A 115,343-nucleotide genomic window follows, 5' to 3' on the forward strand; every position below is an offset into this window, starting at 1 on the left:
CTGGGCCATGAAGTTCTTCTAATCTAAACCATTTTCTAATGGAAGCATGAAGGTTTTCTTCTTTGGTCCCATCAGGTGTATCAGGCCATTTCCCTTGCCTATACAACTGTATGCACTCTTTTTTGAATTCATAGCTATATTTCACAAAAATACCCTCCTTACTGGTTTGTCCAGTAAAGAGGGTACATATCAAGAATTTTCGTCTTCTAGGATTTTTTTTAATTTTCTAAAAACTTTTCACCAATAAGATAGACATCTCCAGCTCCCATGGTTAGAAGGGTGTCTCCGGGTTGGAGGTTCTTTTTACAAAAATCGACAATTTCATCAAAGTCGGCAATGTATTGGGCGTGGTCTCCAATCTTATTAATGGCATCTACCAGGGTCTTGGAGTGGATGTCTCCATAGTCTTTTTCTCGGGCAGCATAGATATCTGTAATAATAACCGAATCAGCCTCATGAAAGCTATGGGCAAAGCCATCTAAAAGTAATTTGGTCCGAGTAAAGGTGTGGGGTTGGAAGACACAATAAATCTTGCCCTGGGCTGCCTGTCTCAAGGCATGGAGGGTGGACTGGATTTCTGTAGGGTGGTGGGCATAGTCGTCAATAACGCTAATGCGGTCTTTACTTCCCTTGTATTCCAAACGACGGTGGACCCCTCCATAGGATTCCAGGCCTTGGATGGCAAGATCAAAGTCTAAACCATTTTCATGGACACTGGCAATAGAGGCTAGAGCATTATAAATATTGTGTAGACCCATGACCTTTAAATGGATGGGGCGAATAAAGTCCCCATGGTAGTAGAGGTCAAAACTTGCTAGGCCAGACTCGGAAAAACGGATATTTTTTGCCTGGTAGTCTGCTTCTTGTTGGACGGAAAAGGTCACGACATGGGCCTTTACTTCCGGAATCAATTTTTTAACATAGTCATTATCAATGTTTAAAATAAGATGACCTTCTGGAGGAATATTTTGAGCATACTCAAGAAAGGTACGGTAAATGTGGTCCATATTGTCAAAATAGTCTAGATGGTCCTCATCCATATTTAAGATAATAGCTGTAGTAGGGAAGTATTTGACAATATTTGCCTTGTATTCACAAGCTTCAGTAAGGAAGAGGTCTCTTTCACCGAAACGGACATTTCCTTTAATTTCATCCAATTCTCCACCAAGTAAAATGGTGGGGTCTTCTTTTAAATTACAAATCATACAAGAAATCATGGAGGTAGTGGTCGTTTTTCCATGGGTACCAGAAACGGCAATGGACTTCTTGTAGTTTTTCATGAGCATACCTAAAAAGCTGGCGCGATCAATTAGGTCGACCTTGGCTTCAATGGCCCCTCGAAGTTCTTCATTGTCCAGGTTAATGGCATCAGTAAAGATAACTACATCAGCCCCTTGAATATTTTCCTTGCTATGGCCAATTTTTACTGGGATTCCGATTTCTCTTAAATGTTGGGTAATTTTAGATTCTTTCATATCGGAACCTGAGACGGTGAAGTGGTTGTGGTGGAGTATTTCTGCTAGGCCACTCATAGAAATACCTCCAATACCAATAAAATGGACATGGCGTTTATTATTTTTAAAATCAAATGCAATCAATAGACGGTCCTCCTCATATAGGATAATTATAGCACAAATTTTCAGGGAAAAGAAATTCCTATTTATAAGTAGGAAAGTTTATAAGTATTTACTTTTACTCATGTAATATAGTATAATGATAAAAAGGAAAGGATGGTGACACCATGAACATTACGGATATTCGTATTCGGCAAATTAAAGATGGGGGCAGGATGAAGGCAATTGCTTCTGTAACATTTGACGGAGATTTTGTCGTTCATGATATGAAAGTAATCGAAGGAACAGATGGACTTTTTCTAGCAATGCCAAGTCGTCGCATTCCATCAGGATCCTTTAGAGACATCGCACACCCAATTAATTCAAAAACAAGAAATGAACTTGAGGAAGCCGTTATCAATGAATTTCATAAGGTAGTGGCAGAAGAAGATGCCGTGGAAGAAGTTAGCTCGGCAGAAGACGGGACAGATACTCAAGAAATGGATTGAGCTTTTAAGAGGAACCATTCAAAAAATTAATAAGAAGACAAAAAGAGGACAGGTTAACCTGTCCTCTTTTGATATCAACTTAAAGTTATTTAATTATAAAGTACGGCTTTTATTTTAAAATTCGAATTTAAAAAAGAAGAGGCTAGGAAGAGTAATCTATCAAATGGAAAAGTTTAACAAAAGTTGTAAAAGTACTTAGTAAGGACTATACTATAGTTTATAGAAGAAATTTCTTTATTGAGGCAGCAAGGGTGACAAAAAAAGTAAAGAGATGAGGAAAAGGTTTTATAAAAGGAGGAAAAATGAAAAAGTTTGTGGCTCTTGCCTTAACTTTTGTTATGTTATTCACCTTCCTGCCCTGGCAAGTCTTGGCAGAGGATGAAAGCGCAATGACAGAAGACGGCTTTATAACGGAAGCATTGGATCCAGAAAAGAAAGAAGAAGCCCATCCAATATTGGAGGATGAAGAGAAGGACCTCACAGTTTTAGAAAATCAACCCCTTGATCAGGAAGATTCATCGGGCCTAGACATAGGCCAGGCTGTAATTCCTCCAGCTCTTAAAGAGCCTGCTTCTAATATCAATGAAGTAGACACGGTAGAGGTTTTTAAACAAGCAGTTAAAAATGCTAAAGATGGGGATGTAATCCTTATAAAGGATTTAAAAAATCCAAAAGATTTTCAAGGTGAGGAAATTGTTATTGATAAGAATCTGACCATTAAGGCAGAATTGGAATACGAGACCGAACAGACTATGTATAAACCTATCAAAACAAACATCCAGGTGCGGGAGATAGCGATATTAAAAAACCTTAGCTTTGATATTGCCAAGGGCAAAACATTAACTCTGTCTACCGTAAAGATATACGGAAATGAAGGGATGGTGCCCATTCATGGAGATGGGAATCTGATCGTTAGCAATCTATCCGGAATCTTTGCCGCAAAGGGTATGGCTGCCGTCAACCTTCCCGCTGGCATCGTAGAGGTGAAGGGAATTGAAAGCATAAAGAACGAACGTACAGATTACAATGATATCATAGAAAAGGTAAAAGCAAGCGGCGTGACGGACTTTGGCCGTCTTTATGTCAACAGAAAAAATATAGAGGATGTCAATAGAATCGTCGGCGGCGAAGGCGACACCAAAGCCGGCGAGGCCATTATCGCCAAGAATTTTGTGATGACCGACACGAACAACCAAGGCTTTCAGATCATAGGCGGAAATAGTAAGGAGGGCCAAGGAGCCTTCGCCATCCTCGCCGATAATGTCAAAATAGACATACGCCAAGCACAATCGACCCTTCCGAATCTTCTTATCAAGGGGGGCGACGGTCGCTATCCAGGAGGAGCTATTCGAGGGATGAATTTGGACATCGTCGCCGGAGGAAGCCCAAATTCCATGAACGGCATTCGTCCCGGTGCAGGCACTAGGCCAAATCCCGGCATTGAACCGGGAAGTGACCATTACGTCGGCGTCGTTGAAGTGAAGGACGGCGGCAAGTTGGACTTCGGCAAGGGAATCGAAGAGAGCAAGCAAAGCCATCTGGCAGGCTTCGATCAAAGCTATTTTTACGGTCCCACTATTCTCGCCAAGGGAGATGCCCAGGTAAATATCCACGGAGGTACCGTGACAGGAGCCTTGGTGAATCCAAAGCAAGACCAATATCACCTCGCCCCTCGTGCCGTCATAGAAATGGGTACGGGGAAATTAAATGTGACATCGACAAATGTTGAAGCTGTCGTCGAAGGCGGATATGCGACGCACGGAAACTTAGAGGCTATGATTCTTTCTCAAGGCGATGTTCTTCTTTCTGGCGACAAGGTCTCCGTGAGAGGGCCGGGCTTTCCTAGCATACCCAAATCGGCTGGCTACGCCACGGCCAATGGGTCCAAGCGTGGTGCTGCTGGTGTAAAGACCACAGGCGATGTAACCATCACTAAAGGTGCCAACGTCAAGGGCGGTACCATTAATAATCTTTTGATTGAAGACGACGCGCTTAAAAACCAGTACCGCACGGGCTCAGGCATCGTCGGTGCCAACAAGGTCACCGTTAGTAATGGTGCCATCGTTCAAGGAGACGGTCTCTTTAATTATAAGAAGGGCGCATTAGAAGAAGACTATAAATATCGAGCGTTGAATCTGTCTTCCGGCTACGGCGTGGAAGATGTCAAGGAACTGGTCATCGATGACGGCTTTGTTCATGGCGGCGATCTCAATTATACAAGTGGTCAATGTAACCCGAAAAATGTTTGCTCGGGACACGGCACGGCGGGCAGCGGAATTAAAAACGTGCCCAAGGTCGAAATCAAAGGCGACAGCCTCGTCATCGGTGGCTCACCTGTAGGAAATTACACTAGGAATTATCTCTTTTTCGGCAAGCTGGAGGCGGGTCACGGCATAGATAACAGCGAAATTCAAAATGATGTCGTTAATATTTCCGGCTCCGCCAAGATTTACGGCGGCAATAGCGGCTTGAAAGGCGGCCACGGCATTGTCGGCTCGGAAAAGATTGCAGTCGCAGACGATGCCCATATTTCTGGCGGAGCCTGCCGAGAACTGGTTGACGGTGCACCAGCTGGAAGCGGCATTTACAATGCTACCGACGTTACCGTCACCGGCGGCACCGTAGAAGCAGGGAACCACGCCTTCCAAAACGACTACGACTATATGAAAAACATGATGCATCCGAGAACTAAGGACAAAAATTACCCCGGCGACTCTTCCAACGCCGTGGCCATTCACGCCAAAGGTTTGGTCCTTGTTGACGGAAAGGACAAACAGCCGGTATTGAAATCCCATTTCTCTGATTATATTGCGTTATCAGCCCCAGCAGTAAAGCTTGAGGGAGACAACGGAACGTTTATTTTAGGAAAAGGAAAGGTAGAAGCGGCAACGCCTCTTTCAAACTTAGTTGAAGGCGGTCGCTACCATGTGGACATCTTTAAGGATAACGAAGTGAATACAGTCAAACTCGTCGATGAAGCGAACGACAGTCAAGGCCTTCGCTACAAGGATGCCTCCACGCCTCTCTACCGCGTTTTCTATAAAGACGGAGATAAATATATGGACGCTTCCATCGATGGAACCAAGCCCATAGAAGTAGCAGGCTATAAACTCTATGCCAAAGATAGTCCCATGAAGCTGTCCTTCCTTTCTTACGGAAGAAAGATGGAAGGACAAAAAACGGCTTATGATTTTATCGAAGAAAAAGACCCAAGTAAAAGATCCATTAAACACATGTTAGCTGACAATCTTTTAATTAAAAAGCCAGCTAAACCAAACCCAGGAGAAAAACCAGTCAAACCAAATCCAGGAGAAAAATCAACAAAGCCAATTGGAATTTACTTTACTCTAGGACCTAGTAAGCTCAACACAGAAGATCACTTTGCCTATCTCTTTGGCTATCCAGATCAAACTTTTGGTCCAGATAAGTTGATGACAAGGGGAGAAGTAGCAGCCATGTTTGTTCGCTTAATGGAAAGAGCTCCAGAGGCAGGGAATCCATCTTTTACTGATGTAAATAAGGACACTTGGTGCTACACTTATGTTGCTAAGGCAGAAGCGGCTGGTATTTTAAAGGGCTATGAAGATCATACCTTCCGACCCAACAATCCCATTAGTCGGGCAGAATTTGCGGCTATTGCCATGAGATTTGACCAATTGAAACCAGCAACCATGCCCTTTACAGATGTAGGAGAAAATCATTGGGCACATGATGCGATTGCTAGTGCCTATGCCAAGGGATGGATTTCAGGCTATCCAGACAAAACATTCCGGCCAGAGGAAAATATAAAACGATCTGAAGTTGCAACAATGACGAACCAAGTATTAAACCGTTATGCTGATAAGGCTTGGGTTCAAGAGCACAAAAACTTAATTGTCCATTTTATAGATATAGGACAAGACCATTGGGCTTATTATCCTATTGTAGAGGCAACCAATGGCCATGACTACACTCGGAAATCAGATGGTAAGAATGAAAATTGGATTCAATTAAATAATTATCAACGTCGGTAAGAAGAAATAAAAAATGCCTACTCAAGTAGGCATTTTTTATTTACTTAGGCCCTCTAATTAAATTAGGTGGCGATTTATATACTATTGTAATGGTTACTTGGCTTGGGTAATTTTCTGATATTCTTTAGGAGTGCAGCCGGCATATTTTTTAAAGGTTGTAGAAAAGTGACTTTGACTTGAAAAGCCACAGGTATAAGAAATAGATGTAAAGGAATCCTTTCCCTCTTCGATTAGCTTTTTGGCATGTTGGACTCGAAGAAGAGAAACATATTCGCAAAACTTATGGCCGGTTTCTTCTTGGAAGAGGTGGCAGAGGTAGTTTTTGGAGAGGTGGAGTTTTTTAGCGACAGTATCCAGGGTGATTTTTTCATGAAAGTGTTGTTGGATATAGGTTAGGGCTTGCTTAATCAGTTGGTGGTCCACAGAAATGAGGACGGTTCCAAAGCGGTTTTTGTATTCATTTAAGATGGTCTCACCAAGAGCAACAGCCTGTTCAAAAGTTTCTATCTCTTGAATCTGTTGGTCAAAATTTTCTGCCATCTTTTCTAAATGTAATTTATATTTGAGTAAAAAATATGTACATAAATAAACATTTAAATGGTCTAGGTATTTTTGAAGAGAGGGAAGGTCCTCACTATAGGGACTTAACTCTCGATAGAGAGTATCGTTTGCGTTTTTTAAAGTAGAATTTTTTAATTTTTTTACTAAATTAAGGTAATCGTACATAAGAACTCCTTTTTTATATGATAAATAGGCGATAAATGAAAAGCAAAGAGCAACAGAAGCTACTATAATAATAGTATAAATGATATCAAATATCAATAATTTTAGGAGGAATTATGAAAAATATTAAAGTAATTTATTGGACTGGAACAGGAAATACAGAAAAAATGGCCCATGCCATTGTTGAAGGAGCCAAGGAAGAGGGGGCAAATGTAGACTTACTTTTTGTAACGGATGCCACAGCAGAAGATGTAAAGTCTGCTGACGCCATAGCTCTCGGTTGTCCAGCTATGGGAGCTGAAGAATTGGAAGAAACTTGCTTCCGGCCCTTTATTGATGAAATTAAACCACTTTTATCTGGCAAGGCCACAGCCTTATTTGGCTCTTATGAGTGGGCAGACGGTCAATGGATGAAGGAATGGGTGGAAGAAATGGACGATTGTGGAGCAAGACTGGTTGCAGATGGTTTAATTGCCTACGATGATCCCGATGAAGATGCCCTTTATGACTGCAAACTATTGGGACGAGACTTGGCTCGGTCTTAAGATGCCCAAGGAAAGTCTCCTATCTTTTTTTGAAAGGCTGGGTCAGCTGGATGAATTTTCCTATCTCTATGGATATTTAAGGGTTCAGCTGGCCCCGACTCTTTATTGTAACAAGGTTGGGACCCTCTTAAACTTATCCATGACCCATTTGCCCCTACATAAAATTTTTTTAGACAAGCAAAAATATTTTGAAGAGGCCCTTGGGGTCCAATCTTTTATCTTAAAAGAGTCCCTACAAGGAGTTTTGGTTTACTTTTTCAAAAAAGATTCATTAGAAGCCCATCTAAGGCAGGAAGAAATTCAACTCTTTTTAAAAAGCTACAAATATAAAGATCCCGCAAACCTATACGAGGCCCTAAAGACGCTCAAAAAGCACTTTCAAAGCTCCTGTCCCCATGAAGTGGGGATTTTCCTAGGCTATCCAACTTGTGATGTAGTAGGATTTTCCACCCTGGGAGGGAAAAGGTGTAAGTTCAAAGGCTATTGGTGTGTTTATCAAAATGTTGATTTTTCTAAAAAAATTTTTGCCCAATATGATGCGATTAAATTAAAAACCATGGACCAAGTCATGGATGAATACCAATTAAAGCAGTCTGTTTAAGGGAAAATAAAAGTATATCTTTAAAACCGCCGATGGCTTGAGCTATCTTGGCGGTTTTTTATAGGCTAAAAGAAAATTTAAGTGAAATTAGATAGTTCGATCTTTAGAAAATGAAAGACTTGAAAATGTCCCCTTAGAAGATGCTTTTTTTTTCTATTTATTGTAAAATAAACATATAAAGAAAGGTCGTGTATGATGGAAATTTTACAAAGTTTAAGAAATAAAATGCAAGAAAATAAAATAGATATCTACCTGGTTCCAACAGGAGACCCTCATGGTAGCGAATATCCTCCAGATGCCTATAAGTACCGGACCTTCCTAACAGGATTTACCGGGTCTGCCGGGGTGGCAGTGGTCTTTAAGGATAAAGCCTACTGCTGGGCAGATGGTCGCTACTATATCCAAGCGGGAAAGCAATTAGAAGGCTCTGGTTTTAGCCTACAAAAGGACGGCCAACCAGGAGTCCTATCTCCCTATGATTATGTGATAAAAATGGCCCAAGAAGGGGATACGGTAGGCTTCCATGGGGAACTTTTAATGATGAAGGACTTAAAAAAACTGGAAAGTCAAAGACCAGATTTAAGCTTTAAGGCAGTGGATTTAATGACCGACTTGTGGGAAGGACGACCCAGCCTACCTCAAGAGCCAATGTTTATTCTAAAAAATGCCTACACTAAATTCACCACCCTGGAAAAAAGAGACCAGGTTATGGAAGAATTAAAAAAATATAAGGCAGATAGCTTGGTTTTGTCATCGCTGGATGATATAGCTTGGTTTACCAACCTTCGGGGAAGAGATATTGAGAACAATCCTGTTTTCTTGAGTTTTTTAACCCTGGATAATAAGCACCTGGTCCTATATATTGACTTAAGGAAAATTGACCAAGAAATTGTAGAGTATTTTGAACAACAAAAGATTGTGGTCAAGGAATACAATGATTTTTACCAAGACATTAAGAAGTTGAAGGACAAGAAGATTTTACTAGACCCCAGCAAGACAAATGCCTTGGTCTATAATCATCTAAGGGAGAAAAATCAACTAATTGAAGCCATTAACCCTACAACTATGCTAAAGGCTGTAAAAAATAAGGTGGAGTTGAATAATTTAAAAGCAGCCTATGTTGACGATGGTGTGGCCTTGGTTAAATATTTTTCTTGGCTAAATCAAGAAATTTCGGCAGGAAAAGCCATTACTGAATATGAGGCACAAAACAAGTTAATTGACTTTAGAAAAAATATTGTGGACTATATTGAAGACTCCTTTACACCGATTTCTGCCTATGGAGCGAATGGGGCCATGATGCACTATTCAGCTCAAAAGGAAAGTACAGTTATTGAAAAAGACTCTTTTTATTTAATCGATAGTGGTGGTCAATATTTACGGGGAACCACAGATATTACTCGGACCCTCCACTTTGGGCAACCAACAGAAGAAGAAAAAAGAGATTACACCCTAGTTTTAAAGAGTCAAATCAGCCTGGCCAACACCATCTTCTTGGAAGGAACCAAGGGAAGTCAATTAGATGCTATTGCCAGAAGACCTATTTGGCAATACCACATGGACTATAAGTGTGGAACAGGTCATGGAGTTGGCTACCTTTTAAACGTCCATGAAGGACCTCATAGGATTAGTCGCTGGACAGAGGATTGTCCTTTGGAAGAAGGCTATATCGTTACCATTGAACCTGGTATCTACAAGGAAGACATGTACGGAATCCGCCTTGAAAATGACGTAGCTGTGAAATTAGATGGAACAGCTCCTGATGGGACTTTCTACTCTTTTGACATGCTAAGCTATATTCCCTTTGATCGAAAATGCATCAACCCAGAACTCTTAACCCAGGAAGAAAGACAATGGTTAAATCGTTATAATGAACAAGTTTATGACCTCTTAGCTCCTAATTTGAACAAAGAGGAAGAAGAGTATCTTTCCATTCAAACAGAAGCTTTTTCGGAAAAATAATGGTTACAAAAGAGCAATTAGACCTACTTCCCAACAACCCTGGCGTCTATTTAATGAAGGATGCTTCGGACACGGTAATTTATGTTGGCAAGGCTAAAAATTTAAGAAAGAGAGTCCGTCAATACTTTGGATCCTATGGTCAAAGCTCCTCAAAGGTGAGGGCCATGGTGTCCCACATTGAAGATTATGAATACATCATTGTTGAAAATGAAATTGAATCCTTGGTTTTAGAACAAAACCTCATCAAGGAAAAGCGACCCAAGTATAATGTCCTCCTTAGGGATGACAAGCAATATCCATATATAAAAATAACTCGCGGGGAAGAATTTCCTCGCGTTTTAAAAACAAGACGGCTAGGCAAGGATGGGGCTAAATACTATGGTCCTTTTCCAAATACTACAGCAGTCAATGAAGCCATTGATCGATTCCATGAATTTTATCCTATAAGGGACTGTCATTTAAACATTGAGAAGTCCATAGGCAAGGTTAGGCCCTGTTTAAACTATTTTATTCATCGCTGTATGGGCCCCTGTACCGGAGAGGTTTGTCCTCAAGACTACAATCAACATATAGAGGCCATTCAAAATTTTTTGGACGGAAAGAAAACAGACCTCTATGAAAAAATCCAAACTGCCATGGAAAAGGCTTCTGAAAACTTAGACTTTGAACAGGCTGCCAAGTATCGAGACTCCCTAAGATCTTTAGAGATTTTAAATGAAAGACAAAAAATTACAGATGCCAATTCAGACAAGGAGCAGGATGTTATCGCCATTGCTCGAGATGTCAATGATGTATTGGTACAAATATTTTTTATTCGAAATGGAAAAATTATTGGCCGGGAACATTTTTTATTGGACCACTTTAACCAAGAGTCTACAGAGGAAATTACTGAGACCTTTATCAAACAATTTTATAGTGGGACAGCCCATATTCCCAAGGAAATTCTCGTTGAGAAAGATTTAAGTGACTCCACTATTGAAGATTGGTTGAGTCAAAAAAGAAAGAGCCGGGTCCATATCCAATCTCCTAAAATAGGGGAAAAAAGAGACCTGGTCCGACTGGCCAAGCAAAATGCCATAGATATGTTGAGTAAAAACTCAGACAAGTATAAGAGAAAGAAGAACGAACGAAGGATGGCCTTAGAGGACCTTCAAGATGTCTTGAATTTAAAAGACTTTCCTCATCGTTTGGAATGCTATGATATTTCCAATATTTCTGGAGTGGAATCAGTAGGGTCTATGGTGGTTTATGAAGATGGGCTGGCCAAAAAAAGCGACTATCGGAAATTTAAAATTAAAACAGTTCAAGGACCAGATGACTATAAGAGCATGGAAGAAGTTTTAACTCGACGTTTTTTACGGGGACAAGCAGACAAGAAAGAAGGCAAGATGAACTCTTTTTACATCTATCCGGACGTACTTTTAATTGATGGAGGCTTGGGACAAGTCAATGTAGTAACAAGGGCTTTAGATAAGTTGGGCATTGAAATTCCCATTGTGGGTCTGGTAAAAGATGACTTCCATAAAACAAGGGGACTTGTTTACCAGGGAAAGGAAATCCAACTCAAGGTCTCATCAAGGCTTTATAGACTTTTGTTTTCCATCCAAGAAGAAGCTCACCGTTTTGCCTTAAACTACCATAAAAGTTTGCACGCAAAGTCCATGTTCAAGTCCCAGTTAGATGATATTCCTGGGATTGGTCCCAAAAGAAAGCAGGCCCTGATGAAGCACTTTAAGAGTATTCAAAAGATCAAGGAAGCGTCTATTGAAGAGTTAAAAGAGGTAGATGGAATGAATATAAGGGCGGCAGAAAGTTTAAAGAATTATTGGAAGGAGAATAGGTAATGAATGGATCTTTTTCTCTAAAACAACTGATTGATGATATGGGATTTGAAGTTGTTTATCTGGCAAAAGGTTATGAAGAAGTAGAGATTGAATCAAATGAATTAAATCGGCCAGGTCTACAATTGTTTGGCTACTTTCGAAAATACGTGTCAGAGCGAATCCAAATCATTGGAGGGGCAGAATGGCAGTTTTGCAATGACTTAACCCATGAAAAGCGCTACCAGGTTCTGGAGCCTATTTTTGCAAGCCATATTCCTGTCATGATTTTTTCCAGGGGAAATACGGTCTTTGACGAGGCAATCGACCTTGCAAAAAAATATAATCGAACCATTTTAACGACTAAGGCTACCACCAGCCGCCTGGTTAACCAGCTTATTAACTATACGGATGTTTTATTGGCTCCCAGTATGCGAGTTCATGGGATATTGATGGACATTTACGGCGTCGGTGTTTTACTTACAGGACCTTCCGGGGTAGGAAAGAGTGAAACAGCTCTAGACCTATTGGTCAATGGCCACAAGTTGATTAGTGATGATTCTGTAATCATCCGGCGTTTAGATGAACAATTACATGGGACAAGTCCCAAGGTTACCCAGCACTTTATGGAAATTCGAGGTGTGGGGATTATTGATGTTCAAAGGATTTTTGGTGTGGGCTGTGTAATGGAGGAAAAAGAAATTGACCTGATTGTCCATTTGGAACCCTGGAATGAAAACATATCCTACGATAGACTGGGAGAAAAAAGCCAATATGGTCAATATTTAGGCATTGAAGTTCCTTTAATGACTATTCCGGTAAAAAGTGGTCGAAATACCTCCATGGTAATCGAAGTAGCCACTAAAAACTTTAAATTAAAAGACTTGGGTTATAATGCAGCCCTAGCTTTAAATGACCGGCTAACCAAAGAAATCAATCGAAGAAAAAAGAACCATTAAAAATTAGTCCAGGCTAAGGAAGCCGGGACTGGCAAGGGACTGAAAGAGAGCTTTTAACCCTTGGGAAAAGCGAAAAATTTTCAAAATATTAAGGACGATATTTAAAATCTTTAGGGGAAACTTATTGCTTTATAAAAATCCATTTGATATCATAAATTAAAAGGTATTCAGACCTACGTTAAATCATAGACATAGAGAATAAGGAGGTATTCTTATGGCAAAACTCATGAAAACCATGGATGGAAATGAAGCGGCTGCCCATGTAGCCTATGCATTTTCTGATGTGGCATGTATCTACCCTATTACTCCGTCCTCCCCAATGGCTGAACACGTTGATGCCTGGGCTGCAAAGGAACGGAAAAATATATTTGGGCAAGAAGTTCTTGTAAAAGAAATGCAAGCAGAAGGTGGAGCATCTGGAGCGGTCCATGGATCTTTACAAGGTGGGGCACTAACATCAACCTTTACAGCTTCCCAAGGTTTGCTTTTAATGATTCCAAACATGTATAAAATTTCTGGTGAACTATTGCCAGGAGTATTTCATGTTGCTGCCCGGTCCTTGGCGACCCAAGCCTTAAGTATTTTTGGAGACCACCAAGATGTTATGGCTACTCGTGCCACAGGTTTTGCTCTTTTGGCTTCAGGATCAGTACAAGAAGTTATGGATTTAGCTGGAATTGCTCATTTATCATCCATTAAGGGAAGAGTTCCCTTCTTGCACTTCTTTGATGGCTTCCGTACAAGTCATGAAATTCAAAAAATTGAAGTTTTAGACTACAAAGACCTAGATGACTTAGTAGACCATGAAGCGATTCTCGCCTTTAAACAAAGAGCCCTAAGTCCTTCCAACCCCAAGATTCGTGGGACAGCACAAAACCCCGATATCTACTTCCAATCCATGGAAGCCTCAAACCACTTCTACACAGATATTGTAGGTATTACTAGAGACTACATGAAGAAGATGAGTGATTTAACAGGCCGCCATTATGACCTCTTTAACTACTATGGGGCAGAAGATGCCAAAAAGGTCATTGTTGCCATGGGATCTGTTACTGAAACCATTGAAGAAGTTGTTGATTACTTAAATAAAAAGGGAGAAAAAGTTGGTCTTCTTAAAGTCCATCTCTACCGGCCCTTTAGCAAGGAAGTTTTCCTAGAAAATATGCCAAAGACAGTTGAAAAGATTGCTGTCTTAGACCGGACAAAAGAAAAGGGAGCCATTGGAGAACCTCTTTACTTAGATGTAAGAGATATCTATTATGACCTGGAAGATAGACCTCTTATTATTGGTGGTCGCTACGGCCTAGGATCAAAAGATACAACTCCATCACAAATCCTAGCCGTTTATAAGCACCTAGACCAAGACCAACCAAGCCATAACTTTACCATTGGTATTGAAGACGATGTAACCCACCTGTCTCTACCCTTGGATGAAATAGTCCAAACAGAACCTGAAGGAACCATTGCTTGTAAATTCTGGGGCTTCGGTTCAGACGGAACCGTTGGTGCCAACAAGAGTGCCATTAAAATTATCGGTGATGGGACTGATATGTATGCCCAAGGTTACTTTGACTACGATTCAAAAAAATCTGGTGGCGTTACCATGAGTCACTTGAGATTTGGTCAAAAGAAGATAACTTCAACTTATTTAATTACTGAAGCTAACTTCATTTCCTGTTCTAAACAATCTTATGTTTACCAATACGACCTTCTTAGAGGAATTAAAAAGGGTGGTAAGTTCTTATTAAACACCATCTGGACTGAAGAGGAATTAGAAAGCCACCTGCCATCATCCCTAAAAAGAGCCATTGCTCAAAATGAAATTGAATTCTATACGATCAATGCAACTAAAATTGCGGCAGAAGTGGGCCTAGGTGGTCGGACCAATATGGTTATGCAGGCAGCTTTCTTTAAACTTTCCGAAGTTCTTCCCATTGAAGAAGCTCGGGAAAAATTGAAAGAAGCCATCGTTAAGGATTATGGTCACAAGGGCGATGATATTGTTGCAATGAACAACAAGGCTGTAGATCGTGGTATGGATGCCATCGTTAAAATTCAAGTACCAGAAAGCTGGAAGACAGCAGATGAACCCGAAGACTATACAATTCCAGGAGCTCCAGACTTTATCAACGATATTGTTATTCCAATGACACGGCAAGCAGGAAATGACCTTCCTGTATCTGCTTTTGTAGGTCGTGAAGATGGAAGCTTCCCCAATGGAACCAGTCGATTTGAAAAACGTGGTATTGCCGTTAATGTACCCCAATGGCAAAAGGACAAGTGTATCCAATGTAACCAATGTTCTTATGTCTGCCCTCATGCAGTTATTCGTCCCTTCTTGTTGAATGAAGAAGAAGCCAAAAAGGCGCCAGAAAACTTTGAAACAATTCCAGCTAGAGGTAAGGGCACTGAAGGCCTAGAATTTAGAATTCAAATTTCACCCCTAGACTGTACAGGATGTGGAAACTGTGCTCAAGTTTGTCCTGCCAAGGAAAAAGCCTTGGTTATGGTTCCCTTTGAATCTGAATTTGAAGAACAAAGCGTCAACTGGGACTATGCTGCTGATGAGGTAGTTTCTAAACAAGACCAATTTGAAGCCAATAACGTTAAAAACTCCCAATTCTTTGCACCCTATCTGGAATTCTCAGGAGCATGCGCTGGATGTGGGGAAACTCCCTATATTAAACTAATTACCCAACTCTTTGGAGACCACATGATGATTGCCAATGCAACAGGATGTACCTCTATTTGGGGTGGATCTGCTCCAAGTATGCCCTATTGTACAGATGCATGTGGAAATGGACCATCCTGGGCCAACTCCTTGTTTGAAGACAATGCAGAATATGGCTATGGGATGAAGGTTGGATCTAACCAAGTTAGAGACCGGATCAAACTTTTAGCAGAAGAAGTGATTGAAGCCAACATCGACCAAGAACTTTCAGATGCTCTAGGCCAATGGATCCAAGGTAAGGATGACTACAAAGAATCCAAGGCTGCTACAGCTAAAATTCTTCCTCTTATAGACAAATCCTATGGGGACCACTGTCAAAAAGAACTAGAAGAACTAAAGGGCCTCAAAGACTACTTTATCAAGAGAAGCCAATGGATTATTGGTGGTGACGGCTGGGCTTATGATATTGGCTTTGGCGGGGTAGACCATGTCCTAGCTTCTGGAGAAGATATCAACATCTTTGTTGTAGATACAGAAGTTTATTCCAACACAGGAGGTCAATCTTCCAAGGCAACACCAACAGGAGCTGTGGCTCAATTTGCAGCTGCCGGAAAGACTACCAAGAAAAAGGATTTAGGTTTAATGATGACCAGCTATGGATACATCTATGTAGCTTCCATTGCCATGGGTGCAGATAAAAACCAAGCTCTCAAGGCCATTAAGGAAGCAGAAGCCTACCCAGGACCATCCTTAATTATTGCCTACGCCCCCTGTATCAACCATGGAATCCGTACAGGAATGGGAACTTCTATCGAAGAAGAAAAGAAGGCAGTTGAAACAGGATATTGGAACCTCTATCGCTACAACCCAAGTCTGAAAAAAGAAGGCAAGAATCCATTTATCCTAGATTCTAAAGAACCTTCCAGACCCTATCGGGAATTCCTGGATGGAGAAGTTCGCTATACCTCCTTGAAAAAACTCTTCCCAGAAAGAGCAGAAAACCTCTTTGACCTGGCAGAAGAACAAGCCAAAGACCGCTATGAACACTACAAAAAGTTGTCTGAAGTAGAAGGTTTTGAGCAAGAATAAATAAAGAAAAAGGAAAGGTGCCAGAATGGCATCTTTTCTTTTATAATCAATAAGAGTCCTGAAGATAAAAAAGTATTTTTAGGACTCTTATTTTTTAGAATAAAATTTTCCAGAAAAAGTTCTTGCACTTTTTTATAAACTAGTGTAATATGTACGTATAGCTAAATACTTCGATAGAGAGAAAGATACTGGATGTTCTTTACAGAGACCTGGGGCCGGTGAAAGCCAGGAAGAAATAAGGTATGTAATATTCACTCTGGAGTAGAATTGTTGAAAATGTAGACAATTTCGGAAGCCACCGTTATCTTAGGCTATGGATTAATTTGATCCTGATAAGAGATAGTAATTTATGCTATAATTTAGGTGGTACCGCGAATCTTTCGTCCTATGGATGAAAGATTTTTTTTATTTTGAAAGGAGAAAAGATGAAAAGAACTATTTTAACCCTGTGCTTGATCCTGGCTTTGGTAGCCTGTCAAAAAGCACCGGCAAATGACAAGAAGGAAGAAGCTGTTCAAGAAAATACGAAAACAAGTCAAGAGGGAACTTCTCCTAAAATTGGTATCATCCAATTTATTGATCAAATTAGTTTAGATGCAGTAAGGGAAGGTTTTGAAAAGGAAATTAAAAGCAAGTATCCAGAGGCAGAAATCCTTGTGCAAAATGCCCAAGGAGAAGCTGGCAATGTCCCACAAATTACGCAAAAAATGGTCCAAGAAAAGGTAGATGTTATCTTTGCCATTGCCACACCTGCCACCCAAGGGGCTTTGACCACTAAGGGAGATACCCCCCTAGTTTTCGCGGCAGTAACAGATCCGAAAGGAGCTGGATTGGAGGGAAAATGTACAGGAGTTACCGATGAGGTAGACCCTGGCCAACAAATTGACCAGTACCTTAAATTGTTCCCAGACATAAAAACAATAGGAACCCTCTATAATACTGGAGAACAAAATTCCAGGGTCCAAGTAGAACGATTAGAAAAAGCTTGTACTGAGAAAGACTTAAAACTAGAAGCCATGGGGATTAATAATATCAATGATATTCCACAAGCCATGACGATTTTATCCAAGAAAATTGATGGCTACTTTGCCTTATCAGACAACTATGTAGCTTCTGGTGCGCCTCTTTTAGTGAAGTCATTAAACGAAAGCCAATTACCCAGCTTTTCTTCAGAAGAAGGTCAGGCAAAAAAGGGTCTCTTAATGGCCTCCGGAGTCGACTATTTGGAAAGTGGAAAGCAAGCAGCAGGTTTGGTGGACAAGCTATTGCAAGGATCTAAAATCGAAGACTTGCCCATTGAAAAACCAGCAACCATGCACACTGTCTTTAACCAAAAAACAGCAAGCATGTTAAAACTATCTAAAGACCAATATCCCCAAGGGGACAATGTGGTTTTCATTAACGAATAAGAATTAGCAGATTAAAAAGGAGTAAAAAATGGGAGCAATGATTTTAATCTCTATAGAGCAAGGGTTTATCTTTTCCCTTTTGGCTATAGGAGTTATGTTGACGTTTAGAATATTGGATATCGCAGACTTGTCTGTTGAAGGGACCTTTCCTCTAGGAGCCTTTGTCTTTGCAAAGTTTGCCCATATCTTTTTGCCTCCGGTATCCATGGTGCTTTCATTTTTTGCAGGATGCCTGGCCGGTTATTTTACCTACTTTCTCTATAAAAAAGTAAAAATAGCACCAATCCTGGCGGGAATTTTAACCATGACTATCCTCTATACCGTAAACTTAAGACTAACAGGACAAAGCAATGTCCCCCTTATGGATGCCCCTTCTATGTTTGATTTTTTTAGTGGGACTTGGGGGAAACTAATTTCTCTGGCCTTCATTGCCTTAATCATTAAACTGGCTCTGGATTGGTTTTTTAAAACAGAAAAAGGCTATTTGCTCTTAGCAACAGGAGATAACGAGGACTTGGTGAAGTCCTTGGGACAAAAGCCAGATAAGTTCTATTGCTTAGGTTTGGTTTTATCCAATGGCCTGGCAGCCTTGGCTGGTTGCCTAGCTGCCCAATATCAAGGATATGTAGATATTTCTATGGGGCAATCCATGATTGTTACAGCTTTAGCCAGTTTGATTATTGGAGAAACTAGCTTTCAAAAACTTCCCATTCGTGGGACAAGCCGGTGTATTTTAGGGGCCATTGTTTACCGGATTATTTATGGATTAGCCCTTTATATGGGTCTAGCCCCAGATGATTTAAAGGCCATTACGGGCCTCTTGGTCATTATCTTTATTGCCTATAACAACCTTAGTAAGCAGGTCTTAAAAAAGGAGTCAAAGCATGTTAAAAATCAACCGCCTATCTAAAACTTTCTATCCTGGAACAGAAGAAGAAAATAGAGTGTTCAATGAATTTTCCCTGGATATTAGGGGAGAAGAGTGCACAGCAATCCTGGGACCCAATGGATGTGGAAAGTCCACCTTGTTTAACCTGATCTCTGGAAAGATTCAAGAAGACCAAGGAAACATTCAATTGGAAAATGTAAATTTAAGCGACTTAAAAGAAGAAAATAGGGCTCGCTATATTGGTAAGGTGATGCAAGATCCTAGCAAGGGGGTCAGCCCTAACTTAACAGTTTTAGAAAATATGAGTATTGCTAGGAAGAAGGGGGAAAAATTTACCTTAAAATCCCTCTTAAAGAGTCGGGATAAGGAAGTTATTATCGAAGAACTAAAAACCCTAAACCTGGGCCTGGAAAATAAGTTAAATACCAAGGTGAAATACCTGTCTGGGGGTCAAAGACAAAGCCTATCCCTTCTTATGGCAACCCTTGTAAAACCTAATCTCCTACTTCTTGATGAACATACTGCAGCCCTAGACCCTAAAACGAGTCAAATTATTATGGAAAAGACAGTGGAGCTCATAGAAAGAGAAAAGATGATGACCCTAATGATTACCCATAGTTTAAGAAATGCAGTCCAGTTTGCAGATCGGGTTATTATGCTGAACCATGGCCAGATCATGTTTGACCTAAAGACCCAGGGCTTGACAGAAATAGAGTTGGAAGAACTCTATTATGAAACAATCAACCAATCCTTAAAAACAGCCTAAAAATGCTAAAAGACCTTATTCCTAACAAGTCAAGAATAGGGTCTTTTACTCTTTATAAGGAGTAAAAAAGAATAAGAGTTTTGCCTAAAAACTATTTTTATTTAATTTGAATATATATATATATATATATGGGTATCTATAAATAAATAGAAATTTAAAGAGATGAATATTTGGAGGCGAATATGAAGAGGACAATATTTTATCCTGCCAGGTATAAAAATGGTGACAAAAATAATTTTTTAAAAGAATATTGACTTGGAAACTTTACACAAGGCTCCTAGAAGGAGAATATAAAATGAAAAAAATTTTAGTAAGTGTACTTATTTTGTGTTTTTGTCTTATTCTAGCGAGGACAAGCTTAGCTAAAGATTCCTCATTGGAAGATCAAAATAAATCTCTCGACTACGTGACAAAATCAAGCCCTCAAGAAAAAATTCCTAGTAAAATAGGGCAAGTATCCTTCAGGATTACAACAGAAGCTAGGGTTCTTCGCAGCAAGGATACAGGAAAGATTTTAAGGGTTGAAGATTTTGGGTCCCCCTATGCCAGTATTTCTGGTTTCCAATCAGAATTTCAACATGGGGGTTTTAGTATTGATCGGACATCTCCAAAATCTGCGCGATTTTCTGCTAGAGGTCAATTCATTATTAGCAAGCCGAGTTTCTTAGTGGGAGGAGATATTATTTCCTATCCCATGGATTTTAAAGTCAAGACGGAGCCCTTGACGATTGTAAGTTATATTTCTTGGTAGTTGCTAAGGTATGGAGGGGATAAAATGAACGTTTTATCGAAAACCTTAAAAATTTTTGCTTATTTATCGATTCCTATGACGATTTTAGTTTTAATAGGAAAATTTTGCCAACCAGAGTATCAAATGGTCTTTTCGGGGCAAGGAGATATGCTGGGAAAAAATGTTGTAGTTGGAGTCATTATTAATTTAATTTTTAATGTTTTCCTTTTATTAGGGGCGGGCCTTGTTTTTTATGGCCTGGCCAGGCTTTTGGAAAGAGAAGAAATAAAATAAGACGAAAAAGGAACTCATCTAAGAGTTCCTTTTTTAAAATCTACAAAAGAAATAAAATTCTGTTTATGTTAGGAAATTTTATTCATCATCTTCCTTAGCTTTAGAAAATCTTTTGGCTAGGTGGTAAAGAGTTTTTACATGGGATCCGGTAGCTCCCTTGGGAAGGGCTCCAACAGGCCGGTCTAACCAAGCAGTTCCTGCAATGTCCAAGTGGACCCAGGGAGTTTGGTCAACGAATTTTTCTAAGAAGAGACCAGCGGTAATGGTTCCGGCACCTTTGATTTTACCAGTGTTGTAAACATCTGCTACATCAGATTTAATATATTCTTGGTAACCGGGAAGGTTGGGAAGTTCCCAAACTTGTTCATCAGCAATTTCACTGGCTCTTTTGACCAAGGCCATGGTATCTGGACAGTTTGTGACTGCACCAGCTGCAAGGTCTCCTAAGGCTACGATACAAGCGCCGGTTAAAGTAGCTAAGTCTACAACAAATTCTGGATGGTAGGTGTCTACAGCATAGGCCAAGGCATCAGCTAGAGTAATACGACCTTCTGCATCGGTGTTGCCAACTTCAATGGATAGGCCCCGAAGAGATCCAATAATATCTCCTGTCTTATAGGCATCTCCGGAAATCATATTTTCACAAAGAGCACAAACTCCTACGACATTGACCTTTAATTTTCTTTTTGCAATGGCAGAAATAGCCCCAATAACTGTGGCAGATCCACCCATATCGGATTGCATGGTTTTCATGCCACCTGGGGTTTTAATGCAGTATCCACCGGAGTCATAGGCAAGGCCTTTACCAACATAGGCAATGGTCTTTTTAGAAGAGGGATCTCCTTGGTAGTTCATGATCAGAAGCTGGGGTTCCTTGGCAGAACCACGAGCTACAGATAAAAAGGCAGTCATTCCCAAGTCTTCAATTTCTTTTTTTCCTAAAATACTGACTTGAACCCCATCTTTTTCTAAAAGGTCCTTGGCTGTTTGGGCAATGATTTTTGGATACATATCCATAGCTGGAGTGTTTACTAGATCTCTAGTAACAAAGATTTTATCAACCAGGGTATTGGCTTCGTCAATGGCATCTTCCACTACAGTCATTTTTTTATTTTCAGGGACTTTAAGGTAGATTTCTTTTAGGCTGGTGGTGTGCTTTTCACTTAGGTAGCGGTCGAATTTATATTCTCCGGCTCTTAGACCTTCCACATAGGCATGAACTGTTCTTCGGCTACATAGTCCGTCTACATTCAAAAGATCCAAAGATAGAGATTCGATCTTGTGTTGGTTGGCGAAGTGGCTTAATTTGGCAAAAGAATCTCTCAATTGATTATAGCTTGCCCTATTTAGGTCTCCAAGACCTAAATAAATTTTGGGATTTTCCAGGTCTAGACAGGGATAAATTTCTCCTATATCTCCTTTAAAAACCTGGTTTGAATAGTATTTTTCAATAAAAGAATCACAAGGGTGATCCTTGCTGGTTAAATAAACTTGAATGGCGGCTTGGCCATCGAATAAAAATTTCATATTTCCTCCTTAAGTTAACGTTAAGTGTATTATAGCAAATGACAAAACGATTGACAAATTGGAGACTCCTATATAAGAAGAGTCAATTATGTGGTATTATTGAGTAAAAGAGGTGAGAGATGAAAGGTTTAGTCTTATATTCAAGTCGAACAGGGAGAACGAGAAAACTAGCCCAGGGTCTTTATAAACATTTAAAGGACTGGGATGTAGATATCCAAGATATTAAAGACAAGCCCAGTTTAGAGGCTTATGATACGATTTTCTTAGGCTTTTGGGCCTATAGGGCGACCATTGACCCTGTTGTCGAAAAAATTTTGGACCAAGTAAAAGGCAAAGATGTTTATGTATTTGGAACCTTGGCCTATTACGACGACTCTGACCATGCGTATAGGGTTCGGACCAATGCCATCCAGGCTGTAGAAGACCATGGAGCCCGATGTATTGGTAGCTTCATTACCATGGGAGGCCTTGATCAAGCTAGAGTTGAGGCGAAAAAACAGGCGAAAAAGCCCCTTAAGCGGCCCTTGACTAAGGCCAGTCTCATGCGCTATGAATTGACTAAGGATTATCCTACAGATGTCGATATTGCCTATCTAGCAGAGAAGGTAGACTTAAAATTGAGGATTATGAAAGAAAGTGGAGGAGACTTATGATACCTACAAGACAAGATGCTGAAAAATTATTGTATGAATACACTGAATCAGAAGCTTTAAGACAGCATGCCCACCAGGTAGAAGTGGTAATGGAATATTTTGCCGAAATAAATGATGAGGATGTAGATCTCTGGGGGACTGTAGGACTTTTACATGACTTGGACTATGAAAAATATCCCGATCAACATTGTATTAAGGTGAGGGAAATACTAGAGGCCCATGATTATCCTGAAGAAATCATTCGAGCTGTCCAATCCCATGGTTATGGCATGTGTTGTGATGTCAAACCGGAAAGTAAAATGGAAAAAATTCTATATACTATTGATGAACTTACAGGCATTATCAATGCAGCCTGTCTCTTACGACCAAGCCGGTCGGTTCTAGACCTCAAGTTAAAGTCTTTAAAGAAAAAATACAAGGACAAAAAATTTGCTGCTGGTTGTGACCGGTCCATTATTGAAAAGGGGATTGAGAATCTGGACTACAGTGCCGATGAAGTTATGGAACTCACCATAAAAGGACTTCAAAACCAGGCTGAAAGAGCAGGATTAAAGGGGAATATAGATCAAGATGTTTAAACTTTTGATTGTAGATGACGAGCAGAGAATTCGGGAGGTTATTAAGACTTATGCCGAATTTGAGGGTCACGAGGTCATGGAGGCCAAGGATGGTTTGGAAGCCATTCAGCTCTGCAAAGAGAATGACTTTGATGTCATTGTTATGGACATTATGATGCCCCACCTAGATGGATTTTCTGCTTATAAGGAAATAAAAAAGACCAAAGATATCCCTGTTTTAATGCTATCAGCAAGGGATGAAGAGTATGACAAGCTCTTTGGTTTTGAAATTGGCATTGACGACTATGTGGTAAAGCCCTTTTCTCCCAAGGAGTTGCTGGCTCGCTTAAATGTTATAGTTTCTAGGCATCAAAAACTTAGGCCAAGCCATGAGCTCAAGTTTGAAGGTTTGGAAATTGACCAAGATGGTCGGGAGGTCTATGTAGACCATAACCGGATTGAGCTGACACCGAAAGAATATGAAATTCTTTTATTTCTAGCTAAAAATGATGGAATTGCCCTATCTAGGGAAAAGCTCTTAAATCAAATTTGGGGCTATGATTTTTATGGAGATGACCGAACGGTAGATACTCATATCAAGATGTTGAGGAATAGTCTTGGGGAGTATAGAAAATTTATCGTAACGGTAAGGGGGGTAGGATACAAGTTTGACACAAGAGTACAAGACCAGGAAGAAAGAGCATAGTAAGTTTTTTATTGACTTTAAAAGCATTCGCTTTAAATATTGGTTGAGTTTTATTGGATTTGCTACAGTTCTCTTGCTAATTTTATGGCTCTTACAGATTGTTTTTTTAAATCAATTTTACGAATCCATGAAGGTTAGAGAAATTGAAAAAATTGGTTACAACCTAACCAAACAATATAACAGTAAACATTTTAAACAAACAGTCCTACTAACAGCCTTTACCAAGGGAATTGACATTAGCATCGTCAATGAAGACCGCTATATTACCTTTCCAAAATCAGACAACAATGTATTTTCTCAGCCTAAGTCTTTGCCCAGGGAATATTTTAACCAGTATTTTGCCAAGTTAGATAAAAAGACCAAACCATCAAAAATCTTTACCCAGAGTTTTTTAGGGTCAGATGAAATTCAGTTAAGCTACAGCAGTATTTTAGGTAAAAAAAATGGAAAGATGGAATACTTACTGATGACAACCCCCTTGGAGCCTGTGGAATCCACCATCGATATCTTGAAAAATCAGTTGATCATTATCTCGGGCCTATCTCTGGCTTTGGCCCTAGTTCTTTCTTTTTTCATGTCCAACCACCTTGCCAAGCCCCTGGTTAGGATGGCAAAATCTGCTAAAAAATTAGGAGATGGCCACTTTGATGTGGAATTTACAAAGGGAGACTATACAGAAGCGGATGAATTGGCCGACACCCTAAACCATGCAACGGATGAATTAAGTAAGACTCTAGAAATGAGAAAAGACCTAATCGCCAATGTTAGCCACGATTTAAAAACCCCTCTAACAGTGATTAAGTCCTATGGTGAAATGATTCGAGACATTTCTGGAGATAATCCTAAACTAAGGAATGAACATGTAAATACAATTATCCAAGAAGCAGACAACTTGACCATGCTTGTAAATGACTTATTAGACCTATCCAAGGTAGAATCAGAACTAAGCCACTTACAAAAATATCCTCTGGATTTGGAAAAACTTGCCCGGTCTGTTTTAGACCGTTTTAAAATGATGGAGCAGTATAATGGATATCACTTTGACATGGAGGTGAAGGGGGCTGGGGTGATTTTAGCTGATGAAAGTAAAATGAGGCAGGTCCTATACAATTTCATAGCAAATGCTGTAAACTATGCCGGCTTGGATAAGCAAGTTATTATTAAAATTACTGAACTTGATGACCAAGTTCTTTGCCAGGTTATTGACCATGGCAAGGGAATTCCTGAGGACCAGCAAAAATATATATGGGACCGCTATTATCGGGTCCAAAAAAACCACTCTAGGTTTATCGTAGGCACAGGATTGGGCTTATTTATTGTAAAAAGCATCCTAGACCTCCATGGCTTTAGCTATGGAGTAGAGTCTAAAGTAAATGAAGGGAGCTGTTTTTATTTTAAGGCTCCAGTTTTTAAGGATATAAAAAAATAGACCAGATTTTTATGTGGTGACCCCATAAAGTTGGACCAAATACCAGAGAGAATTTATATTTTCTCTGGTATTTTTTTATGCTGCATTCTTTTCTCTGTATTCTATTGGACTTAAATATCCTAATTTTTCTTTTATCCTATCTTTATTGTAATATTCGATATAGTCTTCTATTGTTCCTTTTAATTCTTCATATGAATAGAATTTTTTGCCATAGTAGATTTCTTGTTTTAGTATTCCAAAGAAGTTTTTCATTGGTGAGTTATCTAAGCAATTACCTTTTCTTGACATGGATTGGGTTATTCCTTCGGCTTCAAGTTTTGATGTGTATTGTTTTACCTGATAGGCCCATCCTTGGTCTGAATGAAAGGTCCTACCTTCTTTATTTATACTAGTTATTTCTATTGCTTTTTCTAAGGCTTTTAGTATTGGGGCTAGTGTTGGTTGTTTTGATATCTCATAGGATATGATTTCACTGTTATACATGTCTAGATATGGGTTTAGGTAGAGTTTTTTTATTTGATAATTTCCATTTTTATCTTTTTCTAGGTACTTAAATTCTGTTGTGTCTGTTGTTATACATGTGTAGGCTTTTTCTACTTTAAAGTTTCTATTTATTTTGTTATCTGTTACTTTGCCTATTGTTCCTTTGTATGATGAGTACTTTCTTGTTTTTCTTGAGAAGTTTGTTACTTGAAGTTTTAGTTTTTGTACGAGTTTTTGAACTTTCTTTTTGTTTATGAATAGTCCTTGTTTTCTTAGCACTGCTGTTATTCTTCTATATCCATAGTTTGGATTGTCTTTTCTAGTTTCTAGTATTTTCTTCTCTACTTGCTCATCTTTGTTTGGTCTGTCTAAGCGTTGTTGCCAATACATGTAACTTGATTTTGGCAGTTTGAAATATTCCAACAAGTCTTTTAGTTTATATTTATCTCTTAGTGATCTAATGATCTTAGATATTCGTCTATTTCTGATTCTGTCATCTGTGAGAATTGAATCTTTTTTTTTAGTATATCTACTTCCATTTGAAGATAGTAGTTTTCTTTTCTTAGTTTTTCTAATTCACTTAGTTCTTCTTTTGCTTTATTATTTTCGTTCTTTATTTTTTCATTTTTATCTGTATTTGGCATGTTTGAAGGTCTTCCTCTCTTTTTTGGTTTTAGCCCTTCAATTCCTTCTTCTCTAAATTCTTTTACCCATCGAACGATCATGGATGGATTATTGATTTTAAGTTCATTTGCTAGGCTTTGATAGGACATTTCTCCTGTTAGATACAAGTTTACAGTATTTAGCTTAAATTCAAAAGAATATTTACTATTTTTTCTTTTTATTTCGAGTCCTTCATAGCCTTGATTCTTGAAAATTTCTACCCATCTTTGTATTATGCTTTTATTTGATATGTTATATTTTTTTGCAAGTGATGCGTATCCTATATTTCCTTCTAAATATTCTTTTACTACTTTTAATTTGAATTCTAAATTGTATTTTGCCATTAAAAAACTGACCTCCCTTAGTTGGTTTTTAAGTCCAACTTTTGGGGGTCAGTTCATTATCTGGTCCATTTTTTTGCTTTTAGGACTCTTTTAAAGTTAAAAGTAATTGAGAACTTTCTACAAATTCTTTTTCTTCTACATAAATGCTTTCTACAATTCCGTCGGCAGTGGATAGGATGTTTGTTTCCATCTTCATGGCCTCAGCAATAAAGAGGATATCTCCGGTTTTTACTGGATCTCCAACCTTTACGTTGATTTTTACAATTTGACCGGGAATGGAAGATCCAATTTCCATTGGATTATCTGGGTCAGCTAGTACTAGGGCTTTCTTATGGGAAGAAGCTTGTGGGATGGTGGAGTCTTCGATATTAATGGTTCTACGAGAGCCGTTGATATCAAAAGTGAGGTTGCGGGTTCCATCTTCCAAAAGTTTACCAACTTCAACCAAGCTAACAATTAAGTTTTTCCCTTCATCAATGGAAACTTCAGCAGTTTCACCTTCCATGAGACCGTGGAAGAAAACATCAGAGCCAATCCGCCAAACCTCACCATGTTTCTTCAAGTTTTTCAGGTAGTTTTCAAAAACTTTGGGGTAGAGGGCATAGGCCAGGGCATCTTTTTCTGTGGGTTCGATGCCCAGAGATTTCAAGTGGTCATAAATGGCATCAAAATCTTCATCTTCAAGCAATTCACCCGGGCGGCAGGTAATCGCTTCTTCGTCCTTTAAGATAACTTTTTGCAGGTCTTTTGGGAAACCTCCATAGGGTTGACCCATCATCCCCTTAAAGTAGCTAATGGAAGAATCTGGGAAGTCGTAGTTCAGGCCTTCTGTTAGAATGTTATCTGGAGTTAGATTGTTTTGAACCATAAAGATGGATAGGTCTCCAACCATTTTGGAAGAAGGGGTTACCTTGATGATGTCGCCAACCATCTCATTGACCTTTTTGTACATTTCCTTAACTTCCTTAAACTTATGGCCTAAACCAAAACTTTCGACTTGAGGTTTTAAGTTTGAGTATTGACCTCCGGGAATTTCATAGCGGTAGATTTCTGTAGTTCCAGATTTTAAATCAGATTCAAAGTTTTGGTAAACTGGCCGTACGGCATCCCAATACCTGGAAATTTCATCGGCTTTTTCAAGGTCAATACCTGTTTCCCTTTCCGTATTTTCTAAGGCGGCAACAACAGAATTCAGCGCGGGCTGAGAGGTGAGTCCACTCATAGAGTTCACAGCGGTATCCACAATATCTACACCTGCTTGAGTTGCCATTAAGATAGTAGCCACACCATTTCCTGTTGTATCATGAGTATGGAGATGGATGGGGATAGTAATTTCATCTTTAAGAGCAGAAATCAACTTCCGGGCAGCATAGGGTTTTAACAAGCCAGACATATCTTTAATTCCCAGGATTTGAATACCGGTTTTTTCCAATTTTTTGGCCAAGTCAACATAATATTTCAGAGAGTACTTATCTCGTTTTTCATCTAAAATATCTCCAGTGTAGCACATGGTTCCTTCGGCAATTTTTCCGTTGGATAAAACTTCATCAATTGATAATTCCATACCAGGAAGCCAGTTCAGAGCGTCAAAAATTCGGAAGACATCAATACCACTTTCTGCAGATTGACGGATGAAGCGCTTAACGACATTGTCAGGATAGTTTTTATAACCTACAGTATTGTTTCCCCTGATAAGCATTTGGGTTAAAAGGTTGGGCATTAGAGCTCTTAAACGCTCCAATCTATCCCAGGGATCTTCTTGTAAGAAACGGTAGCATACATCAAAAGTTGCGCCACCCCACATTTCTACTGAAAATAGCTTTTGCATATTATAGTTTAGAGCCTCAGCAATCTTAACCAGGTCTACTGTTCGAACCCGGGTAGCCATTAAGGATTGGTGGGCATCTCGCATGGTAGTGTCTGTTAAGAGGAGGCTTTTTTGGTCAAGAATCCAATTTTTTAAGCCTTCAGGACCCTTTTCATCTAAGATTTGCTTACTTCCTTTAAAGGATGTTTTATCAAAAGCTGGGATTTGAGGTACATCAAAATGTTTTTGTAAGGCATTGGGGTCATTAACAACTTTGTCTCCAATAAAGCGCATTAGGCGCATTTCTTGGTCAGGTTTGCTTACAATTTCAAATAATTCGGGGTGTTCTTCGATAAAGCTAGTATCGCAAGAGCCTTCAGCAAATTCTTTGGTATTTAAAACGTTCAATAGGAAGCCAATATTAGTTTTTACGCCACCAATTTGCAACTCCCTAAGAGAACGAACAGACTTGGCAATAGTATCTTTCCAGGTACGACCATGAGTAATGACCTTAACCAAAAGAGAGTCATAGTAGGGGGAGATAACAGCCCCTGCAAAGCCGTTTCCACCATCTAGGCGAACACCAAATCCGGAACTGGAACGGTAGAGGTTAATGTGGCCAGTGTCGGGAGCAAAATTATTCAAGGGGTCTTCTGTTGTTACCCGACATTGAATGGCAAAGCCCTTGTGTTCAATGCTGTCTTGTCCCTTGATGCCAATTTCAGGACTATCTAGGGGATAACCCATGGCAATTAAAATTTGGGCTTGAACGATATCAATATCAGTGCACATTTCCGTAACGGTATGTTCTACTTGAATTCTGGGGTTCACTTCAATAAAGTAGTGGTTTAAGTCCTTGTCTACTAAAAACTCAACAGTACCGGCATTGGAATATCCAATGGAATTTGCAATCTTTAGGGCATCTGCACAAATATCTGCACGAACTTTTTCAGGAAGAGAGAAGGCTGGTGTAAATTCCACAACCTTTTGGTGGCGCCGTTGGATAGAGCAATCTCTTTCATAGAGGTGGACTACATTTCCATGTTCATCTCCCAGGATTTGCACTTCAATGTGCTTGGGCTTTTCTAAGTATTTTTCAATAAACATGGAGTCATTACCAAAAGCTTTTTTTGCTTCACTTCTTGCAGAGTGGAATTCATTTAGCAGGTCCTTTTCAGAACGTACAATACGCATACCCCGACCGCCTCCACCAGCAGCAGCCTTTACCATGACAGGATAGCCTGCCTTATCGGCAAATTCTTTGGCTTCAAGGTCAGAGTGGATTGGTTTTTCAATACCAGGAATGGTAGGAACCTTTGCTTCTTGGGCAACAATTTTTGATGAAATTTTGTCTCCTAGTTTTTCCATAACCCTAGCATGGGGGCCGATAAAGGTGATACCAGCTTCTTGACATTTTCGAGCAAATTCAGGGTTTTCAGATAAAAAACCATAGCCGGGATGAATGGCATCTACCCCCTTATTTTTTGCCAGGGCGATAATTTCGTCAATATCCAAATAGGCATCCAAGGGTGTTTTGTCTTTACCAATTAAATAAGACTCGTCTGCCTTGGTTCTAAAAAGGGACAATTGGTCTTCTTCAGAATAAATTGCCACAGACCGAATGCCGAGTTCTCGGCAAGCTCTAAAAACGCGAATAGCTATTTCGCCACGGTTAGCTACTAAAATACGTTTAAACTTTTTCATGCAAACCTCCTAAGTAAGACTTCATTATCTACAAATCTACTTCTCCAATTAGAAATTTTAAAATCTTTTTGCTATTATATCCTAAAATTAAGATTTTGTATATCTTGCCATGGATTTGGAATTGATTTTTATTCATATATGATTGAAATGTGAGGTATCTTTTGATAAACTTAAAAGGTATAGTAAGGCAGGTGGAAAGAATGGTCTTAAGCTATTTAATTATTGCAATTTTATTAGATTGGATGCTTGGAGATCCTTATTTTTTTCCCCATCCTGTCGTCTTAATGGGGAAGCTTATAAGTTTGGAAGAAAGGCTTGCCTTTAAATATTGTAAAAACAGCCGGGCAGAATATATAGCTGGCACATTGATGGTTTTTATCAATTGCTTTTTAGCGGTTGCTGTCCCTGGTTTTATTTTATATTTGTTAAAGGGCCGGGCCTACCAGGTCTTTTTTATCTATAGTATTTATCAAGCCATTAGTGCTAGAATGTTGCACTATGAAGCAAGTCAAGTAAAAAAAGCAACGGAAAGAAGCCTTGATGAAGGGCGAAAAAGACTATCCTATATTGTAGGAAGACAAACAAGCCAACTGGATGAAAGCGAAATCTACAAGGCGACCATTGAAACGGTTGCAGAAAATACATCTGACGGCATTATAGCTCCCTTATTCTATATCTTCATTCTGGGGCCTTTAGGTGGTTATTTATATAAGGCCATCAATACCATGGATTCCATGATTGGTTACAGGACGGAAAAATATGAATATTTAGGAAAAGTTGCAGCCCAAGTAGACGATGTAATGAACTATATACCTGCCAGAATTACAGGATTATTAATGGGAATTATGGCCATTTTTTATGGCCGCTATCATGAAACAATGGCATCAATTAAGAAATATAAGTATGCCCACCTGAGTCCCAATGCAGGCTATCCAGAAGCTGCTATTGCAGGTATTTTAAATGTTTCTTTAGGAGGTGGCCATTATTATTTTGGCCAATATATCTACAAACCAATGATAGGTGATTCCAAAAAAGAAATCTCTCCTAGCGATATTGATCGAACAATTCGCGTTATGTATGGAACGGAAGTTTTATTTATCTTATTTTATAGCATCCTAACCATACTCTTAATCAAGATGTAGGGAAATTGGTGAAAATCTAATACAGCCCCCGCTACTGTAAACATATCGGCCATAAATACCACTGAGAAATTGGGAAGGTTTGGCTTTAAAGGTGTGAGTCAGGAAACCTGTCTTGAAATAACTTCGGAGGGAAGGGTCTTAGGACTTAAAAAGAGGAGGTTTTATGAAAAAGGGATTAATTTTAGCAAGCTTTGGCACAACCCATATAGATACCAGGGAAAAGGCCATTGAAAATATTGAAAAGGCTATTGCAAACCGCTTCCCGGATGTAAAATGCCTAAGATGCTTTACTTCTCGAATTGTAGTAAAGCGGATTAAAGAAAATGAAGGAATTTCAATTTTTAATGAAAAAGAAGCTATAGATGCTCTTTTAGAAGATGGAATTCAAGAAGAAGATATTTATATTCAGCCTTTGCATATGATTCCAGGCGTTGAATACGAAAAACTTGCAGCTTTGAAAGTAGGGCATTTAGGAAAACCCTTATTGTATGATGAGGAAAGTATAAGAAAAGCCCTAAGCAGATTAAATTTTCCAGATAAAGAAGAGGCAAATCTAGTCTTGTTTGGTCACGGTTCTTACCATAAGAGTGATGACTTTTACCAAAAGGCACAAGAGATCCTAGATTCTACAGGACACGACAATGTCTATGTAGTAACTGTTGAAGGATCTGTCACCATTGAAGATGTTATGGATAAGTTACTTGCCAGCAAGAAAAAGGTCATTTTAAAACCCTTTATGATTGTGGCCGGAGACCATGCAAAGAATGATATGGCTTCGGATGATCCGGATTCCTTAAAGTCCATTTTAGAAGGGGCAGGTCTTGAAACAGAAGTTGAAATGAAGGGCCTTGGGGAAGAGCCAGGAATTGTAGAAGAGTTTATAGAACGAGTCGAAGGACTCTTGGAGACTGAAATTTGAAGAACTTATATGGAATTGGAACTGGACCAGGGGACCCAGAACTATTAACAGTAAAGGCGGTCCGACTTATTGAATCAGCAGATGTGATTTTTGCCCCCAACAACAAGGGCCGGAATATGGCCTTAGATAGTGCTCAGCCCTATATCAAGGACCAAAAAATTGTTTTGTTAGATTTCCCTATGGGAAAGACTACCCGACAAACCTATATAGAGGCTATGGACAAGATTGAAGAAAATTTAAAAGATGGTCAAACAGGGGTCTTTTTAACAATCGGAGATTCGATGATTTATTCCACTTTTATGAACATGATTAATGCAGAAGAGCATGCACACTTACAAGTTGAATGTGTTCCTGGCATTCCAGCCTTTTTAGCGGGAGCCAATGCTATTTTGAAAAATGTTGTGGAAAAAGGGGAACGGTTTTTACTGGTTGACGATGCAGAAAAGATGAACTTAGAAGATGTGGATTCTGTGGCTATTTTAAAGACGTCTAAAAACTTAGAGGCAACTTTGGATAAGTTAGAAGAGCATCATTTTGACTATTATTATATTAAGCATGTAAGTTTCGACCAGGAAGTAGTTTTGACTCAACGCCAAGACATATTGAAGGAAAAAACCTATATGAGTTTACTATTAGCGAGGAAATCTAAAATATGACCATGAAGCATGGTGGAGATACCTACACCTATTCAAAACTATATCAAGAAAATTTAATTGATTTTTCCAGCAACATCAATCCTTTAGGATATCCCAAAGGATTGGAATTTGAATGGATTAAAGATTTTAAAAATGCTAGGGTTTATCCAGATATCAAATATAAGGCCCTAAGAGAATCCATAGGGGATTACTTGGCTTGTAGTAGCGATGAAGTGGTTGTGGGAAATGGATCTATGGAAATCATTGATGCAGTGATTTGCAATTACTCAACGGTGCAATTTTTTATCCCTTCCTTTGGAGAATATGAAGAAAGAGCCAAGGTTCGAAACAAAAATATTATTTCCATTGCCATGGACGAATCCATGACTATTGATTTTGATATTTTGGAAGAAAGCTTAAAAGAAGAGAGTCTCCTTATTGTAGGGAACCCAAATAACCCCACAGGTCTACGCTTGGCCAAGGATAAGCTGCTTAAGCTCTATCAAATAATCCGAGATAAAAAGGGGCTTTTGGTCCTAGATGAAGCTTTTTATGAATTTTGTAGCCAAGATTATGACTCCATTGAACTCTTTAAGCCCTATGAATATGAAAATATCTTAATTGTTCGGGCTGCTACAAAGTTTTTTGGCCTACCAGGAATTCGATTGGGTTATGCCTGTGGAAATAAAAAACTGGCAGAAACCATTAGGAACCAATTAAATCCTTGGTCCATCAACTGCTTTGCTGAAATTGCTGGAAAGTATATTTTTAAAGATTTGGAATATATTGAAAAGTCAAAAGAATATATAGCAAATGAGCGAGACTATCTACTCAAGGAATTAGAAAATATCCAAGGACTTTTTGTCTATCCAAGCCATGCGAATTTCATATTGATTAAATTGTTAAATAAAACAGAAGACCAGGCCTTACAATATTTTTTGGCCCATGGGATTTTACTCAGAACATGCGATAGTTTTTCTGGCCTAGAGAGGGCTCATGTCCGAGTCGCTATAAGGAGTCATGAAGAAAACAGCCAGCTAATTCAAGTCTTTAAAGACTTTTTAAAGGAGGAAGAAGATGTACATTAAAGAACCTATGAAGATTGAAGATAAAAGTATGGATATTATAGATTCAGTAATGGGAGATGTAAATTTTTCTGATGAAGAAATGCTAGTGGCAAAGCGGATGATCCATACAACAGGAGACTTTGAGTATCGAAAGATCATTGTTTTCAAGGACAACTTTTTAGAAGAGGCTAAGGCTTCCATTGAAAAAGGAATAAAAATATTTACAGATACAAAGATGGCCTATCAAGGAATCAATAAGCCGGCCTTGGAAAAAAGCTCCTGTGAGTTAGTTTATTATATTGATGACGATGATGTAAGGGAAGCGGCCAAGGCCAAGGGAACAACCCGGTCAGCTTGCGCCCTAGAGAAGGCCGTAGAAAACGGAGTCAAGGGCTTTGTTATTGGGAATGCCCCCACAGCTCTTTTCCGCTTAATAGAACTTATTAAAGAGGGCAAGGTAGACCCTGATTTTGTTGTAGGGGTTCCTGTTGGCTTTGTAGGTGCTGCCGAGTCTAAAGAGGCTTTAAGAGAGGTAGCAGTAGCAAGTGTTTCTACTGTTGGAACTAAGGGTGGATCTAATGTTGCAGCATCCATTATTAATGCACTCTTGTATATGGTTTACCCACGATGAAACTAGATGAATACATTATTCAGGATGGACAAAAGCTACGTCTTGGATATACAACAGGCAGCTGTGCAGTTGGTGCAACAACAGCTGCTTGTCTTATGTTAAAATCTGGTCAAGAAATTGACCAGGTCAACATTTTAACTCCTGCCGGGATAGAGCTCCAACTGGATGTGTGTGATATTACTAGGGGAGAGGACTGGGTTAAGTGTTGCATCGTCAAGGATGCTGGAGATGATCCGGATGCAACCGATGGCTTATCCATTTATGCAGAAGTTCATAAAAGACAAGACGACCGCATCGTCTTAGATGCAAAAGAAGGTGTGGGACGAATCCAACGTAAGGGCCTCTTTGGGGAAATCGGAGATCCAGCTATTAATCCTGTACCAAAAAAACTCTTACTTGAGACTTTGGAAAAATATTCTGAAACAGGCTTAAGTTGTTATATTTCCATTCCTGGAGGTCAGGAAGTTGCCAAAAGAACCTTTAATCGCTATATAGGAATTGAAGGAGGTCTTTCAGTCCTAGGAACCAAAGGCATTGTCTATCCCATGAGTGCTGAGGCTCTTTTAAAGAGTATCTACATGGAGTTGGAGATGATTGCAGAAAAATCTACCCAGGAGATCCTTTTAACTCCAGGAAATTATGGGAAGGAAGCCGTGAAAAAATCAGGTCTTGATTTACCTGTTGTGGAAGTGTCTAACTATGTAGGTCAAGCTTTAAAATATGCCTATTCCTTAGGTTTTAGAAAATTTCACCTAATTGGCCATATTGGGAAGTTTTGCAAATTGGCAGTGGGGATTTTTCAAACCCATTCATCTACGGCAGACACCCGGATGGAGGCTTTTGTATATTATTTGGCTCTAATGGGTGCAGAAAAAGCTTTCTTAGAAAAGATAAATAGTTTATTAACGGCAGAAAAGGCCTTGGACCTTTGTCTGGAAGAAGGCTATGGAGAAATTATAAGAAGGATGGAGGAAGGTTGTAACCAGAGAATTATCAAGTATCTTCGAGATGATTCTGTGGAAGTTTCAACCCATATCTATTCCATGAATCATGGGGTGAGATTATGATTGTTGTTGCTGGTGTAGGACCAGGAAATCCAAAGCTTTTGACTGTTCAAGTTAAAGAAGCTATTGAATCTTTTGACCACGTTATTGCTTTTGGACGAGTGAGCCAATCCTTGGTCTCTATTCGACCTGATATTACTGAAGTAACCCGGGTCAGTGATTTAGAGGATAAAATTAAAGGTAAGGACCAGGTTTTGGTATTGGCTAGCGGAGACCCCTTGTTTTATGGGGTGACTAAATATTTGATGAGCCTAGGAATCCAGGTCGAGGAAGTTTATCCAGGTATTTCCAGTCTTCAATACTTTGCCTCTCGTTTAAAAAAGCCTTGGAATGACTATAGATTAATTTCACTCCATGGCCGGGATTTTAATTTTAAGGAGTTTGAGAAAAACCCCTTGGCTATAAGCCTTTTGGACAAAGACCATAGTCCTAGTTGGCTTTCTAATGAATTAAAGATTCATGGATTTTCAGGAAAACTTATTGTTGGCTATCGGTTGAGTTATGATGATGAACTGATTGAAGAAATAGAAATAGGACAAGAGGCATCAGATATTGATGCCCTAGCAGTGGCGGTGATAGAAATTGAAATGGCTAAATGATGAAGATTTTATCCGGGCAAAAGTCCCAATGACGAAAAAGGCCATCCGGGTCTTGTCAGTATCCTATCTAGACTTAGAGGAAGGCTTGTCCTTATTGGATATTGGTAGTGGAACTGGAAGTATTTCAGTTCAAGCAGCTCTATTGGGTGCCCATGTAACGGCTATCGAGCGTAAAGAGGAAGGGGTTCATCTGCTAAAGGAAAATGCCAAGCGGCACGGAGTTGAAGTAAAAGCAATCCATGGTTTGGCTCCGGAAGACCTTCCAGACCAAGACTTTGACCGAGCCTTTATCGGAGGAAGCGCTGGAAACTTAGAAGAGATTTTTTCATATCTAGATAAACACTTAAAAAAGAGTGGAATTTTAGTAGGAAATTACATCACCTTAAAAAATACTTGGAAGATGTATGAGTTACTAAAAAAGCATAACTATCAAGATATTGATGTTGAGTTAGTACAAACTGCAAAACTAGACCATTTAGGATTAATGAAGGGTGAAAATCCTATTTATATCATGAAGGGAGTTAAAGAATGATAACTTTTGTCGGAGCTGGTCCCGGAGATCCGGATTTAATAACTATTAAGGGTCGTAAGGCCTTGGAGAAGGCTGATATTATTATTTATGCGGGATCCTTGGTTAGCCCGGAACATTTAACTTGTGCAAAAGAAACTTGTGAAATCTATAATTCTGCAAAAATGCACTTAGATGAAGTTTTAGATGTCATGGTTGAAGGAGATCGAGCTGGTAAGGAAATTGTCCGACTCCATACAGGAGATCCGTCGATTTATGGGGCCATTCAAGAGCAGATGGATCCCTTGGAAAAATTGGGAATTGAATTTGAAGTGATCCCTGGAGTAAGCTCTTTTGTAGCAGCAGCTGCAGCTATAAAAAAAGAATTTACCCTACCCAATGTATCTCAAACCGTTATCCTTACAAGGGTTAAGGGGCGGACAGATGTTCCAGAATCTGAAAATCTTGAATCTTTGGCGGCCCACGGTGCCAGTATGGCCTTGTTTTTAAGTGTAGGGCATATTGAAAAAGTCATTGAATCTCTAATCAAGGGTTATGGAAGAGACGATGTCCCAGTAGCTGTTGTCTACCGGGCGACTTGGAAAGATGAAAAGAAAATTTTCGGCACCTTAAAGGATATTTGTCAAAAAGTCCAGGATGAAAATATTATTAAGCAAGCCCAGATTTTAGTGGGAGACTTTATAGATACAGACTATGAATTGTCTAAACTATATGACAAGCATTTTACAACAGAATATCGTCAAGGAATAAAACGTTGAAGGTCCTGTGTTATTCAAAAAAAGCCTATGATTTGGCTTTAAAATTGGAAACAAGTCTTCCAATTAGTATTTTTTCAAAATATAAAGAGCCCTTCAAAACCCAAGAAGTAGTAGAGGACTCTTTTAGAAAAAATGAAGACTTAATCTTTATTTCAGCTACAGGTATTGCCGTTCGGTCCATTGCTCCTTTTTTGAAAAACAAGGAGCAAGATCCAGCAGTACTCGTTATTGACGACCAAGGACGGTTTGTTATCAGCCTATGTTCAGGCCACTTGGGAGGAGCTAATGATCTAGCACGAACCATTGCTAGGAAAATAGGAGCTATCCCAGTAATTACTACGGCTACAGATGGAAGAGGCTATGAAGGCCTGGACCTATATGCTAAAAAAATGAATTTTAGCTATGATTCAATCCATGACCTAACTCCTTTAACAGGAGCCATGGTTGATGATAAGAAAATTTTTCTTTACAACCCCTATAAATACCAGGAGCCAAACTATCCAAATTTTACTAAGAAAATGGATTCTAAAATAGACTATAGCTTGGCTATTACGGATGAAGACAAGTTAAATTTACCTGGATACAGTGTCTATCTTAGACCTAAAACCCTACACTTAGGTTTGGGGTGTAAAAAAGGAGCGGACTATCAAGCTTTAAAATTCTTAATAGAAGATGTTTTTAAAAAACTCAATTTAAGCCTAGCCAGTATTAAAGATATGGCTAGCATCGATATAAAAAAAGATGAAGAAGCTTTCAAGAAGTTGTCGGAAGATTTAAATATTGACTTTTTCTGTTTCAGACCAGAAGAATTAAGCCTTCTGGAAGACCGAGTTCAAGGCTCCAGTTTTGTTAAGAAGACAGTGGGAGTATCTTCAGTATCGGCAACAGCCGCCCTAAAATTAGGCGGAGAATTAATTATTGAAAAAGAAGTCTATGAAGGTTTTACACTATCATTATCAAGGGAGGTATAGATGGCAAAATTATATGTAATTGGAATTGGCCCTGGCGAAGAGGCCTTGTTTACCAAAAAAATGGTTGATGCAATTCAAGAATCAGAGGTTATTGTTGGCTACGGTCCTTATTTGGATTACTTGGGATCTCTAATAGAGGGAAAAACTCTCTATTCGACAGGGATGAAGAGCGAGATAGACCGATGTAAAGAAGCCCTTCGTCAAGTAGAAGAAGGCAAGACAACATCCATTATTTCCACAGGAGATGCAGGTCTTTATGGCATGGCTGGCCCTATCTTTGAACTAAAGGCGGACCAAGAGGTAGAGGTTATTCCAGGAGTTTCAGCTAATTTTGCAGCAGCTGCTGAATTAGGAGCTCCTATTATGCATGACTATGCTTGTATTAGTCTCTCAGACCTTTTAACTCCCTGGGAAACCATTTTAAAGAGGGCTAGAAAAGCTGCTGAAGGAGACTTTGTAATTACTATTTATAATCCCCGGTCTAAAGGGCGTCCAGACCATCTTGAAAAAATAGTAAATATTCTTTTAGAAGTAAAGGACCCCAAAACTCCTGTAGGAATTGTAAAAAATGCAGGACGACTTGGAACAGAAAAAACTGTCACACAATTGGATTCAATAGACTATGAACAAGTGGATATGTTGACCTGCCTTATTATTGGGAATTCAAATACCTATGTTAAGGACGGATTCATGGTGACTCCTAGAGGTTATGAAAATAAATGATTTGGATTTTAGGAGGAACCACCGAGGTCAATAAGCTTTTAGACTTACTAGGCGATGATGACCATATCATTACTGTGGCCACAGAAAGTGGAGCAGAAAGTACCCATTCAAAACACGTCCATGTAGGACGATTAACGAAAGCACAAATGTTGGATTTTGCCAAAGAAAATAGGGTGGATAAGATTGTAGACTTAACCCATCCCTATGCTACTATTGTTACAGACCAGGCAAGAGATGTAGCAAGAGAGTTGGAGATTCCCTATTATAGATATATTCGCCCTGAGATCCACATGGAAAATGGATATACTGTAGGGTCTGTAGACGAGTGTTGCAAACTTTTAAAGAAACTCAACCAAGGACCCATTCTTTTTACTACAGGGAGTAAAAATATTAAGGATTTTGAGCCTATAAGAGGAGAAAACCAATTTATCTATCGAATTTTACCAACCTTGGAAAGTCTCCAACTTGCTTTTGATGCAGGCGTATCCTATAAGGACCTTGTTGCTATGTTGGGCCCTTTTTCCTTGGATTTGAATATAGCCCTGTTTAAGCAATATGGAGTTAGGTATTGCGTTATGAAAGAAAGTGGAAAAGAAGGTGGTCAAGAAGAAAAAATTTTTGCTTGTAAGCAAGCCAATGTATGTCCAATCGTCATAAAAAGACAAGTTGAAGAAGATGGATATAAAGATTTAAATGCCCTTATTTCAGATCTTTTAAAAAATTGAAAGGAGAAAATTTTGAATCAATTTAAAGATTTTCCACTGCATCCATTAGACGAAGAAGCTGCTAAAAAGGCCAGAGAAATTTGGGACTCAAGAACCCACCCCATAGGTAGTCTAGGCACCCTAGAAGAAATGACCATTCAACTGGCTAAAATAACCGGAAATCCTACCAATGATTTGGACAAAAAAGTGGTTATCGTCATGGCTTCAGATAATGGAATTTATGAAGAAGATGTGAGTTCTTCCCCCCAAGCTTTTACCTATATGCTGACTAATGCTATGGCCAGGGGTGAAACTGGTGTAGCAGCCTTGTGTAATTATCAAGAAAGTGATGTAGCTGTTGTCAATATTGGAATTATTGATCAAGGCCCCTATGAAGACAATGTTATTCAAAAACAAGTAAGTCAAGGAACAAAAAACTTTATAAAAGAGCCAGCAATTCCTATGGAAGATGTTTACAGGGCCATCCAAGCTGGCATGGATGTTGCAGAAGATTACATTCAAAGAGGCTATAAGATATTGGGGACTGGAGAGCTTGGTATCGCCAATACCACCACATCCTCAGCTGTTTTAGCAGCCTTGTCCCAATACAAGGTGGAAGATTGCGTGGGCCTTGGAGGAGGAATCACCAACCAACAACTGGTCAATAAAGTGAATGTCATAAAAAAGGCTATTGAAAAATATGACCTATACAATCAAGATGTTTTTACGGTTCTTTCTTGCGTTGGAGGCTTGGATATTTGTGGCTTGGTAGGGGTTTTTCTAGCTGGAGCCAAGTATGGTGTACCAGTAGTTATTGATGGCATCATTAGTGTTGTGGCAGCCCTTTGTGCTGACCGTATTGCTCCAGGTGCCAGAGAATTTTTCTTTGCATCCCACTTATCTATGGAAAAGGCCATGACAGGTTCTTTGGACCTATTAGGAAAAGAAGCTCTTGTCTACCTTCACATGCGGTTGGGAGAAGGATCTGGATGTCCCTTCACTTTTACAATTTTTGACCACGCTCTTTACGCTATGAAGAACATGGGGACCTTTGATTCAAATGCTATTCAAAACACCTTACTTGTCAATATAAGGGATATGGATGGAGATCAAAAATGATTACTTTGATTACTGGAGGAGCTAGAAGTGGAAAATCCTCCTTTGCTGAAAATTTATTGGCTGGCAAAAAGGATGTCACCTATATTGCAACTTCCCAGGTTTATGATGATGAAATGAAAGAACGAGTCAGACAGCATAAGCTCAGAAGGCCACAGGAGTGGAATACTTGGGAGAGTCCCTTGAAACTAGAGGGCTGTCCCTATCAGACTTCCTATTACCTACTGGACTGCCTAACCTTACTTACAACAAACCATACCTTTGATGTTTTAAAAGATGGAGACCACATTAGTCCTGAAATGCAAAAAGAAATTGAAGAAAATATTAAGGCGGAAATTTTTTCACTTTGTCAAGAAATAAGAAGTACTTCGGGACATTTGATCATGGTAACCAATGAAGTTGGCTCCAGTATTGTTCCAGAAAACCACTTGTCTAGAGTTTTTAGGGATATCCAAGGGCGAATCAACCAATATGCAGCCAATCTGGCAGATAAAGCCTATATTGTAATCTGTGGACAAGGAGTTTTGATTAAAGGATGAAGGCATTTATACTCGCTTTACAATTTTTAACCCGATTTTATATTCCAATCCAGGTAGATTTTTCTGACAAAAACTTAAGGCATAGTTTGTTTTTCTTTCCTTGGGTAGGCTTATTAATGGGTTATTTACTAACCATTCCCTTTAGAATCATTAGTAAGCAAGAAATTGCAGCCTTGCTTGTTTTAATTCTTTGGATTGCCTTTACTGGAGGGATGCATTTAGATGGCTTAAGTGATATGGCAGATGGCTTCTTCTCCAATAAAGAAAAGGATAAGATTCTGGAAATTATGAAGGATTCTCGAGTAGGAGCCTTTGGAGTTATTTCCTTAATATTAATTTTATTGTCAAAATACGTCCTACTGAGTCAGGCTTCATTAACATTTTATTCCTTGCCAGGGGTTCTAGCAGGGGCTCGGTTTGCTAATTCTCTAATTATTGGGACCTTTCCACCAGCGCGACCGGATGGTATGGGAAGAATGTTACAAAAAACAAAACCTCTTCCTTACATTCTCGTTTCTGGAATCTTGCTCTTAGTCTACTTATTTTTTATGGATAGAAAACTGCTTTTGGTCCTATTAGTTCAGGTTCTGGTTGTAGGAATTACTTCGTTTATTTCTTTGAAAAAAATCGATGGTGTTACTGGAGATAATTATGGAGCAAATGTGGAACTAGCAGAAGCCTTTGGACTTCTAGTTTTAGGGTTGGTTTGATATGAAGATATATTTAATAAGACATGGACAAAGCCAGGCAAATGTCCAAGGAATATATGCAAGTATAGATACTCCATTAACTGACTTGGGTCAAGAAAGCTTAAAGTTTTTGGAACAAAATCCGCCTCAAGGAGACTTGTATGTTAGCCCGGCCAAAAGAGCAATCCAAACTGCGGAGGGAATTTTTGCTAGGCCAGGAAAAATTGAGGACAGACTCTTAGAAATTTCCTATGGAGTCTTAGAGGGATTGACTTTTTCTCAAGGACAAGAAAGTTATCCAGAGGAGATAAAAAATTGGATGAAAAATCCATTTGATTTTGGGCCACCTCAAGGGGAAAGTATTAAAGAATTAATGGACCGTGTAAAAAGTCTTTTAGATGATTGGATTCAATTGGATCGAGATGTGGTTGCTGTAACTCACGAAGGAGTTATCCGGGCCTTTTTAGCCCTTATATTGGGGCAAAAGGAAAGCTATTTTAAATTTTTTGTTGAAAATGCCAGTCTAAGCATTTTGAGGATAGAAAATGGCTTTTCTCAAATCTTACAAATTAATTACAAATAAGTAACAAAATGACACTTTTTCAAAATATCTGCTACAATAGGCAAGGAGGTTGATATTTTGAAAAGATTAAACAAAATACTTATTTTATTTTTGTGTATTATAACTTGTATACCCATGACTACTTATGCTAAAGGAGTTTATGAAAAACCAACGCATTTAAATATATCCATTCAGAAGAATGAGATGGAAGAATACAGTCACTTTACTCTATCTTGGTCTAATCCTAAGTCAATTCAAGATAAGATCAATAAAGGAATTCCTATTATGGCGGAAATTGACTTAAAGAATAATGGAGATCCTTGGCATTCAGAAGCAAAAAAACCCTTAGTCCAAATCCCCTTAGAAAAGGGAGCTAAGAGTCAAATCATCTTGGATGAAAACAGCTTTGCTACGGTTAAGGAGTTCAATGTATTTTTATCCAATTATTCCTTTAGGGTTCGTTATCGTTTGGGAAATACCCAATCAGATTTTTCATCTTATGTCAGTGTAGGATTGAGACCCAGCTTAAAAAATGTAAGCTCTTGGGCTGTGGAAAATTTAAATCAGGCCAACAAATTAGGCCTGGTGCCCAATAGCGTTAAAAGTGATCTGAAGTCACCTATTATCCGAGAAGAATTTGCCCATGCCTTGGTCTTAGCTTATGAAAAGAAAGCGGGTAAAGTTGCTAGCTTAAGCAGTAGTGGATTTTCGGATGCCAAACAATCTTATATCTTAAAGGCCAAAGAATTAGGCTTTATCCAAGGTGTCGGTGGCAATCGCTTTAACCCCAAAGGCAAGATTACTCGGGAAGAAATGGCTACAATGGTGGCCAAATTATGCCAAACTTTAGGAAAAGAAGGTCACGAGTCCCAAGGGAAATTCAAGGATGATGGGTCCATTTCATTTTGGGCCAAGGAAAGTGTCTACAAGATGGAATCCTTAGGCCTGATTAAGGGATATAATGGAAGGTTTTCACCTAAGAAGACATCTTCTCGGGAAGAAGCTTTAATTGTTGCTTATGGGATTGTAAATCTTAAATAAACAAAAAAATGTCTCGGAATGATGAAATTCCGAGACATTTTTTTGTTTATTTTTATTCTACCGTAACAGATTTTGCTAAATTTCTAGGTTTGTCAACGTCATTTCCCAGGGCTAGACTAGTTTCATAGGCCAAAAGTTGTTGTGGAAGGACTGACAGGACAGGGGTAAAGATGTCATAAGTTTCAGGGATAAAGATGGTATCATCACTAACTTCTTTAACATTTTTAAAGGTCTTTTGAGTAATGGTCAGGGCATAAGCTCCACGAGCTTTTACTTCTTTGACATTAGAAATAGACTTATCCACCAGGTCTTCCTGGCTAATAATACAAACCACTGGTAAGTCATCTTCCAAAAGGGCAATAGATCCATGTTTCAATTCACCAGATTGAAAGGCAACGGCATTAATGTAAGAAATTTCCTTTAACTTCAAAGCACCTTCCTTGGCACTCAAATAGTCAATTCCTCTTCCTAAATAAAAAATACTTTTTGCTGTCTTTATTTTTTCAGCAAGATCTTTATATTTTTCTCTATGGTTTAGGACCTCTTGGACCTTGGAGGGAAGGGTGTAGAGCTCTTCAATATATTTTTTCACATCCTGGTCTGAAATACAGTTAAGTTTTTGCGCAAAATCAATAGCTAGGGCATAAAGGGAGATTAATTGAGTTGTGTAGGCCTTAGTAGAGGCAACACTAATTTCAGGCCCAGCATTGCAGTAGATGACTTTGTCGGCTTCTCGTGCAATGGATGATCCCACCACATTTGTAACCGCTAAGATTTTGGCTCCTTTTTCCTTGGCTTCTCGCATGGCAGCCAGGGTATCACCTGTTTCGCCAGATTGAGAAACAACAATTAGCAAGGTTTTTTCATTAATAAAGGGTTGGTAGTATTTCAATTCAGATGCAATTTCATTTTGACATTTTTTGTGAATTAATTTTTCCATGGCCCGCATACCCACTTCAGCTGCGTGGTAGGCTGTACCACAAGCGGTAAAATAGATGTTTTCTATAGATGACAGCTCTTCCTTACTGAGGCTTTGGTCCTTGAGATTTAATTTACCTTGGAGGAATTTATTATCCAAAGATTTCTTAATTACATCAGGTTGTTCATAAATTTCCTTAAGCATAAAATGGTCGTAACCATCCTTGCTTGCAGCTTCAATACCTATATCTATATGTTCTTTATTTTTTTCAAGAGAGTGACCTTCAAAGTCGTAGAAGTGGATGGAATCTTTATCCACTAAGGCGAGCTCCCCATTTTTTAGGCTAATAACATCTCGAGTATAATTTAAAAGGGCAGGGATATCAGAAGCAATGATATACCCTTTCTCCTCAACCCCAATAACCAAGGGACTTTCATGGCGAATAGCAATGAGTTGGTCGGGGTGGTCTTGGCAGATAACTCCAATAGCATAGGCCCCTTCAAGGACTCTTGATACCTTTAAGGCCGTTGCAAGGAAGTCATCTTCTTGATAAAATTCAAACAAGTTGGAAATAACCTCCGTATCTGTATCGGACTTAAATTGGTATCCCTGATCTTGCAATTCTTTTTTCAGGTCTAAAAAATTTTCAATAATTCCATTATGGACAACAGCGAACTTGCCGCTTTGACTTAATTGAGGGTGACTATTGACATCGCTGGGGACACCATGGGTTGCCCAACGAGTATGCCCTACACCAACTCTCCCGTCTAGGGGAGTATCCTTTAAAGCTTCTTTTAAAGCTTTTAATTTTCCAACTCGCTTAACAGTTGTAATCTCTTTATCTGAATTAATGATAGAAATTCCTGCAGAATCGTATCCACGATATTCTAGTTTTTCAAGGCCTTGGATGATTCTTTCTTCTGCATTTTCAAGGCCACAGTATCCTACTATACCGCACATAGGCTACCTCCAAAAATATTTATTTAGAGACTCACTGCACCATTTTTGTCTGTAAAAGTTTTGTTAAGTGCTGGGGCTGTGATACCCTTGGAGCATCCGCCGAAATTTCGATCACTCCATCCCTCGTCAACCACCTGGTTCTGGCGCTTTATAATAATTTTTATCTCTAGGCTTGAAATTATATCATATTTAAGAATGATTGTAAATTTAAGGCTAAATTTAGACATTGTTATCCTTGATAGGGTCTTGATAAAATCTTAAAATCAACTTGTGAAAATGTTTTATCCATGTTATGATATGAATAGCCTAAATCATTGAAATTTGACAGTTATACTACTAGCACTTCAAATTTTAACATTTAGGAAATAAAATTTGGAGGAATCAAATGAACGGAACTGTTAAATGGTTTAACGCTGAAAAGGGTTTTGGCTTTATTACAACAGAAGAGGGAACAGATGTGTTTGCTCATTTTAGTCAAATTCAAAAAGAAGGATTCAAAACCTTAGAAGAAGGACAAAGTGTTCGCTTTGACGTTGTTGATAGCGAAAAAGGCCTTCAAGCTGAAAATATCGAAATTTTGTAATACTTGCCTCTTAGACTCTTCTAAGAGGTTTTTATTTAAGGAGGTTCTATGACTGAAGAGAGAAAATTATTAGCTAAGGTAGAAGATGCTTGTATCTACGAAGACCAAGTAGTGGAATTCATAAAACGGATGGATCCAAACCTAGTTCAACAGTTTAAAAATACAGATGGAATTGCAAATGTTATTGGGGAACTAGTTCACCAAGAACTCTTACTGCTTGATGCTAAAAAACGAAATTATGAAGAAGAGGAAGAATTCAAAGAGGCTCTGGAACTTACAAAAGACAATTTGTTGAAGTCTTATTCTTTTTCTAAAGTACTAGAAGGAATTAATGTTACCGAAGAAGAAGCAAAAGATTATTATGAGAAGAACAAACAATTATTTAATCAAGATGCTTCTGCAACAGCTAGCCATATACTAGTGAAAACAGAGGAAGAGGCTAAGGAAATTAAAGAATCCTTAGATAAGGGTGAAAGCTTTGAAAAATTAGCCAAAGAATATTCAACCTGTCCATCCAAGGAAAATGGTGGTAATTTAGGCACATTTAAACCAGGACAAATGGTAAAACCCTTTGATGAAGCTGTCTTTTCTATGGAAGTTGGGACTATTTCTGAGCCAATCAAAACTGAATTTGGTTACCATATTATTCAACTACATGATCGTAAGGATGGTCGTCAAAAAGAATTCGACGAAGTTAAAGATCTTTGCCTGCAAGAAGCTTTGAGGTTGAAACAACAAAGAGTGTATTTAGACAAGATTGAAGACCTAAAAAAAGAGTACACTGTAACTTATTATTAATCTGTTGAATATTTTACTGAAATAGCTATATAATTTTTTCTATTTTTAGTATAATAAAAGCAATAGATAGTTATAAGGACTATCTAATTTCAAATAATTATAGTGTATTTAAAGGAGAATTTTATGGCAAATCACGAAAATTGTCACCATAACCATGACCATGATCATGAATGCTGTGGTAACCACACACACCATGAAGAAGAATATCCTGTTATTCATTTAGAACTAGAAGATGGTGAAAGTCTAGATTGTATCGTTTATGCAACTTTTGATTTTAAGGGAAAAAGCTACATTGCCTTGGCTCCTGAAGATGATATGGAAGAAGAGGAAGGCCTTCTTTTATATGAATATGAGGAACTGAACGATGAAGAAATTGACTTAAAATTAATTGCCGAAGAGGACTTTGATGCAGTAGCAGATGAGTTTGAAAGACAATTCCCAATTGAAGAAGAATAAGGTACCCTATAGACAATATAGTGAGTACTTAAAAGATAAGTACGGTCAGAAGGTTTATAAGTTGCCGGTTAAATTAAATTTAACTTGTCCTAACAGGGATGGAACTTGTGCCTATGGAGGCTGTATCTTTTGTGGGGAAGAAGGTGGATCCTTTGAAAACTTAGAGCAATTAAGTGTTCGGGACCAGCTTCTTGCAAATATGGATTATATCGGCAAGAGGTATCACGCCAATAAGTTTATTGCCTATTTTCAAAACTTTACAAACACCTACCAACCCTTGGAGTCCTATCAAAGAGCTTTGGAAGATTGCCGCTTGGCAAATATTGTTGGTGTGAATATATCCACCCGTCCTGACTTTTTAGGAGAGGAATATTTATTAGCAACTGAAAGAATCTGTCAAGGTTTAGATGTTTGTTTTGAATTGGGCTTACAAAGTGTAAACAACCACACTCTCCAAGTCCTCAATCGAGGACACTACCTATCTGATTTTATTGAAGGGGTTCTAAGATTGAAAAAGTATCCCTTTCGCATAGGGGTTCATTTAATTATGGACTTACCCTGGGACGATGAATTGGACATTATTGAGGCGGCTAAAATCTTAAATGCCTTAAAAGTAGATGAGATAAAGTTGCATTCACTTTATGTACTAAAAAATACAGTTCTTGAGAGAATGCTTTTAAACAAGGAAGTAACCCTCTTAAACAAGGAGGCTTTTCAAAAAAGAGTAATCTTATTTTTATCTCACTTAGACCCGGACATTGTTGTTCAAAGAATTATTGGTCGGGCTCCAAAAGAAGCAAGTCGTTTTTGTAATTTTGGGGAATCTTGGTGGAAGATTCGAGATGAAATTATTGATCAAATGAATATGCAATCTATAGAACAGGGAAGTTCTATTAGATAGAATGGATTGAAAGGAAGGATAATCATGATAAAATTTATTGTAGGGGCAAAAGGATCAGGAAAAACAAAATGGCTTATTGATAATGCAAATGATGACTTGAAATCCGGAAATGGAAACATCGCCTTTGTAGATGTTGATGATGACCACATTTTCAGCCTTGATTATCAAATTCGCCTGATTAACGCTCAAGACTATAAGCTAACCAACATTGACGCATTATATGGCTTTATATGTGGCCTAATGGCAATGGACTTTGACTTGGAAAAGATTTATATTGACAGTATCTATAAGGTTATTGATCTAAACAAAGACAACCTTGAGATGCTTTATGACAGACTTTCTTCCATTGAAGATATTAAAGAAAGACAAATATTCATTAATGTAGATTGCTTAACAAAAGACCTGCCTGAAAAATTACAAGCATGTTCTGAAGAAGTAACTTTAGAAGATTAATTAAGACCGGGTTAACCCGGTCTTTCGGTTTTATATGCAGGAGGTGGATAATGGGCAATCATAAGCTAATTGTTCGTATTTTGGCAGTACTCATTGCCTTAAGTATGATTGTGCCGATACTTTTAACAATCTATTGATTGGGGAAACTATGGATGCAGAGAAAAGACAGGCCTTAAAATTTTACAAGAGAAGATCGAAGTTAATTGAAGACTACACAAGGGGCGAGATGTCAAAGCGAGAATTTATTATTAATAATTTTCAACTGGCCTATCAAATGAGTGGTCCTTATGTCAAAGTTGATAGTTTTGAAAAGGCACTTTTTAATTACCAATATTATAACTGTATGGCTAAACATTACTCTATGATGGCTAGCCAGTGTAAAAAAAGCAAGAAAAACAAAAGAACTTATAATCGTTATTTCTCTTTAGGGAATTCTTTTTATGAAAAAAAGGATGATGTGGTCTGTCAAATATTAGAGATTTTAAATTATGAATTCATTCAAGCCTATCCAATACAAACAGACTCTAAGAGACTAGATGACAAACTCTTTGAAATTGTGGCTCTTAAGAGGAAAGAAGCTATTTTTCATTCAATTTCTCCGAAAATACGCAAAATCTTATGTGACAAGGGATTATTTGACATCAATAAACGACCTTCACTGATTGCTGAATACATCAACGATACATATTAATGGAAGAGAGGACCATCATGAATAAACAAAATTTACAAGTAGTTGATAAGGAAATATACGAAATTATTCAAAAAGAAGTTGACCGACAAGAAGGGCATATCGAACTAATTGCATCTGAAAATTTTGTATCTAAAGCAGTTTTAGAGGCGATGGGAAGTGCCCTAACCAATAAATACGCAGAAGGATACCCAGGAAAAAGATATTATGGTGGATGTGAAGTTGTGGATTTGGCAGAAGACTTGGCACGAGACCGCTTAAAGAAACTTTACCAAGCGGACCACGTCAATGTTCAACCCCACTCTGGCGCAAATGCAAATTTAGCAGTTTATGTAGCCCTTTTAAATCCTGGAGACACTGTTTTAGGTATGAACCTATCTCATGGGGGGCACTTAACCCATGGAAGTCCTGTAAATATTTCTGGAAAATATTTCAACTTCGTTGCTTATGGTGTAGACGAAAAAACAGAAAGAATTGATTATGACCAAGTTTATGCTGCTGCTAAAAAACATAAGCCAAAATTAATCGTAGCAGGGGCTTCAGCTTACCCGCGAAAAATTGATTTTGAAAAATTTGGAGAAATTGCCCATGAAACAGGTGCGCTTCTCATGGTTGATATGGCTCACATTGCAGGCCTTGTAGCTACTGGTCACCATATGAGTCCCGTTCCTTACGCAGATGTGGTAACAACAACGACTCACAAGACCTTGAGGGGGCCAAGGGGTGGGGCTATTCTATGCAAGGAAGAATTTGCCAAGGCCATTGACAAGGCTGTCTTTCCAGGTCTACAAGGGGGACCCTTGATGCATATTATTGCAGCCAAGGCTGTTAGTTTTAAAGAAGCCCTAGATCCTTCCTTTAAGGAGTATCAAGAACAAGTCATTAAAAATGCTAAAGCTCTAGCTAAGAGCCTAATGGATGATGGAATTGATCTTTGCACTAAGGGGACAGATAACCACTTAATTTTAATGAATTTAACGTCTTTAGGAATTACGGGTAAAGATGCAGAAGCCCTTTTGGGCAAGGGTGGCCTGGCTGTTAACAAGAATACTATTCCAAACGAAACCCAATCTCCCTTTGTAACCAGTGGTATTCGCATTGGAACAGCAGCCATGACAAGTCGCGGATTTAATGAAGAGGACTTTACAGTGGTAGGTCAAATTATTTCAGGCCTTTTAAAGGAACGTTTGTCTTGTCAAGAATCCTTGAATATGGTCAGAGACTTATGTCAAAAACATCCTCTCTATAAATAAAGAAGCTTAGGAGACAATGAATGGAAATAAAAAATAGCTATAATTTTCAAAATACAATTCAAACAGTTTTTCCAGATACCATTGCCTCTGAAATCGGCCTAGAAGAAGGGGACCAACTTCTGTCCATAAATGGTCAAAAAATAAAGGACGTCATTGACTATCGATTTTTAATTCATGATGAACAGATTGAGCTAGAGATTGAGAAGAAATCTGGAGAGATTATTATTTTTGACATTGAGAAGGACTATGATGAAGATTTGGGCCTAGACTTTTCCAACCCCTTAATTGACCATGCCAAATCTTGCTCTAATCATTGTGTATTTTGCTTTATTGATCAACTTCCTAAAAACTTAAGATCAACTCTTTATTTTAAGGATGACGATTCCCGCTTATCCTTTTTACAAGGAAACTTCATTACCCTGACAAATATGTCTCAGGATGAAATAAATCGGATGATTCAATATCGCATTAGCCCGGTAAATGTATCCATCCACACAACCAATCCTAGCTTAAGAAAGAAAATGCTAAGGCATCCAGACGCAGGGAATGTTTTAGAGACCTTAAAAAGATTTCATGAAGCTAATCTTGAAATTAATGGACAAATTGTTTTGATTCCGGAGATGAATGATGGAGAAGAATTAGAAAGGACTATGGAGGACCTCTATAATCTTTATCCAACTCTTCAGTCTGTTGCTATTGTTCCCGTAGGCCTTACAAGACACCGAAAAAACTTATTTCCTTTGAGGGATTTTACAGAGGATGAACTTTTAAGGACCATCAATCAAGTTGAAAAAATGCAAAAAAAATGCTTAGAAAGCATAGGGACGCGACTTTTTTTCCTATCAGATGAGTTTTATTTAAAGGCAAAAAAATCCCTGCCCCAAGAAGAAGACTATGAGGGCTATCCCCAAATAGAAAATGGTGTTGGCATGACCAGGTCTTTTCTAGAAGAAATTGACCAGGCTCTTGAAAAGAGCAAGGACTATTTAAATAAAAAAATTACAGGTAAGTCTTTGAAGATTGCCTTCGCAACTTCTACCCTGTCTAAAGAAACCATGTTGAAGATTAAAGAGAAGTTAGAAAGGGACATTCCAAACCTATCTATAGATGTCTATCCAGTAGAGAACAATTTTTTTGGTAGATCTGTTAATGTTTCAGGCTTGTTAACAGGCCATGACCTCTTAGATCAATTGAAAGGGATAGAAGCAGATGCTATAATGTTACCCAGGAATATGTTTCGTGAAGATATGCTCATTACTTTGGATGACCAAACAGATGAATCTTTATCAAAACAATTAGAACAGGAAATTTATCTCGGATCATGGGATGGTTTTAAATTTATAAATGAATTAGAAAAGGTGATCGATAATGAGTGATCAAATTGTATGCATTGTAGGCAAGCCCAATGTAGGCAAGTCTTCTTTATTTAATAAAATTGTAGGTCAAAGGATATCCATTACAGAGGATACTCCAGGCGTAACCAGAGACCGCATTTATGGACGCGCCTCTTGGCTGGGTCGAGAATTTATCTTAATTGATACTGGTGGGTTGGACGTTAAATCTGATGATACCTTTATGAAAAATATCCGGCTTCAAGCCGATATCGCTTTAGAAACTTCAAATGTGATTATCTTTTTAGTGGATGGTGTAGAATCGGTTACTGCCATGGATCGAGATTTAGCCAATCGCTTGAGACAAACCAATAAAAAAGTCATCTTAGCTGTCAATAAATTAGATTCTAAAAAAACAAAAGAAAACATGTATGATTTCTATGAATTAGGCTTTGGAGAGCCCATATTTGTCAGTGCAGAGCAGGGTCAAGGGATTGGTGACTTGTTAGATAAGGTGATTGAAGATTTTCCTGTAGTAGATCCAGATGAAGATGACCCTAAAATTCGCGTCAGCTTCATAGGTAAGCCCAATGTAGGCAAGTCCTCCTTAATTAACTATATTCTTGGAGAAAATAGAAATATTGTAACCAATATCCCTGGAACTACAAGAGACTCCATTGATTCCTACTTTACTTATAAGGATACAGACTACATCTTTGTAGATACAGCTGGTTTGCGCAAAAGAAAGAAGATTGAAGAGAAGATCGAAAGGTACTCTGCTGTTCGAACTTTATCTTCTATTGATCGGTCGCATATTTGTGTCTTAATGGTGGATGCAACAGAAGGTATTTCAGAACAGGATACAAAAATTATGGGCTACGCTCATGATCAAAATAAGGGTTTAATTATTGCTGTAAACAAATGGGATGCTGTTGAAAAAGAAACAAATACCATGAGGGCCTATGAAAAGGAAATTAGAGAGAAACTATCCTTTGCTAGTTATGCCCCCCTTGTTTTTATTTCTGCCAAAACAGGCCAAAGAGTTACTCAACTCCTAGACCTCATTAATATTGTCAACAATAACTATAGCTTAAGAATTCCTACAGGAGTTTTAAACGATCTCTTGAATCAAGCGGTATTGATGAATCAACCACCATCAGACAAGGGGAGAAGGGGAAAATTATTTTATGGGTCTCAAGTTTCTACAAGGCCTCCAAAGTTTAATTTTTATGTGAATGATCCCGAATTGTTTCACTTTACCTACCGTAGGTTTTTAGAAAATCAAATACGAAAGTCTTTTTCTTTCGATGGAGTCCCCTTAACCTTTAATTACAAATCTAGAGGAAAGGAAACAGACTAAAATGTCCAGTCTATTTGTTGCAATATTTTCCTATTTAATGGGAACTATTTCGGGTTCGTTTTTAATTGGAAAGTATCATTTTAATATGGATATCCGCCAGGAGGGAAGTGGCAATGCGGGCACAACAAATGCCATTCGGGTTATGGGCCTTAAGTTTGGTTTTTTAACTTTTCTTATTGATTTTTTAAAGGGTTCCTTAACAGTGTATTTAGTGAAATATACTCTTGGGCCTTCTTATGTCTATTTATCCATGTTTTTTTGTGTACTAGGCCATGTTTTTCCTTTCTATATGCATTTTAAAGGAGGAAAAGGTGTTGCAACAACCATGGGAGCTAGCCTGCTTATTGGGTTTTATCCCAGCTTGCTAGGTATTATAATATGGTCAATTGGAGCTTTAACGACTCGTTTGATTAGTTTATGGTCAATCCTTTTGTACTGTTTTCTGCCTTTCTTTTATTATTTTTTAGAAAAGGGCACCTTTAGTAAGGGGCAATTTAGCTTATTACTTTTAACCTGTTTATTGGGATTATACCGTCATAAAGATAATATCAAGAGATTGCTTCGTGGCGAAGAAAAGAAACTTGGAGGATGATTATGAAAATAGCAGTTCTAGGTGCTGGAAGTTGGGGTACGGCCATTGCAAGACTCCTAGCAAATAAGGGCTATGACCTGGTTATGTACACCAATTCTAAAGACCAATATAAAGTTTTACAAGAATCTAAGGAAAACCCTGCCTATTTACCAGGGGTTTCTTTACCAGAAAACTTATCCTATACACTGAGTCTTAAGTGTGTCGAAGAAGCAGAGATAATTGTCTTGGCAGTTCCCACTTCAGCATGTCGTGAAGTTTTAGACAAGATCAAAGAATATTCTTTAAAAGAAGATGTTATCCTAGTTAATCTAGCTAAGGGAATTGAAAATAAGAGCCTAAAGAGGGTATCTGAAATTTCAAAAGAAATTTTGGGAGACCTTCCTTTTGTTTGTTTATCAGGGCCATCTCATGCAGAAGAAGTAGCCAAAGATATTCCTACCTGTGTAACCGTAGCTTGTCAGGATATGGCTCATGCTTACAAGATACAAAACATATTTTCAACTAAAAACTTTCGAGTTTATACCAACCACGACTTGGTAGGAGTTGAATTAGGAGGAGCTTTAAAAAATATTATTGCCTTGGCAGCAGGTATCAGCGACGGCCTTAAATTTGGTGATAATACTAAGGCCGCTCTTATGACTCGAGGAATGTATGAGATCAGCAAGCTTGCTATTGAAATGGGAGGGAATCCTCAAACTTTTCATGGCTTAGCCGGTATGGGGGATTTAATTGTAACCTGCACCAGTATGCACTCGAGGAATCGCAGGTGTGGAATTTTAATTGGACAAGGCCTAAGTGTTGAAGAGGCCAGTCGTCAAGTTGGTATGGTTGTTGAAGGGGTTAAAACCACCAAGTCGGCTTACGATTTGGCTAAAAAACTATCTGTAGACATGCCCATTACTAATAAATTATATGGAGTTTTGTATGAAGACAAAAATCCCTTGGAAGCTGTTAAAATTTTAATGACGAGAGATTCAAAAGATGAAATTGAAGAAGTCTTTTTCTTATAGGTGTTATTGTGGTTAGAAAAAATAAAAGGTCAAAAAGGAAACCTCTAAAGGGACTTTTGGCTTTCCTACTTTTTATACTAGTCGTATTTCTCTTAGTTCGTCCTATTTTTAGAATTGGATATAAAAAATTAGCTACTACCCGTCCGAAGATGACAACCTATAAAAATGTTATCCGGGGACAGGGTTATACGATTTTAAACCAAAGTCAATTTTATGCAAAAAATGATGGAATTGTGGTTTATGGAGCCCAAGAAGGGGAGAGAGTTCCTGTTGACTATGAAATTGCTACAGTTAACTTTCAGGATGATTTTTCCTCACAAAAGGATGATTTAATTCGCATCCAAGCAGCAATTGACTATAAAAGTAACAAAAGATCATCTGAAAAGGACAACTATCAAGAAACGCCAGAAATAAGAAAAACAATTGAAAAAATCCAAAGTTCAATCAAAGACAACGACTTTCAAGCTATGATTTCTGATATTAACAATTTGGACCTGATTACACCTCACAATGTCAACATTTCAGAATTAAGTGAATTGTTAAACGAGCCCCTGGAGTCGTTAGAAGAAAAAAAGGAAGACCTATCAAGGGCCTTGTCCCAAACCAGGTCAAGGTATGTGTCCACTTTCCCCGGAGTGATTTCCTATATTTTCCCAGCAGGTAAAAGCTTAAATTATGATGGATCTTTCGATAAGTTTACCTTAAGCTATTTGGATCAATTGCATTTTAGCCCCATCCAACAATCAGGAGTTAAGGTTAAAAAAGACAAGCCTATTTTTCGAATTATTGACAACCTTCAGTGGTATATAGCTGTAAGTGTCCACAATAATTCAAAATTAAAAGACCTAGAGATTGGTCAAGAAGTTAGCTTGGTCCTTAATAAGAAAGAAGCAATTAAGGGAGTTATAAGAGAAATTAAAGAGGGACAGGCAAAAGAAGGCGTCATTATTATTGCTATGGAAGAGGGTTTTGAGCAAAACTATACCAAGGCCAAGCAAAATGCAGAAATTATTTTAAAGCAAGAAGACGCTTATACAGTACCAGCCAAGGCTATTGTGGAGCAGAAGAAAAAAACTGGGGTCTACGTTCAAGATATCCATAATCTAGTTCGTTTTGTCCCTGTAAAAATCATTGCCCAAAATGAAGATTGGGCTTATGTAAAAAAAGGAGACATGAAAAATAAAATTACCATTGGTGAAAAAAATCAGCATAAGCAGGTACAAACCATTACCTATGAAGACAATATAGTCCTAGATCCAACTGCAGTCCAAGAAAAACAGTTAATTAATTAGAAAGTAGTGACATATGAATTATTCAGACCAGTTTGAACGCGTCCGCGAAAATATCCAAAAAGCAAAAGAAAATAGCCCTTACCAGCAAGAAGTCAAGTTAGTTTGCGTCACAAAAAATCATGACCCATCCATTGTTCAGTCTGTATTAGACAATGGAGAGCACTGTATTGGAGAAAATCGAGTACAAGAATTTTTAACAAAATATAATGCATACAAAGACCATCCCGACAAGTTGGAATATCATTTAATCGGATCTTTACAAAGTAATAAGGTAAAATATATCATTGATAAGGTCGACTTAATTCATTCTCTTGATCGCTTGAGTCTGGCAAAAGAAATCAATAAAAGAGCCAAGGCCATTGATCGAAAGATGCCTTGTTTGATCCAAGTTAATGTATCCAAAGAAGATACCAAGTCTGGACTTTATGTAGATGAAGTTGAATCTTTTATAGAAAAGTGTTTAGAATACCCCAATATTTCAATCCAAGGACTCATGACTATGGCTCCTCATACCGATGATACGGACTATATCCGAAAAATTTTTAGAGAATTGTCAAAATTACGAGAAAAGATTTCAAAAAAAGGGTATAATGAATTAGATATGAAATATTTGTCCATGGGTATGACAAATGACTATACAATAGCGATTGAAGAAGGCGCCAATATTGTTCGCGTTGGGCGGTCCCTTTTCGGTCAGCGAGATTATAGTAAAAGATATTATTAGGAGGAAAGTTATGAGTAATGTGTTTTCAAAATTTATGCGAGCTTTTGGTTTTGGTTATGATGAAGATGACTATGAAGATTATGAAGAAGAACTTCAAGATGACCAATTCGAAGAAGAAGAAAATCCTATTGTGCCCGAAAGAGATCAACAAAGAAGCCTAAAAACCCGTAAGACTATGGCTAGAAATGGAAACATTCATATGCACACTTCAGGAAACATGGTTATTTCTGTCCATGAACCCTTGAATTATGACGAATCTCCAAGCATTGTAGACGACCTTAAGGCTCATAAGGCAGTTGTTTTAAATTTTGAACAATTAGACCTGGATGTGAAGAGAGAAATCTTTGATTTTGTAAATGGAGCCCTTTATGCTATTGAAGGTAAGATTCAAAAAGTAAATAAAGATATCTTTATTCTAGCCCCCCCATCTGTTGAAATTGATGGATTAAAGGAAGAGCTTCAAAACTCAGGTGTTTTCCCCTGGTAATGCTTGATAAAGCTAAGTATATATCCCACTTAAATAATCCTGAAGACGAAAAAACTGCACGCAGGATTTTAGACTATGTTGAAGGGGCCCTAAAACATAAGTCTGTCTATAGTTCTGATTTTCTAAATCCCCATGAACAAAAACTTGCTAGTAGTCTAGTCTCTCAATTTCATGATCTTCATTTTCGCCTTGATGGTGGATTTGAACCAAGTGAACAAAAAATTATCTTAATTGCACCTGATTTCTATAACCTAGAAGATTATTCGGATTTGCAATTAATCCAGGGCCCGTGGGATGGATTATTTTCCCATCGCGACGTATTAGGTAGCCTTTTATCTCTAGGCATCGAAAGAAAAAAGATTGGCGATATTTTTTTCTCTGAGGATGCCTTTTATTTTGCTGTAAAAAATGAGCTGGCAGACTTTTTGGAATTTAACCTAAAAAAGATAAGAAGAAATTCCATAAGCTTAAAAAAAATTGATGCCACAAAACTTATTCGCCCCAAAATTCATTATGAAGTTAGAGAGTTGACTGTTTCTTCCTTGAGATTAGACACAATAATTAGCGAATATTTCCACCTATCCAGAAGCCAAAGTAGTTTGCTTTTAAAAAGAGAATTGGTTAAGGTGAACTTTTGTCTTGAAACAAAACCCTCTGTGCTTCTCAACCAAGGAGATATGGTTTCCGTTCGCAGGAAAGGACGGTTTATTTTTGATGGAATTATCAAAAAGACAAAAAAAGAACGCTACAGGGTTCGAATTCTATATCAAAAATAGGAAAGGATTTATATGACATTTTTACTTGTATTGTTGCTGACATTATTAGACCAATTTTCAAAACTATTAGTGGTTAAATATCTTGTATCTAGAGATCTGGTCCTAGTGCCAGGTTTTTTTAAGTTAATGTACCTAGAAAATTCAGGGGCTGCATTTGGTATTTTACAAAATAAATTCCTTTTGTTCCTAATTATTACCCTAGTGGTAGTCGTTGCTATTCTTTATAATTTACCCAAGCTTAAAAAATTTTCCTTGCCATACTGGTCCTTGGTTTTAATTTTAGCGGGAACTTTTGGTAACTTCATTGATCGGGTTCGACTGGGCTATGTGGTAGACTTCATTAGTTTGAAATTTAAAAGTTATCATTTTGCCGTCTTTAATCTGGCAGATACCATGATTGTTGTGGGGTCCATCCTTTTATGCTTTACTATTTTGAAGAGCGATGGTAAGGGGAATTCATGGAAAAAATAATTCAGGGTCTAGATGGCCTGCGTTTGGATGTCTATTTAGCGGATAAATTAGGGATGACCCGGTCTCAAGTGAAAAAGTTGAACAAGGAAAAAAGGATTCTAGTCAACCATCAAGAAGTTAAGGCTGGATTTCTTTTATCTAAGCAGGATGAGATTCGTGTATATTTGAAAGGTAAGTATCAAATCATTCCGGTTAATAAGGAATTGGATATTTACTATGAAGATAAAGATTTACTCGTTGTTAATAAGCCCAAAAATTTAGTGGTCCATCCGGGGGCAGGGGAAGAGGAAGATAGCTTGGTCCATAGACTTTTATACAAGTATCCTAACCTACCTATTTTGGACGATCCTTTGCGTCCTGGCATCGTCCACCGTTTAGATAAGGATACAGAGGGTCTACTGCTTGTGGCTAAAAATGAATTTACCATGAAGGCTTTAATGGAAGATTTCAAAAAGAGGAGGGTCAAAAAAATCTATAAGTGTATCGTTCATGGTTTGCTTAGAGAGCCTTTGACCATTAATAATCCTATTGGTCGGAGTAAGGTTGACCGTAAAAAAATGACGACCTATTCCGAGGGGAAGAAAGCCATTAGTCATGTTCGCCCCCTAGATTGGTCTGACAATAAAAGCTTATTAGAAGTTTCTATTGTCACAGGAAGAACCCACCAGATTCGTGTCCATTTAAAATCTATAGGACATAGTATTATTGGGGATCAAACTTATTCACATCAACCTTTTTATGGTTTAGACTCCCAGGCCCTAGTAGCCAGCCAAATGTCTTTTATTCATCCTAGAAGTCACCATCTGCTTATGGTTCAAAGACCAAATCCAGAATATTTTGATACAATTATGAAAAAATAAGATTGAAATAGAGAAGTAGGGGTGGTATAATATAGCCATAACTTAATAGTTGTCTTAGGAAAAGGGAAATTGGTGCAAATCCAATACAGCCCCCGCTACTGTAATTGAGATGAAATCAACAATAAAGTCACTGAGAAATCGGGAAGACGTTGAAAGTAAAGTGATCATAAGTCAGGAGACCTACCTATGGACATTAAGTTAAGCTTTCGGTGGGAAATGCTACTATTAAAAACGTCAATAGTAACACCGAGAATTCCTACTGTAGCGAGGAATTTTTTTATTGCTCAATTTACAGTTCTGAAATGACGGTCTACCTCCCATTTCAGAGGAAGAGGCTGTAAATAAAAACATATTTAATTACCCCTATTAAAGAACCTCTCACCGAGCAATGTGAGAGGTTCTTTCTTTTTTTATTAAACAAAAACTGCTTCTTGAAGAGGAATTTCTCTTTGGCTTAAATAGTTCAAAAGCTCTTCTACAAGATCTTGATATTGGTCAAAAGAGGAAACAAATTCAATAGAATCATTGGCAACTCCCGTACAGAAATTAGTTACTAGGGCCAGACTAGCATAGTTCATAGAGAGCTCTCGAGCAAGAAAAACTTCGGGAGATCCGGTCATTCCTACAAGGTCGCCACCAATCATTTGATAAAATTTAATTTCAGCTGCTGTTTCAAAACGAGGTCCTTCTGTACAAACATAGATTCCTTTGTGAATAGATTCTTGCCTTTGACTAAAGAAATTTTCAAGTTCTTGAGTTAAGGCTTTGCTATAGAGGTTTGAAACATCTAAGTGTCTCAAGTCGTGGTCCTGTCCATCATAAAAAGTGCTGATTCGTCCTTTGGTAAAATCCAAGATATCCTTAATGGCAACAAAGTGGCCAGGTTTAAAGTCTTTATTTAATGACCCTACTGCGCATAGGCTTAGAATTTGATCTACACCTAATTCTTTCAGAGCCCACAAGTTGGCCCTATAATTAATCAGGTGGGGAGCCACGGAGTGGTCTAAACCATGTCTGGGTAGGTAGTAAAAGCTCTGATTTTGGGTCTTTATCCTATAAATAGACCTGGGCCCAAAGGGTGTTTTAACTGTTTTTTCTTCCTCAGGTTTTAAAAATCGATCAAAACCAGTTCCTGCAATTAAAGCTAGCATAAAATCAACCTCCTGAAATTAATTATAACAAAAGAGGATGAAAAATGGACTCTTTATTTAAATGTCAAGATTTTTCAGTTATAATAGAATCAATAGGAGGGTTTTATGAATACAAAGCGAATGGATGAAGGCCTTGCCAGGATGTTACAATATGAAAACGTGGCCTGGTATGAAAAAGGGTGCGTTAAAATATTAGATCGTAGAATCTATCCAATTGAAGTGAAATTTGTAACATGTCACCACCACACAGAGGTGGCCCAAGCTATTTCTGACATGGTGACACAAAGCGCCGGCCCCTATACCGCAGCAGGAATGGGCATGGCGCTGGCAGCCTATGAAGCAAGACTTCTTAATGAAAAAGACCAATATCAATTTTTACTAGATGCAGCAGAATGTATTTCCTCGGCTCGCCCAACCACAAAAGATCGATTAAAACAAGTAGTTATGGGGTGCCTATCTGTTGCTAAAGATAACTTGGGGAAAAATTGCGACCAGGCAATTTTTCAATACACCCTACAAGCTATGAATAATCGTTATGAGAGAATTGATAGAGTGGCTTGTGAACTGATAAAAAAAATGCCAAAAGATGCTCGAGTCATGACCCAATGTTTTGGAGAAACCATTATAGGGATGATGATTCGCCAAGCACAAAAAAATGGAATTAACTTAAAGATGGTTTGCCCGGAAACCAGGCCCTTTTTACAAGGAGCTCGTTTTACTGCATCTTGTGCAAGAGATATGGGTGTAGATGTCACTGTAATAACAGATAATATGCCGGCCTTTTACATGGAGCATGAAAAAATTGACCTATTTACTTCAGCAGCAGATGTTATTTGTATGGATGGGAGTATTATAAACAAGGTTGGAACCCTACAAATTGCCATTTGTGCCAAATATTTTAATGTTCCATACTATTGCACGGGAATTCCTGACTTAAACCACCCTGATGCCAGGAGTGTAGATATTGAATTTAGAGATCCTGAAGAAACCTTATCAGCCCACCATATCAAACACACTCTAGAAGGAGTAAAGGGCTATTATCCTGCCTTTGATATTACGCCGCCAAGCCTAGTTAGCGAAATTATCACAGACCAAGGATCGTTTTTACCGGATGCCTTGGATAGCTACAAGGCCGACCAGGCTAATTTTTATAATTTTGCCGTATAGGAGGGACCATGTTAGAAGAGGAAATTAAATTTATACTTGAACTGGATAAGATGAAATCTGTCTATCGTCGGACCTATATTACATCGGGAGATCGAAGAGAAAATGATGCAGAGCATAGTTTTCACATTGCCCTAATGGCACATTTGTTAAAAGACTATGCTGACAAACCCATTGATGTAGATCGGGTTTGCAAGATGTTATTGGCCCACGATTTAGTGGAAATTGATGCAGGAGATACCTTTGCCTATGATACTAAGGGATATGAAGATAAAAATGAAAGGGAACTAAAGGCGGCTAATAGACTTTATGGCCTTTTAAAAGAAGACCAAGGAAAAGAATTTTTTGACCTATGGCTTGAATTTGAGGAAATGAAAACAAATGATTCTCTTTATGCTAATGCCATGGACCGTCTACAACCCATTATGATGAATTATTATGGGAAAGTTGCAACCTGGGCCCTCTATCCTATTAGTCGAGAAATGGTCTATAAGCGATTGGAACCTATAAGGGAAATTTCCAATCAGCTCTGGACCTATGCCTGCAATATAGTAGACGATTATTTTGATAAACATAAAGGATTGTGATAAAATGGCTCGAAAAATATTATTAGTTGAAGACGAGGATGCAATTCGTAAGTTTGTGAAAATAAACTTAGAAAGAGAAGGTTACCAAGTTTTTGAAGCTGCTAGTGGAGAAGATGGGATTGAACTGGCAAAAAAGGAACATCCAGAAATTGTAGTTTTGGATATTATGTTGCCTGGCATTGATGGATTTGAAGTTTGTCGGATTTTGCGTCAAGAATTTCCCAATCTTGGAATCATTATGTTAACTGCAAAGGCTGAGGACCTGGATAAGATTATGGGCTTACAATTTGGTAGTGATGACTATATGACAAAGCCCTTTAATCCAACAGAATTAAGCTTACGTATCAAAAGTTTGGAAAGACGCTTGGATTCTAAAAATACGAAGACATCAAAAGAAAGTGTTATTAATCACCCTCCTTTTGAATTAGACACCTATGCAAGAAAATTTTACTATCAATCTCAAGAAGTGGAATTAACTCCTACTGAATATATTATTATGAAGCTCTTTATGGAGAATCCTGGAAAGGCTTTGAGAAGAGAAGAAATCCTAACCAAGGTTTGGGGAAATGAATATTTAGGAGACAGTAAGATTGTGGATGTAAATATTCGTCGCTTACGGTCTAAGATTGAACAAAATCCCGCCAAACCCCGCTTTATTGAAACGGTTTGGGGAATGGGCTATCGATGGTTTATTGCAGAGGATGAACAGTGAAGAGGTCTATTGGAAGTCGGATTATTAATAGCTTTTTAATTATTATCCTATTAACAGTATCGATCATTGACATTCTTTTAATCACAGGTTACCGTCAATATTATTATAATACTGTTGAAAACAATCTTAGGTACCGCGTTGACAATGCCCAGGCAATTTACCAGGAAAACTATAAGCAATACTCCATTGAAGACTTTGCCTTAGAGAATGTAAGTCTACTTCCAGATTATGTAGAGGCAGAAGTACAAATTATTGATACTAGAGGGAATGTTTTATCAGATTCTCTAGGAGTTTTTCAAGACAATGTTCTTTTATACACGGATGTGCAAAAGGCTTTAAATGGAAAAATTACCTCTAGAGTTGGAACTGTAGAGTATTCTGATGATTCTGTTATGAGTCTTTCTGCACCCTTAAAAGACCAAAATGGTGATATCAATGGTCTGATCAGGCTGAATGTTTCTTTAAGCAAAGTCAATAGTCAAATTCGCTATGTAGCTTTTCTCTTAGTCGCTATTAGCTTATTAATTATAGGAATTTCTTTATTGGCAAGTATTGTGCTAGCCAAATCCATTGTTCGGCCCATTGATGAGCTTACTGCCGTGGCAGAAGAAATGGCCAATGGCCATTATAAGGTTCGAGCTAACCTAAACAGCAATGACGAATTGGGTAAGCTTGGTTATACCTTAAATACTTTAGCGGAGGAGATTTTAAAAAAGGATCAAATTAAAAACGACTTTATATCCTCCATCTCTCATGAGCTAAGGACCCCTTTAACCTCTATTAAAGGTTGGGCGTCTATTTTAATGAACTTAAATGAAGATGAAAAACAGCTTTATATAGAGGGGCTGGACATCATTCAAAATGAGTCGGACCGTTTAGCCAAAATGGTGGAAGAATTATTGGATTTTTCTAGGTACATTTCTGGGAGAATCACCTTAGACAAGGACATTTTCAACCTGGCCACAACCTGCAGCAATGTCTGTATGCAAATGGAACCCAAAGCAAATATGGCCCATGTTCAATTGAGTCTAGAAATACAAAATTCTGTTATGGTTTATATAGGGGATGAAAATAGGATAAAGCAACTTCTGATCAACCTCTTGGATAATGCAATTAAGTTTACAGAAGAAAATGGTTGGATTAAGCTGACAAGCTATGTTGATGAAGATGACTATATCATCTTAGTATCAGATAATGGAGTTGGCATGTCCAAGGAAGAATTGGACCATGTAAAAGAAAAATTCTACAAAGGAAAACATTCTAAGAGCCATAGTGGCATCGGCCTATCTATAGCTGATGAGATTGTTAAGTTACATGGTGGGCATATGGACATCTTTTCAGAAGAAAATGTGGGTACAACCATCAAAATATCTTTGCCTTATGATAAGAATGTAGAGGTGAAAAATGAGGCTTAAACCATTCATTTTGTTGGGCCTAGTTTTATTATTAACTGGGTGCCAAAATGTGACCCTACAGATTAATAATGCCTATGATCCACCGGGAATAAACCGGGCTCCCATCGAAGGGAAGTGGACAATTATTAAGACAATTTTTACACCAGAAAATCGCCTGGATGATTTTTCTTATAAAAAATACATCGGAAAGGACCTAATCATTAGCTCCAAAGCAGTTATTATTGATAATACTGTAATTCATAAACCGTCCTTTCAAATTCGAAGGATCAATAGCAGCCTTCTTTTAGAAAGAGAATTTAATACCACAAAAGAGGCCATAGGAATCAAAGGAGACTATTTATACATCATTGATATTTATGAAAATGAAAGTAAATATTTTGAAGTTTACAGGGAAAAAGATGACCTGGCTTATATCAACATAAATGGAATATTTATGCAAATCAAAAAAACATCTGACCAGGTGACGGATAAGGATATTGAAAACTTTTCTTAGTCGGGCTTTGACAAATGTATCGGAAATGTTAAAAATGAAAAGGAGTAAAAATGGATAAAATATTAACCGCCCTCAGTGGCCATTATGAGTTTATTATCATTTGTATTATTACAATCCTTCTTGCGATGTTCATTACCTTTATTATGAACTTATTTGCTAAAGATTTGACCTTTTTAAAGTACCTACCTTCCTTAGTATTTATTTTAATAGGGGTTGTTTCGCTCTTAAGCGTCTTGAACCATCTCTTTGATTCTTCAAGTTTAAACAACATTCTTGTTGCTGTTATTTGCCTAACTTCAGGGATTTGCAGCCTATTGTTCGCCTTGATTATAGGGGTTATTCATAAGCAATAAAGGGAGCCTTGTCCTATTACCAGCATTAAGGCTTTTCATTCTATTAATAAATAATTACTGTGAATCTTTTGCCAAATCTTAACCTATTTTTGGTATAATATTTTTAATCAAATCAGCAAGGAGGAATTTATGTTTTCTGTTCTAAAAAAAGAACAAGTAAATTTACATACTGTTCAAAAAAACAAAGACATCAAAACAACTTTATTAAATAAATTCCTCTTTGAAGATGATAGCACTTGTTTACAAATTCTCTTGAATCTGTATAATATTGAAGATTCTATTGAGAATGTCTTACCTAGCTATATTTCGATGAAAAACTTAAAGTCAGATATTATCCGCTATCTAAATCCTAATCAAGGACGAGAGCTTGTAGCACAAAATGTGACGAATTTAATCCATGGAGATATTACCAGATTGGAGCTTTGTGTTTATCTAGAAGGCTATCGGATGGGATATAAGTCTAAAAAATGGTCCAACCAGCTTGAAATTTTAACTTTTAACCACGTTTCTGTTGAGGATATTTATAAATCAGCCTTTATTCCTAAGGATTTGGACCAATGTAAGGAAATTTACCTTTTCCGGCAGAAGTTAGATAACATCATTGAAAAGGATGATAAGATCCAAAAGTTTTTATTTGACTTAGTCCACATTTATTCTAAAAAGGTACTAAGGCCAAAAATATTCCATATTAATAAATACTTGGATCGTCAACTTATGATTGACTATGATTCTGATGAAATATCTTTTGTAGAAGCTCATTTACCCTTAAGGTTTCGTGATATTTCCTGTATGTATAAAAGGCTACTTAACTTTTTGGTCCGCGATTGTATGCGGGTCTATCAAAAGGCCTACTGGGATGGAATGAATAATCAAGTAATGAAGAGGTATCATTGACTAAGTTATCCTGGGATAACTTAGTTTTTTTATTAGAAAATAAATTAGTCTTTGGAGAAGGAAATTCTCATCTAAATATCTTCTTTAGACTGATAAATAGTAAGGAGTATGATAAAATGATTATAATGGGTTTAGATCCAGGACTAGCTATTGTGGGCTACGGATTTATTGAAAAAATTGGCAATTCATACAAGGTTATTGACTATGATGCCATTACAACACCAGCGGGAATGCCTAGCAGTCAACGTCTAGAACATATCTATAAGGAAATGTTAAGGCTGATTGAGCTTTATCAACCTGATGAGCTAGCTATTGAAGAACTTTTTTTCAATAAAAATGTAAAAACTGCTATTTCAGTTGCCCAGGCTAGGGGGGTAGAAATTCTCTCTGCTCAAATAAAAAATATACCTATTTATGAGTATACACCCTTACAAGTTAAGCAGGGATTGGTGGGGTATGGTCGAGCGGATAAAAAACAAATCCAGCACATGGTAAAAATTTTATTAAATTTGCCAGAAATACCCAAGCCTGATGATGTAGCAGATGCTTTGGCCATTGCCTTAACCCATGGTCATACAGGCAAGTTTAAGTCCCAGTATTTAATGGAGTAAAGAATGATTGATTATATAAAGGGAAGTATTTATCAAATTACAAATGATGCTGTGGTCATAGACAAGGGCGGAATTGGTATTAAGGTCTTGATGCCATCCACCTCTTTAAAAAAACTATCGGAAGGTCAAGAAACTACAATTTTTACCGACCTTGTGGTTAGGGAAGATGATATCTCCCTCTATGGTTTTATTGACCTCCACGAAAGACAAATGTACCAACTTTTAATTACGGTATCTGGGATTGGACCCAAGGTTGCCATGAATATATTAGGAGGAATGGACTCCAACCTCCTGCAAAAGAGTATTTTACTGGAAGATTTTTCTGTATTAACTCAGGCTCCTGGAGTGGGGAAAAAAACAGCCCAAAGGATAGTTGTAGAATTAAAAGACAAACTATCTAAAATGGATTCATTTGCTCCATCGGATGTAGAAGTTCAACAAATCCACAGCCTAGATAATCCTGCCCTTGAAGCCTTGATTCAATTGGGTTATCAAGAAAAAGAAGCCAATAAGATGTTGCAAGGAATTGATAAAAACCAACCCATCGAATTGATTTTAAGACAAGCCTTAAAGAATAGATAGGAGTTCATATGGAACGAATCGTCGATTCAGGAGAATTACTGGAAGATAAGGAACAATCAAATTTAAGACCTCGTTGGCTCTATGAATATATAGGGCAAGATAAGGCTAAGAAAAAATTAGATATTTTTATTCAAGCAGCCAAATTAAGAAATGAACCCCTGGACCATGTTTTACTTCATGGGCCGCCAGGATTGGGAAAAACCACTTTGGCTGGTATCGTGGCTAACGAAATGGGAGTTCAAATGAAAGTAACCTCTGGCCCTGCTATTGAGAGGGCAGGAGATTTAGCTTCCATTTTAACAAATTTAAACGAAAATGATGTTTTGTTTATTGATGAAATTCATAGAATTCATCGAACGGTTGAGGAAATTCTCTACTCAGCTATGGAAGATTTTGCCTTGGATTTAATGGTTGGCAAGGGCCCTTCTGCCCAAAGTATCCGTTTGGACATCAATCATTTTACCCTGATTGGAGCGACCACTCGAGCCGGACAACTCAGCTCGCCCTTAAGAGACCGTTTTGGAGTCCCCATTAATCTGGAACTCTACAGCGTAGAGAGTCTCCTAGAAATCATCCATCGGTCAGCCAAAATTTTAGATGTACCTATTGATGAAGAAGGAGCCTTGGAAATTGCCAAACGATCTAGGGGAACTCCTAGAATCGCCAACCGCCTCTTAAAAAGAGTTAGAGACTATGCCCAGGTCCTGGGTAAGGGAGTCATCACTCGAGAAAAAGCAGATGAAGCCTTAAAGTTATTAGAAATTGATAATTATGGTCTAGACCGGCTAGATCGAAGAATCATAGAAACTATGATTCTACAATTTGCTGGTCGTCCCGTTGGCATTGACACCATTGCTGCTAGCGTGGGAGAAGAAAAAATAACTATCGAAGATGTATATGAACCTTACTTGATGCAAATAGGCTTTTTACAAAGAACGCCACGGGGAAGAATACCCACTAAAAAAGCTTATGACCACTTCAATATTCCCTTCCAGGAAAATTAAGGAGAAACTATGAAAAAATATCTTTTTTTACTAATTTTACTTTGTGGGGTCTTGCTTCCAACAAGCTATTATGGAGCAAGTGAAGACTTACTTATTAAAATTGGTCCTACCATAAAGAATGGCCAGGAAGTTCAAATGACTTCTGATGGGGCCTTGTACAATGACTGGACAGACCTATCTAATTCGGTCCGATTGACTAATGACTATGGGCAAATCAAGGTAAATGGTCAAACCATCAGCCAAATATCCACCCAAGGAAGCTTTATTGGATATAAGGATAATAAGTACCGAGGAGACTTCGTTTTTTTAAACTCTGGTACAGATGTTTTCGTTTGCAATCGAATTAACTTAGAGGACTATATACGAGGTGTTCTACCCTACGAAATGAGTCCATCCTTTCCACTTGAAGCTCTTAAAGCTCAAGCCGTTGCATCTAGAGGCTTTGCCTTGTCCAATAAAAATAAATACATCAAGTATGGTTATAATTTGGATGATACAACAAACTCTCAAGTTTATCGAGGAATGAAATCCGAAACAAGTCGCACGAACCAAGCAGTGGATGAAACTAGGGGTATTGTGCCCTATTATATGAACAACTATGCTGAAACAATTTTTCATGCCACTAGTGGCGGTTATACTGTTTCGGCAAATGAAGCTTGGGGCGGAAGAGGAGTCCCCTATTTAATCGCCAGAGAAGACCCCTATTCAGTTAATACTCGAGCTGCAAAGTGGACTTATAAAATTAGCCAAGAAAAACTAAAAAATCTTTTTGAAAAAGCTTATCCTGAAATTGGTAGCCTGGAAGACATCCAAATCCAGGACACCTATAATAATCGTAGGGTAAAGACCCTATCTTTGATGGGAAGTCGCTCTTCAAAAACCATTAAGGCCAGTGAATTTCGATCTATTTTAGGGAATACCAATGTGAAAAGTACCTGGTTTACCCTTAATTCTTTTGATCCATCCAATGACGATAGTAACTTTTATGTCCTATCTGCCCAAGGGATTAAAAAACAAGCCTCCATCTATACAACGGCTAAAGAATGGATTAGTAAGAAAGCCAATAATCAGTCTGGAACTCTTTCTTCAAAGGAGGACTTTGTTGTCCAAGGAAGAGGCTATGGTCATGGTGTTGGCATGAGCCAATATGGAGCTGTAGAAATGGCCAAACAAGGAAAAAATTATCGGAATATTTTATTGTATTACTATCCGGCCATTGAATTAAGGAATTATTGATTATGAAAACATCTGATTTTAATTACGACTTGGATGAAAGTTTTATTGCCCAACATCCAATTTCTCCCCGAGACCATGCAAAATTAATGCTGGTATCTCGAAATAGTAAAGATTTACAACATAAGATTTTCTATGAAATTCTTGATGAATTGAAGCCAGGGGATGTGATGGTTGTCAACGATACCAGGGTCCGACCAGCAAGACTCTATGGCCATCGAAAGGGAAAAGAAGAAGAGATTGAAGTTCTACTCTTAAAACCTTTAAATGCAAAAATTTGGGAATGCCTAGTTAAGCCTGGGAAAAAAATGAAGGTTGATACAGAAATTTATTTTCAAGACCTTTTAAAGGGAACTGTTATAGGAATCACAGAAGATGGATCTAGGCATATTTCTTTTGAGATTAAGGGGAGCGAGCAAGACATTGAAAAAGTATTTGAGCAAATTGGTCAAATGCCTCTTCCACCCTATATAAAAGAAAAGTTAGACCGTCAAGAAGAGTATCAAACTGTTTATTCCAAATATATTGGGTCAGCTGCTGCACCAACGGCAGGTCTACACTTCACCCAGGACCTCTTAGAAAAAATAGAGAAGAAAGGGGTAAAAATAGTCCCCATAACCCTCCATGTTGGTCTGGGTACCTTTCGCCCTGTCTCTGTGGATAATGTAGAAAACCACCACATGCATTCAGAGTTATGCATGGTAAGTGACCAGGCTGCAGAAGAGATTAATAAGGCCAAGGCAGAGGGGAGAAGGATCATTGCAGTAGGGACAACTTCCATGCGAACTTTAGAAAGCATGGCAGAAGATGGAAAATTAACCAGTGGCCACAAGTGGACCGATATCTTTATCTATCCAGGTTTTCACTTTCAAATTGTGGATGGGCTTATTACAAACTTTCACCTGCCACAATCCACCCTATTGATGTTAGTTTCTGCATTTTCCAGCAAAGAAATAATTTTACATGCATACGAAGAAGCAAAGAAAAACAACTATCGGTTTTTTAGCTTTGGTGATGCCATGTTTATCAGGAAGGATGACTAATGTTTTCTTTTGAACTTATAAAAAAAGATAGCCGCACCAAGGCAAGATTGGGAAAAATCAAGACAGACCATGGAGAAATCCAAACACCAATTTTTATGCCTGTTGGCACCAAGGCAACTGTTAAGACTATGAAAACTGATGAATTAAAGAATTTAAAAGCTCAAATTATTTTAGGAAACACCTACCATCTTTATTTGCGTCCAGGAACAGAAGTCATTGAAAAAGCAGGTGGTCTTCATAAGTTTATGAACTGGGATGGACCAATTTTAACCGACAGTGGTGGCTTCCAGGTTTTCTCTCTGGCCAATATTCGAAATATTGTGGAAGAAGGGGTAGAGTTTCGCTCTCATATTGATGGCTCGAAACAATTCTTAACTCCCGAAAAATCTATGGAAATTCAACATGTTTTGGGATCGGATATTATGATGTGTTTTGACGAATGCGCCCCCTATCCTTCCAGTTACGACTATATAAAAAATTCAATGGAAAGAACCAGTCGTTGGGCTGAACGATGCAAAGCATATCACAACGATAAAGAAGACCAAGCTCTTTTTGGCATTGTCCAAGGAGGAATGTACAAGGATTTAAGAAAAATTAGTGCCCAAGACCTTGTAAGCTTAGACTTTCCTGGTTATGCGGTTGGAGGCTTGAGTGTAGGGGAACCCTTAAACTTAATGAATGAAATTTTGGACTATACCAGTGATTACTTGCCTGAAAATAAACCCCGTTATTTAATGGGAGTAGGGACTCCTGACTATTTATTTGAAGCTGTGGAAAGAGGAATTGACATGGCTGATTGTGTCCTTCCCACTAGAATTGCTAGAAACGGGACTCTAATGACCAGCAAGGGTCGTTTGGTCATTAAGAATGCAAGATATAAAGATGATTTTTCTAAACCTGATGATGAGTGTGATTGTGAAGTTTGTCAAAACTATTCCAGGGCCTATTTAAGGCATTTATTCAATGTAGATGAAATTTTAGGCTTACGATTAGCCACAATTCACAACCTACACTTTTTAATCCACTTGATGGAAGAAATTCGAAAAAGTATTGCAAATGACTATTTTCTTGAATTTAAGAGTGACTTTTACAAGAAATACGGTTATAATAATAGTAGTATTATTTGAAGGGAGGACATATGGACTTAATAGGTAGCTTACAATCTCCATTTATCCGAAGCATCATTCCCATGGTAGTTATGCTTGCTTTTTTCTATTTCGTTTTAGTGAGACCACAAAAGAAACGTGAAAAAACAGTAGATGACATGAGAAACAACTTAAAAGTTGGGGATGAGATTCTTACAATTGGTGGCCTTATGGGTAAGATCATCATGGTTAAAGAAGACTACGTCGTTATTGAAAGCTCTGGATTGAACACTAGAATCGACGTCATGAAGTGGGGCGTACATTCCGTAACAAAAAGTAAATAAATAGGAGGATTTTTATGAAATACATAAAAACCATGACAAAAAGAAATTTAAAGCAAAGCTTAAAATATGGTGGATGTGGTGAATGTCAAACATCTTGCCAATCTGCTTGTAAAACATCTTGTACAGTCGGAAATCAAAAATGTGAACAAAAAAACAGGTAAAAGGCGGTGGTACTCCACGCCTTTTATTTTTTAAAGGAGTAAATTTTGCATGACTTCAATTCATAAATTTCATTTAAATAATCAATATATCCTCTTAGATCGACCAAGTGGTTCTGTCCATGTGGTGGATCCTATGATTTATGAAATTATTGATGATATCCCAGAAAAAAATAAATCAGAAATTATAAATAAATATAAAGATCAATATCCACAAGAAGACTTATCTAAGGCAATTGATGAAATTCAACTTTTAATAGACCAAGAATTGTTATTTTCAGAAGATGATATGGAGTTAAAGGCTCCTTACAATCCCGACAATACCATTAAGGCCATGTGTCTCCACGTTGCTCATGATTGCAATTTACGCTGCAAGTACTGTTTTGCCTCTCAAGGTGATTATGACGATCAAAGACTTTTAATGGATGAAGAAACAGGAAAAAAAGCCTTAGAATTTTTATGTCTTCATTCAAACAATCGAAAGAACCTAGAAGTGGACTTTTTTGGTGGAGAACCACTTATGAACTTTGACCTAGTCAAAAAATTAGTTTTTTATGGTCGAGACTTGGAGAAAAAGTACAATAAGCATTTTCGTTTTACCATTACAACCAATGGCCTATTACTCAATGATGAAAATATTGACTTTATTAATGCCCACATGGACAATGTGGTTTTAAGCCTAGATGGTCGTAAGGAAATCCATGATGAAATGAGACCTACATCCAACGGCAAGGGAAGTTTTGATCTTGTTGTAGAAAACTTTCAAAAATTAGTTGCAAAGAGAAAGGATAAAGACTACTATATTCGGGGAACTTTCACCAACCACAACTTGGATTTTTCCAAGGATGTGAAACTCTTCCATGATTTGGGATTTGAAAAAACTTCTATGGAACCTGTTGTGGCTGAAAGCACACAAGAATATGCTATTCGGGAAGAACACCTGGACCAAATCTTAAAAGAATATGAAATTTTAAGTGAGGTTTATTTAAAAATACGGGAAGAAGACCCTAATTTTTTATTTTTCCATTTTATGGTAGACCTAGAACAAGGTCCCTGTGCCATTAAACGGTCTGTGGGCTGTGGGGCTGGATCTGAATATGTAGCCATTACTCCAACTGGCGATATATATCCTTGCCATCAATTTGTTGGAGAAACAAAATTTCGCTTGGGCAATGTTCACACAGGCTTGACCAATACCGAAGTGATCGAAAATTTTAAATGTTCAAATGTATTTACCAAAGAAGCTTGCCAAGAATGCTGGGCTAAATATTATTGCTCTGGTGGTTGCCACGCCAATGCCTACTATGCCAATGGATCTATTTTAGAACCCTATAAGGTAGGCTGCGAAATGGAAAAGAAACGATTGGAAGCAGCCATCTCGATTTTGGCAAATGAAGGATAAATATAAAGGTAGGTGAGAAGATGCAGTGGTATATTCGTAGTAATTTACCCACAGAAGAAATAAATTATCAAGGCTTAGGCTTAACAGAGTTGGAATATCGTATTTTATTAAATCGAAAAATTTCTAGCTATAAAGAAATGAAATATTTTTTAAATGCTGGCTTTGATGACCTACACTCACCTTTTTTAATGAAGGATATTATTCAAAGTGGTAATATCTTATCAAAACACTTGTCCAGACAATCGAAAATACGGATTGTTGGAGACTATGATGTAGACGGTATTATGTCTACAAGTATCTTAATGCGGGGTCTCCAGCGTTTACGAGCCAAGGTAGATTATGTCATTCCTCATCGAGTAAAGGATGGATATGGGCTGAATTCTCATATTGTAGAAAAGGCTCAAGAAGATGGTATTGACTTAATCATCACCTGTGATAATGGAATTGCCGCTTTTGATGCTGTAAAAAAGGCAAATGACCTAAATATTGACCTTATCATTACAGACCACCATGATCTTGTAAAAGAAGGAGATAAGGATAAAATTCCAACAGCTAATGCTGTGGTGAATCCAAAACAAGAAAAAGATAAATATCCCTTCCAGGGTCTTTGCGGAGGAGCTGTAGCCTTTAAACTTATGCATTCTATGTATACTATTCACGGCTTAGAGGCCTATGTCAAAGAGGATTTTTTAGCCTATGTAGCTCTAGCTACAGTCTGTGATGTTATGCCTCTTATTAATGAGAACAGAGTCTTGGTTAAAGAGGGTCTGGAGGAAATCAATCGAACAAGTCACTTGGGTCTAAAAGCCCTGATTGAAGCTTGTAACTTAAAGGGGAGGGAGATAGAGCCCTACCACTTAGGTTTTATTCTTGGTCCAACGATTAACTCTGTGGGGCGTCTCGAAGATGCCAACCAAGCTGTAGAGCTTTTTCTAGCTAATGATTGGGACCAGGCAATATCCTTAGCTCAAAGTTTTAAAGAGCTTAATAGTTACCGGCAAGAATTAACCAACCAAGGTCTTGCAAAGATTGAGGAAAAATTAAAAAGCTATACTGAGCTTCCCAAGATTCTCATGTTAGTTCAAGAAGACCTGCATGAAAGCATTGCAGGAATTATTGCTGGACGAATTAAAGAAAGTACAAATCGTCCAACTGTTGTTTTAACAAAAACAGACCAAGGTCTAAAAGGATCTGGCAGAAGTATCGAGGCCTATAATATGTCCAAAGAATTTTCAAAATTTCGCCAAGACCTTTTAAGTTTTGGGGGCCATGCCATGGCTTGTGGCCTTTCTTTAAAAAACGAAAACTTTGATGGTTTTTATGAAAAAATTTTAAACCACTGTTCTTTAGACCAAAAAGATTTTACAAAAAAAGTTTATTTAGATGCCCAATTACCCATTCAAATGGTCTCCATGGAACTTATTGAATCTTTAAAAAAATTAGAGCCTTTTGGTGTGGCTAATCCACAGCCTTCTTTTGGTGACTTGAACTTAAAGATTTCGAACTTAAAGATATTGGGTAAAAATAAAAATGTTATTAAATTCTTTGTCCATAAAGACAATTTTTACCGGGAAGCAATTTTATTTGAGGATTATAAAAAGTTTTTTAATCGATTAAATGAATCCTATCCTCCACAAGAGGTAGAAAACCTGTATTATAATAGAGAAAATAATATTTTTATTGACCTGGTTTACAAGCCAAGCATCAATGAATTTAACCAACAAAAAACAATTCAACTGGTTATAGAATCCTATCGATATAAAGGGGTGTGAAATGCTAGAAACCTTACTTGAAAAAATAAAATCCTACAATCCAAATGTTGATGAAGCTTTTATTCGCAAGGGCTTTGAATTTGCTGAAGAAAAGCATCGTGGCCAAAAGCGAAATTCAGGTGAAGATTACATTATTCACCCCTACCATGTAGCTTTGATTTTAGCTGAAATGAATATGGATCCTGCCACAATCGTTGCGGGCCTACTCCATGATGTAGTAGAAGACACTGATGTCACTTACGAAGATGTCAAAGAACTTTTTGGAGAAGAGATTGCCAACCTAGTTGATGGGGTGACCAAATTAAAAAAATTATCCTATCAAACAAAGCAAGAAAAGCAAGCTGAGAATATCCGTAAGATGGTCCTGGCCATGGCCAAGGACATTCGGGTGATTATTGTTAAGTTAGCAGACCGTCTCCATAATTTACGAACTCTGGAATATATGAATGAGGCCAAGAAAAAAGAAAAGGCCTTGGAAACTATAGAAATTTATGCTCCCTTAGCAGATCGACTTGGTATGAGTCGGATCAAATGGGAGCTGGAGGATTTATCTCTACGTTATTTAGATCCAGATAATTACTACAAGCTAGTAGATATGGTCAACAAGCGGCGAACTGAAAGAATGGACTTTATCAACCGTATGATTGACCGCCTTCAAACAGCCCTCATTGATGTAAATATCAAGGCGGATATTCATGGACGTCCCAAAAACTTTTATAGTATCTATAAAAAGATGCACTTTAAAGGTAGGGCTTTTGATGAAATCTATGACTTAAGTGCCATCCGGGTCTTAGTGGAATCCATTAATGACTGCTATGCAGTCCTGGGTGTTGTTCATACCCTTTTTAAACCAATTCCTGGGCGCTTTAAAGATTATATTGCCATGCCTAAGCCCAACAAGTACCAATCCCTCCATACCACAGTTATGGACGATCAGGGCGAAACCTTCGAAGTACAAATTCGGACTTATGATATGCATAGGACTGCTGAATACGGGATTGCTGCTCATTGGAAGTACAAGGAAGGTGTAAACAAGACCACCAGCTTTGATGAAAACTTAACCTGGCTAAGGCAACTTTTGGAATGGCAAAAAGATGTAAATGATCCCAATGATTTTATGGAAACCTTAAAGATTGACTTCTTAGCGGATGAGGTTTATGTCTTTACTCCTAACGGAGATGTGATTAATCTTCCTGAAGGATCTACACCTATTGATTTTGCTTACAGGGTCCACACTGGAGTAGGAAATACTTGTCAGGGAGCAAAAATAAATGGCCGAATTGTTCCTCTACACTATCATCTGAAAAATGGAGATATTGTAGAAATTATTACAGGATCCAATGCTGAACCTTCTTTAGACTGGCTTAATATTGTAAAGTCATCCCAGGCGAAGTCTAAAATTAGGCAATACTTTAAGGTCAGGGACCGAGAAAAAAATATTGAGCGGGGCCGAGAAAGTCTTGAAAGAGAAGCAAAAAAATTAGGATATCGGGTTGGAGATATCTTGCGGGATGACTGGTTAAATGACATTCTAGACAAGCTAAAGATTCCTAGTTTAGAAGATATGTATGCTGGTGTAGGTTATGGGTCTATTACAATCAATCAAGTAATGGCCAAGTTGGTTGATTTATACCATAAAGAACACAAAGAATCCATCGATTTTTCTAACCTAAACTACAATGAAAATAAAACTCAAAATAAAAAATCTAAAAATACCTCAGGAGTTATTGTTAAAGGACTAGATAATGTCAAGGTTCGTTTTGCCAAATGCTGCAATCCTGTTCCTGGTGATGATATCATCGGCTATGTCACCATGGGCCGAGGAGTTAGTGTCCACCGGATGGACTGCTTAAATATTGCCCAAAACGATGACAAGTCTAGATATTTAGAAGTTAAGTGGGATACTGGAGAAAATGGCCAGTACACAGCCCAAATAGAAATCCAAGCCATGGATAAATCCACGGTTATTGGGGATGTAGCGAATCGGATTAATGACTCTAAACTGAATCTCATCAGTTTGACAGCCAAAAATACCAAAGACCATATTTTATTTATCAATGTGAAGGTGGAGCTACACAATATTGATGAATTGGACTTATTAATCAAACGACTTAAAAAGCTAAAATCAATTTACAATGCATATCGAGTAGGGAGCTGAAGATGCGCGCATTAATTCAAAGAGTACAGTCTGCAGAAGTTTCTGTAGATGGAAAAAAACTATCATCCATAGGAAACGGCCTCTTGATTTTTCTAGGAATCAAGATGGATGATGAGGAAAAAGATATCGATTATTTAGTGAGAAAAATTGTTAATTGCAGGATTTTTGATGATTTAGATGGGGTCATGAATGAGTCTTTAATAGACCAAAAGAAAGACCTATTAGTGGTAAGTCAGTTTACCTTGTATGCAGATACAAAGAAGGGGAATCGTCCTAGCTATCAATTAGCTGCTAAGGGTGATGTAGCTGAACCTCTCTATCAAAAATTTATCACAAAATTAAAGGAAATGAATATTCCTGTGCAAACAGGGGAATTTGGTGCAGACATGGCTGTATCCTTAATTAATGACGGCCCTGTCACCATTTTAATTGAAAGTTAGGAGGGAAAGTGCCTTGAAGATAGAAACTCTAATCCTGGGGCCTTATGAAACCAATTGCTACCTTGTCCATAATGAAGAAAAAGAAGCCTTTATTATTGATCCTGCTAGCAATGGAGACAAAATAAAAGAAGTTTTAGATGCAAATCATCTGGATTTAAAGTTTATCATCTTAACCCATGCCCATGGAGACCACATAGGAGCCTTAGCTGAATTGATGGAGGCTTATTCTGTGCCCGTATATCTCCACAAAGAAGAACTTGCTACTCTTTATGACCAGGATATGAGCCTAAGCTCTTTAATGAACATCAATCTCCCAGAAAAATCATCCCAGCTTGTTACAGTAGAAGATGGCCAAGAAATCACTTTTGGCCAAGAAACCCTTCGTTTTATCCATTGCCCAGGCCATACACCCGGAGGTATGAGTATCTATATTAAACCCTGCTTATTTACTGGAGATACCTTATTTTGCGGGTCTATTGGTCGGACTGACTTCCCAGGAGGAAACTATCCAGAAATTATAGCTTCCTGCCATAAATTAACTTCCTATCCAGCAGATACGATTATTTTACCTGGGCATGGGCCTAGAAGTCTTGTTTCCCAAGAAAAAATGATGAATCCATTTTTAGCTTAAGATGATAAAATTTAAGAATTTTATTGAGGCTGAAGCCCACGATTATTTTGAGTTAATCCGTATGCTCTATCCTCAATTTGTTAGTGAAAAAGATATAGAGATTATAAATAGTCCCGGGAAGACAATCTTTTTGAGCCAAGATTTAAATCAAGTATGCCATCTGCCAGAAGACATAGACCTTCAGGAGAGAAGATGGAGAATCAAAAGTTACATCTTAAATTCCTTGGATATAAAAGAAAAAATGCCTTCAAAATTTGGAATTTTGACAGGAGTTCGTCCCATTAAGCTTATTATTGACTTATTAGACAAGATGCCTCCTGACCAAGTTCTAGACTATTTAAAAAATTATTACTCTATAGAAGACCTAATGGCTGAATTTTTATTGTCCATTGCCTTAAAAGAAAAATCCTATTTTGAATCTGTTGATCCCAAAGGCTACTCTGTTTATATTCACATTCCATTTTGTCCTAGCCGCTGTACCTATTGTTCCTATCCAATAATTAAAAGTTCAAATAAGGATCTTTTAAAGACCTATGTAGATACCCTCTTAAAAGAATTGGAAAGCTATAGGGACTTGAGTAAAAAGCCAACGAGTATTTACATAGGTGGTGGCACTCCAACATCCATAGGAGTAGACCAATTAGAAAGAATCCTAAAAACTACTAGAAGGATATTTGGACAAGGAATGGAATTTACCGTTGAAGCAGGGCGTCCAGATACTCTTACAGAGGCAGTTTTTTCATGTTTAAAAAGTCATGATGTTCAGAGAATTAGTATTAATCCTCAAACCATGCAGGATAAAACCTTGTCTCGTCTAAATAGAAAACACTCTATAAATGACTTTTTAAGAGCCTATGACCTGGCTAATCAATTTGATTTTTCAATTAATGTTGATTTAATTTTAGGTTTACCAGGTGAAAGCTCTCTAGAGATGATGGATTCCTTAGGCCGCGTCATTAATTTGGATCCTGATAATATTACGGTCCATACTCTATCTTTAAAAAATGGCTCTCGTTTATTTCAAGAGCAGGAGTATTTTTCTATTTCAGAAGTTATTTCTAAAGTCATCGACGATGCCTATCAAGAATTAGTAAGCAAGGGATATAATCCCTATTATATGTATCGACAAAAAAGAACCTTGGGGAATGGATTCAATGCAGGGTACAGCAAAGAAGGTAAGGAGTCCCTTTATAATATGCTTATGATGGATGAACAACAAAGTATATTGGGCTTTGGGATGAGTAGTAGTTCAAAATTTTACTATCCAGAATCAAATCGGCTGGAAAAAGTTTTACAATATAAAAATCTTAGAGACTACCAAGAGCATTGGCAAGATAAAAATTTATTAAAGCGAACCTTTATGGAGGATTTTAAATGGTAAGAAAAAATTTAGAGGAATTAATGGCAACAATTGATGTTTTAGATTCCAAGGGAGTTCTCCCAACAGAAATTACCGGCATCCACTATCATTCCCAAATGGTTCAAGGTGGAAATTTATTTGTAGCTATACCAGGAGAACTGGTAGACGGCCATAAATACATCCCTGATGCTATAAAAAATGGGGCTAGTGTCGTTGTCTGTTCAAAATTTACAGAAGATAATATTCCCCAGATAAAAGTGGAAAATCCAAGAAGGGCCTTGGCCTTACTATCATCTGGATTTTTTAATTTTCCCTCTAAAAACTTCCCCTTAGTGGGTATTACTGCTACTAATGGGAAAACATCTACTTCTTTTATGCTAAACCATATCCTAGAAGAAAATGGATTAAAAACCGGTTTAATTGGAACTGTTAAGGTAAAATATCCAGATTATGAAAAAGCTAGCATCTTAACTACACCTCAATCCTATGACCTACAAGAACACTTTTTTAATATGGATCAAAAGGAGATTGATGCCTGTATTATGGAGGTTTCTTCTTCGGCTCAAGAACTTGATCGAGTTGTAGGCTGTGATTTCGACTTAGTCAGTTTTCATAATTTATCCAGAGAACACATTGACCAGCACGGATCTTTTGAAAACTACTACAAGCAAAAGAAAAAGCTTATTACCCAAGCAAAAGAGGATTCTTTTGTCCTCTTAAACCAAGACGAGCCTCTAATTGCGAAGTTAGAAGAAGAAACACAAGGGAAAGTTCTCCACCTTTCCTACCAGAACACAGCGGATATTTACCTCAAAAATTTAGACTTATCAACAGGATTCGGATCTTATACCTACGTCCTAAATAAAGAAATTAAGCTAAAGAATAAGACTCTTGAGCCCTTTGAAATGGATATTCAACTTTCGTCATCAGGCTATTCATCTGTTATGAATAGTCTAGTGGCCATTAGCCTGGCCCTTTTATTGGGAATTGAAAAAGACATCATTAAAAAAGGAATTGAAGATTTTACTGGAGTGGAACGACGCTTTGAAATGATCCAAACAAGCCCCTTTAAAATTATTGATGATCATTTTGCCAACAGTCGGAATATTGAAATTACCATGGAAACTCTGATGAAAATGGATTATAAATCCTTGGTCATGGTTTATGCCATTCGAGGAAATCGGGGAGTTCATCTCAATGAAGAGGTCTCCCAAACCATGAGTAAATTTTTAAAGAAAGCAAAATTAAAAAAATTTATTGCCAGTTTAAGTCAAGATTGTGTCTCCCAAAAAGATCGGGTTCATGATGAAGAACGTCAAATCTTCTTAAAAGTAATGGAAGAAGAAAAAATCCAGGTAGAGTTGATGGACCAGTTAGAGGATGCCTTAAATCAAGCACTTGAATTTGTTGAGGACGGGGACTTACTTCTATTGGCCGGATGTCAAGGAATGGATCATGCTGGTTTTTTACTGACAAAAAATTCAAACCCTCGCTTGAATCAAGAAGAGTTGAGTCAAAGGGTTCAGGGGCGGTCCTGTTAGCTTGAAATGGACTTTATAGAAGATTATAATAGACTTAGACAGAACGAGGAGGTAAAAATATGCTAGATCATTTAGGTAATTGGTCAAGAAGCCACTATTGTGGTGTCTTACGTGAAGAAAATATAGGTGAAAGTGTTTGTTTAATGGGCTGGGTCCAAAAGGAAAGAGACCTTGGCTCTCTGATTTTTGTTGACTTAAGAGACTTTTCTGGAATTGTTCAGCTTGTCTTTAACAATGATACGGATTCTGCACTTTATGAAAAGGCTCAAGGTTTACGGTCTGAATTTGTTATTGCCGTAAAGGGTAAGCCTAGAGAACGTTCAAATAAAAATCCTAATATTCCTACAGGAAATATTGAAGTTCTTGTAGATGAACTTAAAATTTTAAATACATCTGAGGTTCCACCTATTTATGTTAAAGATGGAGATAATGTCGATGAAACCATGCGTTTAAAATATCGAACATTGGACCTTAGAAAATCTGAAATGCAAAGAAATCTGCGTTTAAGATCCAAAATCAGTCAACTTACTCGCAACTTTTTTAGCGATCATGATTTTGTTGAAATTGAAACTCCTATGCTGACAAAGCCTACTCCAGAAGGAGCTCGGGATTACTTGGTTCCAAGTCGGATCAATAAGGGCAAGTTTTATGCCTTGCCTCAATCTCCTCAAATTATGAAGCAACTTTTAATGGTTGGAGGGTTTGACCGTTATATTCAAATTACCAAGTGTTTTCGAGATGAAGATTTAAGGGCCAATCGACAACCTGAATTTACCCAAATTGACATGGAAATGAGCTTTATGAGCCAAGAAGAAATTATGGCTTTAAATGAAGAATTTATTCAAATGCTCTATCGAGAAATAAAGGGAGTTGAGCTATCTCTTCCTTTTAAAAAACTCCCCTACGATGAAGCCATGAACCGTTTTGGATCCGATAAACCCGATTTACGATTTGCTATGGAAATCCAAAACATCTCCGAACTTGTGAGAGATTCCTCTTTTAAAGTTTTTTCTCAAGCAACAACAGATGGAAAGTCTGTACGTTGCCTTTTAGCTAAGGAGTTGGCCAAGGACCTAAGTCGTAAAAAAATTGATAAATTGGAAGACTTCGTCAAAACTTATGGAGCCAAGGGTTTAGCTTGGATTAAGATCAACGAAGATGGAATTCAGTCTCCCATTGCAAAGTTTTTAGACAAAGAATTAGATGCTATTATTGAAAATCTAAAAGCAGAAGTAGGGGACATCATTTTAATTGTTGCTGATGAAAACTCTACTGTATTAACTGCCCTGGGCGCCTTACGTCTTCATCTTGCCAAGGAATTTAACTTAATTGATGAAAGTCATGATGAAATTTTATGGATTACTGACTTCCCTCAATTTGAATACAGCCAAGAAGAAAACCGCTATGTAGCCATGCACCATCCCTTTACCCATCCTATTGAAGAGGATATTCCAAAATTAGAAGAGGACCCATCAGCAGTCCGAGCCAAGGCATATGACTTGGTCATTAACGGCGATGAAATAGGGGGAGGAAGTATTCGGATTAACAACAGTGACCTTCAAGAAAAAATGTTCAAGGCTCTTGGCTTTAGCAAGGAAGATGCGGAAGAAAAATTTGGTTTCTTTTTAGATGCCTTTAAATACGGAGCTCCTCCTCATGGGGGAATTGCCTATGGCTTAGACCGTCTCACCATGATTTTTACAGGTGCAGACAACATTCGCGATGTCATTGCTTTTCCAAAAACCCAATCTGCCACTTGCCTCATGACAGGAGCGCCTGTTGAAGTTTCTGATAAACAACTGAATGAATTAAATATTGAGGTGAAATAAATGGAACAAGTTGGTTATGTTACATCTGTTCAAGATGGTTTGGCTGATTTAGAAGTAAGACGTGTTGGAGCTTGTGGAGCCAGCTGTGAATCATGTCATGCTAGTTGTGAAGAAAAGGTAGAACATATTCAAATCATTAACAATTTAAATGCCAAGGTAGGGGATTATGTTCAATTGGAAGCTGACGCCAAGCGTGTCTTATCCTATATATTTTTAGTTTATGGGCTTCCTTTACTTGGATTGCTGGTAGGATCTTTGGTGGGAACCTATGTCTTCAAGGCCTTAAATGTACCATCATACGAGCTTTTTGGCTTTTTTATAGGTCTAGTTACTTTACTAGCAAGCTACCTATATATTTCAAGATTGGACCGAAAATCACAATTAAGCCATAGTCCAATTCAAATGGTGAAGATTCTGTAGGTAGTTTATGGAAACGAATCATAAAAGATATACCACAATTTTCCTTGTCTTCTTGGTAGTGACATCCTGCTGTTTTTTGACCTATTCATACCTATTAAACGTGAGTCAAAAACATCTATCTAGTGACTATAAGGAATATAAGGAGCTTATAAAGGAGCAGGACCAAAAACTCGCCTCCTTGCAAGCAGACAATATAAAAATAAAAAAGAGCCAGGAAGCATTATCTCAAAACTTTCTGGCTCAACATGGTTTTCCTGTCACTGACCTAAATAGCATTTCTATTCAAAAAGAAATTGACTCTTTTAGGCAGAAACAGGAGGATATTCTTCAACAAGTACATATAATTTTAATGGACCAAGGCTTTAGAAAGGCCTTTTATGAAAATGACGACCTCCTTATTTTTTTAGGAAAATACTCAGATATATCTAGCCAAACAGAAAATAATAAACTTGCTCCTAACCTTTGGGAAAGTCTTAATGCCAGTCATATATTGAATCTAATCTTAGAGGATCCGATCTATCATTCTTTTTACCAGAAAAATCCCACAGACAGTCCTGACTTGAAGGCAGGAATACTCCATCAGGTTTCTTTAGGCTATGACCTCTACAAGCTATCCGAAATTAACTTGAAAAATCTTGATGATAGCCGGGTAGCCTTTGATTTATATCTCGATGGAGTTAAGAGCCTACAAAAGAGGGGCTACAATGTTGTAGATTTTAACTTAAGTCAACTTCAAAGTTACCAAAAGCAATTTGAAGAACTCTATAGCCAATATTTACAATATGAAGGCGTATTGAACCAATTAGAGGAGTTAAAAAATAATGAAGAAGAAAAGTAGAGGAAAAGGGCTTCAGTTTATTCTTTTTTTAATCAGTCTTTTTATTCTGGCCTTTGGAGTCTACCTCTATCCTAAAGAGGGGAATTATGGCCAATTAAAGAAAGATGTAAAGGGACTAGAAAGAGAGTTGAACTACAAAAAGATTGAGACTACGTCTCTCACTGAAGAAATTCATCAGGGGAAAGAGGCTATTGACCAATTAGTTAATCTAGAAAATAATTGGCAAAAAATTAAACTTCCTAATTTTGATTCTTCTCAACTCAAGTCCTACCTATTTAAGACTTCTTTAGACCACTATCCAATCTTGGTTAGCCAGGTGGTTCAATCTAGCAAAAACTCACCCTTTTATGATCTTGGCGAAATGGATGGCCTATCTCAATCTCTTGCCATTTACCAAACTCTGGGAGCCCTAAAAAAAATAGACCTGGAAACGACTCTTTCTGCCAATAGTGCAATTTTGAGAAGAGTGGGGGGAATCGAATATTTTTGCAATAGCAATAATTCTGGGTCTTGGTATGCCATAATGCGTGGTCACTATAATAAGAATCCTCAGCTGGACCAAGTCCTAGAGTCTGTAGCTAGTCAAATGGAAATAACCACTGCCCTAAAGGAATATATAGATGATATTCTTTCGATTGAAGGACCCATTAACACCCCTGACTTAGAGGTGAAAAAGAGTGTCTGGTTAAAAGATGAAAAGGGACAGATGCATAGTGATACTAAACAGGCCATGAATGACATTAGTTTAAAGGGAAGTTTTTTATGGGATACTTATAGTTATGGACTAGACCAATTGTCCATTGTGGCTAAGGCCTTTTCTACAGATAGCTCTAAGGGGATGTTTAAAGCTTATCTAGAGAATTCCAAAGTCTATTTTATCACTTGCCAAATGGGAGATAAAACTGCGTTTTCATATTTTACACCATCTGGAGTTTTAATGAGTGTCATTGATGGAGAAAGTTCTGAAAACTATTATTTAAGAGATATATCCAATACAGAAAACCACTGGGCTCAAGTGGCAAGTTTGGGTTATCAATTGATAAAAAACGATAAAAAATAGAAAGTCGATAGGAAACTATCGACTTTCTATTTTTTATGAAGTGGGATAAAATCACTTCTTCTCTATACTTCCACAAAACTAGTCATTGCTTTATAGGCCATTGTCCTGCTTTCTGATTCGTACCCTTCTTAAGCTTTTTGAAAAAATTGACGAAGCAACAATTCCTACAGATAGGGCAGCAGCAGTAAAAAAAGTTTTTGCCCCTATCTCTATAAAGGAATTATAATTTTGCTCAATAAGCTGGTTCATAGAATAATACATTCCTGCTCCTGGTACCAAGGGAATCAAGCCTGGAAGAATAAAAAGAGTCGCTGGATTTTTCAACTTTCTAGAAAAAATCTCTCCTAAAATTCCAATGATGAAAGCAGCTAAAAAAGCTGAAAGCATGTAATTATAAGCTCGAACTTGCAAAAATTCATAGACAACCCAGCTAATCCCACCAACGATACAGGCGGGTACAATTGATCTTCTGGGTGCATTAAAAAGTAAGGCAAAACCCAAGCTAGCTACAAAAGAGTAGAAAAAAGCCCTGAAATAAATCATAAAATCCTCCTATTTCAAATGGAAGCTTAAAACAATACCAACGCCTATAGCAATAGCTAGGGCAATGAAAATAGCCTTAACTAGACCTATCAACCCTGATAAAAAATCATCTGACATAATGTCTCGTATGGCATTGGTGATGGCAACTCCTGGCACAAAAAGCATAATAGAGCCAATAATGATGTGGTCAATATTATGCCCTAGTCCCAAAACAATACAAATCATGGCAAAAAAAGAAGAAAAGAAGGCTCCTAGAAAGCTTTCTATAAAAAATGTTAGGTCGTACTTGGAGAGAATGAAAACACCACCATAACTGAAAACTCCTACAAAGAAAGTACAGATAGCATCCATAAAATCAGCGCCAAATAAAAGGGAAAAGAAAGATGCTGCTAGGCCAGCGGCCAAGAGTTTAAAGGGAAAACTATACTCATCCTTATCCTCTATATCTCTTAATTCCTGAATAGCTACTTGAATATATTGAGGATTTTTAACAAACCTCCGGCTAAAAGTATTTAGGAGGTCAATCTTTTCTAAATTTAAATTTCCTACGCTAGCATTCTTATACATGGTAATGACTTCATTATTATATTCTAAAGAAATAAATAAGCCATTACTTAAGCCAAATACATCAATGGCAGTTAAATTCTCATAGCTTTCACAGATTCTAGATATGGTATCTTCCGTTCGATAAATTTCTGCACCATATTTAACTAAGAGCTGGCCTAAATATAGGGCCATAGCCATAACCTTTTGGGCATATGCCTTATCCTTACAATAATTCATTGACTTTTTCAATCTTTGATTCCACCAGTTCTAATTTTTTATCCCTGGGTAATTTCTTAATTGCCGCTTCTCTTGAAAGGGCCAGAGATTTATTTTTACATTCTTCCCAATATACAAGAGCTACCGGTCCACGTCCCCTGGTATACTTAGCTCCTTTTCCGGCATTATGGGCTTGGATTCTCTTTTTAAGGTCCTTGGTATAGCCAGTGTACAGGGTTTTATCTCGACACTGGACAATATAGACATAGTCCATTAGAATAGCTCCTTTGAAATAGCAGGGTAGGGATAGCCCTTGTTTTGCAAATAGCGGTTTATTTTTTGTTTTTCTTTTAAAGAGAAGGGCCCTGGACCATATTTCTTTTCAATTAACTCTTTAACCATTTTCTCCAAATCTTCGTGAGGAAGATTGGCTAAATGCGTATCGATTATTCCAGGGTCCAGAAATTTATTCATTAATTTGAACTTAATTTTTCGGGGTCCATTTTTTTGTAAATAGAACTGGTCATGAATATAATCCTTAATATAATCTTCATCATTAATTAATTGATAATCATTTAGGTATTCAATAACCCTATCTAAACAAGCTTGGTTGAAGCCCTTTTCCTTTAAGAAATATTTAATTTCACCACTAGTCCGTCTTCGCCTTAAATAGCCCAAACTCAAGTCTCTTGCTTCATAGAATTGATTTTCTTCTTCTAGTTGGGCCCAAGAATCTTCTGAAATCTCACATCCCTTGTAAAGGCCACTATGTATAAAGGTTTCTTCATTTAAGTAGAGAAGTTCTTGATCTTTTGTGGTAATTTTATAATTTCCTTTGAGAAATGAAATTGATTCTATTATTTTCATACTTCCTCCTATTTGAATTGTATCAGAAATAGACATTAGACTCAATAATTTATAAGAGGGGGCCAAGGGCTGTTTTTATTGAAAATTAGCTGTTAATATGATAGTATAAATGCAGTAAATTTATGAGGTGCAATATGTTTATAATAATTTCTCAAGGCGTAAAATACATTGCCACTTTAATTATCTATCTTTTTATATTTAGTATTATCCGTATGATTTATTTAGACATTAAATCTATGAGTAAAATGACTATGATGAAGGATGGAGCCTACTTAAAAGTTGTCAATCGCCTAGATACATTGAATTTTAAGATGCAAGAATACTATACTTTAAAGGGAACCATCACCATTGGCCGGTCATCTAGAAATGATATTGTCATCAAGGACAATTTTGTTTCAAAAAAACATCTTCAAATTACGGATCAAAATGGAACTTACTTTATTGAAGACTTAAACAGCGCCAATGGAACCTATTTAAATGGGGAGCTCATTCATGACATCATTGAATTACGAAATGGTGATCGGATTGGGATTGGTTTTATCCAATTTTTATTTGTAGAATAGGAGATTTGTCAATATGTTTACTAGCTTAGCAAAAAGTAGACGGCCAAGAGACCTTTTATTGGTTTTTCAAATTCTCTGCATCATTCTACTTTTCTTTTTTTACCGCACAAATTCTAACTTTGACCCGGCCATTACCTATAAGGCTATAGGTCTTATTGCCATTATTTATGTTTCTAACTTTATTTTAGGGAAGATTTCCAGTGGAGATAACTACATTTTTTTAATTGTCTCAATGCTATTAACCATTGGTATCGTTATGGAATTTCGTATTAATCCCAGCTATGGTATTTTGCAAATGGTTTGGTCCATTGCAGGTATCTTGCTTTTTTATGCAAGCTATTTTTTTATAAAGTATTTCCCAAAGCTGGACAAGTTTGGAAATTTATACGTCTTATTGGCTGCAGTTCTTACCTTAACCACCTTAATTTTTGGAACTACCCGACACGGGGCTAGAAACTGGCTTCAAATATCTTCAAATATTTATGTCCAACCTTCAGAATTGTCAAAAATTTTAATCATGTTTATCTTAGCCAGCTTTTATGCAAACTACAACAAGTATAAGGATTTAAAGTATGCTTCCTTTATCATTATGGGCATTATCTATTTCTTTATATTATGTATGTTTATTCAAAAAGACTTAGGGACAGCAGTTTTGTTTCTGGCTATGTATTTAGCTATTCAGTTTGTCTATGAAAAAAATCGTAAAATGATAATTCTTAACCTTGTTCTTATTTTTATCGGAGCTCTTTTAGGTTTTAAATTATTTACCCACGTTCAAACACGGGTTCATATTTGGTTGGATCCCTGGAGTGATGCCTACAATACAGGCCGACAAATTGTCCAATCTTTCTTTGCTATTGCAGAAGGGGGATTTTTTGGAAGCGGTATTGGTATGGGGTATCCAAATTTAATTCCATTCAGTTATAGTGATTTTATATTTCCTTTAATTTGTGAAGAAATGGGTACTGCCATGGGAATCGCTATTATTATGCTCTATATGATTTTAGTCTATAGGGGGATTAAGATTGCCTTAGACCAGGAATATACTTTTTATCGAATCTTAGCCCTATGTGTCAGTGTCTTGTTTTGCTGCCAGGCCTTTGTTCATATTGGTGGCGTTACCAAGCTTATTCCTTTGACTGGATTGACCTTGCCTTTTATTAGTTATGGAGGAAGTTCCATGTTATCAAGTTTTATCTGTCTAGGTATTCTTCAAGTAACTAGTGAAGACCTATCCTTTAAATATGAGGGGAGGGAACAGTAATGAATCCTAAAGAGCACCGTAGGATTTTAGTCCTTCTATCAGGATTAACCTTTTTAAGCCTATCTTTAATCCTCTACCTAACTTATTTTATGTTTTTCCAAGCCGATGCCGTAAAAAAACATTCGGCCAATCGTCGAAGCTGGATTGAAGAAGCCAAAATTCAAAGAGGAATTATCCGAGACCGAAATGCCGATGTCATTGCCTACTCTAAAGGAGAGGAAAGAGATTATCGTCGATTCTATAATTATCCTAGAATCTACTCCCATATTGTCGGTTATGCTAACCCTTCTTTAGGTAAAGGAGGACTAGAACTGTCCTATAATGACCAACTTTTAAACAAGGGATCTTTTGTGCACTTTAATAGTTTGAAGAATTTTCTAAACAATAAAAAATTAGGAAATAACTTGAACCTCACCATAGATACAAACTTACAAAATTATACCCACCAGGTCCTGGAAGAAACAGATCGTAAGTGTGCAGCAGTTATTTTAAACCCCAAAACAGGTGAAATTTATTCTATGGTCAGTTTACCTGATTTTGATGCATCTACCATTGTAGAGGACTGGTCAGATATCTCTAGTCGTGCAGATGGTCCTTTGGTTAACCGGGTAACCCAGGGTTTATATCCTCCTGGCTCTACTTTTAAGATTTTAACCAGTGTAGGGCTTTTGGAGAATCCAAATATTGATCAAACTTATATTGATGAGGGAACTCAAACAATCAATGGCCGAGTTTTTAAAAATGCTGTTCCAGATCGAAAGTACGGGAAAATCAACCTGAGGACTGCCTTTTCTCAATCTCTCAATACTTACTTTGTTAGTAAAGGGGTAGAACTTGGATCTAATACACTAGGAAATGTTGCCGATCGTTTTATGTTTAATAAGACAATTGACTTTGACTTACCTGTAAAAAAATCAGTTTTTAATTATTCCAGTTCCCTTGACGACACCCAGCTAGCCGCATCTAGTATTGGCCAAGGGAAGGTCTTGGCAACGCCCTTGGAGATGGCCTTGGTTTCTGCTGCCATTGCCAATGATGGAAAGATGATGGAACCCTACCTGGTAGCTGAAGTTGAATCTGCTGATGGTGTTAGTATTGATAAGCACGAACCCAAAGTCTTGTCTGAAGTTACTAAAAAAGAAGTTACAGACCAAGTCAAGGAGTTAATGATTGATGTAGTCCGCAATGGAAATGGCTCTAGGGCTTATTCCAAGGGTTTGAAAATTGCTGGAAAAACAGGAACTGCCGAAAACTCTTCTGGCAAAGACCATGCTTGGTTTGTTGGTTTTGCACCTGCTTCCGACCCTAAATTTGCCATTGCCGTCATCGTTGAGCAAACAGAAGGATATGGTGGAACAGTTGCTGCGCCTATTGCCAGGGATTTGCTTAGATATGCAAATAAACATGTTATCGTAAATTAGAAAGAGGCCTAGATGTTAAACAATAAAAAAGTTGCAATGCTTATTGCAGCCGCAGGCAGTGGTTCTCGTATGCAACTAAAGATGAATAAGCAGTTTATTTCTTTAGGAGGCCAATCTGTCCTGTCTCGAACAATTGAACAAGTATCAGCCAGTAAGTATATCGACTGTATTCTTGTTATTGGACAGGAGCAGGAACTAGACCTCATCCATGAGCTTCTTAAAGGAATTCAAATTCCTTATCAGCTCGTAGCCGGAGGAAAGACTCGACAAGACTCTATTTTAAATGGTTTAAAGGCCCTTGATAGCTCTGTAGATATCGTTGCAAGTCACGATGGGGCTAGACCCTTTGTATCTGTTGATGCTATTGATGAGGTTATTGAAGCCGTTGAAGATACAGGTGCTAGTGTTTTAGCTCATCCAGTAAAAGATACCATCAAGTTTTCAGCCAATGGCCAATATGTCGATTATACACCCGCTCGAGAACTTTTATGGGCCGTTCAAACTCCCCAGGTTTTTTATCGAAATATTATTGAATCTGCTTATAAACAAGCTTATGATGAAGATTACCAGGGAACAGATGATTGTTCTTTGGTGGAAAAAAGTGGACACAAGGTGAAAATTGTCCAGGGTGAATACACTAATATTAAAATTACAACGCCTGAAGATCTGCTTTTTGCTGAAATTTTACAAGAAGAGCCCGCAACAATTTTACAGAAATATGGATATGGAGAAAATTTATGAGGATAGGATTTGGATTAGACGTACATGCTTTTTCCCAGCAAAGAGACTTAATTCTCGGCGGAATTAAAATTCCCTATGAAAGGGGACTTTTGGGTCACTCTGATGCAGATGTTTTAGTTCATAGTATTATGGACGCCCTTTTAGGGGCTATGGCTCTAGGTGACATCGGCCAGCACTTCCCAGATACAGACCCTTGCTATAAAGATATAAGCAGCTTAGTCCTTTTAGACCGGGTTATTATCCTTCTTGAAAAGGAGAAGTATCAAATCGAAAATATCGACTGTGTTATTTCTGCTCAAGAGCCAAAGCTTGCTCCATATATTCCTAAAATGAAAGAAGTCCTAAGTAAGCACTTAAAAATTTCAACGAGTCAAATTTCAATTAAAGCCACTACTACAGAAAATCTTGGTTTTGAAGGTCGTAAAGAGGGTATAACCAGTCGTTGTGTTTGCTTATTAGAAAATAAAGAATGAGGTGAAAATGGATTTATTTATAGATACTGCAGTGTATAAAGAGATCGAAGAAATTTATTCCTGGGGAATTCTTAAGGGGGTAACAACAAATCCATCTTTGATTTATCAATCCAATGAAAATTTTGAAAGTCTTATCCAAAAAATTGCCCGCCTAGTAAAAGGACCTGTTAGTGCAGAGGTTTCATCAGATACTAGTGAAAAAATGATCCTTCAAGGACGCAAGCTTGCTTCTTTGGATGAAAATATTGTTATCAAACTACCTATGACAGAAGAGGGCCTTAAGGCTACATCTGTTCTAACAAAAGAGAATATTCAAGTAAATGTAACCCTAATTTTTTCTCCTACCCAAGCCCTACTGGCTTCTCAAGCTGGAGCACAGTATGTCAGCCCTTTTATTGGACGAATAGATGATATTTCTTATGATGGATCTGATCTAATCAAAAATATAAAGAAAATTTTTGTTCAAGATCATGCCCCTACAAAAATTATAGCTGCTAGTGTTCGCCACCCCAAGCATGTTTTGGATGCTGCAACAAATGGTGCTGATATTGCAACCATTCCATATAAAGTTTTTAAACAAATGTTAAAACACCCCTTGACAGATAGTGGTCTTGAGGGTTTTAATAAAGATTGGAATAAATACTTAAAGGGGGATACAAAGTGAATCGTGATTTAGGTTTAAATTTAGCACGTGTTACAGAAGCTGCCGCCTTAGCAGCAGGTAAATGGATGGGAAAAGGTGACAAGAATGCGGCAGATGGTGCAGCTGTTGATGCCATGCGTCGCATGTTTGACACAATAGATATTGATGGGACAGTTGTCATTGGTGAAGGCGAAATCGATGAAGCTCCAATGCTTTATATAGGAGAAAACATTGGGCGAGCAAACCAAAAAAACCAGGTGGATATTGCTGTTGACCCCTTAGATGGGACAACCTCTATTGCCGGTGGAATGCCTAATGCAATAGCTGTCGTTGCTGTAGCTCCCAAAGGATGCCTATTAAATGCCCCTGATTGCTATATGAATAAAATTGCCTGTGGTCCTAAAGCTAAAGGAGCCATTCGACTAGATGCAAGTACAGGAGAAAATTTAAGAAACGTAGCCAAGGCTTTAGGCAAGGATATTAGTGACCTAACCGTTTCTGTTTTGAAACGCGAACGACACGAACAATTAGTCAAAGAAATTCGTGCAGAAGGTGCAAGAATAAAATTTGTTAACGATGGAGATATTGTTACAGCCATTGCTTCTTGTTTTGAAGATTCTGGTGTTGATTTGATTATGGGGATTGGTGGAGCTCCAGAAGGGGTTATTGCCGCCGCTGCTTTAAAATGTTTGGGTGGCGACTTCCAAGGAAAATTAATGCCATCTGATGAAGCCCAATTGGCTCGCTGTAAAGAATTAAAAAGTGATTTAGACAAAATTTATCACATTGATGACCTGGTTAAGGGAGATGAGGTCTTATTTTCTGCAACAGGAGTCAGCAATGGGGAACTGCTAAGAGGTGTAAGTTATCATGCCAATAATATTGCAGATACTGATACCTTGGTTTTAAGATTGCCAAGTGGAACCATTCGTAAGATTTCAAGTACGCATAAATTAGATCAAAAACCTGACTATGCCCAATAAATCCTTGTAAGTTTTTATTGAAATCAGCTTATGTATATGGTATACTATAGAAGTTAAGTATGAGCCTAAGTAATTTAAATAAAGGAGTGATAAGTGATGAAGACTGATATTCAACCAGAATATAAGGAAGCTACAGTCACTTGTGCTTGTGGAAATACCTTTAAAACAGGTTCTGTCAAGGAAAATTTAAAAGTTGAAGTGTGCTCACAATGCCATCCATTCTTCACTGGGAAACAAAAATTCTCAGACCAAGGTGGACGTATTGAAAAATTCAATCGCAAGTACAAAAGAGATTAAGAAATTGGTTAGTGTTTACACTAACCAATTTTCATATGGAGAATTTATGAAAAATACATTTAAAACCTCCATTGGTGGTCAGGCTTTAATTGAAGGAATTATGATGAAAGGGCCTTCAAAAACAGCCATTGCCGTTCGAAAACCCAATGGAGAAATTGAGTTGAAAATAGATAACAACTTTTCCATCGCGGATAAGTTCCCAATTTTTAAGCTACCCATCTTAAGGGGAGCAGTTAAGTTAATCGAAGCCATGGTAGTCGGCTTAAAAGCCATGACCTATTCAGCTTCTTTTTGGGACGACGATGAAGGAAACTCCTTATCTAATAAAGAGATTATTTTAACCCTTTTGCTTTCTGTAGGCATGACCATTGTCTTTTTTATTTTATTGCCAAATTTAATTGCTAGTGGTCTACAAAAATTTACAGATTCTATTTTTGTCCTAAATCTTTTAGAAGGGATTTTAAGAATCCTTGTTTTTTTTATCTACCTAGTTTATATTTCAAAAATTGACGATATCTACCGAGTTTTTCAATATCACGGATCTGAACACAAGTCCATCCATTGCTATGAACATGGAGATGAACTCACTGTAGAAAATGTCCAGAAATATCCACTCGAACATCCTCGGTGTGGTACTAGCTTTTTATTCATGGTTTTGGCTGTTAGCATTATTGTCCTTTCTTTTTTTGGATGGCCCAACCCTTTTTTGAGAATTCTTATTCGGATTTTGATGTTTCCAGTTATTGCAGGCATTGCCTATGAAATTAATCGCTGGATTGGTAAAAGTGACTCAGCCCTGAGTAAATTATTAAGACGTCCCGGACTCTACATTCAGAAGATTGCCACTGTCAAAGATCCAGACCCAGATCAAATTGAAGTGGCTATCGCTTCTCTAAAGGCAGTTCTTCCAGAGGAAGGAGAAAATGACCGTTGGATGTAAAAACATTGGTTCATTATCTAGGCAAAGAGCTTGAATCCATTGGCCATGAATATGAAAGTCGAGAAATTCTTGAAAACTTATTTAACCAAGATATTTCTTACTTATATGCCCATGATGACTTACAAGTAGGCCAGAAGACTCTTTGCAGGCTAGAAGAAGTGATTAAAGCCCGAAAATCAGGACAACCCTTGGCTTATATATTTAATAAAAGAAGCTTTTTCGGACGTACTTTCTATGTAAATCCTTCTGTTCTCATCCCTAGATTGGAGACAGAGTTCTCTGTTCAAGAACTCTTAAAATTATCAGGAGATAGTTTCTTAGAGCTTGGTATTGGCTCTGGTTGCGTCTCCATTACAATGAAGTTAGAGAGGCCCAACTTATCTGTAGATGGTGTGGATATTAGTGACCAGGCTATCCAAGTTGCCAATCTAAATGCAAAAAGCCACCTTGCTCAGACTCATTTTTTTAAAAGCAATCTTTTTCAAGAAGTAAGTCACTCCTATGACTTGATTTATTCAAACCCTCCCTATATTAGAACAGAAGATATGGAGATTTTAGAAGATGAAGTAAAAAAATATGAGCCTCATATTGCTCTAAACGGGGGAGAAGATGGCCTGGACTTTTATAAGAAAATTATTAAAGACACCCCTAACTACCTAAATAAAACCGGTTATTTGGTTTTAGAAATTGGTTACAATCAAAAAGAAGAAATTTTTTCTTTACTTGAAGAGGTGAATTTTACTGGTAAATGCATACAGGATTATGCTGGTTATGATCGAGTGATTATAGCAACTAGGAGGAAATAAATGTACGATAAATTATCTGTTTTTGAAGATCGCTTAAAAGAGCTGGAAGCCTTAATGGTGGATCCTAATATTATTAGCAACTCTCAAAGTTTTCAAAAATATGCCATTGAACACGGTGAGCTACTCCCAATTGTTGAAAAATATCGACAATATCGTAAGCTTTCTGATGACTTAGTTTCTGCTAAAAGCCTTTTTGATGAGCCTCTTGATGAAGAAATGAAAGAATTAGTTAAAGAAGAAATTACACAAAATGAAGAAACCTTAAGTCGAGTGGAAGACGAATTAAAGCTGTTACTGATTCCTAAAGATAAAAACGACGATAAGAATGTCATTATTGAAATTCGAGCTGGGGCTGGTGGGGATGAAGCGGCTTTATTTGCAGGAGTCTTACTTCGGCAATATTTGCGTTATGCAGAAAAGCATAATTGGCAAACGGACATCTTAAATACTAATGAAATAGGAATTGGTGGATATAAAGAAGTCATCTTCATGGTCCAAGGAAAAGGAGCTTATTCCCGCTTAAAATATGAATCTGGAGTTCATCGGGTACAAAGAGTCCCAGAAACAGAAAGCTCTGGGCGAATTCATACTTCTACAGCAACAGTTGTTGTTTTACCTGAGGTAGAAGATATTGAAGTTGAAATTGACGAAACAGAAGTTCGTGTCGATTACTTTAGGTCTTCTGGCCATGGGGGACAATCTGTCAATACTACAGATTCCGCCGTTCGTTTAACTCATATTCCCACAGGAATTGTGGTTTCCTGTCAAGATGAAAAAAGTCAAATTAAAAATAAGGCCAAAGCCATGACTATTTTAAAATCTAGGATCTATGACTTAATGCAGTCTGAGCAAAATAAAGAGATTTCTGCTGAAAAGAAATCACAAATAGGAAGTGGGGACCGGTCCGAACGAATTAGAACTTATAATTATCCCCAAGGCCGGGTTACAGACCATCGCATCAATTTCACCTCGCATCAAATTGATGCCATTAATGATGGAGATCTAGATGAGCTTATTGACGCCTTAACAGCTTATGATCAAGCAGAAAAAGTGAAAAATATCTAAAAAGGCTTAGGTAAACCTAAGCCTTTTTTCTAGACCAGCTCTCTTAAACGCTGAAAAACAGCCACTTTTCCAGGTGTAAATTATATAGGACTGATTCTTTTAAATTTTACTTTATAAATCTTATCTACATTCCTTGAAAATTTATAAAATATATCTTATACTAAAGATAGTTAATCAATAGTAAGATGTTTAAGGAGGAAAACTATTATGAATGCAATGACTCAAACAAATTTACAATCAGCTTTTGGTGGTGAAAGTCAAGCACATATGCGTTACCGCATTTGGGCCGACACTGCTAAAAAAGAAGGATTTGAAAATGTAAAAAGACTTTTTGATTGTACTGCTGACGCTGAAGAAGTTCACGCTCGCTTACATTTTAACGCTCTTAAAGATGTAAACGGAGACTTTGCTGTAACTAGCATGGCTGGTTTTGGTATTAGCAATACTTCTGAAAACCTTCAAGCTGCTATTAATGGGGAAACTTTTGAATTTACACAAATGTATCCTGCTTTTATCTGTGTAGCTGAAGAACAAGGTGAAAAAGAAGCTGTTAAGGCAATGAGATATGCCATTGAAGCAGAAAAAGTTCACGCAGAACGTTATGAAGAAGCAAAAAAATGTGTTGATGCAGGTAAAGACCTAGATAAAGAAGACATTTTACTTTGCCCAGTATGTGGTTACATTACTTTTGATAAAACAGAAGAAGAATGCCCAATTTGCCACACTAAAGCAAAAGCATTCATTGCTTACTAATTTCTAAGATTAAGCTTTTGCTGTCCGTATAAATTAAAAGACTGTATTATTTAGGCCGGAGATGCTTGGAATGAGTATCTCCGGCCTAGAACTTTATTGTTGCTTTTTAGGCAACAGGGTTATATAATGAAATTGAGAAACCGTATCATTTAAAGGAGAGGAGAAATAAAATGAACAAACAAGTAATTAGAATCGGACTTGGTGTATTAGCAGGTGCTATTGGTAGTAAAATTATTCAATCTCAAAAGATGAAGGATTTAGCTGTAGGCGCAGTTGCCAGCGGTTTAAAAATCAAAGACGATGTGGATAAAACTGTAGAAAAGGTCAAAGAAAATGCAGACGACATCGTTGCTGAAGCAAAAGTATTAAAGATGGAAAAAGACATCGAAAGAGAAGAAGAAAAAAAAGAAAAAGACATCGAAGAAGTTGCTAGTGAAGCAGATCTAGAAGACTAAGAGTTTTAAAATGGATATTTCAATAGCCCATAGAATACCGGGAAGGTGTCGTCTGACATCCAATAAGTTGTATTCCATTGATTTTTTGGATAAACTAAGCTATTTACTGGATAAAAACGACCGAATCCTCACTTATAAAATTTACAAAAAAAATTCTAGCATCAGCCTAGAATATAAGGAAGAAGACTTTCCAAACATTTGTCGATATCTCTTGTCCCTAACAGAAGAAATAATTGATCAAACAGTGATTGACAACCAAAACTTCTTGTCTTTGGAAGAAAATGACTTGTTTGATATTTTAAGGGACTCTTTTGAAACAAGACTTTTAATCCGCTTGTTACCTATGCCTATCCGGACTGTCTTAACCCTATATAAGAGTGGATCTTTCTTAAAGAATGGATTAAAATCCCTATGGAATCGACGCTTAAATGTTGATGTCTTGGATATGACAGCCATAAGTGTATCTATGCTTTCTGGTGACTTTGCTACAGCTTCATCCATTATGTTTTTATTAGGCTTAGGTGAAGACTTAGAAGAATGGACCTTGAAAAAGTCCAAGCAAAATTTAACCAAATCATTGGCTATTCAAGTGGATAAGGTCTTTGTCAAAGATGGCCACAAAAAAATAATTAAATCATTGGATGACGTCGAAATAGGCGATGCCGTTTGTGTAAATATGGGATCGGTTATTCCTGTAGATGGAAAAGTCATTGATGGCTTAGGCTTAGTCAACCAATCCAGTTTTACGGGAGAGAGCGAGCCTGTCAAAGTGGCCAAAAATAAAACAGTATTTGCCGGAACTGTCTTGGAAGAAGGCCAACTGCTTATTGAAACGACGAAAAAACACAATGAAACTCGATTGAATTATATCATTGACTTGATTAATTCTTCTGAAGAAAACAAGGCTTTAGCTCAGTTAAATGCCGAAAACAAGGCAGATGGTCTTGTGAAATACTCTTTTTTAGGCGCTGGAATTACCTATCTTTTGACAAGAAACTTTACAGCGGCTAAGGCCTTTTTAATGGTAGACTTCTCTTGTGCCTTAAAACTAACCATGCCCATTGCTGTTATGAAGGCTATGAACCAAGCTTCAGACAATAATGTCTTGGTTAAGGGCGGAAAATATCTAGAAGATCTAGCCAAGGCAGACACCATTATTTTTGATAAAACAGGCACTCTAACAAAAAGTGAGCCTATAGTTGAAAAAATTATGACCTTCAATCCTGACTATGATGAAAGGGATTGTTTAAAAATAGCTGCTTGCCTAGAAGAACATTTTCCCCATTCTATTGCCAATGCGGTAGTTAATAAGGCTCATGAAGAAAATGTTAAGCACGAAGAGATGCATTCAGAGCCTGAATATATTGTAGCCCATGGTATTTCAGCCTATATTGGGAAACAAAAGGCCCTAATTGGTTCTGCCCACTTCATTTTTGATGATGAGGGTGTCCGATTAAATGCTGAAGACCAGTCTCTAATTGATGAACTCAAGGAAGAATATTCTCTACTTTACTTGGCCCTTGACAACGAATTAATTTCTGTTCTATGTATTTCAGATCCTCTAAGAAGTGATGCTAAGGAAACGGTAGATCAACTTAGAGACCTTGGATTTAAGCACATTGTCATGTTAACGGGAGATGCAGAAAATGCTGCTCGAAGTGTAGCTCAACAGCTGTCACTTGATGAATATCAGTCACAAGTCCTTCCCGAGGATAAGGCTAACTATATCAAGTCTATGAAGGCCAAGGGACATACTGTTGTCATGATTGGGGATGGAATTAACGATTCTGTTGCTCTTTCTATGGCAGATGTGGGTATTAGCATGCATAAGGGTGCCGATATTGCAAAAGAAATCTCTGATATTGCAATTGGAACTGATGAATTGTGCAGCCTAGTTAATGTTGTAAAACTAGGCCGGTCTATGTTAAAGCGAATGAAGGTCGACCATCAAGAAATCATGTTAGTGAATTCTTCTTTAATTGCCCTAGGAGCCTTTAATATTATATCCAATACTACTTCCTCTTTCTTGCATAATACATCGACAGTAATGATTGCAGGAAACAATATGAAGGATTATATTTATGAAGAGTAAGTCTTAAAGACTTGCTCTTTTCTTATAGATAAAATTTTATCTGGATTGGGATATGTTTTTCTCTTCTTTAGTTTTACCCCGACAATTATGGTATAATATTAAGTTAGATATTCTAATATTTTAAAGGAGTATATTTTTGAATTTAAATTTAATAGATCAAGAAGAACAAGTTATCCATATATTAAAAGATAAATTACCTAATCAAGCCAAATACCATATTATGACTTATGGCTGTCAAATGAATGAACATGATTCTGAAAAGATTTCCTGGGTCCTAGAGCAAGTGGGCTTTCATTCTACCTCAGACCCCCAGGAAGCAGATTTAATTTTACTAAATACTTGCTCAATTCGTCATTCTGCAGAAGATAAGGTTTATGGTAAGTTAGGAGAACTCAAGCACCAAAAGAAGCAAAGAGACCTGACAATTGCAGTCTGCGGTTGCATGATGCAAAGGGAAGAATCTAGAAATAAAGTTCTAGATAAATGTGAACATGTGGATATTATTTTTGGAACAAATAATATTCATAAGCTTCCAGCCTTACTTTTAGATCACTATGAGACCCAGAAAAGAACCATTGATATTGATGAATCTTTCCAATCCATTGACGATAAGCTTTTGGCAAATCGTTACTACCCCTACAAGTCTTTTGTTAATATCATGTACGGATGTAATAATTTCTGTAGTTATTGCATCGTTCCCTACACCCGGGGAAGAGAGGTAAGTCGACCTTCACAAGACATCCTAAATGAAGTTCGAGCCCTGGTTGCTAGTGGTGTTCTAGAAATTACCCTCCTGGGACAAAATGTAAACAGCTATGCACCAGCCCTAGAAAATGGTTATAGTTTTACTCACTTAATCTATGATTTATCAGAAATCCCCGGTTTAAGACGAATTCGTTTTATGACCTCCCATCCTAAAGACATTTCAGATGACCTCCTAATGGCTTTTAAAGAATTAGACCCCCTATGTAACTTCTTACATTTGCCCGTCCAAGCCGGATCTAATTCCATTTTGAAAAAAATGAACCGACGCTATACCCGGGAAGACTATATGAGAAAAATCGATAAGGTTAAAAATTTGGTTCCTGATATTGCTTTATGTACAGATATTATGGTTGGCTTCCCTGAAGAAAGCGAAAAAGACTTCCAAGACACTTTGGACCTAGTTAAGTATGTCCAATATGATAGTGCCTTTACTTTTTTGTACTCTCCAAGAGAGGGAACTCCTGCAGCTAAGAACATCCACCAAATTCCAAAAGAGGTCAAGCAAGAACGATTTAATCGCTTAACGGATACCCTTTATCCTATTTTTGAGAAGAAGAATAAAGCCTTAGTAGGAAAGACCCTTGAGGTTCTAGTAGAAGATCATTCTAAGCATGATGCTTCCATGCTGACGGGCCGTACAGAAAGCTTTAAATTAACTCATTTTAAAGGAGGAGACGAGCTCATTGGAAAAATTCTTCCTGTCAAGATTACCTCAGCAAATTCCTTTAATTTAGAAGGTGAGTTTATTGGTTCATAAAGATTACACAAAATATACCCCCATGATGCAACAATATTTAAAAACAAAGGATGCTTATCCAGACTGTCTCTTATTTTTCCGCTTGGGGGATTTTTTCGAATTATTTTTTGAAGATGCAAAAATTGCGTCCAGAGAATTAGATATTACCCTTACAAAACGTGGTAAAACAGACGATACAAATATTCCCATGTGTGGAGTACCATATCATGTAGCTGATCAATATCTAGCTAAATTAGTTTCTAAGGGCTATAGAGTTGCCATTTGTGACCAAGTTGAAGATCCTAAAGAGGCCCAAGGTATTGTAAAAAGAGAAGTCATCCGTGTTGTAACTCCTGGAACCTTTACCAATGAAGACTATCTTAAAAAGGATGAAAACCGTTATATATGTGCCATCCAATTTATAGAATCTAGTGCAGCCTTGGTTTTTCTAGACTATTCAACAGGGGAATTCTTTAGCTTGGAGAATTATTTTGAAGAAGAAGACCAGGCTATTTTATGGATTCAAGACCAAATTGCTACCTATGGTCCCAAAGAAATTTTAATCCATCCAAATCTTTTAGAAAAGTTGGAATTTATCAATGAAACGATATCCATTCAAACTGTGGATAATTTTATAGTTCAAAAAAAGTTTTCCATTACTAAAGAACTCGAAGAATCTTTTTTAAAACTAAATATGCGTCATCCCTTGTCTTACTCTACAGCTATGTTTCTTTTGAATTATATTACCCTAACTCAAAAGACCAATATGGATCATATTTTAGAGATTGTTCCTGTTGATAGTGGGGAAGAACTAATCTTGGATGAAACGGCTAAAAAGAACTTAGAGCTTTTTGAAACTCTAGGTCGTGGAGACCAAGAAGGCTCCTTATACCATGTCTTAAATAAAAATCAAACCTCCATGGGGTCCAGACTCCTACGACATTGGATTAACCATCCCTTGAGAGACTCAAATAAAATCAACCAACGGCTAGATTTTGTCGAACTCTTATTTGATGACCTAATCTTTTTAGATCAAATAAAAACATCTTTAAGGGAAGTCTATGATCTAAAAAGATTATCCGTAAAAATCGCTACAGGATCTATTAGCCCTCGTGACCTAATTTGCTTGAAAAATACCCTTCTTACTAGCAAGGATCTAGAGGAAAAACTCCTTGCCTCCCAAAAGCCTGAATTTGTTAAGTTTATTTCAAATTTTCCTGATTTATCAGACCTAATTAAGATTATTGAAAATACCTTAATTGAAGATGCCCCTGTTTTAATTACTGATACAATCTTCATCAAAGAAAAGGTCGATGAAAAGTTAGACCAATTAATTGATGCTCGAACTCATGGTAAAAAATGGCTCATTGATTTGGAAAAGAGGGAAAAGGAAAAAACAGGCATTAAGAACCTGCGAATAAAATATAATAAAATCTTAGGATATTTCATTGAGGTGACAAAATCCAATATTGATGCCGTTCCCGATTACTATTTAAGAAAACAAACCCTCGTTGGAAGTGAGAGATTTTTTACCATTGAATTAAAGGAGATGGAATCTCAGATTCTTGGATCTAAAGATGAATCTCTAAGCCTACAAAATTCTATATTCTTAAATTTAAAAAACAAAACCAAGGATTATTTATCTCGCATTCAATATACAGCACAAAAAATAGCAGAATTGGATATTTACTCTTCTTTTGCCAGCGTTGCCCATAGCTATAGCTATGTAAGACCCAGTATTCAAGAGGGCCAAGTTCTAGAAATAAAAGATGGTCGCCACCCCATGGTAGAAGCCAATCAAGCCTTTGAACTTTTTGTCCCTAATGATACTTATTTAGACCAAAAAGAGGAAATGATTGACCTTATTACAGGTCCCAATATGGCTGGAAAGTCCACCTATATGCGACAGGTGGCTTTGATTTGTATTCTAGCCCATATAGGGTCTTTTGTTCCTGCTAGTCAGGCAAAGATTCCCCCTATGGACCGAATTTTCACTCGAATTGGTGCTTCTGACAATTTGAGTGGAGGAGAAAGCACCTTTATGGTAGAAATGAAGGAAGTGGCTACCATTACCAAGGAAGCTACCAGTCAATCTCTGATTATTTTAGATGAAGTGGGGCGGGGGACAGGAACCTTTGACGGCTTAAGTATTGCCTGGGCCTTAATTGAATATATTGCCAAGGAGATTAAGGCAAAAACCTTATTTGCAACCCACTATCTTGAGTTAATACCTCTGGCAGATAAGATTCCAGGCCTTATCAACTTAACAGTCTTAACGGAAGAAAATGAACAGGGCATTAGTTTTTTACGAAAAATTAGTTATGGATATTCCAATCAATCTTTTGGAATAGATGTGGCCCAACTAGCTGGGATTGACACAAAATTAATCCAAAGAGCCAAAGAAATCTTTTTCAAATTAAAGGCCGAGGAAAAAGAACATAGCATCCCTGAACCTCCTGTATATACAGATAGGGAAGGGACAACTTCTAAAAGAGAAGATGACTATCGTAATATTTTAAAAAAATTAGCTTGGATTGACCTGTTAAACCAAACCCCGTTAGAAACTTTATCACAAGTACAAGATTTGCAAAGAGAAGTAAAAGAGGTTTTGAATGATACACCAACTGACAAGTGATACAATTTCAAAAATAGCTGCTGGTGAAATTATTGAGGAACCAGCCAGCATTGTCAAAGAACTTTTAGAAAATTCCATTGATGCTCAGAGTAGTCAGATCCAAATTGAAATTTTAAACAGCCCTGCCAGCTATATCCGGATTACAGATAATGGCATAGGCATGAGCCAAGAAGAAATTGAACTCTCAGTCTTGCGTCATGCCACATCTAAAATCCAGTCTATTGAGGATTTAAATAATTCAAAAACCCTTGGCTTCCGTGGTGAAGCCCTACCAAGTATTAACCAGGTCAGTGAATTGGAGATAATCAGTAGGTCATGTGACCAGGACTATGCTATTCGTCTAGTCTATCAATTTGGGAAAAAAATCTTACGCGAAAAGATTGGTGCACCTATCGGAACCACAATCAAGGTGAAAAATATTTTCGAAAATTTACCTGTTCGAAAAAAATTTTTAAAGGCTAGTAAGGTACAATGGGCCAATATCGTAGAAGTAGTGGAAAAAATTGCCTTAGGTGTTCCTGGTGTTTCTATTTCTTTGAGTAAGGACCACCGTCAGGTTTTCAAAAGTTCTAGCAGCCAAAACTACGAAAACCATCTTTACTCTATTTTGGGCAAACAAATTGTCCAGCACCTCCAAGCAATTTCCTTTAAATCTTCTTCTTACAAGATTCAAGGATTTTTTGGAGATAACCAACTTTATCGAGCTTCTCGAATTCATGAATACATCTATATTAATGGACGATATGTTCGTAATTTACAAATATCCAAGGCCATTGAAGGGATTTACCGGTCAAAAATCCCCCTACAGAAATTTCCAATCTTTGTCCTATATATTGAAATTGATCCTCAACTTGTCGATGTAAACATTCATCCAAAAAAACATGAAGTTAAGCTATCTAATGAAAATAAATTAATACCTATTCTTCAAGAACTATTAAGTCAAAACTTTAGTGGTGCTAAAATCCCTGATGTACAAAACATAAAAAGTCCCGAACCCAAAAAGGATCCTTTGGACCTTTTAAATCTCTATGGGCAATCCAAGAAGGAAGTCCAATCCTCTAAAAAAGAAGAGAAGGAAGACGTAGAGGAGATTAATTTTATCAAGGAAAAGTCTTTAAGTAAAATAGAAATCCTCCCATCCTTGGATCAAGATTTAGCCAATTACTCGGACTACGCCTCAGAAGAAGAGGAAGACTATTCTAAACCTGACCCAGCAAAAACTTGGATTCAGTCTCTCTTGGAAACCAGATATATTGGACAAATTTTTAAAACCTACCTTCTATTTCAAGCTAAAGAGGATATTTATCTTATTGACCAGCATGCCGCCCATGAACGAATTCTCTATGAAAAATATCTCTATGAATTTTCTCATGAAGCGATAGACCGACAAATTCTTTTAAATCCCGAGCTAATTAAAACTACAAAATATGCCCGTGTTATTTTAGAAAACAACCAAACGTCCTTCCAAGAGCTTGGATTCGTCTATGATTTTTTTGGAGAAGACAGTATCTTACTTAGGGAGGTTCCTTTTATCTTTGGAGAACCGAGTTCTGTTTCCTTTATCCAAAACCTTATCGACCATTTATCTACTGTCTATAGTAAATACGACTTTAACCGCTATGACATTATGCGCAAGGCCTGTAGAAGCGCTATAAAGGCTCACGACCCCTTGACAGGCATAGAAGTAGACGCCTTAATCCAACAGTTGATCTCCTGCAAGGATCCCTATACTTGCCCTCATGGTCGTCCTAGTGTTTTGAAAATAAGCCAAAGGGAACTAGAGAAGTTGTTTTTAAGGGTGGAATCATGAAAAAGAAAATACTTATTCTAACTGGGCCCACAGGAGTTGGCAAAAGTCACCTATCCATAGATTTGGCTAAATCCTTAAATGGAGAGATTATTTCTGCAGATTCCATGCAAATCTATAAAGATTTTAACATTGGAACTGGAAAAATTAGACCAGATGAAACAGAAGATATCCCCCACTATGGTTTAAGCCATGTAGACCCCTTTGCCGAATATAGTGTTGCAGAATTTTCTAAAGATGTAGAGTCTTATGTTGAAAGAATTGAAAAAAAGGGAAAACTTCCCATCCTAGTGGGAGGGACTGGTTTATATTTACACAGTATCATGTGTCAATTGGATTTCTTTAAGACAAAAAAAGACAAGCCCTTAAGGCAAGATTTAAAAAATATTTATCAAGAAAAGGGAAATCAAGGCTTAGTCGATTTATTAAAAGATCTAAATCCCTCAAAATTAGACAATATAGATGAAAAAAACCCCCAACGATTGATGCGAGCTTTGGAAATTGAAATCCAAAATCCAAACCAGGCTTCTACTGGTTTAAACGTTGAAAGTCTCTCTTATGACCCTTGTTTAATTATCCTAGACCGAAATCGAGAGGAACTATATGAGCGGATTAACCAAAGAGTGGATGGAATGATTCAGGAAGGCCTATTTGATGAGGTAAAGTCTTTGATAGATTCTGGATTAAATGAGAAAAACCAGGCCATGAAAGCCATTGGCTACAAGGAAATTTACCAATATTTTTTAGGCCATACAAACTATGAAGAAACCGTAGACCTCATTAAAAGAAATTCTAGACGTTATGCAAAAAGACAATTAACCTGGTTCCGTCGCTATGAAAAGGGATTTTGGGTTAATTTAAGCAATACCAGTCAAAAAGATGCTTTAGACCAAATTATTTTACATTGGAGGAAACATGAACAAAGGAATAGACCAGTTAATAGATAGGATGGAAGAAGAAGTTAAAGACTTTTTTCATGCAAGAGAAAAAATAAGCCTCATCAACCAAGAAAAAATCCTAAACGCTATGCAAAAAAATAAACTGGCTGCGTCCGATTTTCATTGGACCACAGGCTATGGATATGGAGATGATGGTAGGGATAAGGTGGAGGATATTTATAAGGAAGTTTTCCATACGGAAGATGCCCTTGTAAGGCCTAATATCGTCTCTGGAACCCACGCAATCTTCCTAGCTGTATCTTCCTTCTTGAAGGAAGGGTCTGAGCTTTTAAGCCTATGTGGCCCTCTTTATGATACTATGCAAAAAGCCATTGGTTTAACAGGGGAGGAAAGTGGAAACTTACTCAGTCGAGGTGTATCCTACCAAGAAGTTCCTCTAAAAAATGGTCAAATGAATCCAGACTTATTCCAAAACTATATTAACGAGCGAACAAGTCTGGTTGTAATTCAACGATCCACAGGCTATAGCCAAAGAAGAGCCTTTACGATTCAGGAAATAAAAGAAGCCGTTGATATGGTTCGGTCGATTGATTCTAAGATCCCTATTTTTGTAGACAACTGCTATGGTGAATTTACAGAGATTCTAGAGCCAACTGACCTTGGTGTAGATATTATGGCTGGTTCTCTTATTAAAAATCCAGGTGGTGGCTTAGCTTATTGTGGAGGATACATTGTAGGTAAGACCAAGTACATTGACCGCATAGCCAACTTACTAACTGCACCTGGAATTGGTAAAGAATGCGGCCTTTCTTTTGGTATGACCCGGCAAATTCTCCAAGGCTTGTTTATAGCTCCTCATGTAGTTTCTGAAGCTTTAAAGGGAGCCTTGTTATTTGCCAAATGTTTTGAATCTCTATCCTATCCATGTATTCCAAGTGCCGACGATCCCAGGTCAGATATTATCCAATCCATTATCTTTAATGACCCTGAAAAACTAAAAGCTTTTTGTGAAGAAATTCAAAAGAGTTCTCCTGTTGATGCCCACTTCATCCCAACACCCTGGGAAATGCCTGGATACGAGGACCCTGTTATCATGGCTGCAGGTGGTTTTATTGAGGGTAGCTCTATTGAATTGTCCGCTGATGGTCCTATGCGCCAACCTTATATAGCCTATTTTCAAGGCGGACTAACCTATGCTCATTGTCGAATTAGTTTAAGAAGAGTCCTTGAAAGATTTTATAAGGAGAAGTGGGTTTCTTAATCCATTTCTCTTTTTTCTAATTACTAACTTTTAGTCAGCTAAGCGTAAAACAAAACTATCTACCATGAAAGTAGTTAATAAGAGCTTATACAAAAACCACCTCTTATTCTAATAGGCTTTAAATCTTATTAGAATAAGAGGTGGTTTTATGATTTTATAATATAAATTTATTATACGAAAAATGATTATACACCTATAAAGAACTTAAATTATACAATTTCATGATTCTTCTTCATTAATTACATCCAGCGATATAAGCCTACAATAACTCCTAAAATAGCCACTTCTTGTGCATAAATAGGGTCCATAAAGTCATTTTCTGGTTGAAGGCGAATACAATCTCCCTCATTATAGAATGTTTTTATTGTGGCCTCTTCATCTAACAAGGCTAAAACATGATCTCCATTTTTTGCAAAATTTCTACGCTCTATAATAACGTAGTCCCCGTCCATAATCCCAATATTAATCATACTCTCTCCTCTTACTTTTAGAACAAATAAGTCCCGATCTTGAGTATAGTCAATAGGGAGGGGAATAGTGTCATCTATATTTTCCACAGCTAGTATTGGTGCACCAGCGGTAACTTGACCTAAAATAGGGACATCCACTGTTCTTTTTTTAGACATTAATAAGTCATCTTCTTGATCTAAAAGTTCAATGGCTCTAGGTTTTGTAGGATTTCTTCGAATATAATCTTTCTCCTCTAGACTGTTCAAAGCACTATGAACCGTGGAGGTACTCTTCACATTAACCCCATCCGCAATTTCGCGAACAGTAGGGGGATAGCCATTTTGCTCAATTTGTTTTTTTATAAAAAATAAAATATCAATCTCTCGCTGCTTTAAATCTTCATACATCATCATCACCTCATAGCTTTATGTTTGTATTATATCAAAAAAGAACAAACATTTCAAACAAATATTCTTTTTCTATTGACATTGGGTTTCCGTTCGTATATTCTATATGTAGAACAAACATTCTAAATATGTGTTCTTTTCTGTTTTAGATGTGAAATTATTTTTGAGGTGAATTCTAATGAAGATAAAAAAAATAAGAAGCATTGCAGTCATCATTATGCTAGGATGTTTATTATCCGGTGGCTTAATTGCTAGAGAAAATAAATTTGAAGTCTGGGTCCCTTATACAGTAGCCAATGGAGATACTTTATGGTCTATTGCCTTGAACTCCTCCATGGAAAATGAAAGTACAGTTGTTACATTAGAGAAAATAAAAACTTATAATAACTTAAATTCAAAAATCATTCATCCTGGTGACGAAATTTTAATTCCTAGTGAGCTTATTAACAATTTATAGAAACTATTATATTTGAGGCTCCAGAATCGATTTTAAGGGCTCTGTTTTTGTTTTCTTGTACAAATATATTAAATATGCATAAATACGCCTAATTTCGACGTATAAAGGCCTTAAATTAGAATTCCTAAATTTAAGGCCTTTATTTATGGGCGATTTCTTATAGTAATCCAGTTTAAGCATACTGAATCCTTCGATGTTTAATTTCAAGTGTTTTTAGATAGAGCTTTATAAGGAAGATTTTCCTTAAAATATGCAGAAACATAAAGATATGCTAATATAACTATTTATCAGAAAAAATAAATAAATCCAAGATAAAATAAGAATCCAAAAAATAAAGAGTATGTAGAAACATGCTACATAAAATTATTTTAGGCAGCTTTAAGACTGATCAAGAAGTTCAAACTAAAGAGTTCATTCATAAAAACCGTACTAGTAAAATCATGCCAGTAGATTTTAAGATCTAGATAAAAAATTAAGATAAATAAAATTTAAAGTATATTTTTTCCATCAAAAGCCTCTAAATAGCTTATTCTCTAACTCTAAACAAGATATAAAAATAGCAACAAAATTATTATTTTGTTGCTATTTTTATATCTTGTTTATTGTTTTCTAATAGCCTTTAGTCTTTCTCTCTTTTCTGTTTACATTTATTTATGGAAAAATTAATCGGCTTTTTCATGAGACAATGGATTGTCCAAAGTTGTTTGACGAATTTCCTCATTATCTACATGGGTATAAATTTGTGTAGTAGTGACAGACTCATGGCCCAAAACTTCTTGTAGGGCTCTTAGGTCTCCCGATCCATATTTATACATTAAGGTGGCAGCTGTATGCCTTAATTTATGGACCGTATACTTATTTGTATCAAACCCAGCATTCTTTAAATGCTTTTCAATGGCCCTTTGTGTTGCAGAATGACTCATCCGGTTCTTTCTCATACTTAAAAAGAGTGCATCATTATCAGAAATAATCTCATTCCGATAAGTTAAATATCTATTTACAGCATCCATACAAGCTTCATTTAAATAAATAATACGTTCCTTATTACCCTTACCCACTACTCTTAGTCGGGCATCATCTGTAATATCTTTTCGATTGATTGCTGTTAATTCTGATAAGCGCATACCACAATTTAGAAAGAGTGTAACCATTGCATAGTCCCTATACTTATAGATATCTTTTTGTTTAGAGGATAAGATTGTCTGCAAAAGTTTCTTTGCTTCATCTAGGGTTAAATATACCGGAAGAGACTTTTCTATCTTAGGCATATCTATCGTTTCGGCTGGATTATAACTACAGACATCAATCACAGTAGATAGATATTTATAAAAAGCTCTTAAACTCGATATCTTACGATATTTAGTTCTATTAGAATTCTTCTTCACGATATCTAAATAGGATATATAGGAATAAACCATTTGCTTATCTACTGCATTCAAGTCCTGACTTGTTACCTGGTCTGCTGTAAACTCTTCCATATCAAAGTCAGGATGTAGTTTGGGATAAATAAATTTATAAAAGCCCTGAATATCATAGTAATATTCTTTAATGGTTAAAGGGCTATGCCCCTTGATGGACTTTAAATAACTGATAAATTCATCAATATATGATAGTTTCACAAAAACCCCTCTTACTAATCATAAAATTCTAACTAATTCTAGATACAAGAGATAATACTCTTCTCTCTCCTCTTATGGATAAAAAAATAAAACCTGCTTGGCAGGTTTTATTTTGCGTATTCAACAGCTCTTGTTTCTCTGATTACATTAACCTTTATTTGTCCTGGATAATCTAATTCAGCTTCAATTTTCTTTTTAATATTTCGAGCCATTAATATAGTTTCGGATTCACTAGTTTGTTCAGGTTTAACAATAATCCTGACTTCACGTCCTGCTTGTACAGCAAAAGATTTTTCAATTCCATCAAAGCTATTGGCTATAGATTCTAATTGTTCAAGACGTTTGATATAGGATTCCACTGTTTCTCTACGCGCTCCAGGTCTTGCTGCAGAAATTGCATCCGCCGCTTGGACTAGGATAGCTTCTACTGAATGGAATTCAACATCATAATGGTGGGCTTCAATACAATGAATTACAGCTTCATTCTCACGATACTTACGAGCTAGATTTACACCCAGTTCAACATGGGGACCTTCTACTTCATGGTCTATGGACTTGCCAATATCATGTAGTAATCCACCGCGTTTCGCCGTCTTAACATCAGCACCAATTTGTTCTGCTAAAAGTCCTGCAATATGTGCAACTTCTACAGAATGTTTCAGAACGTTTTGGCCATAGCTGGTACGGTATTTTAATCTTCCCAGATATTTAATAAGTTCTGGATGGAGACCATGGATACCAGTATCATAAGCAGCCTGCTCTCCACTTTCTTTAATCGTTGCATCTACTTCTTGTTGTGCTTTTTCTGTTGCTTCTTCAATCTTTGTAGGATGGATTCTACCATCTGTTACAAGTCTTTCTAAAGCAATCTTAGCAACTTCACGTCTTATCGGGTCAAAGCAAGATAAAACGACTGCTTCCGGTGTATCATCTATAATTAGATCTACACCAGTCAGTGACTCAATGGCACGAATATTCCGGCCTTCTCGACCAATAATTCGTCCTTTCATCTCCTCATTAGGAAGGTTTACTACAGATACAGTCGCTTCTGTCACCGTATCAGCTGCAATCCTTTGAATTGCTAGAGCAATGGCATTTTTTGCATACTTTTGAACTTCGTCTTTCACTTCTTGCTCTTTTTCCTTAATAATCAAGGCCGATTCTTGGGTAATTTCACTTTCCAGCTCATTTAATAAAAGCTGTTTCCCTTCATCTTGAGTAAGTCCAGAAATTCGCTCCAACTCTTTTACTCTTTGAGATATAAGCTCTTCTGCTTCTTCTTTTAAAGTATTGGCTTGTTCAATTTCTTTAATTAAATGCTCTTCCTTTTTTTCTAAAGAAATACTTTTCCTATCAATGGTTTCTTCTTTTTTAAGAAGACGTTTTTCCATATCTTCTAAAGATTGTTGCCGACGATTATTTTCATCGGTAACTTTATTACGTAAACGATGAATTTCATCTTTTGCTTCATTTAAAAGATCTTTTTTTGTAGTTTCAGCATCTCTTTGTGCGTCAATGAGGATGTTTTTTGCTTGCTCTTCCGCTTGGTTTATTTTACCTTCACCTATATGTTTTCGAATTAAGTAGCCGGCAAGGCAGGCCACTAATACGCCTAAAATATAGAGTGCCCATTGTAAAATAGCTGGCAAAAGCATGCACCTCCTATTTAGTTTTCATTATACATTGTAAAAATCATACAATTAAATTGTATCGTTTTTAACAAGATTAGTCAAGAAGCTTAGTTAAGCATTTCTATTCAATAGTCTTAATGCTTGTTAATACTTAAGCTAAACTCTTCTAAAAAAGTAATCTGAGACTTATAAAAGTTTTTTACTTTAAAACCCCTTCACTCATTCACCATATTCGTCAGGGTAGACCTGGCCTCTGCCTGGTCTTCCTCCTTCAATTTAACAATACTTTTCCCGTTACGTATATCTACTAAATAGGTGCAATCTCCCATTTGGGCCAGGTGGTTGTTATGGGTAACCATAATAACCTGGCGACCAAAGCTTATTGTTGACTGTTGGATAAATTCTCCCAGGTTAAAAATATAATCACTACTAACGTGTTTGCCTGGTTCATCTAGGATTAAGGGCCCTTCAAAGGGTGGGTCCTGCAGTTCTAAAAAGGCTGTCCTTAAGGCTAGACTTAAGACATCCACAACCCCTCCTCCATGAGCTGATTGGGGATCTGTGAGTATCTTTTCTTCATCAAATATAGATGAGATATAAAATTCTGCACTAGGGTTATTTCTTAATTCTTGAAAATCTATTACAAATTCTATGTCTTTTTCAAATACATATTGCAAGCACTTGGTAACCATATCTTCTACTTGAGCCTTGGCTTGAGTTCTGGCATATGTAGCTGTCTTTTGTAGTAAAAGAACGACATTAGAATAAAGGACAATTTTTTTGTCAATATCATCAATCTTTTTTTCAACGATATCAATTCTATCTTCAATAAACTTTCTTTGACCAATGGCTTGGTCTAGGCTGGATTGCTCTCTTTCTTTAAAATCTTCAAGAAACTTAAAGGCACTAGACATTGTCAAATTTCCTTGGGTAAATATTGGTTTGCCGCCTCTAAATTCTTCTTAATTTCATTTTCCAACCTTTGGATTTCTCCTTCAAGGTCTTCTGGCTTTAAGCCAATTTCATTTAGCTGGTTTAACAAATCCTTTTCTTGAATTTGTAAACTTTCTAAACGAGCTTCTGCCTTATTCTTCTGTTCTGTTGCATAAGAAATTTTTTGTTCTAAATCACTGATTTGTTCTTCATAATTCATAGATAAGCCCTTTCCTTTTAATTAGAAATAATTGTCTCTATCGTATGTTCATCCATTGGTCGTTTACAGATGGGACATATTTTTAGCTTAGTCAGAATAGTTTCTAGTTTTACCTTGTCATCTATAATCGATTTTTCCATAGATCTTAAGTGAATTAAATTCGTTTGTTTTTCCGTCTTTAATGTTACCAAGGAAGTCTCTAGTTTTTTTAATTGCTCAAGTTTTTCTACATTTAATTTGACTGCTTCTGTTAAGGAGATTGTCTTCTCAAAATCAGTAAATCTTTTAAAATATTGGTCTGCTATGGAAAATCTTTGATTGAGATCATTCAAAGTCGCTGCATATCCTTTTAGTTGGACTAAACCTTGGTAGGTTTTCTTGCCTTCTTCCAAATAATTTTTAGCTTTTACTAATTCTTTAGTTCCCTTTAACTGCCGTTGAACCCCAGCTAGAGATTTTTCATTGGACTGATATAGTCTTGTTAAGGTCATTGTTTGCTTATAGTCTTTGTCTAATAACTGAGCTTTTTTTAGCCTGTCCTTGGCAAGGTTTAAATCTTTTACCTG

At 37.4% G+C, this 115,343-nt stretch carries 115 protein-coding genes, 2 riboswitches and 1 other annotated feature (1 of these 118 running past the window's edge); of the genes, 97 read left to right on the top strand and 18 right to left on the bottom strand.

Features of this window, described 5'->3' with window-relative positions:
- Positions 1 to 218 precede the first annotated feature (218 nt).
- On the bottom strand, positions 219 to 1,598 hold the full coding sequence (gene murC, locus CS898_RS07785) for a UDP-N-acetylmuramate--L-alanine ligase (protein ID WP_099208755.1): 1,380 nt from the start codon (positions 1,596 to 1,598) through the stop codon (positions 219 to 221).
- A 143-nt stretch (positions 1,599 to 1,741) separates the two neighbouring features.
- On the opposite strand from murC, the gene spoVG reads away from it, so the two are divergent.
- On the top strand, positions 1,742 to 2,062 hold the full coding sequence (spoVG, locus tag CS898_RS07790) for a septation regulator SpoVG (RefSeq protein WP_099208756.1): 321 nt from the start codon (positions 1,742 to 1,744) through the stop codon (positions 2,060 to 2,062).
- Between the two features lie 302 nt (positions 2,063 to 2,364).
- The gene (locus tag CS898_RS07795; RefSeq protein ID WP_099208757.1) at positions 2,365 to 6,075 is read left to right on the top strand and encodes an S-layer homology domain-containing protein; all 3,711 of its coding nucleotides are present in this window, start codon (positions 2,365 to 2,367) and stop codon (positions 6,073 to 6,075) included.
- A gap of 93 nt (positions 6,076 to 6,168) precedes the next feature.
- Here CS898_RS07795 and CS898_RS07800 read toward each other — a convergent pair whose 3' ends face one another.
- Positions 6,169 to 6,801: a helix-turn-helix transcriptional regulator gene (locus CS898_RS07800; protein ID WP_099208758.1), complete on the bottom strand. Its 633-nt coding sequence runs from the start codon at positions 6,799 to 6,801 to the stop codon at positions 6,169 to 6,171.
- Between the two features lie 113 nt (positions 6,802 to 6,914).
- Here CS898_RS07800 and CS898_RS07805 point away from each other — a divergent pair, with 113 nt between their 5' ends.
- From CS898_RS07805 to CS898_RS07855, 11 genes are all read left to right on the top strand, one after another.
- Positions 6,915 to 7,343, top strand: a complete 429-nt coding sequence (locus tag CS898_RS07805) for a flavodoxin (protein WP_009431721.1) — start codon at positions 6,915 to 6,917, stop codon at positions 7,341 to 7,343.
- Complete coding sequence (locus CS898_RS07810) at positions 7,303 to 7,944, top strand: DUF3793 family protein (protein WP_159459145.1); 642 nt, start codon at positions 7,303 to 7,305, stop codon at positions 7,942 to 7,944. Before CS898_RS07805 ends, CS898_RS07810 begins: the two co-directional genes overlap by 41 nt.
- 195 nt (positions 7,945 to 8,139) lie before the next feature.
- Entirely contained in the window at positions 8,140 to 9,906 is a 1,767-nt protein-coding gene (locus CS898_RS07815) for an aminopeptidase P family protein (protein WP_159459146.1), read from the top strand.
- Positions 9,903 to 11,750, top strand: a complete 1,848-nt coding sequence (gene uvrC / locus CS898_RS07820; protein WP_099208761.1) for an excinuclease ABC subunit UvrC — start codon at positions 9,903 to 9,905, stop codon at positions 11,748 to 11,750. Before CS898_RS07815 ends, uvrC begins: the two co-directional genes overlap by 4 nt.
- Positions 11,750 to 12,685, top strand: a complete 936-nt coding sequence (hprK, locus tag CS898_RS07825; protein ID WP_099208762.1) for an HPr(Ser) kinase/phosphatase — start codon at positions 11,750 to 11,752, stop codon at positions 12,683 to 12,685. The genes uvrC and hprK overlap by 1 nt, the downstream gene beginning before the upstream one ends.
- A 214-nt stretch (positions 12,686 to 12,899) precedes the next feature.
- The gene (gene nifJ, locus CS898_RS07830) at positions 12,900 to 16,445 is read left to right on the top strand and encodes a pyruvate:ferredoxin (flavodoxin) oxidoreductase (protein WP_099208763.1); all 3,546 of its coding nucleotides are present in this window, start codon (positions 12,900 to 12,902) and stop codon (positions 16,443 to 16,445) included.
- A gap of 161 nt (positions 16,446 to 16,606) precedes the next feature.
- Positions 16,607 to 16,836, top strand: a binding site (T-box leader).
- 34 nt (positions 16,837 to 16,870) lie between these two features.
- Positions 16,871 to 17,854, top strand: a complete 984-nt coding sequence (locus CS898_RS07835) for an ABC transporter substrate-binding protein (protein ID WP_099208764.1) — start codon at positions 16,871 to 16,873, stop codon at positions 17,852 to 17,854.
- A 28-nt stretch (positions 17,855 to 17,882) separates the two neighbouring features.
- On the top strand, positions 17,883 to 18,764 hold the full coding sequence (locus tag CS898_RS07840) for an ABC transporter permease (RefSeq protein ID WP_099208765.1): 882 nt from the start codon (positions 17,883 to 17,885) through the stop codon (positions 18,762 to 18,764).
- Entirely contained in the window at positions 18,739 to 19,509 is a 771-nt protein-coding gene (locus CS898_RS07845) for an ABC transporter ATP-binding protein (protein ID WP_099208766.1), read from the top strand. The genes CS898_RS07840 and CS898_RS07845 overlap by 26 nt, the downstream gene beginning before the upstream one ends.
- 295 nt (positions 19,510 to 19,804) lie before the next feature.
- Complete coding sequence (locus CS898_RS07850; RefSeq protein WP_099208767.1) at positions 19,805 to 20,260, top strand: hypothetical protein; 456 nt, start codon at positions 19,805 to 19,807, stop codon at positions 20,258 to 20,260.
- Between the two features lie 24 nt (positions 20,261 to 20,284).
- A complete protein-coding gene (locus CS898_RS07855; protein WP_099208768.1) occupies positions 20,285 to 20,533 on the top strand; it encodes a hypothetical protein in 249 nt (82 codons plus the stop codon).
- A 78-nt stretch (positions 20,534 to 20,611) separates the two neighbouring features.
- On the opposite strand, the gene CS898_RS07860 is transcribed toward CS898_RS07855, so the two are convergent.
- The gene (locus CS898_RS07860) at positions 20,612 to 22,060 is read right to left on the bottom strand and encodes a leucyl aminopeptidase (protein ID WP_099208769.1); all 1,449 of its coding nucleotides are present in this window, start codon (positions 22,058 to 22,060) and stop codon (positions 20,612 to 20,614) included.
- A gap of 119 nt (positions 22,061 to 22,179) precedes the next feature.
- On the opposite strand from CS898_RS07860, the gene CS898_RS07865 reads away from it, so the two are divergent.
- From CS898_RS07865 to CS898_RS07880, 4 genes are read left to right on the top strand one after another with little or no spacing between them, the layout of a single operon-like run.
- The gene (locus tag CS898_RS07865; RefSeq protein WP_099208770.1) at positions 22,180 to 22,713 is read left to right on the top strand and encodes a flavodoxin family protein; all 534 of its coding nucleotides are present in this window, start codon (positions 22,180 to 22,182) and stop codon (positions 22,711 to 22,713) included.
- Positions 22,710 to 23,291, top strand: coding sequence for an HD domain-containing protein (locus CS898_RS07870; protein ID WP_099208771.1), 582 nt, complete (start codon positions 22,710 to 22,712; stop codon positions 23,289 to 23,291). Before CS898_RS07865 ends, CS898_RS07870 begins: the two co-directional genes overlap by 4 nt.
- Positions 23,284 to 23,976, top strand: a complete 693-nt coding sequence (locus tag CS898_RS07875) for a response regulator transcription factor (RefSeq protein ID WP_009431819.1) — start codon at positions 23,284 to 23,286, stop codon at positions 23,974 to 23,976. Before CS898_RS07870 ends, CS898_RS07875 begins: the two co-directional genes overlap by 8 nt.
- The gene (locus CS898_RS07880) at positions 23,939 to 25,405 is read left to right on the top strand and encodes a HAMP domain-containing sensor histidine kinase (protein WP_234976048.1); all 1,467 of its coding nucleotides are present in this window, start codon (positions 23,939 to 23,941) and stop codon (positions 25,403 to 25,405) included. The genes CS898_RS07875 and CS898_RS07880 overlap by 38 nt, the downstream gene beginning before the upstream one ends.
- A gap of 75 nt (positions 25,406 to 25,480) precedes the next feature.
- Here the strand turns inward: CS898_RS07880 and CS898_RS07885 are convergent, their stop codons facing one another.
- From CS898_RS07885 to CS898_RS07895, 3 genes are all read right to left on the bottom strand, one after another.
- The gene (locus tag CS898_RS07885; RefSeq protein ID WP_306345828.1) at positions 25,481 to 26,395 is read right to left on the bottom strand and encodes an IS3 family transposase; all 915 of its coding nucleotides are present in this window, start codon (positions 26,393 to 26,395) and stop codon (positions 25,481 to 25,483) included.
- Complete coding sequence (locus CS898_RS07890; protein WP_099208773.1) at positions 26,338 to 26,895, bottom strand: helix-turn-helix domain-containing protein; 558 nt, start codon at positions 26,893 to 26,895, stop codon at positions 26,338 to 26,340. Before CS898_RS07890 ends, CS898_RS07885 begins: the two co-directional genes overlap by 58 nt.
- A gap of 79 nt (positions 26,896 to 26,974) precedes the next feature.
- Positions 26,975 to 30,406, bottom strand: coding sequence for a pyruvate carboxylase (locus CS898_RS07895; protein ID WP_099208774.1), 3,432 nt, complete (start codon positions 30,404 to 30,406; stop codon positions 26,975 to 26,977).
- A 200-nt stretch (positions 30,407 to 30,606) separates the two neighbouring features.
- Here CS898_RS07895 and cbiB point away from each other — a divergent pair, with 200 nt between their 5' ends.
- The 17 genes from cbiB (at position 30,607) to CS898_RS07980 (ending at position 44,095) form a co-directional block, all read left to right on the top strand.
- Entirely contained in the window at positions 30,607 to 31,548 is a 942-nt protein-coding gene (gene cbiB, locus CS898_RS07900; RefSeq protein WP_159459147.1) for an adenosylcobinamide-phosphate synthase CbiB, read from the top strand.
- Positions 31,524 to 31,677: riboswitch (cobalamin riboswitch) on the top strand. It overlaps the preceding gene by 25 nt.
- Before the next feature lie 34 nt (positions 31,678 to 31,711).
- Positions 31,712 to 32,467, top strand: coding sequence for a sirohydrochlorin cobaltochelatase (locus CS898_RS07905; RefSeq protein ID WP_099208775.1), 756 nt, complete (start codon positions 31,712 to 31,714; stop codon positions 32,465 to 32,467).
- Positions 32,464 to 33,123 (top strand): precorrin-2 C(20)-methyltransferase, encoded by a 660-nt coding sequence (locus CS898_RS07910; protein WP_099208776.1) that lies wholly within the window; start codon positions 32,464 to 32,466, stop codon positions 33,121 to 33,123. The genes CS898_RS07905 and CS898_RS07910 overlap by 4 nt, the downstream gene beginning before the upstream one ends.
- Positions 33,120 to 34,190, top strand: a complete 1,071-nt coding sequence (locus tag CS898_RS07915; protein ID WP_099208777.1) for a pyridoxal phosphate-dependent aminotransferase — start codon at positions 33,120 to 33,122, stop codon at positions 34,188 to 34,190. Before CS898_RS07910 ends, CS898_RS07915 begins: the two co-directional genes overlap by 4 nt.
- Positions 34,180 to 34,800, top strand: a complete 621-nt coding sequence (locus tag CS898_RS07920) for a precorrin-8X methylmutase (protein ID WP_099208778.1) — start codon at positions 34,180 to 34,182, stop codon at positions 34,798 to 34,800. Before CS898_RS07915 ends, CS898_RS07920 begins: the two co-directional genes overlap by 11 nt.
- The gene (gene cbiD / locus CS898_RS07925) at positions 34,797 to 35,867 is read left to right on the top strand and encodes a cobalt-precorrin-5B (C(1))-methyltransferase CbiD (protein WP_099208779.1); all 1,071 of its coding nucleotides are present in this window, start codon (positions 34,797 to 34,799) and stop codon (positions 35,865 to 35,867) included. The genes CS898_RS07920 and cbiD overlap by 4 nt, the downstream gene beginning before the upstream one ends.
- On the top strand, positions 35,864 to 36,463 hold the full coding sequence (gene cbiE, locus CS898_RS07930; protein ID WP_099208780.1) for a precorrin-6y C5,15-methyltransferase (decarboxylating) subunit CbiE: 600 nt from the start codon (positions 35,864 to 35,866) through the stop codon (positions 36,461 to 36,463). The genes cbiD and cbiE overlap by 4 nt, the downstream gene beginning before the upstream one ends.
- Entirely contained in the window at positions 36,447 to 36,995 is a 549-nt protein-coding gene (gene cbiT / locus CS898_RS07935; RefSeq protein ID WP_009431715.1) for a precorrin-6Y C5,15-methyltransferase (decarboxylating) subunit CbiT, read from the top strand. Before cbiE ends, cbiT begins: the two co-directional genes overlap by 17 nt.
- Complete coding sequence (gene cobM / locus CS898_RS07940) at positions 36,992 to 37,750, top strand: precorrin-4 C(11)-methyltransferase (protein WP_099208781.1); 759 nt, start codon at positions 36,992 to 36,994, stop codon at positions 37,748 to 37,750. Before cbiT ends, cobM begins: the two co-directional genes overlap by 4 nt.
- Positions 37,751 to 37,782: 32 nt before the next feature.
- Positions 37,783 to 38,721 (top strand): cobalt-precorrin 5A hydrolase, encoded by a 939-nt coding sequence (locus tag CS898_RS07945; protein ID WP_143614608.1) that lies wholly within the window; start codon positions 37,783 to 37,785, stop codon positions 38,719 to 38,721.
- On the top strand, positions 38,722 to 39,444 hold the full coding sequence (gene cobJ, locus CS898_RS07950; RefSeq protein ID WP_099208782.1) for a precorrin-3B C(17)-methyltransferase: 723 nt from the start codon (positions 38,722 to 38,724) through the stop codon (positions 39,442 to 39,444). It abuts the gene before it with no gap.
- Entirely contained in the window at positions 39,441 to 40,169 is a 729-nt protein-coding gene (gene cobK / locus CS898_RS07955) for a precorrin-6A reductase (protein WP_009431395.1), read from the top strand. The genes cobJ and cobK overlap by 4 nt, the downstream gene beginning before the upstream one ends.
- 12 nt (positions 40,170 to 40,181) lie before the next feature.
- Positions 40,182 to 41,267: a nicotinate-nucleotide--dimethylbenzimidazole phosphoribosyltransferase gene (cobT, locus tag CS898_RS07960; protein WP_009430361.1), complete on the top strand. Its 1,086-nt coding sequence runs from the start codon at positions 40,182 to 40,184 to the stop codon at positions 41,265 to 41,267.
- On the top strand, positions 41,264 to 41,803 hold the full coding sequence (gene cobU, locus CS898_RS07965; RefSeq protein ID WP_009430809.1) for a bifunctional adenosylcobinamide kinase/adenosylcobinamide-phosphate guanylyltransferase: 540 nt from the start codon (positions 41,264 to 41,266) through the stop codon (positions 41,801 to 41,803). The genes cobT and cobU overlap by 4 nt, the downstream gene beginning before the upstream one ends.
- Positions 41,800 to 42,513, top strand: coding sequence for an adenosylcobinamide-GDP ribazoletransferase (gene cobS / locus CS898_RS07970; RefSeq protein WP_009430326.1), 714 nt, complete (start codon positions 41,800 to 41,802; stop codon positions 42,511 to 42,513). Before cobU ends, cobS begins: the two co-directional genes overlap by 4 nt.
- Position 42,514: 1 nt before the next feature.
- Positions 42,515 to 43,075, top strand: a complete 561-nt coding sequence (locus tag CS898_RS07975) for a histidine phosphatase family protein (RefSeq protein WP_009432032.1) — start codon at positions 42,515 to 42,517, stop codon at positions 43,073 to 43,075.
- A 183-nt stretch (positions 43,076 to 43,258) separates the two neighbouring features.
- The gene (locus CS898_RS07980) at positions 43,259 to 44,095 is read left to right on the top strand and encodes an S-layer homology domain-containing protein (protein WP_039880903.1); all 837 of its coding nucleotides are present in this window, start codon (positions 43,259 to 43,261) and stop codon (positions 44,093 to 44,095) included.
- 52 nt (positions 44,096 to 44,147) lie between these two features.
- On the opposite strand, the gene glmS is transcribed toward CS898_RS07980, so the two are convergent.
- Entirely contained in the window at positions 44,148 to 45,974 is a 1,827-nt protein-coding gene (gene glmS, locus CS898_RS07985) for a glutamine--fructose-6-phosphate transaminase (isomerizing) (RefSeq protein WP_099208783.1), read from the bottom strand.
- A 385-nt stretch (positions 45,975 to 46,359) separates the two neighbouring features.
- Between glmS and CS898_RS07995 the strand changes: the two genes are divergently transcribed.
- From CS898_RS07995 to CS898_RS08075, 17 genes are all read left to right on the top strand, one after another.
- Positions 46,360 to 46,557: a cold-shock protein gene (locus CS898_RS07995; protein ID WP_009430319.1), complete on the top strand. Its 198-nt coding sequence runs from the start codon at positions 46,360 to 46,362 to the stop codon at positions 46,555 to 46,557.
- A gap of 48 nt (positions 46,558 to 46,605) precedes the next feature.
- Positions 46,606 to 47,355: a peptidylprolyl isomerase gene (locus tag CS898_RS08000; RefSeq protein ID WP_099208784.1), complete on the top strand. Its 750-nt coding sequence runs from the start codon at positions 46,606 to 46,608 to the stop codon at positions 47,353 to 47,355.
- 123 nt (positions 47,356 to 47,478) lie between these two features.
- Positions 47,479 to 47,811, top strand: a complete 333-nt coding sequence (locus tag CS898_RS08005; RefSeq protein WP_009430474.1) for a DUF1292 domain-containing protein — start codon at positions 47,479 to 47,481, stop codon at positions 47,809 to 47,811.
- Positions 47,774 to 48,712 (top strand): tRNA modification radical SAM protein MnmL/YtqA, encoded by a 939-nt coding sequence (mnmL, locus tag CS898_RS08010; protein WP_009430940.1) that lies wholly within the window; start codon positions 47,774 to 47,776, stop codon positions 48,710 to 48,712. The genes CS898_RS08005 and mnmL overlap by 38 nt, the downstream gene beginning before the upstream one ends.
- A gap of 24 nt (positions 48,713 to 48,736) precedes the next feature.
- Positions 48,737 to 49,165, top strand: a complete 429-nt coding sequence (locus CS898_RS08015) for a hypothetical protein (protein WP_009431690.1) — start codon at positions 48,737 to 48,739, stop codon at positions 49,163 to 49,165.
- A gap of 148 nt (positions 49,166 to 49,313) precedes the next feature.
- On the top strand, positions 49,314 to 49,856 hold the full coding sequence (locus CS898_RS08020) for a DUF6648 family protein (RefSeq protein WP_099208785.1): 543 nt from the start codon (positions 49,314 to 49,316) through the stop codon (positions 49,854 to 49,856).
- A 17-nt stretch (positions 49,857 to 49,873) separates the two neighbouring features.
- A complete protein-coding gene (glyA, locus tag CS898_RS08025; RefSeq protein ID WP_009430255.1) occupies positions 49,874 to 51,106 on the top strand; it encodes a serine hydroxymethyltransferase in 1,233 nt (410 codons plus the stop codon).
- Between the two features lie 20 nt (positions 51,107 to 51,126).
- Positions 51,127 to 52,482 (top strand): DUF512 domain-containing protein, encoded by a 1,356-nt coding sequence (locus CS898_RS08030; RefSeq protein WP_099208786.1) that lies wholly within the window; start codon positions 51,127 to 51,129, stop codon positions 52,480 to 52,482.
- Positions 52,475 to 53,797 carry a ribosome biogenesis GTPase Der gene (gene der, locus CS898_RS08035; RefSeq protein WP_009431855.1) on the top strand — a complete coding sequence of 441 codons (1,323 nt, stop codon included), beginning with the start codon at positions 52,475 to 52,477 and terminating at the stop codon, positions 53,795 to 53,797. The genes CS898_RS08030 and der overlap by 8 nt, the downstream gene beginning before the upstream one ends.
- 1 nt (position 53,798) lies before the next feature.
- Positions 53,799 to 54,389: a glycerol-3-phosphate 1-O-acyltransferase PlsY gene (gene plsY / locus CS898_RS08040; RefSeq protein ID WP_099208787.1), complete on the top strand. Its 591-nt coding sequence runs from the start codon at positions 53,799 to 53,801 to the stop codon at positions 54,387 to 54,389.
- A gap of 2 nt (positions 54,390 to 54,391) precedes the next feature.
- A complete protein-coding gene (locus tag CS898_RS08045) occupies positions 54,392 to 55,399 on the top strand; it encodes an NAD(P)H-dependent glycerol-3-phosphate dehydrogenase (protein WP_009430018.1) in 1,008 nt (335 codons plus the stop codon).
- A 149-nt stretch (positions 55,400 to 55,548) separates the two neighbouring features.
- Positions 55,549 to 56,691, top strand: coding sequence for a biotin/lipoyl attachment domain-containing protein (locus CS898_RS08050; protein ID WP_143614610.1), 1,143 nt, complete (start codon positions 55,549 to 55,551; stop codon positions 56,689 to 56,691).
- Positions 56,692 to 56,704: 13 nt separating this feature from the next.
- Positions 56,705 to 57,415: a YggS family pyridoxal phosphate-dependent enzyme gene (locus CS898_RS08055; protein ID WP_009431862.1), complete on the top strand. Its 711-nt coding sequence runs from the start codon at positions 56,705 to 56,707 to the stop codon at positions 57,413 to 57,415.
- A 10-nt stretch (positions 57,416 to 57,425) separates the two neighbouring features.
- The gene (locus CS898_RS08060) at positions 57,426 to 57,902 is read left to right on the top strand and encodes a cell division protein SepF (protein WP_009431650.1); all 477 of its coding nucleotides are present in this window, start codon (positions 57,426 to 57,428) and stop codon (positions 57,900 to 57,902) included.
- Entirely contained in the window at positions 57,902 to 58,678 is a 777-nt protein-coding gene (locus tag CS898_RS08065; RefSeq protein ID WP_099208789.1) for a YlmH family RNA-binding protein, read from the top strand. Before CS898_RS08060 ends, CS898_RS08065 begins: the two co-directional genes overlap by 1 nt.
- A 12-nt stretch (positions 58,679 to 58,690) precedes the next feature.
- Complete coding sequence (gene lspA, locus CS898_RS08070; RefSeq protein ID WP_099208790.1) at positions 58,691 to 59,149, top strand: signal peptidase II; 459 nt, start codon at positions 58,691 to 58,693, stop codon at positions 59,147 to 59,149.
- The gene (locus CS898_RS08075) at positions 59,137 to 60,009 is read left to right on the top strand and encodes an RluA family pseudouridine synthase (RefSeq protein WP_099208791.1); all 873 of its coding nucleotides are present in this window, start codon (positions 59,137 to 59,139) and stop codon (positions 60,007 to 60,009) included. Before lspA ends, CS898_RS08075 begins: the two co-directional genes overlap by 13 nt.
- Before the next feature lie 22 nt (positions 60,010 to 60,031).
- Positions 60,032 to 60,211: riboswitch (cobalamin riboswitch) on the top strand.
- Between the two features lie 211 nt (positions 60,212 to 60,422).
- On the opposite strand, the gene CS898_RS08080 is transcribed toward CS898_RS08075, so the two are convergent.
- Complete coding sequence (locus CS898_RS08080) at positions 60,423 to 61,160, bottom strand: MTAP family purine nucleoside phosphorylase (protein ID WP_099208792.1); 738 nt, start codon at positions 61,158 to 61,160, stop codon at positions 60,423 to 60,425.
- Positions 61,161 to 61,265: 105 nt separating this feature from the next.
- Between CS898_RS08080 and CS898_RS08085 the strand changes: the two genes are divergently transcribed.
- The 26 genes from CS898_RS08085 (at position 61,266) to CS898_RS08210 (ending at position 86,289) form a co-directional block, all read left to right on the top strand.
- Positions 61,266 to 62,327, top strand: coding sequence for a s-methyl-5-thioribose-1-phosphate isomerase (locus tag CS898_RS08085; RefSeq protein ID WP_099208793.1), 1,062 nt, complete (start codon positions 61,266 to 61,268; stop codon positions 62,325 to 62,327).
- Between the two features lie 8 nt (positions 62,328 to 62,335).
- The gene (locus CS898_RS08090; RefSeq protein ID WP_099208794.1) at positions 62,336 to 62,911 is read left to right on the top strand and encodes an HD domain-containing protein; all 576 of its coding nucleotides are present in this window, start codon (positions 62,336 to 62,338) and stop codon (positions 62,909 to 62,911) included.
- Between the two features lie 4 nt (positions 62,912 to 62,915).
- A complete protein-coding gene (locus tag CS898_RS08095) occupies positions 62,916 to 63,623 on the top strand; it encodes a response regulator transcription factor (protein WP_009430426.1) in 708 nt (235 codons plus the stop codon).
- Positions 63,620 to 65,038, top strand: coding sequence for a sensor histidine kinase (locus CS898_RS08100; RefSeq protein WP_099208795.1), 1,419 nt, complete (start codon positions 63,620 to 63,622; stop codon positions 65,036 to 65,038). Before CS898_RS08095 ends, CS898_RS08100 begins: the two co-directional genes overlap by 4 nt.
- Positions 65,028 to 65,531 (top strand): hypothetical protein, encoded by a 504-nt coding sequence (locus tag CS898_RS08105; protein ID WP_039880911.1) that lies wholly within the window; start codon positions 65,028 to 65,030, stop codon positions 65,529 to 65,531. Before CS898_RS08100 ends, CS898_RS08105 begins: the two co-directional genes overlap by 11 nt.
- 50 nt (positions 65,532 to 65,581) lie before the next feature.
- A complete protein-coding gene (locus tag CS898_RS08110; RefSeq protein ID WP_009430225.1) occupies positions 65,582 to 65,884 on the top strand; it encodes a hypothetical protein in 303 nt (100 codons plus the stop codon).
- Between the two features lie 129 nt (positions 65,885 to 66,013).
- Positions 66,014 to 66,778 carry a hypothetical protein gene (locus CS898_RS08115; RefSeq protein ID WP_099208796.1) on the top strand — a complete coding sequence of 255 codons (765 nt, stop codon included), beginning with the start codon at positions 66,014 to 66,016 and terminating at the stop codon, positions 66,776 to 66,778.
- A 116-nt stretch (positions 66,779 to 66,894) separates the two neighbouring features.
- Entirely contained in the window at positions 66,895 to 67,389 is a 495-nt protein-coding gene (gene ruvC, locus CS898_RS08120) for a crossover junction endodeoxyribonuclease RuvC (protein WP_099208845.1), read from the top strand.
- Between the two features lie 3 nt (positions 67,390 to 67,392).
- Complete coding sequence (ruvA, locus tag CS898_RS08125; protein WP_099208797.1) at positions 67,393 to 67,971, top strand: Holliday junction branch migration protein RuvA; 579 nt, start codon at positions 67,393 to 67,395, stop codon at positions 67,969 to 67,971.
- 8 nt (positions 67,972 to 67,979) lie between these two features.
- The gene (gene ruvB / locus CS898_RS08130; RefSeq protein ID WP_009430966.1) at positions 67,980 to 68,975 is read left to right on the top strand and encodes a Holliday junction branch migration DNA helicase RuvB; all 996 of its coding nucleotides are present in this window, start codon (positions 67,980 to 67,982) and stop codon (positions 68,973 to 68,975) included.
- A gap of 9 nt (positions 68,976 to 68,984) precedes the next feature.
- On the top strand, positions 68,985 to 70,211 hold the full coding sequence (locus CS898_RS08135) for a SpoIID/LytB domain-containing protein (RefSeq protein ID WP_099208798.1): 1,227 nt from the start codon (positions 68,985 to 68,987) through the stop codon (positions 70,209 to 70,211).
- 2 nt (positions 70,212 to 70,213) lie between these two features.
- On the top strand, positions 70,214 to 71,251 hold the full coding sequence (gene queA / locus CS898_RS08140; protein WP_009430472.1) for a tRNA preQ1(34) S-adenosylmethionine ribosyltransferase-isomerase QueA: 1,038 nt from the start codon (positions 70,214 to 70,216) through the stop codon (positions 71,249 to 71,251).
- Entirely contained in the window at positions 71,251 to 72,378 is a 1,128-nt protein-coding gene (gene tgt / locus CS898_RS08145) for a tRNA guanosine(34) transglycosylase Tgt (protein ID WP_009431909.1), read from the top strand. The genes queA and tgt overlap by 1 nt, the downstream gene beginning before the upstream one ends.
- An 11-nt stretch (positions 72,379 to 72,389) precedes the next feature.
- Positions 72,390 to 72,680 (top strand): preprotein translocase subunit YajC, encoded by a 291-nt coding sequence (yajC, locus tag CS898_RS08150; protein WP_009431404.1) that lies wholly within the window; start codon positions 72,390 to 72,392, stop codon positions 72,678 to 72,680.
- Between the two features lie 14 nt (positions 72,681 to 72,694).
- Positions 72,695 to 72,841, top strand: coding sequence for a six-cysteine ranthipeptide SCIFF (gene scfA, locus CS898_RS08155; protein WP_009431221.1), 147 nt, complete (start codon positions 72,695 to 72,697; stop codon positions 72,839 to 72,841).
- Positions 72,842 to 72,890: 49 nt separating this feature from the next.
- Positions 72,891 to 74,240, top strand: coding sequence for a thioether cross-link-forming SCIFF peptide maturase (gene scfB, locus CS898_RS08160; protein WP_099208799.1), 1,350 nt, complete (start codon positions 72,891 to 72,893; stop codon positions 74,238 to 74,240).
- Positions 74,241 to 74,260: 20 nt separating this feature from the next.
- Positions 74,261 to 76,012: a single-stranded-DNA-specific exonuclease RecJ gene (gene recJ / locus CS898_RS08165; RefSeq protein WP_099208800.1), complete on the top strand. Its 1,752-nt coding sequence runs from the start codon at positions 74,261 to 74,263 to the stop codon at positions 76,010 to 76,012.
- Between the two features lies 1 nt (position 76,013).
- Positions 76,014 to 78,170, top strand: a complete 2,157-nt coding sequence (locus tag CS898_RS08170) for a RelA/SpoT family protein (RefSeq protein WP_099208801.1) — start codon at positions 76,014 to 76,016, stop codon at positions 78,168 to 78,170.
- 2 nt (positions 78,171 to 78,172) lie between these two features.
- Positions 78,173 to 78,610, top strand: a complete 438-nt coding sequence (gene dtd / locus CS898_RS08175; RefSeq protein WP_009431811.1) for a D-aminoacyl-tRNA deacylase — start codon at positions 78,173 to 78,175, stop codon at positions 78,608 to 78,610.
- Positions 78,611 to 78,623: 13 nt separating this feature from the next.
- Entirely contained in the window at positions 78,624 to 79,241 is a 618-nt protein-coding gene (locus CS898_RS08180; RefSeq protein WP_159459149.1) for an MBL fold metallo-hydrolase, read from the top strand.
- A gap of 1 nt (position 79,242) precedes the next feature.
- Positions 79,243 to 80,622, top strand: coding sequence for a coproporphyrinogen dehydrogenase HemZ (hemZ, locus tag CS898_RS08185; protein WP_099208803.1), 1,380 nt, complete (start codon positions 79,243 to 79,245; stop codon positions 80,620 to 80,622).
- Positions 80,616 to 82,142, top strand: a complete 1,527-nt coding sequence (locus CS898_RS08190; protein WP_234976051.1) for a Mur ligase family protein — start codon at positions 80,616 to 80,618, stop codon at positions 82,140 to 82,142. Before hemZ ends, CS898_RS08190 begins: the two co-directional genes overlap by 7 nt.
- A gap of 59 nt (positions 82,143 to 82,201) precedes the next feature.
- Positions 82,202 to 83,971 (top strand): aspartate--tRNA ligase, encoded by a 1,770-nt coding sequence (gene aspS / locus CS898_RS08195; RefSeq protein WP_009431033.1) that lies wholly within the window; start codon positions 82,202 to 82,204, stop codon positions 83,969 to 83,971.
- Positions 83,972 to 84,391, top strand: a complete 420-nt coding sequence (locus CS898_RS08200; RefSeq protein WP_009430044.1) for a SoxR reducing system RseC family protein — start codon at positions 83,972 to 83,974, stop codon at positions 84,389 to 84,391.
- A gap of 100 nt (positions 84,392 to 84,491) precedes the next feature.
- Positions 84,492 to 85,229 (top strand): hypothetical protein, encoded by a 738-nt coding sequence (locus CS898_RS08205; protein ID WP_143614612.1) that lies wholly within the window; start codon positions 84,492 to 84,494, stop codon positions 85,227 to 85,229.
- The gene (locus tag CS898_RS08210; RefSeq protein ID WP_099208805.1) at positions 85,213 to 86,289 is read left to right on the top strand and encodes a hypothetical protein; all 1,077 of its coding nucleotides are present in this window, start codon (positions 85,213 to 85,215) and stop codon (positions 86,287 to 86,289) included. Before CS898_RS08205 ends, CS898_RS08210 begins: the two co-directional genes overlap by 17 nt.
- 90 nt (positions 86,290 to 86,379) lie before the next feature.
- On the opposite strand, the gene CS898_RS08215 is transcribed toward CS898_RS08210, so the two are convergent.
- The 4 genes from CS898_RS08215 to CS898_RS08230 are packed head-to-tail and all read right to left on the bottom strand — an operon-like array spanning position 86,380 to position 88,461.
- A complete protein-coding gene (locus CS898_RS08215; RefSeq protein WP_009430266.1) occupies positions 86,380 to 86,832 on the bottom strand; it encodes a threonine/serine exporter family protein in 453 nt (150 codons plus the stop codon).
- Positions 86,833 to 86,841: 9 nt separating this feature from the next.
- Entirely contained in the window at positions 86,842 to 87,627 is a 786-nt protein-coding gene (locus CS898_RS08220) for a threonine/serine exporter family protein (RefSeq protein WP_159459150.1), read from the bottom strand.
- Positions 87,602 to 87,868: a GIY-YIG nuclease family protein gene (locus CS898_RS08225; protein ID WP_009430604.1), complete on the bottom strand. Its 267-nt coding sequence runs from the start codon at positions 87,866 to 87,868 to the stop codon at positions 87,602 to 87,604. The genes CS898_RS08220 and CS898_RS08225 overlap by 26 nt, the downstream gene beginning before the upstream one ends.
- Positions 87,868 to 88,461 (bottom strand): regulatory protein RecX, encoded by a 594-nt coding sequence (locus tag CS898_RS08230; RefSeq protein ID WP_159459151.1) that lies wholly within the window; start codon positions 88,459 to 88,461, stop codon positions 87,868 to 87,870. The genes CS898_RS08225 and CS898_RS08230 overlap by 1 nt, the downstream gene beginning before the upstream one ends.
- 134 nt (positions 88,462 to 88,595) lie before the next feature.
- Here CS898_RS08230 and CS898_RS08235 point away from each other — a divergent pair, with 134 nt between their 5' ends.
- The 19 genes from CS898_RS08235 to CS898_RS08325 all read left to right on the top strand — a co-directional run bounded on the left by CS898_RS08235 (position 88,596) and on the right by CS898_RS08325 (position 109,060).
- The gene (locus CS898_RS08235; RefSeq protein WP_009431796.1) at positions 88,596 to 89,024 is read left to right on the top strand and encodes an FHA domain-containing protein; all 429 of its coding nucleotides are present in this window, start codon (positions 88,596 to 88,598) and stop codon (positions 89,022 to 89,024) included.
- A gap of 13 nt (positions 89,025 to 89,037) precedes the next feature.
- Positions 89,038 to 90,288, top strand: coding sequence for an FtsW/RodA/SpoVE family cell cycle protein (locus tag CS898_RS08240; protein ID WP_009431236.1), 1,251 nt, complete (start codon positions 89,038 to 89,040; stop codon positions 90,286 to 90,288).
- On the top strand, positions 90,288 to 91,709 hold the full coding sequence (locus CS898_RS08245) for a peptidoglycan D,D-transpeptidase FtsI family protein (protein ID WP_099208808.1): 1,422 nt from the start codon (positions 90,288 to 90,290) through the stop codon (positions 91,707 to 91,709). The genes CS898_RS08240 and CS898_RS08245 overlap by 1 nt, the downstream gene beginning before the upstream one ends.
- Positions 91,710 to 91,721: 12 nt before the next feature.
- The gene (gene ispD / locus CS898_RS08250) at positions 91,722 to 92,450 is read left to right on the top strand and encodes a 2-C-methyl-D-erythritol 4-phosphate cytidylyltransferase (RefSeq protein WP_009430381.1); all 729 of its coding nucleotides are present in this window, start codon (positions 91,722 to 91,724) and stop codon (positions 92,448 to 92,450) included.
- Positions 92,447 to 92,923 carry a 2-C-methyl-D-erythritol 2,4-cyclodiphosphate synthase gene (gene ispF, locus CS898_RS08255; RefSeq protein ID WP_009430000.1) on the top strand — a complete coding sequence of 159 codons (477 nt, stop codon included), beginning with the start codon at positions 92,447 to 92,449 and terminating at the stop codon, positions 92,921 to 92,923. Before ispD ends, ispF begins: the two co-directional genes overlap by 4 nt.
- Positions 92,924 to 92,930: 7 nt before the next feature.
- A complete protein-coding gene (gene fsa / locus CS898_RS08260; RefSeq protein ID WP_009430565.1) occupies positions 92,931 to 93,587 on the top strand; it encodes a fructose-6-phosphate aldolase in 657 nt (218 codons plus the stop codon).
- Positions 93,584 to 94,549, top strand: coding sequence for a class II fructose-bisphosphatase (gene glpX / locus CS898_RS08265; protein ID WP_099208809.1), 966 nt, complete (start codon positions 93,584 to 93,586; stop codon positions 94,547 to 94,549). The genes fsa and glpX overlap by 4 nt, the downstream gene beginning before the upstream one ends.
- Before the next feature lie 96 nt (positions 94,550 to 94,645).
- Complete coding sequence (gene rpmE, locus CS898_RS08270) at positions 94,646 to 94,846, top strand: 50S ribosomal protein L31 (protein WP_009430333.1); 201 nt, start codon at positions 94,646 to 94,648, stop codon at positions 94,844 to 94,846.
- A gap of 46 nt (positions 94,847 to 94,892) precedes the next feature.
- Positions 94,893 to 95,786, top strand: a complete 894-nt coding sequence (locus CS898_RS08275; RefSeq protein WP_099208810.1) for a DUF1385 domain-containing protein — start codon at positions 94,893 to 94,895, stop codon at positions 95,784 to 95,786.
- Positions 95,777 to 96,592 carry a peptide chain release factor N(5)-glutamine methyltransferase gene (gene prmC / locus CS898_RS08280; protein WP_099208811.1) on the top strand — a complete coding sequence of 272 codons (816 nt, stop codon included), beginning with the start codon at positions 95,777 to 95,779 and terminating at the stop codon, positions 96,590 to 96,592. Before CS898_RS08275 ends, prmC begins: the two co-directional genes overlap by 10 nt.
- Positions 96,593 to 97,657, top strand: a complete 1,065-nt coding sequence (gene prfA, locus CS898_RS08285; protein WP_009431100.1) for a peptide chain release factor 1 — start codon at positions 96,593 to 96,595, stop codon at positions 97,655 to 97,657.
- Between the two features lie 207 nt (positions 97,658 to 97,864).
- Positions 97,865 to 98,410 (top strand): rubrerythrin family protein, encoded by a 546-nt coding sequence (locus CS898_RS08290; protein ID WP_009430015.1) that lies wholly within the window; start codon positions 97,865 to 97,867, stop codon positions 98,408 to 98,410.
- 170 nt (positions 98,411 to 98,580) lie between these two features.
- Positions 98,581 to 98,865 (top strand): DUF6110 family protein, encoded by a 285-nt coding sequence (locus CS898_RS08295; RefSeq protein ID WP_099208812.1) that lies wholly within the window; start codon positions 98,581 to 98,583, stop codon positions 98,863 to 98,865.
- 10 nt (positions 98,866 to 98,875) lie between these two features.
- Positions 98,876 to 100,957: a heavy metal translocating P-type ATPase gene (locus tag CS898_RS08300; protein ID WP_099208813.1), complete on the top strand. Its 2,082-nt coding sequence runs from the start codon at positions 98,876 to 98,878 to the stop codon at positions 100,955 to 100,957.
- Between the two features lie 136 nt (positions 100,958 to 101,093).
- On the top strand, positions 101,094 to 102,479 hold the full coding sequence (miaB, locus tag CS898_RS08305) for a tRNA (N6-isopentenyl adenosine(37)-C2)-methylthiotransferase MiaB (protein WP_009431052.1): 1,386 nt from the start codon (positions 101,094 to 101,096) through the stop codon (positions 102,477 to 102,479).
- The gene (gene mutS, locus CS898_RS08310; RefSeq protein WP_234976052.1) at positions 102,469 to 105,093 is read left to right on the top strand and encodes a DNA mismatch repair protein MutS; all 2,625 of its coding nucleotides are present in this window, start codon (positions 102,469 to 102,471) and stop codon (positions 105,091 to 105,093) included. Before miaB ends, mutS begins: the two co-directional genes overlap by 11 nt.
- On the top strand, positions 105,071 to 106,903 hold the full coding sequence (gene mutL, locus CS898_RS08315) for a DNA mismatch repair endonuclease MutL (RefSeq protein WP_099208814.1): 1,833 nt from the start codon (positions 105,071 to 105,073) through the stop codon (positions 106,901 to 106,903). Before mutS ends, mutL begins: the two co-directional genes overlap by 23 nt.
- On the top strand, positions 106,900 to 107,847 hold the full coding sequence (gene miaA, locus CS898_RS08320; protein WP_099208815.1) for a tRNA (adenosine(37)-N6)-dimethylallyltransferase MiaA: 948 nt from the start codon (positions 106,900 to 106,902) through the stop codon (positions 107,845 to 107,847). Before mutL ends, miaA begins: the two co-directional genes overlap by 4 nt.
- Positions 107,816 to 109,060: a methionine gamma-lyase family protein gene (locus tag CS898_RS08325; protein ID WP_009431328.1), complete on the top strand. Its 1,245-nt coding sequence runs from the start codon at positions 107,816 to 107,818 to the stop codon at positions 109,058 to 109,060. Before miaA ends, CS898_RS08325 begins: the two co-directional genes overlap by 32 nt.
- 239 nt (positions 109,061 to 109,299) lie before the next feature.
- Here the strand turns inward: CS898_RS08325 and lexA are convergent, their stop codons facing one another.
- A complete protein-coding gene (gene lexA / locus CS898_RS08330) occupies positions 109,300 to 109,917 on the bottom strand; it encodes a transcriptional repressor LexA (RefSeq protein ID WP_099208816.1) in 618 nt (205 codons plus the stop codon).
- Positions 109,918 to 110,095: 178 nt separating this feature from the next.
- On the opposite strand from lexA, the gene CS898_RS08335 reads away from it, so the two are divergent.
- On the top strand, positions 110,096 to 110,374 hold the full coding sequence (locus tag CS898_RS08335) for a LysM peptidoglycan-binding domain-containing protein (protein ID WP_009431539.1): 279 nt from the start codon (positions 110,096 to 110,098) through the stop codon (positions 110,372 to 110,374).
- 662 nt (positions 110,375 to 111,036) lie between these two features.
- Here the strand turns inward: CS898_RS08335 and CS898_RS08340 are convergent.
- The 5 genes from CS898_RS08340 to CS898_RS08360 all read right to left on the bottom strand — a co-directional run.
- Positions 111,037 to 111,993 carry a tyrosine recombinase XerC gene (locus CS898_RS08340; protein ID WP_009430321.1) on the bottom strand — a complete coding sequence of 319 codons (957 nt, stop codon included), beginning with the start codon at positions 111,991 to 111,993 and terminating at the stop codon, positions 111,037 to 111,039.
- 107 nt (positions 111,994 to 112,100) lie between these two features.
- Positions 112,101 to 113,648: a ribonuclease Y gene (gene rny, locus CS898_RS08345; RefSeq protein ID WP_099208817.1), complete on the bottom strand. Its 1,548-nt coding sequence runs from the start codon at positions 113,646 to 113,648 to the stop codon at positions 112,101 to 112,103.
- Positions 113,649 to 113,839: 191 nt separating this feature from the next.
- The gene (locus tag CS898_RS08350) at positions 113,840 to 114,538 is read right to left on the bottom strand and encodes a P-loop NTPase family protein (protein WP_009431973.1); all 699 of its coding nucleotides are present in this window, start codon (positions 114,536 to 114,538) and stop codon (positions 113,840 to 113,842) included.
- Between the two features lie 2 nt (positions 114,539 to 114,540).
- Entirely contained in the window at positions 114,541 to 114,777 is a 237-nt protein-coding gene (locus CS898_RS08355; protein ID WP_009431540.1) for a hypothetical protein, read from the bottom strand.
- A gap of 17 nt (positions 114,778 to 114,794) precedes the next feature.
- Positions 114,795 to 115,343: the final stretch of an AAA family ATPase gene (locus CS898_RS08360; RefSeq protein ID WP_099208818.1), read on the bottom strand. Its footprint extends 891 nt past the window's final position; 549 of the gene's 1,440 nt are visible here — the last part of the coding sequence; the start codon falls outside the window, past its right edge; the stop codon is at positions 114,795 to 114,797.

Source organism: Urinicoccus timonensis (assembly GCF_900232945.1).
Taxonomy (GTDB): Bacteria; Bacillota; Clostridia; order Tissierellales; family Peptoniphilaceae; genus Urinicoccus; species Urinicoccus timonensis.

What these genes read in the sequence shown, in the direction of transcription:
- spoVG (WP_099208756.1), top strand. Translation starts at nt 1,742, where the DNA reads ATGAACATTACGGATATTCGTATTCGGCAAATTAAAGATGGGGGCAGG.
- CS898_RS07795 (WP_099208757.1), top strand. Translation starts at nt 2,365, where the DNA reads ATGAAAAAGTTTGTGGCTCTTGCCTTAACTTTTGTTATGTTATTCACC.
- CS898_RS07800 (WP_099208758.1), bottom strand. Translation starts at nt 6,801, where the DNA reads ATGTACGATTACCTTAATTTAGTAAAAAAATTAAAAAATTCTACTTTA.
- CS898_RS07805 (WP_009431721.1), top strand. Translation starts at nt 6,915, where the DNA reads ATGAAAAATATTAAAGTAATTTATTGGACTGGAACAGGAAATACAGAA.
- CS898_RS07810 (WP_159459145.1), top strand. Translation starts at nt 7,303, where the DNA reads ATGACTGCAAACTATTGGGACGAGACTTGGCTCGGTCTTAAGATGCCC.
- CS898_RS07815 (WP_159459146.1), top strand. Translation starts at nt 8,140, where the DNA reads ATGGAAATTTTACAAAGTTTAAGAAATAAAATGCAAGAAAATAAAATA.
- hprK (WP_099208762.1), top strand. Translation starts at nt 11,750, where the DNA reads ATGAATGGATCTTTTTCTCTAAAACAACTGATTGATGATATGGGATTT.
- nifJ (WP_099208763.1), top strand. Translation starts at nt 12,900, where the DNA reads ATGGCAAAACTCATGAAAACCATGGATGGAAATGAAGCGGCTGCCCAT.
- CS898_RS07835 (WP_099208764.1), top strand. Translation starts at nt 16,871, where the DNA reads ATGAAAAGAACTATTTTAACCCTGTGCTTGATCCTGGCTTTGGTAGCC.
- CS898_RS07840 (WP_099208765.1), top strand. Translation starts at nt 17,883, where the DNA reads ATGGGAGCAATGATTTTAATCTCTATAGAGCAAGGGTTTATCTTTTCC.
- CS898_RS07845 (WP_099208766.1), top strand. Translation starts at nt 18,739, where the DNA reads ATGTTAAAAATCAACCGCCTATCTAAAACTTTCTATCCTGGAACAGAA.
- CS898_RS07850 (WP_099208767.1), top strand. Translation starts at nt 19,805, where the DNA reads ATGAAAAAAATTTTAGTAAGTGTACTTATTTTGTGTTTTTGTCTTATT.
- CS898_RS07855 (WP_099208768.1), top strand. Translation starts at nt 20,285, where the DNA reads ATGAACGTTTTATCGAAAACCTTAAAAATTTTTGCTTATTTATCGATT.
- CS898_RS07860 (WP_099208769.1), bottom strand. Translation starts at nt 22,060, where the DNA reads ATGAAATTTTTATTCGATGGCCAAGCCGCCATTCAAGTTTATTTAACC.
- CS898_RS07865 (WP_099208770.1), top strand. Translation starts at nt 22,180, where the DNA reads ATGAAAGGTTTAGTCTTATATTCAAGTCGAACAGGGAGAACGAGAAAA.
- CS898_RS07870 (WP_099208771.1), top strand. Translation starts at nt 22,710, where the DNA reads ATGATACCTACAAGACAAGATGCTGAAAAATTATTGTATGAATACACT.
- CS898_RS07875 (WP_009431819.1), top strand. Translation starts at nt 23,284, where the DNA reads ATGTTTAAACTTTTGATTGTAGATGACGAGCAGAGAATTCGGGAGGTT.
- CS898_RS07890 (WP_099208773.1), bottom strand. Translation starts at nt 26,895, where the DNA reads ATGGCAAAATACAATTTAGAATTCAAATTAAAAGTAGTAAAAGAATAT.
- CS898_RS07895 (WP_099208774.1), bottom strand. Translation starts at nt 30,406, where the DNA reads ATGAAAAAGTTTAAACGTATTTTAGTAGCTAACCGTGGCGAAATAGCT.
- cbiB (WP_159459147.1), top strand. Translation starts at nt 30,607, where the DNA reads ATGGTCTTAAGCTATTTAATTATTGCAATTTTATTAGATTGGATGCTT.
- CS898_RS07905 (WP_099208775.1), top strand. Translation starts at nt 31,712, where the DNA reads ATGAAAAAGGGATTAATTTTAGCAAGCTTTGGCACAACCCATATAGAT.
- CS898_RS07915 (WP_099208777.1), top strand. Translation starts at nt 33,120, where the DNA reads ATGACCATGAAGCATGGTGGAGATACCTACACCTATTCAAAACTATAT.
- CS898_RS07920 (WP_099208778.1), top strand. Translation starts at nt 34,180, where the DNA reads ATGTACATTAAAGAACCTATGAAGATTGAAGATAAAAGTATGGATATT.
- cbiD (WP_099208779.1), top strand. Translation starts at nt 34,797, where the DNA reads ATGAAACTAGATGAATACATTATTCAGGATGGACAAAAGCTACGTCTT.
- cbiE (WP_099208780.1), top strand. Translation starts at nt 35,864, where the DNA reads ATGATTGTTGTTGCTGGTGTAGGACCAGGAAATCCAAAGCTTTTGACT.
- cobM (WP_099208781.1), top strand. Translation starts at nt 36,992, where the DNA reads ATGATAACTTTTGTCGGAGCTGGTCCCGGAGATCCGGATTTAATAACT.
- cobJ (WP_099208782.1), top strand. Translation starts at nt 38,722, where the DNA reads ATGGCAAAATTATATGTAATTGGAATTGGCCCTGGCGAAGAGGCCTTG.
- cobK (WP_009431395.1), top strand. Translation starts at nt 39,441, where the DNA reads ATGATTTGGATTTTAGGAGGAACCACCGAGGTCAATAAGCTTTTAGAC.
- cobU (WP_009430809.1), top strand. Translation starts at nt 41,264, where the DNA reads ATGATTACTTTGATTACTGGAGGAGCTAGAAGTGGAAAATCCTCCTTT.
- cobS (WP_009430326.1), top strand. Translation starts at nt 41,800, where the DNA reads ATGAAGGCATTTATACTCGCTTTACAATTTTTAACCCGATTTTATATT.
- CS898_RS07975 (WP_009432032.1), top strand. Translation starts at nt 42,515, where the DNA reads ATGAAGATATATTTAATAAGACATGGACAAAGCCAGGCAAATGTCCAA.
- CS898_RS07980 (WP_039880903.1), top strand. Translation starts at nt 43,259, where the DNA reads ATGGAAGAATACAGTCACTTTACTCTATCTTGGTCTAATCCTAAGTCA.
- glmS (WP_099208783.1), bottom strand. Translation starts at nt 45,974, where the DNA reads ATGTGCGGTATAGTAGGATACTGTGGCCTTGAAAATGCAGAAGAAAGA.
- CS898_RS07995 (WP_009430319.1), top strand. Translation starts at nt 46,360, where the DNA reads ATGAACGGAACTGTTAAATGGTTTAACGCTGAAAAGGGTTTTGGCTTT.
- CS898_RS08000 (WP_099208784.1), top strand. Translation starts at nt 46,606, where the DNA reads ATGACTGAAGAGAGAAAATTATTAGCTAAGGTAGAAGATGCTTGTATC.
- CS898_RS08005 (WP_009430474.1), top strand. Translation starts at nt 47,479, where the DNA reads ATGGCAAATCACGAAAATTGTCACCATAACCATGACCATGATCATGAA.
- mnmL (WP_009430940.1), top strand. Translation starts at nt 47,774, where the DNA reads ATGAGTTTGAAAGACAATTCCCAATTGAAGAAGAATAAGGTACCCTAT.
- CS898_RS08015 (WP_009431690.1), top strand. Translation starts at nt 48,737, where the DNA reads ATGATAAAATTTATTGTAGGGGCAAAAGGATCAGGAAAAACAAAATGG.
- CS898_RS08020 (WP_099208785.1), top strand. Translation starts at nt 49,314, where the DNA reads ATGGATGCAGAGAAAAGACAGGCCTTAAAATTTTACAAGAGAAGATCG.
- glyA (WP_009430255.1), top strand. Translation starts at nt 49,874, where the DNA reads ATGAATAAACAAAATTTACAAGTAGTTGATAAGGAAATATACGAAATT.
- CS898_RS08030 (WP_099208786.1), top strand. Translation starts at nt 51,127, where the DNA reads ATGGAAATAAAAAATAGCTATAATTTTCAAAATACAATTCAAACAGTT.
- der (WP_009431855.1), top strand. Translation starts at nt 52,475, where the DNA reads ATGAGTGATCAAATTGTATGCATTGTAGGCAAGCCCAATGTAGGCAAG.
- plsY (WP_099208787.1), top strand. Translation starts at nt 53,799, where the DNA reads ATGTCCAGTCTATTTGTTGCAATATTTTCCTATTTAATGGGAACTATT.
- CS898_RS08045 (WP_009430018.1), top strand. Translation starts at nt 54,392, where the DNA reads ATGAAAATAGCAGTTCTAGGTGCTGGAAGTTGGGGTACGGCCATTGCA.
- CS898_RS08050 (WP_143614610.1), top strand. Translation starts at nt 55,549, where the DNA reads ATGACAACCTATAAAAATGTTATCCGGGGACAGGGTTATACGATTTTA.
- CS898_RS08055 (WP_009431862.1), top strand. Translation starts at nt 56,705, where the DNA reads ATGAATTATTCAGACCAGTTTGAACGCGTCCGCGAAAATATCCAAAAA.
- CS898_RS08060 (WP_009431650.1), top strand. Translation starts at nt 57,426, where the DNA reads ATGAGTAATGTGTTTTCAAAATTTATGCGAGCTTTTGGTTTTGGTTAT.
- CS898_RS08065 (WP_099208789.1), top strand. Translation starts at nt 57,902, where the DNA reads ATGCTTGATAAAGCTAAGTATATATCCCACTTAAATAATCCTGAAGAC.
- lspA (WP_099208790.1), top strand. Translation starts at nt 58,691, where the DNA reads ATGACATTTTTACTTGTATTGTTGCTGACATTATTAGACCAATTTTCA.
- CS898_RS08075 (WP_099208791.1), top strand. Translation starts at nt 59,137, where the DNA reads ATGGAAAAAATAATTCAGGGTCTAGATGGCCTGCGTTTGGATGTCTAT.
- CS898_RS08080 (WP_099208792.1), bottom strand. Translation starts at nt 61,160, where the DNA reads ATGCTAGCTTTAATTGCAGGAACTGGTTTTGATCGATTTTTAAAACCT.
- CS898_RS08085 (WP_099208793.1), top strand. Translation starts at nt 61,266, where the DNA reads ATGAATACAAAGCGAATGGATGAAGGCCTTGCCAGGATGTTACAATAT.
- CS898_RS08090 (WP_099208794.1), top strand. Translation starts at nt 62,336, where the DNA reads ATGTTAGAAGAGGAAATTAAATTTATACTTGAACTGGATAAGATGAAA.
- CS898_RS08095 (WP_009430426.1), top strand. Translation starts at nt 62,916, where the DNA reads ATGGCTCGAAAAATATTATTAGTTGAAGACGAGGATGCAATTCGTAAG.
- CS898_RS08105 (WP_039880911.1), top strand. Translation starts at nt 65,028, where the DNA reads ATGAGGCTTAAACCATTCATTTTGTTGGGCCTAGTTTTATTATTAACT.
- CS898_RS08110 (WP_009430225.1), top strand. Translation starts at nt 65,582, where the DNA reads ATGGATAAAATATTAACCGCCCTCAGTGGCCATTATGAGTTTATTATC.
- CS898_RS08115 (WP_099208796.1), top strand. Translation starts at nt 66,014, where the DNA reads ATGTTTTCTGTTCTAAAAAAAGAACAAGTAAATTTACATACTGTTCAA.
- ruvC (WP_099208845.1), top strand. Translation starts at nt 66,895, where the DNA reads ATGATTATAATGGGTTTAGATCCAGGACTAGCTATTGTGGGCTACGGA.
- ruvA (WP_099208797.1), top strand. Translation starts at nt 67,393, where the DNA reads ATGATTGATTATATAAAGGGAAGTATTTATCAAATTACAAATGATGCT.
- ruvB (WP_009430966.1), top strand. Translation starts at nt 67,980, where the DNA reads ATGGAACGAATCGTCGATTCAGGAGAATTACTGGAAGATAAGGAACAA.
- CS898_RS08135 (WP_099208798.1), top strand. Translation starts at nt 68,985, where the DNA reads ATGAAAAAATATCTTTTTTTACTAATTTTACTTTGTGGGGTCTTGCTT.
- queA (WP_009430472.1), top strand. Translation starts at nt 70,214, where the DNA reads ATGAAAACATCTGATTTTAATTACGACTTGGATGAAAGTTTTATTGCC.
- tgt (WP_009431909.1), top strand. Translation starts at nt 71,251, where the DNA reads ATGTTTTCTTTTGAACTTATAAAAAAAGATAGCCGCACCAAGGCAAGA.
- yajC (WP_009431404.1), top strand. Translation starts at nt 72,390, where the DNA reads ATGGACTTAATAGGTAGCTTACAATCTCCATTTATCCGAAGCATCATT.
- scfA (WP_009431221.1), top strand. Translation starts at nt 72,695, where the DNA reads ATGAAATACATAAAAACCATGACAAAAAGAAATTTAAAGCAAAGCTTA.
- scfB (WP_099208799.1), top strand. Translation starts at nt 72,891, where the DNA reads ATGACTTCAATTCATAAATTTCATTTAAATAATCAATATATCCTCTTA.
- recJ (WP_099208800.1), top strand. Translation starts at nt 74,261, where the DNA reads ATGCAGTGGTATATTCGTAGTAATTTACCCACAGAAGAAATAAATTAT.
- CS898_RS08170 (WP_099208801.1), top strand. Translation starts at nt 76,014, where the DNA reads ATGCTAGAAACCTTACTTGAAAAAATAAAATCCTACAATCCAAATGTT.
- dtd (WP_009431811.1), top strand. Translation starts at nt 78,173, where the DNA reads ATGCGCGCATTAATTCAAAGAGTACAGTCTGCAGAAGTTTCTGTAGAT.
- hemZ (WP_099208803.1), top strand. Translation starts at nt 79,243, where the DNA reads ATGATAAAATTTAAGAATTTTATTGAGGCTGAAGCCCACGATTATTTT.
- CS898_RS08190 (WP_234976051.1), top strand. Translation starts at nt 80,616, where the DNA reads ATGGTAAGAAAAAATTTAGAGGAATTAATGGCAACAATTGATGTTTTA.
- aspS (WP_009431033.1), top strand. Translation starts at nt 82,202, where the DNA reads ATGCTAGATCATTTAGGTAATTGGTCAAGAAGCCACTATTGTGGTGTC.
- CS898_RS08200 (WP_009430044.1), top strand. Translation starts at nt 83,972, where the DNA reads ATGGAACAAGTTGGTTATGTTACATCTGTTCAAGATGGTTTGGCTGAT.
- CS898_RS08210 (WP_099208805.1), top strand. Translation starts at nt 85,213, where the DNA reads ATGAAGAAGAAAAGTAGAGGAAAAGGGCTTCAGTTTATTCTTTTTTTA.
- CS898_RS08215 (WP_009430266.1), bottom strand. Translation starts at nt 86,832, where the DNA reads ATGATTTATTTCAGGGCTTTTTTCTACTCTTTTGTAGCTAGCTTGGGT.
- CS898_RS08225 (WP_009430604.1), bottom strand. Translation starts at nt 87,868, where the DNA reads ATGGACTATGTCTATATTGTCCAGTGTCGAGATAAAACCCTGTACACT.
- CS898_RS08230 (WP_159459151.1), bottom strand. Translation starts at nt 88,461, where the DNA reads ATGAAAATAATAGAATCAATTTCATTTCTCAAAGGAAATTATAAAATT.
- CS898_RS08235 (WP_009431796.1), top strand. Translation starts at nt 88,596, where the DNA reads ATGTTTATAATAATTTCTCAAGGCGTAAAATACATTGCCACTTTAATT.
- CS898_RS08240 (WP_009431236.1), top strand. Translation starts at nt 89,038, where the DNA reads ATGTTTACTAGCTTAGCAAAAAGTAGACGGCCAAGAGACCTTTTATTG.
- CS898_RS08245 (WP_099208808.1), top strand. Translation starts at nt 90,288, where the DNA reads ATGAATCCTAAAGAGCACCGTAGGATTTTAGTCCTTCTATCAGGATTA.
- ispD (WP_009430381.1), top strand. Translation starts at nt 91,722, where the DNA reads ATGTTAAACAATAAAAAAGTTGCAATGCTTATTGCAGCCGCAGGCAGT.
- ispF (WP_009430000.1), top strand. Translation starts at nt 92,447, where the DNA reads ATGAGGATAGGATTTGGATTAGACGTACATGCTTTTTCCCAGCAAAGA.
- fsa (WP_009430565.1), top strand. Translation starts at nt 92,931, where the DNA reads ATGGATTTATTTATAGATACTGCAGTGTATAAAGAGATCGAAGAAATT.
- rpmE (WP_009430333.1), top strand. Translation starts at nt 94,646, where the DNA reads ATGAAGACTGATATTCAACCAGAATATAAGGAAGCTACAGTCACTTGT.
- CS898_RS08275 (WP_099208810.1), top strand. Translation starts at nt 94,893, where the DNA reads ATGAAAAATACATTTAAAACCTCCATTGGTGGTCAGGCTTTAATTGAA.
- prfA (WP_009431100.1), top strand. Translation starts at nt 96,593, where the DNA reads ATGTACGATAAATTATCTGTTTTTGAAGATCGCTTAAAAGAGCTGGAA.
- CS898_RS08290 (WP_009430015.1), top strand. Translation starts at nt 97,865, where the DNA reads ATGAATGCAATGACTCAAACAAATTTACAATCAGCTTTTGGTGGTGAA.
- CS898_RS08295 (WP_099208812.1), top strand. Translation starts at nt 98,581, where the DNA reads ATGAACAAACAAGTAATTAGAATCGGACTTGGTGTATTAGCAGGTGCT.
- CS898_RS08300 (WP_099208813.1), top strand. Translation starts at nt 98,876, where the DNA reads ATGGATATTTCAATAGCCCATAGAATACCGGGAAGGTGTCGTCTGACA.
- mutL (WP_099208814.1), top strand. Translation starts at nt 105,071, where the DNA reads ATGATACACCAACTGACAAGTGATACAATTTCAAAAATAGCTGCTGGT.
- miaA (WP_099208815.1), top strand. Translation starts at nt 106,900, where the DNA reads ATGAAAAAGAAAATACTTATTCTAACTGGGCCCACAGGAGTTGGCAAA.
- CS898_RS08325 (WP_009431328.1), top strand. Translation starts at nt 107,816, where the DNA reads ATGAACAAAGGAATAGACCAGTTAATAGATAGGATGGAAGAAGAAGTT.
- lexA (WP_099208816.1), bottom strand. Translation starts at nt 109,917, where the DNA reads ATGTATGAAGATTTAAAGCAGCGAGAGATTGATATTTTATTTTTTATA.
- CS898_RS08335 (WP_009431539.1), top strand. Translation starts at nt 110,096, where the DNA reads ATGAAGATAAAAAAAATAAGAAGCATTGCAGTCATCATTATGCTAGGA.
- rny (WP_099208817.1), bottom strand. Translation starts at nt 113,648, where the DNA reads ATGCTTTTGCCAGCTATTTTACAATGGGCACTCTATATTTTAGGCGTA.
- CS898_RS08350 (WP_009431973.1), bottom strand. Translation starts at nt 114,538, where the DNA reads ATGTCTAGTGCCTTTAAGTTTCTTGAAGATTTTAAAGAAAGAGAGCAA.
- CS898_RS08355 (WP_009431540.1), bottom strand. Translation starts at nt 114,777, where the DNA reads ATGAATTATGAAGAACAAATCAGTGATTTAGAACAAAAAATTTCTTAT.